At 64.0% G+C, this 112,578-nt stretch carries 107 protein-coding genes and 3 pseudogenes (2 of these 110 cut by a window edge); 47 read left to right on the plus strand and 63 right to left on the minus strand.

Annotation, left to right across the window (positions count from 1 at the left end):
* Positions 1-923: the start of a hydantoinase/oxoprolinase family protein gene (locus tag IHQ72_RS02990; protein ID WP_258121085.1), read on the minus strand. Its footprint begins 1,162 nt before the window's first position; 923 of the gene's 2,085 nt are visible here — the first part of the coding sequence; it begins with the start codon at positions 921-923; the stop codon falls past the left edge of the window.
* Positions 924-1,143: 220 nt separating this feature from the next.
* On the opposite strand from IHQ72_RS02990, the gene IHQ72_RS02995 reads away from it, so the two are divergent.
* From IHQ72_RS02995 to IHQ72_RS03015, 5 genes are all read left to right on the plus strand, one after another.
* Positions 1,144-1,971 (plus strand): ferredoxin--NADP reductase, encoded by an 828-nt coding sequence (locus tag IHQ72_RS02995; RefSeq protein WP_258121087.1) that lies wholly within the window; start codon positions 1,144-1,146, stop codon positions 1,969-1,971.
* A 160-nt stretch (positions 1,972-2,131) separates the two neighbouring features.
* Entirely contained in the window at positions 2,132-3,181 is a 1,050-nt protein-coding gene (gene deoC, locus IHQ72_RS03000; protein WP_258121088.1) for a deoxyribose-phosphate aldolase, read from the plus strand.
* A 16-nt stretch (positions 3,182-3,197) separates the two neighbouring features.
* Positions 3,198-5,570: an aldehyde dehydrogenase family protein gene (locus IHQ72_RS03005; RefSeq protein WP_258121089.1), complete on the plus strand. Its 2,373-nt coding sequence runs from the start codon at positions 3,198-3,200 to the stop codon at positions 5,568-5,570.
* Positions 5,571-5,763: 193 nt separating this feature from the next.
* Positions 5,764-6,495: an SDR family oxidoreductase gene (locus IHQ72_RS03010; protein WP_258121091.1), complete on the plus strand. Its 732-nt coding sequence runs from the start codon at positions 5,764-5,766 to the stop codon at positions 6,493-6,495.
* Positions 6,496-6,658: 163 nt separating this feature from the next.
* Positions 6,659-7,504: a fumarylacetoacetate hydrolase family protein gene (locus IHQ72_RS03015; RefSeq protein ID WP_258121093.1), complete on the plus strand. Its 846-nt coding sequence runs from the start codon at positions 6,659-6,661 to the stop codon at positions 7,502-7,504.
* Positions 7,505-7,704: 200 nt separating this feature from the next.
* Here IHQ72_RS03015 and IHQ72_RS03020 read toward each other — a convergent pair whose 3' ends face one another.
* The 6 genes from IHQ72_RS03020 to IHQ72_RS03045 form a co-directional block, all read right to left on the minus strand.
* Entirely contained in the window at positions 7,705-8,703 is a 999-nt protein-coding gene (locus tag IHQ72_RS03020; RefSeq protein ID WP_309508756.1) for an ABC transporter ATP-binding protein, read from the minus strand.
* 31 nt (positions 8,704-8,734) lie between these two features.
* Positions 8,735-9,796, minus strand: coding sequence for a Gfo/Idh/MocA family protein (locus tag IHQ72_RS03025; RefSeq protein WP_258121094.1), 1,062 nt, complete (start codon positions 9,794-9,796; stop codon positions 8,735-8,737).
* A complete protein-coding gene (locus IHQ72_RS03030) occupies positions 9,793-10,632 on the minus strand; it encodes a carbohydrate ABC transporter permease (RefSeq protein ID WP_254017701.1) in 840 nt (279 codons plus the stop codon). Before IHQ72_RS03030 ends, IHQ72_RS03025 begins: the two co-directional genes overlap by 4 nt.
* Before the next feature lie 10 nt (positions 10,633-10,642).
* Complete coding sequence (locus IHQ72_RS03035; RefSeq protein ID WP_258121097.1) at positions 10,643-11,566, minus strand: carbohydrate ABC transporter permease; 924 nt, start codon at positions 11,564-11,566, stop codon at positions 10,643-10,645.
* Between the two features lie 229 nt (positions 11,567-11,795).
* A complete protein-coding gene (locus IHQ72_RS03040; RefSeq protein WP_258121098.1) occupies positions 11,796-13,055 on the minus strand; it encodes an ABC transporter substrate-binding protein in 1,260 nt (419 codons plus the stop codon).
* A 2-nt stretch (positions 13,056-13,057) separates the two neighbouring features.
* The gene (locus IHQ72_RS03045) at positions 13,058-14,014 is read right to left on the minus strand and encodes an N-acetylmuramic acid 6-phosphate etherase (protein ID WP_258121099.1); all 957 of its coding nucleotides are present in this window, start codon (positions 14,012-14,014) and stop codon (positions 13,058-13,060) included.
* A gap of 199 nt (positions 14,015-14,213) precedes the next feature.
* Here IHQ72_RS03045 and IHQ72_RS03050 point away from each other — a divergent pair, with 199 nt between their 5' ends.
* Genes IHQ72_RS03050 through nagA form a run of 4 tightly spaced genes read left to right on the plus strand, consistent with a single transcriptional unit; the run spans position 14,214 to position 18,077 of the window.
* Complete coding sequence (locus tag IHQ72_RS03050) at positions 14,214-15,095, plus strand: glucosamine kinase nucleotide-binding domain-containing protein (protein ID WP_258121100.1); 882 nt, start codon at positions 14,214-14,216, stop codon at positions 15,093-15,095.
* On the plus strand, positions 15,092-15,874 hold the full coding sequence (locus IHQ72_RS03055; RefSeq protein WP_258121101.1) for a GntR family transcriptional regulator: 783 nt from the start codon (positions 15,092-15,094) through the stop codon (positions 15,872-15,874). The genes IHQ72_RS03050 and IHQ72_RS03055 overlap by 4 nt, the downstream gene beginning before the upstream one ends.
* Positions 15,871-16,902 carry an SIS domain-containing protein gene (locus IHQ72_RS03060; protein ID WP_258121102.1) on the plus strand — a complete coding sequence of 344 codons (1,032 nt, stop codon included), beginning with the start codon at positions 15,871-15,873 and terminating at the stop codon, positions 16,900-16,902. Before IHQ72_RS03055 ends, IHQ72_RS03060 begins: the two co-directional genes overlap by 4 nt.
* Entirely contained in the window at positions 16,899-18,077 is a 1,179-nt protein-coding gene (nagA, locus tag IHQ72_RS03065) for an N-acetylglucosamine-6-phosphate deacetylase (protein ID WP_258121103.1), read from the plus strand. The genes IHQ72_RS03060 and nagA overlap by 4 nt, the downstream gene beginning before the upstream one ends.
* A gap of 42 nt (positions 18,078-18,119) precedes the next feature.
* Here nagA and IHQ72_RS03070 read toward each other — a convergent pair whose 3' ends face one another.
* The 4 genes from IHQ72_RS03070 to IHQ72_RS03085 all read right to left on the minus strand — a co-directional run bounded on the left by IHQ72_RS03070 (position 18,120) and on the right by IHQ72_RS03085 (position 26,165).
* Positions 18,120-19,499, minus strand: a complete 1,380-nt coding sequence (locus IHQ72_RS03070) for a malonyl-CoA decarboxylase (RefSeq protein WP_258121104.1) — start codon at positions 19,497-19,499, stop codon at positions 18,120-18,122.
* A 225-nt stretch (positions 19,500-19,724) separates the two neighbouring features.
* Entirely contained in the window at positions 19,725-20,402 is a 678-nt protein-coding gene (gene rpe, locus IHQ72_RS03075; protein ID WP_258121105.1) for a ribulose-phosphate 3-epimerase, read from the minus strand.
* Positions 20,403-20,701: 299 nt separating this feature from the next.
* The gene (locus IHQ72_RS03080) at positions 20,702-24,229 is read right to left on the minus strand and encodes a DUF7929 domain-containing protein (RefSeq protein ID WP_258121106.1); all 3,528 of its coding nucleotides are present in this window, start codon (positions 24,227-24,229) and stop codon (positions 20,702-20,704) included.
* A gap of 10 nt (positions 24,230-24,239) precedes the next feature.
* Positions 24,240-26,165: a hypothetical protein gene (locus IHQ72_RS03085; protein WP_258121107.1), complete on the minus strand. Its 1,926-nt coding sequence runs from the start codon at positions 26,163-26,165 to the stop codon at positions 24,240-24,242.
* A 587-nt stretch (positions 26,166-26,752) separates the two neighbouring features.
* Here IHQ72_RS03085 and dnaK point away from each other — a divergent pair.
* The 6 genes from dnaK to IHQ72_RS03115 all read left to right on the plus strand — a co-directional run bounded on the left by dnaK (position 26,753) and on the right by IHQ72_RS03115 (position 32,436).
* A complete protein-coding gene (gene dnaK, locus IHQ72_RS03090; protein WP_127316951.1) occupies positions 26,753-28,669 on the plus strand; it encodes a molecular chaperone DnaK in 1,917 nt (638 codons plus the stop codon).
* Positions 28,670-28,880: 211 nt separating this feature from the next.
* Complete coding sequence (gene dnaJ, locus IHQ72_RS03095) at positions 28,881-30,011, plus strand: molecular chaperone DnaJ (RefSeq protein ID WP_258121111.1); 1,131 nt, start codon at positions 28,881-28,883, stop codon at positions 30,009-30,011.
* Between the two features lie 142 nt (positions 30,012-30,153).
* Positions 30,154-30,759 (plus strand): phospholipid N-methyltransferase PmtA, encoded by a 606-nt coding sequence (pmtA, locus tag IHQ72_RS03100; protein ID WP_258121112.1) that lies wholly within the window; start codon positions 30,154-30,156, stop codon positions 30,757-30,759.
* Between the two features lie 59 nt (positions 30,760-30,818).
* Entirely contained in the window at positions 30,819-31,415 is a 597-nt protein-coding gene (locus IHQ72_RS03105) for an NADPH-dependent FMN reductase (protein WP_258121113.1), read from the plus strand.
* 20 nt (positions 31,416-31,435) lie between these two features.
* Positions 31,436-32,119: an orotidine-5'-phosphate decarboxylase gene (gene pyrF / locus IHQ72_RS03110; RefSeq protein WP_258121114.1), complete on the plus strand. Its 684-nt coding sequence runs from the start codon at positions 31,436-31,438 to the stop codon at positions 32,117-32,119.
* Positions 32,120-32,148: 29 nt separating this feature from the next.
* The gene (locus IHQ72_RS03115; protein WP_258121115.1) at positions 32,149-32,436 is read left to right on the plus strand and encodes a DUF1330 domain-containing protein; all 288 of its coding nucleotides are present in this window, start codon (positions 32,149-32,151) and stop codon (positions 32,434-32,436) included.
* Between the two features lie 67 nt (positions 32,437-32,503).
* Here IHQ72_RS03115 and IHQ72_RS03120 read toward each other — a convergent pair whose 3' ends face one another.
* From IHQ72_RS03120 to IHQ72_RS03175, 12 genes are all read right to left on the minus strand, one after another.
* On the minus strand, positions 32,504-32,728 hold the full coding sequence (locus tag IHQ72_RS03120; RefSeq protein ID WP_258123716.1) for a cupin domain-containing protein: 225 nt from the start codon (positions 32,726-32,728) through the stop codon (positions 32,504-32,506).
* A 154-nt stretch (positions 32,729-32,882) separates the two neighbouring features.
* Positions 32,883-34,268, minus strand: a complete 1,386-nt coding sequence (locus IHQ72_RS03125) for an NAD(P)/FAD-dependent oxidoreductase (protein WP_258121116.1) — start codon at positions 34,266-34,268, stop codon at positions 32,883-32,885.
* A 24-nt stretch (positions 34,269-34,292) separates the two neighbouring features.
* On the minus strand, positions 34,293-35,402 hold the full coding sequence (locus IHQ72_RS03130; protein ID WP_258121117.1) for an ABC transporter ATP-binding protein: 1,110 nt from the start codon (positions 35,400-35,402) through the stop codon (positions 34,293-34,295).
* A gap of 1 nt (position 35,403) precedes the next feature.
* Positions 35,404-36,189 carry an ABC transporter permease gene (locus IHQ72_RS03135; protein ID WP_258121119.1) on the minus strand — a complete coding sequence of 262 codons (786 nt, stop codon included), beginning with the start codon at positions 36,187-36,189 and terminating at the stop codon, positions 35,404-35,406.
* On the minus strand, positions 36,189-37,079 hold the full coding sequence (locus tag IHQ72_RS03140) for an ABC transporter permease (RefSeq protein WP_258121120.1): 891 nt from the start codon (positions 37,077-37,079) through the stop codon (positions 36,189-36,191). Before IHQ72_RS03140 ends, IHQ72_RS03135 begins: the two co-directional genes overlap by 1 nt.
* Before the next feature lie 10 nt (positions 37,080-37,089).
* Positions 37,090-38,160 carry an extracellular solute-binding protein gene (locus IHQ72_RS03145; protein ID WP_258121121.1) on the minus strand — a complete coding sequence of 357 codons (1,071 nt, stop codon included), beginning with the start codon at positions 38,158-38,160 and terminating at the stop codon, positions 37,090-37,092.
* A gap of 29 nt (positions 38,161-38,189) precedes the next feature.
* The gene (locus tag IHQ72_RS03150) at positions 38,190-38,858 is read right to left on the minus strand and encodes a helix-turn-helix domain-containing protein (RefSeq protein ID WP_258121122.1); all 669 of its coding nucleotides are present in this window, start codon (positions 38,856-38,858) and stop codon (positions 38,190-38,192) included.
* A 164-nt stretch (positions 38,859-39,022) separates the two neighbouring features.
* Positions 39,023-40,093, minus strand: coding sequence for a D-alanine--D-alanine ligase family protein (locus IHQ72_RS03155; protein ID WP_258121123.1), 1,071 nt, complete (start codon positions 40,091-40,093; stop codon positions 39,023-39,025).
* A gap of 176 nt (positions 40,094-40,269) precedes the next feature.
* Complete coding sequence (locus tag IHQ72_RS03160) at positions 40,270-41,151, minus strand: SMP-30/gluconolactonase/LRE family protein (protein ID WP_258121124.1); 882 nt, start codon at positions 41,149-41,151, stop codon at positions 40,270-40,272.
* The gene (locus tag IHQ72_RS03165; protein WP_258121125.1) at positions 41,148-41,789 is read right to left on the minus strand and encodes a 2-dehydro-3-deoxy-6-phosphogalactonate aldolase; all 642 of its coding nucleotides are present in this window, start codon (positions 41,787-41,789) and stop codon (positions 41,148-41,150) included. Before IHQ72_RS03165 ends, IHQ72_RS03160 begins: the two co-directional genes overlap by 4 nt.
* Positions 41,786-42,745 carry a 2-dehydro-3-deoxygalactonokinase gene (locus IHQ72_RS03170; RefSeq protein WP_258121127.1) on the minus strand — a complete coding sequence of 320 codons (960 nt, stop codon included), beginning with the start codon at positions 42,743-42,745 and terminating at the stop codon, positions 41,786-41,788. The genes IHQ72_RS03165 and IHQ72_RS03170 overlap by 4 nt, the downstream gene beginning before the upstream one ends.
* Positions 42,742-43,509 carry an SDR family NAD(P)-dependent oxidoreductase gene (locus IHQ72_RS03175; RefSeq protein ID WP_258121128.1) on the minus strand — a complete coding sequence of 256 codons (768 nt, stop codon included), beginning with the start codon at positions 43,507-43,509 and terminating at the stop codon, positions 42,742-42,744. Before IHQ72_RS03175 ends, IHQ72_RS03170 begins: the two co-directional genes overlap by 4 nt.
* Positions 43,510-43,905: 396 nt before the next feature.
* Between IHQ72_RS03175 and gshB the strand changes: the two genes are divergently transcribed.
* The gene (gene gshB / locus IHQ72_RS03180) at positions 43,906-44,847 is read left to right on the plus strand and encodes a glutathione synthase (RefSeq protein ID WP_258121129.1); all 942 of its coding nucleotides are present in this window, start codon (positions 43,906-43,908) and stop codon (positions 44,845-44,847) included.
* Positions 44,848-45,030: 183 nt separating this feature from the next.
* Entirely contained in the window at positions 45,031-46,563 is a 1,533-nt protein-coding gene (locus IHQ72_RS03185) for a YifB family Mg chelatase-like AAA ATPase (protein WP_258121130.1), read from the plus strand.
* 188 nt (positions 46,564-46,751) lie between these two features.
* On the opposite strand, the gene IHQ72_RS03190 is transcribed toward IHQ72_RS03185, so the two are convergent.
* From IHQ72_RS03190 to lepA, 9 genes and pseudogenes are all read right to left on the minus strand, one after another.
* Positions 46,752-47,294 (minus strand): hypothetical protein, encoded by a 543-nt coding sequence (locus IHQ72_RS03190; protein ID WP_258121131.1) that lies wholly within the window; start codon positions 47,292-47,294, stop codon positions 46,752-46,754.
* A 326-nt stretch (positions 47,295-47,620) separates the two neighbouring features.
* A complete protein-coding gene (locus IHQ72_RS03195; RefSeq protein ID WP_258121132.1) occupies positions 47,621-49,795 on the minus strand; it encodes a malate synthase G in 2,175 nt (724 codons plus the stop codon).
* Between the two features lie 310 nt (positions 49,796-50,105).
* A complete protein-coding gene (locus IHQ72_RS03200; RefSeq protein ID WP_258121133.1) occupies positions 50,106-52,127 on the minus strand; it encodes a hydantoinase/oxoprolinase family protein in 2,022 nt (673 codons plus the stop codon).
* Between the two features lie 187 nt (positions 52,128-52,314).
* Positions 52,315-52,685: pseudogene (locus IHQ72_RS03205) on the minus strand (endonuclease domain-containing protein).
* Positions 52,686-52,920: 235 nt separating this feature from the next.
* Positions 52,921-53,292 (minus strand): annotated as a pseudogene (locus IHQ72_RS03210) (hypothetical protein).
* A 274-nt stretch (positions 53,293-53,566) separates the two neighbouring features.
* Positions 53,567-54,076 carry a hypothetical protein gene (locus tag IHQ72_RS03215; RefSeq protein ID WP_258121134.1) on the minus strand — a complete coding sequence of 170 codons (510 nt, stop codon included), beginning with the start codon at positions 54,074-54,076 and terminating at the stop codon, positions 53,567-53,569.
* A 7-nt stretch (positions 54,077-54,083) separates the two neighbouring features.
* Positions 54,084-54,608, minus strand: coding sequence for a hypothetical protein (locus IHQ72_RS03220; RefSeq protein ID WP_258121135.1), 525 nt, complete (start codon positions 54,606-54,608; stop codon positions 54,084-54,086).
* A 219-nt stretch (positions 54,609-54,827) separates the two neighbouring features.
* Positions 54,828-55,508, minus strand: a complete 681-nt coding sequence (locus IHQ72_RS03225; RefSeq protein WP_258121136.1) for a hypothetical protein — start codon at positions 55,506-55,508, stop codon at positions 54,828-54,830.
* 219 nt (positions 55,509-55,727) lie between these two features.
* Positions 55,728-57,533 carry a translation elongation factor 4 gene (gene lepA, locus IHQ72_RS03230; RefSeq protein ID WP_258121137.1) on the minus strand — a complete coding sequence of 602 codons (1,806 nt, stop codon included), beginning with the start codon at positions 57,531-57,533 and terminating at the stop codon, positions 55,728-55,730.
* A gap of 184 nt (positions 57,534-57,717) precedes the next feature.
* On the opposite strand from lepA, the gene IHQ72_RS03235 reads away from it, so the two are divergent.
* The 3 genes from IHQ72_RS03235 (at position 57,718) to msrA (ending at position 60,209) form a co-directional block, all read left to right on the plus strand.
* On the plus strand, positions 57,718-58,806 hold the full coding sequence (locus tag IHQ72_RS03235) for a TadE/TadG family type IV pilus assembly protein (protein WP_258121138.1): 1,089 nt from the start codon (positions 57,718-57,720) through the stop codon (positions 58,804-58,806).
* Between the two features lie 237 nt (positions 58,807-59,043).
* The gene (locus tag IHQ72_RS03240) at positions 59,044-59,316 is read left to right on the plus strand and encodes a hypothetical protein (protein ID WP_258121139.1); all 273 of its coding nucleotides are present in this window, start codon (positions 59,044-59,046) and stop codon (positions 59,314-59,316) included.
* A gap of 152 nt (positions 59,317-59,468) precedes the next feature.
* Positions 59,469-60,209, plus strand: a complete 741-nt coding sequence (msrA, locus tag IHQ72_RS03245; protein WP_258121140.1) for a peptide-methionine (S)-S-oxide reductase MsrA — start codon at positions 59,469-59,471, stop codon at positions 60,207-60,209.
* Between the two features lie 27 nt (positions 60,210-60,236).
* On the opposite strand, the gene IHQ72_RS03250 is transcribed toward msrA, so the two are convergent.
* From IHQ72_RS03250 to IHQ72_RS03275, 6 genes are all read right to left on the minus strand, one after another.
* The gene (locus IHQ72_RS03250) at positions 60,237-60,962 is read right to left on the minus strand and encodes an amino acid ABC transporter ATP-binding protein (protein ID WP_258121141.1); all 726 of its coding nucleotides are present in this window, start codon (positions 60,960-60,962) and stop codon (positions 60,237-60,239) included.
* Positions 60,940-61,599, minus strand: a complete 660-nt coding sequence (locus tag IHQ72_RS03255) for an amino acid ABC transporter permease (protein WP_258121142.1) — start codon at positions 61,597-61,599, stop codon at positions 60,940-60,942. The genes IHQ72_RS03250 and IHQ72_RS03255 overlap by 23 nt, the downstream gene beginning before the upstream one ends.
* Before the next feature lie 10 nt (positions 61,600-61,609).
* A complete protein-coding gene (locus IHQ72_RS03260; RefSeq protein WP_258121143.1) occupies positions 61,610-62,281 on the minus strand; it encodes an amino acid ABC transporter permease in 672 nt (223 codons plus the stop codon).
* Positions 62,282-62,321: 40 nt separating this feature from the next.
* A complete protein-coding gene (locus IHQ72_RS03265; protein WP_374120330.1) occupies positions 62,322-63,113 on the minus strand; it encodes a transporter substrate-binding domain-containing protein in 792 nt (263 codons plus the stop codon).
* A gap of 287 nt (positions 63,114-63,400) precedes the next feature.
* Positions 63,401-64,405, minus strand: coding sequence for a cytochrome d ubiquinol oxidase subunit II (locus IHQ72_RS03270; protein WP_258121144.1), 1,005 nt, complete (start codon positions 64,403-64,405; stop codon positions 63,401-63,403).
* 10 nt (positions 64,406-64,415) lie between these two features.
* Positions 64,416-65,774: a cytochrome ubiquinol oxidase subunit I gene (locus tag IHQ72_RS03275; RefSeq protein ID WP_258121145.1), complete on the minus strand. Its 1,359-nt coding sequence runs from the start codon at positions 65,772-65,774 to the stop codon at positions 64,416-64,418.
* 228 nt (positions 65,775-66,002) lie between these two features.
* Between IHQ72_RS03275 and IHQ72_RS03280 the strand changes: the two genes are divergently transcribed.
* Together IHQ72_RS03280 and IHQ72_RS03285 are read left to right on the plus strand one after the other, a co-directional pair.
* Positions 66,003-66,929 carry an ABC transporter ATP-binding protein gene (locus IHQ72_RS03280; protein ID WP_258121146.1) on the plus strand — a complete coding sequence of 309 codons (927 nt, stop codon included), beginning with the start codon at positions 66,003-66,005 and terminating at the stop codon, positions 66,927-66,929.
* The gene (locus IHQ72_RS03285; protein ID WP_192358083.1) at positions 66,926-67,687 is read left to right on the plus strand and encodes an ABC transporter permease; all 762 of its coding nucleotides are present in this window, start codon (positions 66,926-66,928) and stop codon (positions 67,685-67,687) included. Before IHQ72_RS03280 ends, IHQ72_RS03285 begins: the two co-directional genes overlap by 4 nt.
* A gap of 27 nt (positions 67,688-67,714) precedes the next feature.
* Here IHQ72_RS03285 and IHQ72_RS03290 read toward each other — a convergent pair whose 3' ends face one another.
* Together IHQ72_RS03290 and IHQ72_RS03295 are read right to left on the minus strand one after the other, a co-directional pair.
* Positions 67,715-67,909: a hypothetical protein gene (locus IHQ72_RS03290; RefSeq protein ID WP_258121147.1), complete on the minus strand. Its 195-nt coding sequence runs from the start codon at positions 67,907-67,909 to the stop codon at positions 67,715-67,717.
* A gap of 267 nt (positions 67,910-68,176) precedes the next feature.
* A complete protein-coding gene (locus IHQ72_RS03295; RefSeq protein WP_258121148.1) occupies positions 68,177-70,180 on the minus strand; it encodes a PhoX family protein in 2,004 nt (667 codons plus the stop codon).
* A 203-nt stretch (positions 70,181-70,383) separates the two neighbouring features.
* Between IHQ72_RS03295 and IHQ72_RS03300 the strand changes: the two genes are divergently transcribed.
* The 4 genes and pseudogenes from IHQ72_RS03300 (at position 70,384) to IHQ72_RS03315 (ending at position 73,845) form a co-directional block, all read left to right on the plus strand.
* The gene (locus tag IHQ72_RS03300) at positions 70,384-70,722 is read left to right on the plus strand and encodes a hypothetical protein (RefSeq protein ID WP_258121149.1); all 339 of its coding nucleotides are present in this window, start codon (positions 70,384-70,386) and stop codon (positions 70,720-70,722) included.
* 116 nt (positions 70,723-70,838) lie between these two features.
* The gene (locus tag IHQ72_RS03305; protein WP_258121151.1) at positions 70,839-71,540 is read left to right on the plus strand and encodes a phosphatase PAP2 family protein; all 702 of its coding nucleotides are present in this window, start codon (positions 70,839-70,841) and stop codon (positions 71,538-71,540) included.
* Positions 71,541-71,729: 189 nt separating this feature from the next.
* Positions 71,730-71,999 (plus strand): helix-turn-helix domain-containing protein, encoded by a 270-nt coding sequence (locus IHQ72_RS03310; protein ID WP_258121152.1) that lies wholly within the window; start codon positions 71,730-71,732, stop codon positions 71,997-71,999.
* A gap of 128 nt (positions 72,000-72,127) precedes the next feature.
* Positions 72,128-73,845, plus strand: a pseudogene (locus IHQ72_RS03315) (SulP family inorganic anion transporter).
* A gap of 17 nt (positions 73,846-73,862) precedes the next feature.
* Here the strand turns inward: IHQ72_RS03315 and IHQ72_RS03320 are convergent.
* A complete protein-coding gene (locus IHQ72_RS03320) occupies positions 73,863-74,720 on the minus strand; it encodes an SMP-30/gluconolactonase/LRE family protein (protein ID WP_258121153.1) in 858 nt (285 codons plus the stop codon).
* 114 nt (positions 74,721-74,834) lie between these two features.
* On the opposite strand from IHQ72_RS03320, the gene IHQ72_RS03325 reads away from it, so the two are divergent.
* The gene (locus IHQ72_RS03325) at positions 74,835-75,638 is read left to right on the plus strand and encodes a helix-turn-helix domain-containing protein (RefSeq protein ID WP_258121155.1); all 804 of its coding nucleotides are present in this window, start codon (positions 74,835-74,837) and stop codon (positions 75,636-75,638) included.
* An 8-nt stretch (positions 75,639-75,646) separates the two neighbouring features.
* On the opposite strand, the gene IHQ72_RS03330 is transcribed toward IHQ72_RS03325, so the two are convergent.
* The 3 genes from IHQ72_RS03330 to IHQ72_RS03340 all read right to left on the minus strand — a co-directional run bounded on the left by IHQ72_RS03330 (position 75,647) and on the right by IHQ72_RS03340 (position 77,938).
* Positions 75,647-76,459, minus strand: a complete 813-nt coding sequence (locus IHQ72_RS03330) for a C40 family peptidase (protein ID WP_258121156.1) — start codon at positions 76,457-76,459, stop codon at positions 75,647-75,649.
* 61 nt (positions 76,460-76,520) lie between these two features.
* Positions 76,521-77,468 (minus strand): CHAD domain-containing protein, encoded by a 948-nt coding sequence (locus tag IHQ72_RS03335; RefSeq protein ID WP_258121157.1) that lies wholly within the window; start codon positions 77,466-77,468, stop codon positions 76,521-76,523.
* Positions 77,465-77,938 (minus strand): CYTH domain-containing protein, encoded by a 474-nt coding sequence (locus tag IHQ72_RS03340; protein ID WP_258121158.1) that lies wholly within the window; start codon positions 77,936-77,938, stop codon positions 77,465-77,467. Before IHQ72_RS03340 ends, IHQ72_RS03335 begins: the two co-directional genes overlap by 4 nt.
* A gap of 91 nt (positions 77,939-78,029) precedes the next feature.
* Here IHQ72_RS03340 and IHQ72_RS03345 point away from each other — a divergent pair, with 91 nt between their 5' ends.
* From IHQ72_RS03345 to IHQ72_RS03360, 4 genes are read left to right on the plus strand one after another with little or no spacing between them, the layout of a single operon-like run.
* Entirely contained in the window at positions 78,030-78,716 is a 687-nt protein-coding gene (locus IHQ72_RS03345) for a CerR family C-terminal domain-containing protein (protein ID WP_258121160.1), read from the plus strand.
* Complete coding sequence (locus IHQ72_RS03350) at positions 78,713-79,666, plus strand: HlyD family secretion protein (RefSeq protein ID WP_258121161.1); 954 nt, start codon at positions 78,713-78,715, stop codon at positions 79,664-79,666. Before IHQ72_RS03345 ends, IHQ72_RS03350 begins: the two co-directional genes overlap by 4 nt.
* On the plus strand, positions 79,663-80,583 hold the full coding sequence (locus tag IHQ72_RS03355; protein WP_258121162.1) for an ABC transporter ATP-binding protein: 921 nt from the start codon (positions 79,663-79,665) through the stop codon (positions 80,581-80,583). The genes IHQ72_RS03350 and IHQ72_RS03355 overlap by 4 nt, the downstream gene beginning before the upstream one ends.
* Before the next feature lie 8 nt (positions 80,584-80,591).
* Complete coding sequence (locus IHQ72_RS03360) at positions 80,592-81,728, plus strand: ABC transporter permease (RefSeq protein ID WP_258123718.1); 1,137 nt, start codon at positions 80,592-80,594, stop codon at positions 81,726-81,728.
* Between the two features lie 116 nt (positions 81,729-81,844).
* Here the strand turns inward: IHQ72_RS03360 and IHQ72_RS03365 are convergent, their stop codons facing one another.
* The 4 genes from IHQ72_RS03365 to IHQ72_RS03380 all read right to left on the minus strand — a co-directional run bounded on the left by IHQ72_RS03365 (position 81,845) and on the right by IHQ72_RS03380 (position 85,853).
* Positions 81,845-83,455 carry an FAD-dependent oxidoreductase gene (locus IHQ72_RS03365; protein ID WP_309508967.1) on the minus strand — a complete coding sequence of 537 codons (1,611 nt, stop codon included), beginning with the start codon at positions 83,453-83,455 and terminating at the stop codon, positions 81,845-81,847.
* A gap of 188 nt (positions 83,456-83,643) precedes the next feature.
* A complete protein-coding gene (locus tag IHQ72_RS03370) occupies positions 83,644-84,306 on the minus strand; it encodes a glutathione S-transferase family protein (RefSeq protein ID WP_258121163.1) in 663 nt (220 codons plus the stop codon).
* A gap of 41 nt (positions 84,307-84,347) precedes the next feature.
* The gene (locus IHQ72_RS03375; RefSeq protein ID WP_095495965.1) at positions 84,348-85,325 is read right to left on the minus strand and encodes a threonine/serine dehydratase family protein; all 978 of its coding nucleotides are present in this window, start codon (positions 85,323-85,325) and stop codon (positions 84,348-84,350) included.
* Positions 85,326-85,529: 204 nt separating this feature from the next.
* Entirely contained in the window at positions 85,530-85,853 is a 324-nt protein-coding gene (locus tag IHQ72_RS03380; RefSeq protein WP_123146013.1) for a hypothetical protein, read from the minus strand.
* Positions 85,854-86,031: 178 nt separating this feature from the next.
* On the opposite strand from IHQ72_RS03380, the gene mbfA reads away from it, so the two are divergent.
* The gene (gene mbfA / locus IHQ72_RS03385; protein WP_258121164.1) at positions 86,032-87,015 is read left to right on the plus strand and encodes an iron exporter MbfA; all 984 of its coding nucleotides are present in this window, start codon (positions 86,032-86,034) and stop codon (positions 87,013-87,015) included.
* Between the two features lie 183 nt (positions 87,016-87,198).
* Here mbfA and IHQ72_RS03390 read toward each other — a convergent pair whose 3' ends face one another.
* From IHQ72_RS03390 to IHQ72_RS03405, 4 genes are all read right to left on the minus strand, one after another.
* Positions 87,199-88,503, minus strand: coding sequence for an IS4 family transposase (locus IHQ72_RS03390; protein WP_258117880.1), 1,305 nt, complete (start codon positions 88,501-88,503; stop codon positions 87,199-87,201).
* A gap of 239 nt (positions 88,504-88,742) precedes the next feature.
* Positions 88,743-89,087 (minus strand): antibiotic biosynthesis monooxygenase family protein, encoded by a 345-nt coding sequence (locus IHQ72_RS03395; protein ID WP_258121165.1) that lies wholly within the window; start codon positions 89,085-89,087, stop codon positions 88,743-88,745.
* Entirely contained in the window at positions 89,084-89,416 is a 333-nt protein-coding gene (locus IHQ72_RS03400; RefSeq protein ID WP_258121166.1) for an NIPSNAP family protein, read from the minus strand. Before IHQ72_RS03400 ends, IHQ72_RS03395 begins: the two co-directional genes overlap by 4 nt.
* A gap of 99 nt (positions 89,417-89,515) precedes the next feature.
* The gene (locus IHQ72_RS03405) at positions 89,516-89,743 is read right to left on the minus strand and encodes a DUF1127 domain-containing protein (protein WP_258121167.1); all 228 of its coding nucleotides are present in this window, start codon (positions 89,741-89,743) and stop codon (positions 89,516-89,518) included.
* A 68-nt stretch (positions 89,744-89,811) separates the two neighbouring features.
* Here IHQ72_RS03405 and IHQ72_RS03410 point away from each other — a divergent pair, with 68 nt between their 5' ends.
* On the plus strand, positions 89,812-90,486 hold the full coding sequence (locus IHQ72_RS03410; RefSeq protein ID WP_258121168.1) for an ArsR/SmtB family transcription factor: 675 nt from the start codon (positions 89,812-89,814) through the stop codon (positions 90,484-90,486).
* An 11-nt stretch (positions 90,487-90,497) separates the two neighbouring features.
* Here the strand turns inward: IHQ72_RS03410 and ligD are convergent, their stop codons facing one another.
* Both ligD and IHQ72_RS03420 read right to left on the minus strand, forming a co-directional pair.
* On the minus strand, positions 90,498-93,020 hold the full coding sequence (gene ligD, locus IHQ72_RS03415) for a DNA ligase D (protein WP_258121169.1): 2,523 nt from the start codon (positions 93,018-93,020) through the stop codon (positions 90,498-90,500).
* Between the two features lie 164 nt (positions 93,021-93,184).
* Entirely contained in the window at positions 93,185-93,691 is a 507-nt protein-coding gene (locus IHQ72_RS03420) for a YciE/YciF ferroxidase family protein (protein WP_258121171.1), read from the minus strand.
* Between the two features lie 407 nt (positions 93,692-94,098).
* Here IHQ72_RS03420 and IHQ72_RS03425 point away from each other — a divergent pair, with 407 nt between their 5' ends.
* From IHQ72_RS03425 to IHQ72_RS03440, 4 genes are all read left to right on the plus strand, one after another.
* Positions 94,099-94,245 (plus strand): hypothetical protein, encoded by a 147-nt coding sequence (locus IHQ72_RS03425; protein ID WP_023801394.1) that lies wholly within the window; start codon positions 94,099-94,101, stop codon positions 94,243-94,245.
* A 197-nt stretch (positions 94,246-94,442) separates the two neighbouring features.
* Positions 94,443-94,886: a thiol-disulfide oxidoreductase DCC family protein gene (locus tag IHQ72_RS03430; protein ID WP_258121179.1), complete on the plus strand. Its 444-nt coding sequence runs from the start codon at positions 94,443-94,445 to the stop codon at positions 94,884-94,886.
* Between the two features lie 69 nt (positions 94,887-94,955).
* Positions 94,956-95,783: a saccharopine dehydrogenase NADP-binding domain-containing protein gene (locus IHQ72_RS03435; protein ID WP_258121180.1), complete on the plus strand. Its 828-nt coding sequence runs from the start codon at positions 94,956-94,958 to the stop codon at positions 95,781-95,783.
* Complete coding sequence (locus IHQ72_RS03440; protein ID WP_258121181.1) at positions 95,764-96,435, plus strand: DUF4166 domain-containing protein; 672 nt, start codon at positions 95,764-95,766, stop codon at positions 96,433-96,435. The genes IHQ72_RS03435 and IHQ72_RS03440 overlap by 20 nt, the downstream gene beginning before the upstream one ends.
* Here IHQ72_RS03440 and IHQ72_RS03445 read toward each other — a convergent pair.
* The 3 genes from IHQ72_RS03445 to IHQ72_RS03455 all read right to left on the minus strand — a co-directional run bounded on the left by IHQ72_RS03445 (position 96,354) and on the right by IHQ72_RS03455 (position 99,936).
* Positions 96,354-96,731 (minus strand): DUF1850 domain-containing protein, encoded by a 378-nt coding sequence (locus tag IHQ72_RS03445; protein WP_258121182.1) that lies wholly within the window; start codon positions 96,729-96,731, stop codon positions 96,354-96,356. The two genes, IHQ72_RS03440 and IHQ72_RS03445, sit on opposite strands and share 82 nt — an antisense overlap.
* Positions 96,728-98,818 (minus strand): TRAP transporter permease, encoded by a 2,091-nt coding sequence (locus IHQ72_RS03450; protein ID WP_258121183.1) that lies wholly within the window; start codon positions 98,816-98,818, stop codon positions 96,728-96,730. The genes IHQ72_RS03445 and IHQ72_RS03450 overlap by 4 nt, the downstream gene beginning before the upstream one ends.
* A gap of 158 nt (positions 98,819-98,976) precedes the next feature.
* Positions 98,977-99,936, minus strand: a complete 960-nt coding sequence (locus IHQ72_RS03455; RefSeq protein WP_258121184.1) for a TAXI family TRAP transporter solute-binding subunit — start codon at positions 99,934-99,936, stop codon at positions 98,977-98,979.
* A 236-nt stretch (positions 99,937-100,172) separates the two neighbouring features.
* On the opposite strand from IHQ72_RS03455, the gene IHQ72_RS03460 reads away from it, so the two are divergent.
* Positions 100,173-100,526, plus strand: coding sequence for a YciI family protein (locus tag IHQ72_RS03460; RefSeq protein ID WP_258121185.1), 354 nt, complete (start codon positions 100,173-100,175; stop codon positions 100,524-100,526).
* A complete protein-coding gene (locus IHQ72_RS03465) occupies positions 100,526-101,782 on the plus strand; it encodes an RNA polymerase sigma factor (RefSeq protein ID WP_258121186.1) in 1,257 nt (418 codons plus the stop codon). The genes IHQ72_RS03460 and IHQ72_RS03465 overlap by 1 nt, the downstream gene beginning before the upstream one ends.
* A gap of 22 nt (positions 101,783-101,804) precedes the next feature.
* Here the strand turns inward: IHQ72_RS03465 and IHQ72_RS03470 are convergent, their stop codons facing one another.
* From IHQ72_RS03470 to hrcA, 5 genes are all read right to left on the minus strand, one after another.
* Positions 101,805-102,428, minus strand: coding sequence for a glutathione S-transferase family protein (locus IHQ72_RS03470; RefSeq protein WP_258121187.1), 624 nt, complete (start codon positions 102,426-102,428; stop codon positions 101,805-101,807).
* Between the two features lie 318 nt (positions 102,429-102,746).
* Positions 102,747-103,727: a cysteine synthase A gene (gene cysK, locus IHQ72_RS03475; protein WP_258121188.1), complete on the minus strand. Its 981-nt coding sequence runs from the start codon at positions 103,725-103,727 to the stop codon at positions 102,747-102,749.
* Between the two features lie 186 nt (positions 103,728-103,913).
* Positions 103,914-104,531, minus strand: a complete 618-nt coding sequence (locus IHQ72_RS03480; protein ID WP_258121189.1) for a LysE family translocator — start codon at positions 104,529-104,531, stop codon at positions 103,914-103,916.
* Positions 104,532-104,737: 206 nt separating this feature from the next.
* On the minus strand, positions 104,738-104,935 hold the full coding sequence (locus IHQ72_RS03485; RefSeq protein WP_029347942.1) for a hypothetical protein: 198 nt from the start codon (positions 104,933-104,935) through the stop codon (positions 104,738-104,740).
* 136 nt (positions 104,936-105,071) lie between these two features.
* Positions 105,072-106,187 carry a heat-inducible transcriptional repressor HrcA gene (gene hrcA / locus IHQ72_RS03490; RefSeq protein ID WP_095495919.1) on the minus strand — a complete coding sequence of 372 codons (1,116 nt, stop codon included), beginning with the start codon at positions 106,185-106,187 and terminating at the stop codon, positions 105,072-105,074.
* Positions 106,188-106,321: 134 nt separating this feature from the next.
* Here hrcA and rph point away from each other — a divergent pair, with 134 nt between their 5' ends.
* The 5 genes from rph (at position 106,322) to IHQ72_RS03515 (ending at position 109,831) form a co-directional block, all read left to right on the plus strand.
* A complete protein-coding gene (rph, locus tag IHQ72_RS03495) occupies positions 106,322-107,038 on the plus strand; it encodes a ribonuclease PH (RefSeq protein WP_095495920.1) in 717 nt (238 codons plus the stop codon).
* Positions 107,039-107,235: 197 nt separating this feature from the next.
* Entirely contained in the window at positions 107,236-107,646 is a 411-nt protein-coding gene (locus IHQ72_RS03500; protein WP_258121190.1) for a VOC family protein, read from the plus strand.
* Positions 107,646-108,308: an RdgB/HAM1 family non-canonical purine NTP pyrophosphatase gene (gene rdgB / locus IHQ72_RS03505; RefSeq protein WP_258121191.1), complete on the plus strand. Its 663-nt coding sequence runs from the start codon at positions 107,646-107,648 to the stop codon at positions 108,306-108,308. Before IHQ72_RS03500 ends, rdgB begins: the two co-directional genes overlap by 1 nt.
* Positions 108,305-109,468, plus strand: coding sequence for a radical SAM family heme chaperone HemW (gene hemW, locus IHQ72_RS03510; RefSeq protein ID WP_258121192.1), 1,164 nt, complete (start codon positions 108,305-108,307; stop codon positions 109,466-109,468). The genes rdgB and hemW overlap by 4 nt, the downstream gene beginning before the upstream one ends.
* A 186-nt stretch (positions 109,469-109,654) precedes the next feature.
* Positions 109,655-109,831 carry a hypothetical protein gene (locus IHQ72_RS03515; protein ID WP_258121193.1) on the plus strand — a complete coding sequence of 59 codons (177 nt, stop codon included), beginning with the start codon at positions 109,655-109,657 and terminating at the stop codon, positions 109,829-109,831.
* Positions 109,832-109,904: 73 nt separating this feature from the next.
* Here the strand turns inward: IHQ72_RS03515 and IHQ72_RS03520 are convergent, their stop codons facing one another.
* On the minus strand, positions 109,905-110,099 hold the full coding sequence (locus IHQ72_RS03520; protein WP_258121194.1) for a hypothetical protein: 195 nt from the start codon (positions 110,097-110,099) through the stop codon (positions 109,905-109,907).
* Between the two features lie 168 nt (positions 110,100-110,267).
* Here IHQ72_RS03520 and rsmI point away from each other — a divergent pair, with 168 nt between their 5' ends.
* The 3 genes from rsmI to IHQ72_RS03535 form a co-directional block, all read left to right on the plus strand.
* Complete coding sequence (rsmI, locus tag IHQ72_RS03525; protein ID WP_258121195.1) at positions 110,268-111,197, plus strand: 16S rRNA (cytidine(1402)-2'-O)-methyltransferase; 930 nt, start codon at positions 110,268-110,270, stop codon at positions 111,195-111,197.
* Entirely contained in the window at positions 111,190-111,567 is a 378-nt protein-coding gene (locus IHQ72_RS03530; protein WP_258121196.1) for a YraN family protein, read from the plus strand. The genes rsmI and IHQ72_RS03530 overlap by 8 nt, the downstream gene beginning before the upstream one ends.
* Before the next feature lie 251 nt (positions 111,568-111,818).
* Positions 111,819-112,578 carry the start of a winged helix-turn-helix domain-containing protein gene (locus IHQ72_RS03535; RefSeq protein WP_258121197.1) on the plus strand. The gene runs 1,274 nt beyond the window's last position, so 760 of the gene's 2,034 nt are visible here — the first part of the coding sequence; the start codon lies at positions 111,819-111,821; the stop codon falls past the right edge of the window.

A 112,578-nucleotide genomic window follows, 5' to 3' on the forward strand; every position in this document is an offset into this window, starting at 1 on the left:
CGGATCAGCGCCACGTCGGTCGAGGTGCCGCCCATGTCGTAGGTGACCAGGTTTTCGAAGCCGGCGCGCTTGCCGGTATAGGCCGCGGCGATGACGCCGGAGGCCGGGCCGGACATCACGGTCTTGGCCGATTCACGTGTGACAAAGCGGGCCGAGATCATGCCGCCATTGCCGTTCATGATCAGGAAGTCGCGGGCATAGCCTTTTGACCCCAATTCCTTGCGCAGCCGTTCGACATAGCGCTCGAGGATCGGCTGCACCGAGGCGTTGACCGAAGCGGTGACGCCGCGCTCGAATTCGCGCGCTTCCGACAGCAGCTCATGGCCTGTCGTGATGTAGCTATTCGGCCAAAGCTCGGCGGCGATCTCGGCGGCGCGCCGCTCGTGCGCCGGATTGGCGTAGGAATGCAGGAAATGGATGACGAGGGATTCGCAGCCGGCCTCGATCAATTCTGAAACCGCCGCGCGCATCTCGGCTTCGTCGAGACGGATGCGCACCGCGCCCGAGGCTTCGACGCGCTCCGACACTTCAAGCCGCAGATTGCGCGGAATGATCGGGACGAAGCTGCCTGTCATGCCATAGGCCTGCGGCCGCGTTCGCCGGCCCAGCTCGATGACGTCGCGAAAGCCGCGCGTGGTGATCATGCCGGTCTTGGCCAGCCGGCGTTCGAGCACCGCGTTGGTGGTGGTGGTCGTGCCGTGCACGATGAGGTCGATGCCGCGGATGGGAAAGCCGGTGGCACCGAGCGCCGAAACGACGCCGAAGGCCTGGTTGTCGATGGTGGTCGGGGTCTTGGCGATATGCACCCGGCCGCCGTCACGGCCATCGATCAGAAGCAGGTCGGTAAAGGTTCCGCCGACGTCGATGCCGGCGACGACGCTGCCCGAGGAATCCAGCGTCTGCGCCGAAAAATTCTCTTCCATTGTCGAAACCCGAAATGTCAGGACTACAGATATGTCTCAGTTTGGAAAGGTGTTTCACGCTGGCGTCTTGACGCAAATATCATTTGTATACTAATAAATTCCGGACACAAGAGCTTACCGCTTCGCAGTGTGCAAACGGCACGCCGGAACCTGATCGGTTCGGGCGCGCAGGAGAAGGTTTGGCGTCAGCGCCCTCGGGTTGGCCAGAAGGTTAGGTTTGATGAACACCACATCCGCGCTCAACACCGCCGGCGCCCTGCCGCTGCAGTTCCCAATTCCGGCCAATGTCTATGCCGAAACCGTCGTCTCGGTGAAGCACTATACCGACCGGCTGTTTTCGTTCCGCATCACCCGGCCGCAATCGCTGCGCTTCCGCTCCGGCGAATTCGTCATGATCGGCCTGCCCAACGCCGAAAAGCCGGTGTTCCGCGCCTATTCGATCGCCAGCCCTGCCTGGGACGACGAACTGGAATTCTTCTCGATCAAAGTGCCGGACGGCCCGCTGACCTCGCAGCTGCAGAAGATCGAGATCGGCGACACCGTCATCATGCGGCAGAAGTCGACCGGCACGCTGGTGGTCGACGCGCTGACCCCGGCCAAGCGCCTGTTCATGATCTCGACCGGCACCGGCATCGCGCCCTTCGCCAGCCTGCTGCGCGATCCCGATACCTATGAGAAGTTCGAGCAGGTCGTCCTGACCCACACCTGCCGCGACAATGCCGAACTCACCTACGGCCAGGAGCTGGTTGCAGAGCTGGAGAACGACCCGCTGATCGGCGAGCTGACCGGTGGCCGCGTGTCGCTCTACAATTCGACGACGCGCGAAAGCTCCGAGCGCATGGGCCGCATCACCGCGCTGATCGGCTCGGGAAAGTTCTATGCCGATCTCGGCATCGACAAGCTCGATCCTGAAACCGACCGCATCATGATCTGCGGCTCGATGCACATGCTTAGGGATGTCAAGGAACTGGCCGAAAGCCTCGGCTTCCAGGAAGGCTCGCTGCATCATCCGGCAAGCTTCGTCGTCGAGCGCGCCTTCGTCGGCTGAGATGGCGGGGCGCTGCGGCGCCCGCCTCAAGCGGGTTTGACCATACGGTCAAAAATCTGCTGCTTTCGCGGCCTTTTTCAACTATGACCGCTTGAAGGACTCGTGAAGCGCTGCTTCGCGGGCTATTCTCGGTGGACGTCGCTGAACAAAGGGGCAGGAGATGAGCAGCACAATCCGCGAGGCCGATCTTGGCGCATCCAAGATCACGCCGCTGCCGGCGCGCACCGCCGCCAACGCGCCGGCGCCGCAAGCGCACGGCATTGCCCGCAATCCGGGCATGAAGCTCGATCTCGGCTTCATGGAATCGATGCGCAGCGTCAACCGTTCGGCGCTGGAACGGCGTGTCGCCAGCCTGACCAAGCGGCGCTCGATCAAGGCCGACAACCAGGCGGCCTGGCTGCTGCGCGCCGTCGCCTGCATGGACCTGACCACGCTGAACTCGAACGACACCGACGAGCGCGTGCGCCGGCTCTGCGCCAAGGCGGTCAATCCGTTCCGCCGTGACATCGTCGAAGGCCTCGGCATTACAGGTGAAAAGATCCGCCCGGCGGCGGTCTGCGTCTATCATCCCTTCGTCGCCACCGCCGTCGATGCGCTGCGCGGCACCGGCATCCATGTCGCCGCCGTTTCCACCGCGTTCCCGCACGGCCTCACCCCGCTTTCGACGCGTCTGCAGGAGATCGAAGCTTCGGTGAAGGACGGCGCCGACGAGATCGACGTCGTCATTCCGCGTGGGCTGGTCTTCGGGGCAAAATGGCAGGAACTCTATAACGAGATCGTCTCGATGCGCGCCGCCTGCGGCGAGGCGCATCTCAAGGTCATCCTCGGCACCGGCGACCTCGCCACGCTGCGCAATGTCATGCTGGCGTCTATGGTGGCGATGATGGCGGGCGCCGACTTCATCAAGACCTCGACCGGCAAGGAAAGCGTCAACGCGACATTGCCGGTCGGCCTTGCCATGGTGCGCGCCATCCGCGCCTATTTCGAGGAAACCGGCTACCTCATCGGCTTCAAGCCTGCCGGCGGCATTTCGACCGCCAAGGCCTCGCTCGACTGGCTGGTGCTGATGAAGGAAGAGCTTGGCCGGCGATGGCTGGAGCCAGACCTGTTCCGCTTCGGTGCGTCCAGCCTGCTGACCGACATCGAGCGCCAGCTCGAACACCATCTTACCGGCCATTATTCGGCCAATCATCGCCAAGCGATGGCGTGATTTTCGGGAGCGCCTTGTGAATATTCTCGAACGCTATCACGCAATGGACTACGGCCCGGCGCCGGAAGCCCGCAACGAGGCCGACGCGTGGCTCGCCGCGCGCGATTTTTCCAAAGCGCTGTTCGTCGGCGGCGACTGGAAAGCGGCCAGCGGCGGCAAGACTTTCGACACCAGCGATCCCGCCTCCGGCAAATTGCTGGCCAAGGTCTCGGATGCCGGAGCTGCCGATATCGATGCGGCGGTTTCGGCCGCCGCCAAAGCGTTGCCGAAATGGAGCGCCAGCTCCGGCTACAGCCGTGCCAAAGTGCTCTATGCCATCGGCCGCGCCATGCAGCGCCACCAGCGGCTGTTTGCGGTGCTGGAATCGATCGACAACGGCAAGCCGATCCGCGAAAGCCGCGACATCGACGTGCCGCTGGCCATCCGCCATTTCATCCACCATGCCGGCTGGGCGCAGGCGCTGGACAGGGATTTCCCTGATCAGAAGGGCGTCGGCGTCGTCGGCCAGATCATCCCGTGGAACTTCCCGCTGCTGATGCTGGCCTGGAAGATCGCGCCGGCACTCGCCGCCGGCTGCACCGTGGTGCTGAAACCGGCCGAGTTCACGCCGCTCACCGCCATCCTGTTCGCCGAGATTTGTGAGCGCGCCGGCGTGCCGAAGGGCGTCGTCAACATCGTCCAGGGCGGGCCGGAGGCGGGCGCGGCCATCGTCAATCACCAGGGCGTCCAGAAGATCGCCTTCACCGGCTCTTCCGAGGTCGGCAAGATCATCCGCAAGGCGACTGCCGGGTCTGGCAAGAAACTGTCGCTGGAGCTCGGCGGCAAGTCGGCCTTCGTCGTCTTCGAGGACGCCGACCTCGACAGCGCCGTCGAGGGGCTGGTCGACGGCATCTGGTTCAACCAGGGCCAGGTCTGCTGCGCCGGCTCGCGCCTTTTGGTGCAGGAAGGCATCGCCGAAGCCTTCATCGCCAAGGTCAAGACACGGATGAGCCGGTTGCGCGTCGGCAGCCCGCTCGACAAGAACACCGATATCGGCCCGCTGGTCGACTTGACCCAGCTCGATCGCGTCAAGGGGCTGGTCGCCGAAGGCGCCAAGCAGGGCGCCGTCTGCTGGCAGCCTGACGTGGCGCTGCCGTCTTCCGGCTATTATCACCTGCCGACACTGGCGACGGGCGTTTCGCCGGCCAACATCCTGGCGCAGGAGGAGGTGTTCGGCCCGGTGCTGGCGACCATGACCTTCCGTAACACCGAGGAAGCGGTCGAGCTCGCCAACAACACGCGCTACGGCCTGGCCGCCTCGGTGTGGAGCGAGAACGTCAACCTTGCGCTGCACGTCGCGCCGCAATTGAAGGCCGGCGTCGTCTGGGTCAACGGCACCAACATGTTCGACGCCGCCTGCGGCTTCGGCGGCTACCGCGAAAGCGGTTTTGGCCGCGAAGGCGGGCGCGAGGGCATGTTCGAATATCTGTCGGCGAAACTGCCGCTCGGCCCGGTCGTCAAGCCGGCAGCGGCTTCCACACAACCCGTCGAGCAGGCCGAAAGCGACGCCATCGACCGCACGGCAAAGCTGTTCATCGGCGGCAAGCAGGTGCGGCCGGACGGCAATTATTCGCTTGCCGTCGCCACCGCCAAGGGCAAGCTTGCCGGCGAGGTCGGTCTCGGCAGCCGCAAGGATATCCGTGATGCCGTCGCGGCTGCACGCGCCTGCAAGGGCTGGCCGGAGGCGACCGCCTACAACCGCAGCCAGGTGCTTTACTATCTGGCCGAAAATCTTTCGGGCCGTGCCGACGAATTTGCCGCGCGTCTCACCCAGCTTACCGGCGCCACCGCCAAGGCCGCACGCGACGAGGTCGACCAATCGATCGAGCGGCTGTTTCTCTATGCCGGCCTGGCCGACAAGTTCGAGGGCCGCGTCCACCAGCCGCCGGCCCGCGCCGTCACTTTGGCGCTGCATGAGCCGGTCGGCGTCGTCGGCATCGTGGCAGCCGACAATGCGCCCCTGCTCGGCCTGATCTCGCTGGTGGCGCCGGCGCTCGCCATGGGCAACACAGTGGTCGCGGTGCCTTCGGAAAAATATCCGCTGGTTGCCACCGATCTCTATCAGGTCATCGAATATTCCGACGTTCCGGCCGGCGCCATCAACATCGTCACCGGCCGCAGCGCCGATCTCGCCGGCGTGCTGGCCAAGCATGACGATGTCGACGGGCTCTGGGTGTTCGCCGATGCCGAGACCTGCGCCAAGGCCGAAGCCGAGTCTGTCGGCAATCTCAAGCGCGTCTGGACCGGCAACGGCCGCAGCCTCGACTGGGCGTCGGCCGATGCCGCCGGCGATGCATTCCTGCGCCGTGCCGTCGAGGTCAAGAACGTCTGGGTGCCCTACGGCGATTGAACGGTCGCCTTGCGCGCTGCGTCGGACGAGAAGCGTTCGGGCTTGACGGGCCAAAAGATGTTCTTTACCGAGAAAAAACATTTGGCCTGCAGGCGAATATCGGAATAGGCGGCATGGTAGCGTCCGTCTGGCACATTGCGCCTTGGCCTTGAGCCGGTAAACCGGGCGATCGCAGACAGGCGAGGAGAAAAGCATGGCGGATCTGGCAGGCAAGATCGTTGTCGTCACGGCGGCGGCACAGGGCATCGGCCGGGCGAGCGCGCTGGCTTTCGCCAAGGCAGGCGCTATTGTCCACGCCACCGACATCAACGAGGTGCTGCTCGCCGACTTAGGCAAGACGGCAGATATCAAGACCCGCAAGCTCGACGTGCTGAACGACGAGGCCGTGACCTCGGCCTTTGCCGAGATCGGCGCCGTCGATGTGCTGTTCAACTGCGCCGGCTTCGTCCATTCGGGCTCGATCCTCGAGATGAAGGACGCCGATCTCGACTTTGCCTATGATCTCAACGTTCGCTCGATGATCCGCACCATACGCGCAGTGCTGCCCGGCATGCTGGAGCGCGGCGACGGTTCGATCATCAACATGGCGTCGCTGGCCGGCTCGACCAAGGGCGTGCCAAACCGCTTCGTCTATGGGCTGACCAAGGCTGCCGTCATCGGCCTGACCAAATCGGTCGCCGCCGATTATGTCGGCAAGGGCATACGCTGCAACGCCATCTGCCCGGGCACGGTCGAAAGCCCGTCGCTGCAGGACCGCATGAATGCGCAGGGCGACTACGAGGCGGCCCGCGCCGCCTTCATCGCCCGCCAGCCGATGGGCCGCCTCGGCACGCCCGAGGAAATCGCCGATCTCGCCGTCTATCTGGCCGGTGCCACCTATACGTCGGGGCAGGCTTATAATATCGACGGTGGCTGGTCGATCTAGGAGTCTGAAAATCCTATTCTGCCGGGCGCCTGACGCGGCGTCTGCGCTTGCCTAGGCTCACGTACTTTAAGTACGCTCCGCTCCGGTTCTCGAAACCCACGCCATTCGCCGCAGCGGAGCGAGTTTGCAAACGGCCTCTGGTCGCAACTGGGAGAAAAATTGCATGAAACTGCTGCGCTATGGCGAGGCGGGGAGCGAACGCCCCGGCCTGCTCGATGCGGATGGGACGATCCGAGACCTCTCCGCCCATGTCACCGACATTGCCGGCAAGGCGCTCGACCCGGCATCGCTCGAGACATTGTCGAAGCTCGATCCGAAATCGCTGCCGGCGGTTTCCGGCAAGCCGCGCATCGGCGCCTGCGTCGCCGGCACCGGCAAATTCATCTGCATCGGCCTCAACTATTCCGACCATGCCGCCGAGACCGGCGCCACCGTGCCGCCGGAGCCGATCATCTTCATGAAGGCAAGCTCGGCCATCGTCGGGCCGGACGACGACGTGCTGATCCCGCGCGGCTCGGTCAAGACCGACTGGGAAGTCGAGCTTGGCGTGGTCATCGGCAAAACCGCGAAATACGTCACCGAGGCCGAGGCGCTGGACTATGTCGCCGGCTACTGCGTCGCGCACGACGTTTCCGAGCGCGCCTTCCAGGCCGAGCGCCAGGGCCAGTGGACCAAGGGCAAGTCCTGCGACACGTTCGGGCCGATCGGCCCGTGGCTGGTGACCAAGGACGAGGTCAAGGACCCGCAGAACATCCCGATGTGGCTGAAGGTCAATGGCAAGACGATGCAGAACGGCTCGACCAAGACCATGGTCTATGGCGTCGCCTACCTCGTTTCCTATCTCAGCCAGTTCATGTCGCTGCATCCGGGCGACATCATCTCGACCGGCACCCCGCCCGGCGTCGGCCTCGGCATGAAGCCGCCGGTGTTCCTGAAGGCCGGCGACGTCGTCGAGCTCGGCATCGAAGGGCTGGGCATCCAGAAGCAGACGTTCAAGGCGGATTTGTAGGCGCTCTTCCTTCTCCCCTTGTGGGAGAAGGTGGCCGAGCCCACGGGTCTTGCCTCCGGCAAGCGCGAGGACAGGCTCCGCTCGGTCGGATGAGGGGTGTTCCAGCTTGGCACCGACAGCATTCCGTCCAGCACCCCTCTTCCGGCTCGGCGCTGCGCGCCGATCCACCTTCTCCCACAGGGGGAGAAGGAAGAGAGGCGCTACTTCAGCACCTTGCCATCTGCCCCAAACCGGTAGGTCTTGGCCGGATCCGGCGTCGCATAGAGCGTAGCACCAGGCTCGGCGTTGTAGACGCCAAAAATGCGCACGGTGATCAGCCCGGCCTTTTCGCAGTCGAGATAGAGGTTGGTGTCGGCGCCGAGATGCTCGGCATGGACGACCGTGCCTTTCCAGGCGCCGGATTTCGCATCGACGGTCAGGTGCTCGGGACGGACGCCGATGGTCTTGGCCGTCTCGCCAAGCCTGGCGCCATCGACGAAGTTCATCTTCGGCGAGCCGATAAAGCCGGCGACGAATTCATTCGCCGGCGAATTATAAAGCTCCATCGGCCCGCCGATCTGCTCGATCTTCCCCGCGTTAAGCACGACGATCTTGTCGGCCAGCGTCATCGCCTCGACCTGGTCGTGAGTGACATAGATCATCGTCGCCTTCAGTCGGCGGTGCAATTGCGCGATTTCCAGCCTGGTGTTGACGCGCAGTGCTGCATCGAGGTTGGACAGCGGCTCGTCGAACAGAAAAAGCTTCGGCTCGCGCACCACGGCGCGGCCGATGGCGACGCGCTGGCGCTGGCCGCCGGACAATTCGGCCGGGCGCCTGGCGAGATAGGGCTCCAGCGACAGCATCGACGAGGCGATGCCGATGCGACGATCGATCTCGGCCAACGGCGTGCCCGCCTGCTTGAGGCCGAGGCCCATATTGTTCTTCACCGTCAGATGCGGGTAGAGCGCGTAGGTCTGGAACACCATGGCGATGCCGCGTTTGGCCGGCGGGGTTGCGGAGACGTCCGCGCCGTCGATCACCACCCGCCCCGAGGTCGAATCCTCCAGTCCGGCGATGACCCTGAGCAAGGTCGACTTGCCACAGCCGGAGGGACCGACGAAGACGACGAACTCGCCATCGGTCACTTCGAGGTTGATGCCCTTCAGCACCTCGACCGGCCCAAAGGCCTTCTTCACATTCTCGATATTCAGCGAGCCCACGGCTTCGTCCCTGTTCTAGAGTTTGACTGGTCTAGAGTCTGATTGGGGCGCCGCTGCGAACGCTCTCGTCGGCGGCAAGGCAGACGGCGAGCGACTTCACTGCGTCGTCCATGTGGCGGGTCAAGTCGAGATCCTCGCGGATCGCCTTGAGCAGAAAGGCCTGTTCGAGGTCGCAGAGATCCTGATGGCCGGGTTCGCCTTCCATCGACAGCATCTCATCCGCTTTGGCGAACTTGCCGTCCGCGCCGGTCGCCGCGCTGTGCAGGCGGAGGGTCGAGGTCTTGGTGTGGGTGTCGATATCGTCGGATTTGACGCCCTCCTTCATGACGATCGACACGCAGCCATTGGGCGAGATCACGTCCTTCACGAAGAAGGCGGTTTCCGAGATCATCGGCCCCCAGCCGGCCTCGTACCAGCCGACCGAACCATCGTCGAACAGCACCTGCAGATGACCGTAATTGTACATCGTGGGCGCAATCTCGTCGGTCAGCCTCAGCCCCATGCCGCGCACCTCGACCGGCCTGGCGTCGGTGATCTGCAGCATCACGTCGAGATAATGCACGCCGCAATCGACGATCGGCGATGTCGTCTGCATCAACTGCTTGTGCGTCTCCCAGCTATGGCCGGAGGATTGCTGGTTGAGGTTCATGCGGAACACGTAAGGACCACCCAGCTTGCGCGCCTCGGCGATCAGCCTGATCCAGGACGGGTGATGGCGCAGGATGTAGCCGATCACCAGTTTTTTGCCGTTGGCCTTTGCTGCCGCGACGACGCGTTTCGCATCCGCCACCGTCGTCGCCAGCGGCTTTTCGACAAAGACATGGCAGCCGGCTTCGAACGCCTCCACCGCATAGTCGGCGTGGCTGTCGGAATAGGTGGCGATGCAGGCGACATCAGGTCTTTCGTCGCGCAACGCCTCGTCGAAGGAGCGCCTGATGCCATAACCGGAAAGCCCGGCCGGCAGCGGCACGTCCGAACGGTTGACCAGTGCGGCGATCTCGAAGCCGGGATTGGTGTGATAGGCCAGAGCATGGCTGCGGCCCATATTGCCGAGCCCGGCGACGACGACGCGACGAGGTTTTTCCTCACTCACTTGACCGCTCCCGAGGTAATGCCGCGGATCAGCTGCCGCGAGAAGATGACGTAAAGGATCAGCACCGGCATGATCGCCAGCGAAAGTGCGGCCAGGATGGCGTTCCAGTTGGTGACGAACTGGCCGAGGAACAGCTGGGCGCCGAGCGTCACCGTCTTGGTCTCCTCCGACGGCGCCAGGATCAGCGGGAACCACAGATCGTTCCAGATCGGGATCATGGTGAAGACGGCGACCGTCGCCATCGATGGCCTGACCAGCGGCAGGACCAGCCGGAAGAAGATGGTGTATTCGGAGAGACCGTCGATGCGCCCGGCATTCTTCAGATCGTCAGACACCTGCTTCATGAATTCCGACAGGATGAAGACGGCGAGCGGCAGGCCTTGCGCCGTGTAGACCAGGATCAGCGCCGTCAGCGTATTGACCAGTCCGCTCGCCACCATCAGTTGCAGGATGGCGACGGTACCGAGGCGGATCGGGATCATGATGCCGAGCGCCAGATAAAGCCCCATCAGCGAATTGCCGCGAAAGCGGTATTCCGACAGCGCGAAGGCGGCCATCGCGCCGAACAGCAGTACGAAGAACAGCGAGGCGACGGTGACGACAAGGCTGTTCTGGAAATAGTGGATGAAGTCGCCCTGGCCGATGACGGTGGTGTAGCCGATCAGGTCGAAGGTTTTCGGCGTCGGCGGCGTCAGCGGAGCGCCGAAGATGCCCGCGCGGGATTTAAACGAATTCATGATGACGATGATCACCGGAAACAGCGCGATCACCGTGTAGGTCAACAGCACCGCATGGGCGCCGATGGTGCGGGGCAGGGAACGGGTTGCCGTGCTCATGTCTGGCCCCCTAGAACTGATAGCGACGCAGGCGCGTCTGGACGAGGAACAGATAGACGCAGACGCCGCCAAGAATGATCAGGAACATCATCGTGGCGATCGCCGCGCCCATATTGGGATCGCCGATTTGCAGCTGGAAACCGAAGAAGGCGCGGTAGAGGAAGGTGCCGAGAATGTCGGTCGAATAATTCGGCCCGGCCAGCGCGCCTTGCGCGGTGTAGATCAGGTCGAAGGCGTTGAAATTGCCGACGAAGGTCAGGATCGAGATGATGCCGATCGACGGCAGGATCAGCGGCAGCTTGATCTTCCAGAACTGCGACATGCCGGTGATGCCGTCGCATTCGGCCGCTTCGATCACCTCGTCGGGGATCGACAGTAGCGCCGCATAGATCAGCATCATAGGGATGCCGACGAACTGCCACACCGAGATCAGGCTGAGCGTGGTCAGCGCATATTGCTCCTTGCCGAGCCACGGCGTGAACAGGCTTTTGAGGCCGACAAGATCCATCAGGTTCGGCGCGACGCCCCATAGCGGCGACAGGATCAGCTTCCAGGCGAAGCCGACGATGACGAAGGACAGGATCGTCGGCACGAAAATCGCCGTACGGTAGAAAGCGGAGAACCTCAGCCGCGGGCTGGACAGCAGTGCGGCCAGCAGGACGCCGATCGGGTTCTGCACGACCATGTGGATGATGAAGAACCAGACATTGTTTCGCAGTGCGTTCCAGAAACCCACGGACCAGTTAGGATCGCCGAACAGCGTGCGGAAGTTTGCCAGTCCCACGAAGACCTGGGACTGGTCTATGTTTCGGAACAGCGAGAGCTGCAGCGTGCCGGCCAGCGGCAGGATCATGATTGCCGTATAGACCAGCACCGCCGGCGCCAGGAAGACGACGATATGCCAGCGGAACGGTCGTTTCGATGTTACGGCCATGCGTTCGGTCCCCGCCGATCAGGTTTTTGCCGCCAAAGGCGCGGCGCCTCCCTCCCCCTCGAGGGGAGGGTGCCTCGCGAAGCGAGGCGGGTGGGGTCGGCCAAGGCAGTGCGCCATCGCGACTTCGACCGTGCCTTCCAGCAACGATCAAGTCGCAGCCTGCCTCAACCGACCCCCTCTGTCGCCTGCGGCGCTATCTCCCCCTCGAGGGGGGAGATAGCGCTCGTTCTTACTTCGCCGGCTTATACCAGCTGTCGAGGCCGTCCTGCAGCTTCTTGGCGGCAGCTTCCGGCGTATCGGTGCCGTTGATGACGTTGGCCGATTCAACCCAGGTCTCGTTTTCGAGGTTCGGCGTGCCGCGCCCCAAGATCTGGTAGGTCGAGCGGATCGTCGACTTGCACTTGTCGCGCCAGGAGACGAATTCCTGGGCCAGCGGGTCTTCCATCTTCACCGGCGTGTTGTTCAGGCTGAAGAAGCCCGGCAGCGCGTTGGCGTAGATAGTGGCGAAGTCCGGCGAGGCGACCCAGGACAGGAAGATCTTGGCTGCATCGGCATTCTTCGACGCCGCATTCAGACCCATGCCGATATCGGTGTGGTCGGAGATGTAGCAAGTGTCGCCGGCCTTCTGCACCGGCGGCGGGAAGGCGCCCATCTTGAACTGGGCTTGGGTGTAGAACAGCGCGATCTCCCACGAGCCGGCAGGGTAGATGGCGGCGCGGCCAAGCGTGAACAGGTTCTGGCTGTCCGGATAGGTCTGTGCCTCAAAGCCGTCGCCGAGATAGGGCTTCCATTTGGCGAGTTCGGCAAAGGGCGCGACCCACTGCGGGTCGGTCAGTTTTTGCTCGCCCTTGATCAGCGCGGTACGGCCTTCCTCGCCCTTCCAGTAGTTCGGGCCGATGTTCTGGTAGCCCATGGTCGCGGCTTCCCAGAGGTCCTTGGTCCCCATCGCCATCGGGATGTAGGTGCCGTCGGCCTTGATCTTGTCGAGCGCGGCGTAGAACTCCTCATTGGTGGTCGGCACCTTGATGCCGAGCTGGTCGAAGGCGTCCTTGTTGTAGATGAAGCCGTGGATGACCGAAGCCATCGGCACGCAGAAGGTCGCCTTGCCGTCGTCGGTCTGCCAGGCGGCCTTGGCGACGTCGGAAAAATTCTCCATGCCCGGCAGCGCCGACAGATCGGCGAGGTTGCCCTTCTTGAAAAGTTCCAGCGACTTGTCGAACGGGCGGCAGGTGATCAGGTCGCCCGCCGAGCCGGCGGCGAGCTTGGCGCCGAGTGCGGCGTCATATTCGGTCGGCGCCGACGGCGCGAACACCACCTTGATGCCGGGGTTCTTGGCTTCAAAAGCCGGGATCAGCTTGTCCTTCCAGATCGCAAGGTCGTCGCCGCGCCAGCTTTCGATGTTGAGCGTTACGTCCTGGGCATAGGCCATTCCGGCTGAGCCGAGAATGCTGGTGCCGAGAAGAAGTGCCGTCAGTAGTTTCGTTGTCATGCTCAGTCTCCCTGTTGACCTTTTTCAGGTTCGGTTTTGAGAACAGAGGCTTTCTGCCTCATGCTCCCCTCAATCGCGGAAAGGGCCGGCCGCAGCTTCTGGCCGGTCCCTTCCAGTATCTTCTCGGCCGCATCGGCGCTGGCGGCGCCGGCGGCGAGCAGAATCGCGGTCTTGACGACGCCGCCGCTCTTCTCGAGCAGCTTTGCCGCATCCTCCTTGTCGCGTCCGCTGATCGCGGCGACGATGCGGGCGGCGCGCTCGCGCAGCTTGATGTTGTCGGCCATGAGGTTGACCATATAGCCGTCATAGACATGGCCGAGATGGATGGCGGCCAGCGTCGACAGCATGTTGAGCGCGATCTTCTGGGCTGTGCCGGCGCCCATGCGCGTCGAGCCGGCGATCAGCTCCGGCGGTGTTTCGAGCAATATGGCGATGTCGGCCAGCCGAAGCAGCGGCGCATCCTTGTTGTTGGCGATGGCGATGGTCGCCGCACCCCGGCGCCTGGCGTCCTCGATCGCCGTGACGGCATAGGGTGTCGAGCCGCTGGCCGAGACCGCGATCAGGCAGTCGCCCTCGCCGATGCCGGCAGCGGCAACCGCCGCAGAGGCTTCGGCGGTGTCGTCCTCCGGCCCGCCGGCAAGCGTTCTGAAGGCTTCATCGCCGCCGGCGATCAGGATGGCGATACGGTCGCGCTGAATGCCAAAGGTGCCCGGCAGTTCCAGCGCATCGGCCAATGCCATCAGGCCCGAACTGCCGGCCGCCGCGTAAGCGAGCCTGCCGCCGCTGTTCAGCCGGCTTGCGATGATCTCAGCTGCTTTGGCGATTGCGGGAATGGCGCCGCGCACCGCCTTGGCGGCCTCGATCTGCGCATTGGCCAAAGAGGAAAGGATGGCGTCCGGAGCCTGGATGTCCAGCCCCTCGGCATTCTGGTGAAGCGCTTCGGTGCGCGTTTCGGCCATCCGCTTTCCCTCCAATCCAGAAACAATACCAAAAAAATACCACTTGTCCACACGCATTAGCGACTTCCCTGCCTCGGAATTGGCTTTCCGGCAAAATGCGCAGGTTTTTCAATCGAATACGCCTTAATCTTTTTGAAATGGAAATTAATCCTTGGCTATTGGTATTTTATTGGTATTATCCGCCCGGAGGAGAAATCGTGTGAATTTCGTGCTTGGCATCGATGGCGGCGGCACCAGCTGCAGGGCGGCCGTTGCAACAGCGGACGGGACCGTCGTCGGCCGCGCCAAGAGCGGCGCGGCGAACATCCGAACCGATCTCACCGGCGCCAGGGCCAACATCGTCGACGCGGCGCGACACGCCTTTGTCGCCGCCGGACAAGACCCCGAACTGATCCCGCAGACCCCGGCCATCCTCGGCCTCGCCGGCGCCAATGTCGGCACCTACAGGCAGCAGCTCCAAGCCATCCTGCCGTTCAGCGTCAGCCGTGTCGAGACCGACGCCGAGATCGCGCTGGAAGGCGCGGTTGGCTCCGGTGACGGCGCCATGGCCATCCTCGGCACCGGCACCGCCTATATGGCGCGCAAACAAGGCAAGTCGCGCGCCATCGGCGGCTGGGGTTTTCAGGTCGGCGACCAGGGCAGCGGCGCCCGCATCGGCCGCGACCTGCTCGAACAGACGCTGCTCGCCTATGACGGCATCCGCCAGGGATCGCCGCTGACGCAGGCCATGCTCGCCATCTTCCGCGACAATCCCGAGGATTTGGTCGAGTTCACCACCAACGCCAAGCCCGGCGACTTCGGCGGCTTCGCGCCCAAGGTCTTCGAGCATGCCGAAAAGGGCGACGCCGTCGCCAGCTGGATCCTCGACAAGGCAATCGCCGACGTCGAGGCCGCACTTGGCGCGCTCGATCTCGGCGGCGACGATCCGCTGTGCCTGCTTGGCGGACTGGCGCCGCTCTATGCACCACGCCTGTCGGGGCGCTACCGGGCGCTGCTGAAGCCGCCGCTCGACGATGCGCTGGGCGGCGCGGTGCAGATGGCGGTCCGTGTTTTCTCGAATGCGGCGGAGGCAACGCGATGAGCGAAGCCGCCGACCAGATCTTCGCCACGCTGAAACAGTCGGCGCAAAGCGGCGCACCGCTCTATCTGCAGCTCAGGAAGAGCATCGAGGACGCGGTCAATCGCGGCCTGATCGGGCCGGGCGATGCGCTGCCGTCCGAGCGCGACATCGCCAGCAAGGCCGACATTTCGCGCGTCACCGTACGCAAGGCGGTGCAGGATCTGGTCAAGGGCGGCATCCTCGTCCAGCGCCACGGCTCCGGCACCTTCGTCGCGCCGCGGATGGAACGCGTCGAGCAGTCGCTGTCGCGGCTGACGTCTTTCACCGAGGATATGGCGCGGCGCGGCATGGCTGTGCGTTCGGCCTGGCTCGACCGCGGCCTCTATGCGCCCTCGCCGGACGAGATGATGGTGCTCGGCCTGTCGTCGAACGAATTGGTGGCGCGGGTAGCGCGCCTGCGCATCGCCAACGACACGCCGCTGGCGATCGAGCGCGCCGCCCTCTCGGCCAGCGTGCTGCCGGACCCGGCAGAAATTGGTTCCTCGCTCTACGCGGCGCTGGAAACGACCGGCCATCGGCCGGTGCGGGCGGTGCAGCGCATTTCCGCCGCCAATCTCGGCGACGACGACGCAAGCCTGCTCGAAGTGCCGCCTGGCATTGCCGCCCTGCACATCGAGCGTATTTCCTATCTGGCGAGCGGCAAGGTGATCGAATTCACCCGCTCGATCTACAGGGGCGACGCCTATGATTTCGTCGCCGAACTCCGGCTGAGCGGGCCGGGCGAAGAGGGCCGGCCATGAGCGCGACAATTACCCATATGCGGCGCGAGATCGAGGAGATCCCGGAGGCGACCGCGCGCCTGCTCGACGGCTCGGCAGCGGTGCTGACCGAGGCCGGGCGCGGCATCCGCGAGCGCGATCCGCAGTTCGTCGTCACCGTGGCGCGCGGCTCCTCCGACCATGCCGCCACCTTCATGAAATATGCCGTCGAGCTGACCGCCGGCCTCGCCGTCGCATCGATCGGTCCGTCGATCGCTTCGATCTACGGCGCCAAGCTCAAGCTGGCCGGCTCGGCCTGCCTGGCGATCTCGCAATCGGGCAAGAGCCCGGACATCGTCGCCATGGCGCAAGCCGCGAGAGCCGGCGGTGCCCTGACCGTCGCCATCACCAACACCGCCGATTCGCCGCTGGCGCGCGCCTCCGATTATGCGATCGACATCCTCGCCGGCCCGGAACGCAGCGTTGCGGCGACCAAGACCTTCGTCAATTCGGCCGTCGCCGGCCTCGCCTTGATGGCGCATAGCACCGGCGACGATAAGCTTCTGGCAGCACTTGCCCGCTTGCCGGAGCATTTTCGCAAGGCGATCGCCTGCGACTGGATGGCGCTGGCCGGCGCGTTGGAGACGCCGAAATCGCTGTTCATCCTCGGTCGCGGTCCGTCCGCTGCGATCGCCAATGAAGCGGCGCTGAAGTTCAAGGAAACCTGCGCCATGCATGCCGAGGCCTATAGTGCTGCCGAAGTGATGCATGGCCCGCTGGCGCTGGTCGGGCCCGATTTTCCGGTGCTGGCGCTCGCCGCCCGCGATGCTTCCGAGCCGTCGGTCGCCGAGGCCGCCGACAGCCTGGCGGGCAAGGGTGCGGCCGTCTTCGTGACTTCGGACAAGGCGAAAAGCGCTCAGTACCTGCCGCATGTCGCCACCGGCCATCCGTTGACCGACCCGCTGGCGCTGATCGTGTCCTTCTATGGCTTCGTCGAGGCCTTTGCCCGTCATCGCGGTCTCGATCCGGACACGCCGCCCAATCTTCGCAAGGTGACGGAAACCATATGAGCGACCGTTTTGCCCTGACTGGCGCCCGGATTTTTGACGGCGACGACTGGCACGACGAAGCTGCCCTTGTCGTGCGAGACGGTCTCGTCGAGGCCATCGTTGCCACCGGAGCCGTTCCGTCCGGCGTCGAGCGTATCGAAACCGGCGGCGGCATGCTTGCACCGGGCTTCGTCGACCTGCAGGTCAATGGCGGCGGCGGCATGATGCTCAACGACCATCCCGATGTCGCTTCGATCGAAACCATCTGTCGGGCGCACGCGCCGTTCGGTACGACGGCGCTGTTGCCGACGCTGATCACCGACACGCCTGAGATCACCGCGGCGGCGGTTGCCGCCGGAGCGGAGGCCGCAAGGCAAAAGGTGCCTGGCTTTTTGGGCCTGCATCTCGAAGGCCCGCATCTGTCGATCGCCCGCAAGGGCGCGCATGACCCAGCGCTGATCCGACCGATGCTGGATTCCGACCAGGCGATGCTGATTGCGACGCGAAAAACCCTGCCGGTGCTGCTGACCACGATCGCGCCGGAATCCGTCGACACCGTGCGCGTTTCGGCGCTCGTCGAGGCCGGCATCGTCGTCAGCCTCGGCCATTCCGACACCGGCTATCCCAAGGCGCGCGCGTTCGCCGATGCCGGCGCAACAATGGTCACCCATCTGTTCAACGCCATGAGCCAGATCGGCAACCGCGAGCCGGGGTTGGCGGGTGCTGCCATCGATACAGGCACATTGTTTGCCGGCATCATCGCCGACGGCATCCATGTCGATCCAGCCACCATGGCCATCGCTTTGCGCGCCAAGCAGAGCCCGGCAAAAATTTTCCTGGTCACCGACGCCATGGCGACGATCGGCACCGACATGACCTCGTTCACGCTGAACGGCCGCACCGTCTACCGCAAGGAGGGCAGCCTGCGGCTTGCCGACGGGACGCTGGCGGGCGCCGACCTCGACATGATCTCCGCCGTGCGCTTCGTCCACCGTGTCGTTGGACTGTACCTGTCGGAGGCGCTGCGCATGGCTTCGCTTTATCCGGCGCAGGCGATCGGCCAATCACACCGGCTCGGGCGGTTCGCCAACGGCACCGCCGCCGACATTGTTGCGCTGTCGGACGAATTGGACGTCAAGGGCGTCTGGATAGAAGGCGACAGGGTTTTCGAGGCCGGTGTCGCAAAGGGCGCCTAAGGTATCAGCCGTTCGGCCCGCAGCCTGAAGCGGGTGGGTTGCTCATATGTCCCTCTTGTCCTCAATCCCCTGAGCTTGCGCCGGAAGCCGCGGCGCGGCCCGGTCTCGCCGGTTCGGCAGCAGGCGGCGCACGGCAGGCGCGGCCGCTACATCGTTCCTGGCGGCGAACAGCTCGTGGTTCTTCTCAATATCGTCGAGCTTGTAGCGATAATTGACCATCAGGCCATGCGCCTGACCCAAGGCGCGGGGCGACAGGTCGCCGAAAAGGTCGATGCGCTCCAGCCGCGCGCCATTGCCGAGATGGAACCGGGCGACCGGATCGATCACCTTGCCGGAAGCGGTGCGGGCTTCGAGGAAATACTGTGCCGCAAGAGGAAGCAGGGCCTGGCCCGCGCGGTCGCGCGCGGCAGCGTCCGCATGCCAGCCCTCGTCGGCGACGAGGTCTAACACTTCGGCGGCGGAGGGGATGGTTTCAGCCTGCTCGGCCAGCCAACGGGCAAAGCCCGGCACCGGGGACAGCGTGACGAAATCGGTCAGGCCGGGAAGGTCGCGGCGCAGATCCTCGACCACCTGCTTGATCAGAAAATTGCCGAAGGAAATGCCGCGCAAGCCCTCCTGGCAGTTGGAGATGGAATAGAACACCGCTGTCGTGGCCTGCCGTGGCTGCACCAGCGGCCGCTCGTCGGCAAGCAGCTCGGCGATCGTCGTCGGCATCGCCCGGGTGAGCGCGACCTCGACGAAGATCAGCGGCTCGTCGCCGAGCTGCGGATGAAAGAACGCATAGCAGAGCCGGTCGTCGGGTTCGATCCGGCGGCGCAGATCGTCCCAGGTGTGGATGGCGTGCACCGCCTCGTAGCGGATGATTTTTTCCAGGATGTTGGCCGGGGTCGACCAGTCGATCCGCCGCAGCACCAGGAAGCCGCGGTTGAACCATGACGACAGGAGGTGCGTGAAGTCGGCATCGACGATGGCGAGATCGGGCGATGTGGGCAGCCGGGCAAGCAGATCCTCGCGCATGCGCACCAGCGTCTCGATGCCGCCGGGCGCCAGGTTCAGGCGGCGCAGGAGCTCCTGCCTGGCCGGCTCGGCGGCGTCGTGCAGGGCAAGTGCCGAGCGATCGTCGGGCTCGGCGCGATAGGCATCCACCGCGGCGGCAAGCCTGGCATGATCAGTGCCGAAACGATCGCGCAGCACATGCAGGAAAGCCAGCCTTCCGTCAGCGCCGAGGGTGCGCCAGCGCTCCAGGATTTCCCTTGCATAGGCGACGCCCGATGCCTCGCCCTGACTGGAAAGCAGACGGGCGCACAGACGCCCCAGGCTGTCGGCTGAAACCGGCTCGTCACCGCGAACGAGGTTCAGCATCATCCGGCCGCGATCGGCGATGGTGTTCAGCAGGTCAGCGAAGAAAGGGCTGCGGTTCATCGATCCGACCGTCGAAGAGGAGCCTGCGGGAAGGTCCGGAGAGGCATGAGGGTGAGACAGAGAATATGGATGTAGTTTTTGATATACCAAAAAAATTGCCAAAAATGGACAAGGACATTTTTGGCTGGGGGACCGCATGTCACGAGCACGAGCGCACCGGCGTCGGCCAACGAATTCCTGACCGGCTGGGGAGAACAGCGCGTGCTGGTGAAGGCGCCGGCAGCGTCAGCCGGCCACTTGGTCGGCCGCTGTCCTGATCGCCTCGATGTTTGTCCGATAGGCGTCGACGCTGCCGCCCTTGAAGATAGCCGCACCGGCGACCAGCACGCTGGCGCCGGCGGCGGTGACCAAAGGTGCTGTTTGCGGCGAGACGCCGCCGTCGATCTCGATCCGGATCGGCCGATTGCCGATCAGCGCTTTCACCCGCTTCACCTTGTCGACGACCCCCGGAATGAAGGCCTGGCCGCCAAAACCCGGATTGACGGTCATGATAAGGATCAGATCGAGCCGGTCGAGCACATATTCGATCGCCGTTTCCGGCGTCGCCGGGTTGAGCGACACGCCGGCCTTCTTGCCGAGGTCCCTGATCGTTTGCAGCGAACGGTCGAGATGCGGCCCGGCCTCGGCATGCACCGTCATGCCGTCGCAGCCGGCTTCGGCGAAGGCCTCCAGATAGGGATCGGCCGGCGCGATCATCAGATGGCAGTCGAAGAAGGCCTTGGTGCGGTTGCGGATCGCCTTGATTACCGGCGGACCGAAGGTGATGTTGGGCACGAAATGCCCGTCCATGACGTCGAGATGGATCCAGTCGGCGCCGGCCGCCGCTACCGCCTCGACCTCGTCGCCGAGCTTCGAAAAATCCGACGCCAGCAAAGATGGCGCGATCAGGGTCTTTTTGCTCATGATCCGGCCTTTCCAGGCGCGCCCGTGGTTTCGAGCACGTCGTCTGGATCGACTGCTAGACCATGATCTGGAAAAGGGGAAGCCGGCTTTTGTGGCCTTGCGAGACCTCGGCGGGACAGCGCCCCCCTCTGTCCTGCCGGACATCTCCCCCACGAGGGGGGAGATTGGCTGTCATCTCCGCTTTCGCCAACCTTCAATGTTGACAAACAGGCGCCGTAGGCGACGCTGCCGATCTCCCCCCGTGTGGGGGAGATGTCCGGCAGGACAGAGGGGGGCGCGAAGGATCGCTGACGGTCCCCCTACTGGAGAGCCCGCGGCCTGCGCCTTGGCACAGGCTGCTGCAGGATGTTCGGGTTCAGCAGCAGGTTCGGATTGATCTGCAGCGTCGGCGTCCTGCGGATCGGGGTGCAGTCCGGATACTGTCCGACTGTCCCGACCGGGCAGCGCCGCTTGATGATCGGCTGGCACCGGCCGTTGATCAGCCGTGAGCCAGGCGCGCACTCCACCTGCGCCCGGCGGCATGCGCCCCTGATCACCTCGGTCCCGCGCGGGCAGACACAGGCGCCGCGCTTGTTGTGGACCTGGCCGCGGATGGTGCACTGTTCAACGGTCGGCTTCTTGACGATCGGCACGCACGCCCTGCCCCTCAGTTCCGTCCGTCTCGGGCAGACGCAGTCGCCGTTCTTGGTGCGGATCTGACCGGGCAGCAGCTTGCACAGGCGTGCCGGCGGCTGGTCGGTCGACACGCACCTGCGGTTCTCCAGCTCGGTTCCGCGCGGGCAGACACAACGCCCGTCGGAGGTCCGGATCTCGCCCTTGAGCAGCACGCAGCGCTCCCTCTTCGGTATAATGACCGTGCCGCCACCCGACGAGCACTGCCCGTTGCGGAAAGTGGTGCCTTCCGGGCAGACGCACCGGCCGGCGTCGTTCATGACGAGATCTGCCGAGCACTCCTTCTGCACCTCATTCTTGATGGTGAAGGGATGGCAGGCATAGGCCTTGCCGCGATCGCCCTGCACGTTGGTCAGGTCGCGGGAGAGCACTTCGCCCGTACCTCGCACTGGCGTGTGGGGCGACAGCACGCCGACGCAGTTCTGGCCGCTGACGGTGCCCTGCAGATTGGCCAGGCGGCCGTCGTCGGGAATGATCACGGTCACACGGTGAACGTGGCTTTCCCCGGCGCCGAGCGTCAGATTGGCGATGCAGGATGCCGGCAAGGTGGCCGGTTCCGGCGCGCAGCCGAAGGGCGGGTCGATCAAGGTGATCGCAACGCCTTCCAGCCGGCCAAGGCCTTCGACGCCGATCGCATCACCGATGCGAACCGGACCGGAGAAGGCGTTTTGGCCATCGTTCGCGATGGTGATCTCGAACGAGCAGGGCCGGCCGATCCGGCACTCGGCATCGCCGGTCTTCTCGACACGGATGGTCGAGGCGCCGCCACCCTTGGCGCAGGCCCTGCCGATCGGATGGACGATGTCGTCTCCTGGCGCCGGGCCGTAGAAGCCGCGTGCGCAGTTCTCGAACACGCCATTCGCGGCAACCGTCACATCGAAGTGGCGGCCGGTTCCGGGCGTCATGACGGCGCCGGGAATCTGGCACGACAGCGCATTGGCCGGAACCGGTCCGCACGCCCATTCCGCGCCGTCAGGGGTGACAGTCTGGATCTGCACGGGCGCTCCGCCGGCCACCAGCGTGGCGGCATCGTTGACCCGCACCGGACCGATGGAGGCAATGGTGCCGGTGCTGATGACGGTGATGCGGCAGGTGACGGCGACAGCACCGGCCAGCGAGCCGCTGCACAGCTTGGTGATGCGCAGGGCCGGCTTGCCGCCATCACGGATGCGTTGCTTGGCGCAGGCGCGGTTGTTCGTGAGGTCGTTCTCACCGGGGATGGCTTTCACCTCGGCGCAGTTCTCGACGGTGTCCGGACGGTAGCCGGCCGGCATCACCGCCTTGACGAAGATCGGCGTCGAGGCGCCCGGCGAGAGCACGATGCCGGCATTGTCGCAGCGGAACTGGCCGGGGCCGTTCGGTCCGCATGTCCAGGGCGGGGTCGGGCCGAAGCTCGACGATGCCGGCGCGCCGCCCGGATAGGTGTCGGTGACCGTCAGCGGCCCGTCATAGAGGACGCTGCCGTTGTTGATGATGTCGATCACGAAGGTGCAGACGCCATCGGCCGTGCAGACCGGGGTGCGGGCACGCTTCTTCAGGATCAGATCGAGCTTCTTTTCCACCGGCAGCCGGCAGTCGCGGTCACGGTCGCCGCGCCGGCAGATCGGGATCGAGGCGCAGCCGCGGTCGTTTTGATGGCTGCCGAACAGCGGCTTGCCGCTGGCCCCATAATTATAGGCGGCGCAGTTGCGCAAGATGCGGCCCTTCCAACCTCCGGCCGGCTTGAAGCCGAGCTTGAGGTCGACGGAGGCACCCGGGTTGAGCTTGGTCACTGGATGGGTGCACATCATCGGGGTGGCCGCCGGCGCACAGGCCCAGGGCGCATTCGGTCCTGAATCGAGAGTGGAGCCGGCCAGCAGCGTTACTTCGTCGATAACGATCTTGCCGTGATACGGCCCGTCGCCGACATTGGTGACCCTGATGGTGAAGTCGCAGTCGCCACCCATCGTGCAACGCGGAACGTCGGCGCGTTTTTCGACTTTCAGATCCGGCTCCCTGTCCTTGGGCGGACACCTCTGGTCGCGCGGAATGACGATTTCGATCCTCTGCGTGCAGCACAGGCCCCAGCCCTCTTCCGGGCCGGCATAGGTTTCGATTCCGGTGACGATGAGGTGGATGACGTCGCCAGGTGAGGCACCGACGATCTTCCAGTCGAGCACACCGCCGCCCGCCGGCACCAACTGCGTGTCGCGGATGATGGTGATGCCCGGTGTCGTCGTCGAAAGCTGCACCCATTTGCCGCGCATCTCGGCGCCGACCGGCATGTGGTAGATGAAGGCGTCGCCGCCGGGCACGCAATCGACCGTGCCGCGTTCCACCTTGAAGCATTCCTTGCCGGGAGGTGGCGGCGGCGGGTTGCATTTGGTCAAGTCGATCTTGATCGAGGTCTTTGCGCCGGTGAGGAAATTGCCGTCGTCAGGCTTGGCCGGATCCTGCGACGGGATGATGGTCGCGGTGCCGGGTCCGACCGTCAGCTTGATCATGCCCTGATTGTCGACGATCGCCGGCGAGGCAAACGCCGCATGATCGATCTTCGCGGTGATCTGGAGGGTGATGACGCGCTCGTTCGGGGCGCCGAGCCCGTCGAGATCGGAGGCGGAGATCCGGAAATCGGAAACCGTCGCCGTGTCGTTCGGGTTTGCCGACGTGCTGATCGAGGCACCGGGCAGCGGTCCGCCGGACGCGTCCGTGCCGTCGCCGGACACATGCACGCCGACAATTCGCAGGCCATGCGGAAGCTGGTCCTTGAAGTCGATCTTGGCCTTTTGCAGCGCGGCCGCGAGGCCTGGGCTGGCAAAAGCTTGCGGGTTGCCGCGCAGGCCGAAGCTCAGGGAATGTACGACATAGTCGCAGCCTCGTTGTCTGCCTTTCTTGGTGAAGAAAGGCACGACCCGGCCGGGCCGCGGATTGGCGATGCGCGGCTCATCGAGGTCGAGCTCGAAATCCGGACCGGCGGTTTCGAGCGGACCGGAATCGGCGGGTTTGTCGAGGTCGGTCTGGCTGGTCTGAGCCGGAACAAGGTCCTGGGCTAAGCCTTGTGCCGGGGCTAGCATGGCGACCGCGATCCCTGCCGCCATCAGCCAGCGCGCACCGCGCCTGGCCAGGGATAGGGGTTTCATGATCGTCGCAAGCGGGGAAAATGCTGAAATGCTCATCTCCCCCTCCTCAACGTTCGCAGCTGACGGCTGGGGTTCTGAGCGGCACGGTCATCTTGCAGCAAGGGAAGTAGCCGCCCTTGTCGCGGTCGGACTGCCTGTAGAAGCAGAGCCCGACGTCGACCGTGTCGCCAGGATAATGGCCGGTGATGCCGATCGTGTAGGGCGTGCCGGGAGCATGCGATTGGGGTGAAGTCACCCCGACGCCTGATGTCCTGGACAGAGCCTTGATCGAATCGCCGCCAAATCCGGCAGGGTCGCGGAGATAGAGTTCGGCCTCGAGGCCGGAGGGCGTGCAGAAGTATCTGACATCCTCGACGTCGAGGCAAGGAGGCACGCCACCGGGGGGCGGAAAATCAGGCGGATAGAAAGGTGGCAGGTAACCGCCGCCCGGTATCTGCTCGTAATAGCCGGCACGGCCCTCGCAGGGGTGCCAGACCTGGACGTCGCCGACATGGCCTTCAACCTCGGGATCTTCGAAATAGCCATCGAAGTCGACGAACCACGAGCCGAAGGGTGGCACGTTGGCCGGCTTCACCTGCGCCGTCGGCGTGATCTGCACACCGTGCACGGCGAGCGGCCCGCCGCCGGCAAGCTGTTCGGCAAGCGCCGGGTTATCACGCAATTTGTCGCCGGTCTTGACCAGCGTGTCGGTGCAGACGCTCGTGTCGAGATTGCCGTCGGCGTCATAGCCATATTGCAGGTCGAGGCCGCCGGCCGACTGCCGGTTGTCCTCGGGGAAGCCGACCGCATATTCCTGCGGCATTTCCACCCAGACTGATTCCGTCGCCGGATCGTCCGGGTTTTCGCGCCAGTAGCGGAAGACCTCGCCCTTGCCGGTATCGGCGAACCGGCTGTAGTCGTAGCGGTTTTCCACCGGGCCGCGCTGGGCCAGGTACATGAAGCCGCTGATGTCGAAAGCGATGTCGGTTACGGCTTGGTCCTTGTCGGCCTTGACCGTCAGTTCCCAGCGCGGGTCGCCGGCAAAGCTGCCGTCGCGGGCAACGCCCACCGACCAGATCTCGGCCTTTTCACCGACCGAATAATAGAGCCGGCCGCCATGATAGGCGACGGACCAGACACGGCGCTCATTCTGCGTGTAACCCCAGCTGTCGGGGTCTTCGCTGTCGAAGCCAGCGTCCTCGATGTCCATCGCCGAGCTATCGTCGGCAAGCGGGGCCAGCCCGTGCGCCGGGTGCCCGGCAACCCCGTGGTCGAACGTGTCGACCAGGTCTCCGGTGGCGTCTATGCGATGGATGAGACCGGTGTCGAGGTCGCTGGCGAAGAACTGGCGGCGGATATTGTCGAAGGTGATGTCGCCGATGCCAGGGCCGCTGTTGGTGTCGACGTCGGCGAATTTGCTGACCTGGCCGGTGATGCCGTCGATCTTCCAGATCGTGCCCGGTCCGCCACCGTTCTCGGTGCCGAATTGGCCGCCCATGAAGGTGGCGCCGGCAGCACCGCGACGCTGGCGCTCGGGACGACCGTCCGCATCTTCGTCTGATGGGACGATGCGGACGCCATGCAGCGAGGTGGCGCCGGCATAGAGGTTCGGAATGCCCGAGGGAGCGCCGTCGCGGACGCCGTCGTCATAGGTGATGGCGAACACCTGGCCGATCTGCCCGGCCGTCACTTCAAAGGGTGGTGGCGTGAAGACGAGCTGGCCGGAGGCCGGCCCGCCCAGCCTTGAAACGTCAAAGACGCGCAAGGTTGCGCGCGTCGTGTCGATAAAGGTCTCGTCGACCGGATCGACGCCGGGCGGCAGGCCCTCCTCGAAATTAGGGCCCTCTTCGAAATTGGGAATGACGGTACCGGAAAATCCGGTCACCGCCATCGAGCCTGGATAGATGATCTGCGTTTCCTGCGCCTGGACGGCACCGCCAAGCCACAGGGTGGTGGCGAGCGCCAGCGCCAGAAAGCCGCTGGCTAGTTGCATCGCACGGCGCAAACGGCCAGCACGAGAGCGCATGAACGCGCCGCGGTCGCAAGACATGGAGTTCCCCCCGCGGGCGACGGGAGAAACATCCGGCGTTTCCGCGCAAATCAGGGCAAGGCGCGACGTTCCGGCACGTTTTTCCCTGATCGAATTGTCTGCTTTCCTCGTAATCACGATACGTCGGCTCTTATGCGGGGTCAACGGAATCAGCGGAAAGCCTGGGGTATCGGCTCCACCCCGAAAGCGGTGGTCGCGCCGAGTTCCCGGAGACCGCGAAGGCTCTGGATATCCAGTCATAGGGCTTTCCTTTCCATGGCCGCACCATGCGGCGCACCTTGGTGTCAGTCGCGAACGGACGCGGAAAGGTTCATGGGAGCCATGGCCGGAGAACCCCGGCCGGCCCGAGCAAAGGATGTTGGGCGGCCTTGCGCAGAATGCTTGCGCGCCGCGCAGCCTGTTCTTATATACGCGCCAAGCCGTTCGACGCCGGAATGCCGGTTGCCGAAGCGGAATTTCTTGTGAACAGGGGCTTTCGTCGGAATGCCTGTACGGGTCCTGAGAGCCTGCTTAGCGGAGAGACTAGAAAAATGGCAAAAGTAATCGGTATCGATCTGGGGACCACCAACTCCTGCGTCGCCATCATGGACGGCAAGGAATCGAAGGTCATCGAGAATGCGGAAGGCGCGCGCACGACCCCTTCCATCGTCGCCATCAACAGCGATGGCGAGCGCCTCGTCGGCCAGCCGGCCAAGCGCCAGGCGGTCACCAATCCTGAAAACACCATCTTCGCGGTCAAGCGCCTGATCGGCCGCCGCTATGACGATCCGGTGACGGAAAAGGACAAGAAGCTTGTCCCCTACAAGATCGTCAAGGGCGACAATGGCGACGCCTGGGTCGAGGCCGGCGGCAAGAAGCAGTCGCCCAGCCAGATCTCGGCGATGATCCTGCAGAAGATGAAGGAAACGGCGGAAGCCTATCTCGGCGAGAAGGTCGAGAAGGCGGTCATCACCGTTCCGGCCTATTTCAACGACGCCCAGCGCCAGGCCACCAAGGATGCCGGCAAGATCGCCGGCCTCGAAGTGCTGCGCATCATCAACGAGCCCACCGCGGCCGCACTTGCCTACGGCCTCGACAAGAAGGAAGGCAAGACCATTGCCGTCTATGACCTTGGCGGCGGCACGTTCGACATTTCGGTGCTCGAAATCGGCGACGGCGTCTTCGAGGTGAAGTCGACCAATGGCGACACCTTCCTCGGCGGCGAGGATTTCGACATGCGTCTGGTCGAATATCTGGCGGCCGAGTTCAAGAAGGAACAGGGCATCGACCTGCGCAGCGACAAGCTCGCGCTTCAGCGCCTCAAGGAAGCGGCGGAAAAGGCCAAGATCGAGCTGTCGTCGACGACGCAGACCGAGATCAACCTGCCCTTCATCACCGCCGATGCCACCGGCCCCAAGCACCTGACGCTGAAGCTGACGCGGGCGAAGTTCGAGAGCCTGGTCGAGGATCTCGTCCAACGCACGATCGATCCCTGCAAGGCGGCGCTCAAGGATGCCGGCCTGAAGGCCGGCGAAATCGACGAGGTCGTCCTGGTCGGCGGCATGACCCGCATGCCCAAGATCCAGGAGATCGTGAAGCAGTTCTTCGGCAAGGAGCCGCACAAGGGCGTCAATCCGGACGAGGTCGTCGCGTTGGGCGCCGCCATCCAGGCCGGCGTGCTGCAGGGCGACGTCAAGGACGTGCTGCTGCTCGACGTGACGCCGCTGTCGCTCGGCATCGAGACGCTGGGTGGCGTGTTCACGCGGCTGATCGAGCGCAACACGACGATCCCGACCAAGAAGAGCCAGGTGTTCTCGACGGCCGAGGATTCACAGTCGGCTGTGACCATCCGCGTCTTCCAGGGCGAGCGTGAAATGGCCGCCGACAACAAGGCGCTCGGCCAGTTCGACCTGGTCGGCATTCCGCCGGCGCCGCGCGGCGTGCCGCAGATCGAGGTTACTTTCGACATCGACGCCAACGGCATCGTCAATGTCTCGGCCAAGGACAAGGGAACCGGCAAGGAGCACCAGATCCGCATCCAGGCGTCTGGCGGCCTTTCGGACGCCGACATCGAGAAGATGGTGAAGGACGCCGAAGCCAATGCCGAGGCCGATAAGAAGCGGCGTGCGCTGGTCGAGGCCCGCAACCAGGCCGAGGCGCTGGTGCATTCCTCGGAGAAGTCGCTGAAGGAATATGGCGAGAAGGTTTCCGAGGCCGACCGCACGGCGATCGCCGATGCGATCGCGGCGTTGAAGACCGCTGCCGAAGGCGACGACGCGGCCGAGATCGAAGCCAAGACCCAGGCGCTCGCCGAAACTTCGATGAAGCTCGGCCAGGCCATGTACGAGGCTTCGCAGAAGGAAGCCGCGGAGGCTGACGCCAAGGCGGATGCCGCCAAGGACAGCGACGTGGTCGATGCCGATTTCGAGGAAATCAACGAGGACGACGACAAGAAGAAGTCGGCCTGAGCGGCCTGACGGCAGGTTTAGGCAGAAAGCCCGGCGCAAAGCCGGGCTTTTTTGCAACTCTGGCCGAAAAAATGCGGGCCTGATCGAAAAAATGCGAGCAAGCCCGCGTCGACACTGGCATCCAGGCCCTATCGCACCTAAATCGGAACAGCGTGCCGGCAAACGACGCAACAAGGCTTCTAGACGTTGAATATCCGGACTGCAGGAAAAGATGAAAGCTGATTTCTACGAAACGCTGGGCGTACAAAAGGGGGCCGACGAGAAGGAGCTCAAGGGCGCTTTCCGCAAGCTCGCCATGCAGTTCCATCCCGATCGCAATCCCGGCGACCATTCCTGCGAGCACAAGTTCAAGGAAATCAACGAGGCCTACGAGACGCTGAAGGACCCGCAGAAGCGCGCGGCCTATGATCGTTTCGGCCACGCCGCCTTCGAACAGGGCGGCATGAACGGCGGCGCACACGGCTTCGGCGCCGGCGGCTTCGCCGACATCTTCGAGGATATTTTCGGCGACATGATGGGCGGGCGCCAGCGCCGCTCCTCAGGTGGGCGCGAGCGCGGCGCCGATCTGCGCTACAATATGGAAATCACGCTGGAGGAGGCGTTTACCGGCAAGACTGCGCAGATCCACGTGCCGGCGTCGATCTCCTGCACGGAATGCTCCGGCAGCGGCGCCAAGCCCGGCACCCAGCCCGTCACCTGCTCGATGTGCAACGGCCACGGCAAGGTGCGCGCCACGCAAGGGTTCTTCTCGATCGAGCGCACCTGCCCGCAATGCCAGGGGCGTGGCCAGACCATCAAGGAGCCGTGCCCGAAATGCGCAGGCCAGGGCCGCGTCACCGAGGAGCGATCGCTGTCGGTCAACATCCCGGCCGGCATCGAGGATGGCACCCGCATCCGCCTTGCCAATGAGGGCGAGGCCGGCCTGCGGGGCGGCCCGTCGGGCGACCTCTATATTTTCCTGGCGGTCAAGCCGCACGAATTCTTCCAGCGCGACGGCGCCGATCTCTACTGCAAGGTGCCGATCTCGATGACGACAGCCGCTCTCGGCGGTTCCTTCGAGGTGGCGACTCTGGACGGCACCCAGACGAAGGTGAAGGTGCCGGAAGGCACTCAGAACGGCCGCCAGTTCCGCCTCAAGGGCAAGGGCATGCCGGTGCTGCGCCAGCACAATGTCGGCGATCTCTATATCCAGACCGCGGTCGAGACGCCGCAAAACCTTTCCCGCCGCCAGCGCGAGCTGCTGGAGGAGTTCGAGCAGCTTTCCTCGAAGGATAATTCGCCCCAGTCGAGCGGCTTTTTTGCCCGCATGAAGGACTTCTTCGAAACCTTCGGCGAGCGCTGATACCGATTCCCGCCAATCGGGTGTAGAGTACAATTGAGCGGAAGCTTCCCCAGCGTCATCAACATCTTATACCGGCGTCCGCCTTGCCTTGGACCCCGTAGCTGCTAAGTAGCCTCTCGGGGGAGCGTTCAGGAGAACTTGCATGGCCCATGGTCCCGGATTGCGAAAGGCGCTGGCGGAAAAGTTCGACGACGAACTGAAGTTCTTCAAGGGCTGGATCGACAAGCCGAAGGCGGTCGGTTCGATCGTGCCGACCAGTTCCATCACGGCCCGCAAGATGGCCTCCGTCGTCAACCCGAAATCGGGCCTGCCGGTGCTCGAAGTCGGGCCCGGCACCGGCGTCATCACCCGAGCCATCCTCGCCCAGGGCGTAAAGCCTGAAAATCTCTATGCGGTCGAATACTCCACCGATTTCGTGCGCCATCTGCGCCAGCTCTATCCCGGCGTCAACGTCATCGAGGGCGACGCCTTCAATCTCGATGCGACGCTCGGCGACAAGCGCGGCCTGACCTTCGATTCGGTCGTCTCCGGCGTGCCATTGCTCAATTTCCCGGTCGCCCAGCGCATCGCCTATGTCGAAAGCCTTCTCGACCGCATCCCGACAGGCCGCCCGATCGTGCAGCTGACCTACGGCCCGCTGTCGCCGATCCCGCCCGGCCGCGGCGACTACACGGTCGAGCACTTCCATTTCGTCATCCGCAACATCCCGCCAACGCAGCTTTGGATCTACCGGCGCGGGGCGCATTGATCAGTATTTGGGATTTGAGACGTGCTTGGCCTATACCTGTCCGCTGACAAAGGTGGCCAATGGCAGTGATCCCGAAAATTCTCGTCTTCGCGGGCTCGATTCGCACTGGCGCCTACAGCGGCAGGACCGCCGATGTCGCGCAGAAGGAACTTGCCATGCAGGGCGCCGAGGTGACCCGCATCTCGCTTGCCGACTATCCGCTGCCGATCCTGGACGAGGACCTGGAAAAGGAGAAAGGCGTTCCCGAAAACGCCATCAAGCTCGCCCGGCAGATCGCCGCCCATGACGGGCTGCTGATCGCGACGCCCGAATATAACGGCTCCATCCCGCCGCTGCTCAAGAATACCATCGACTGGGTGAGCCGGGTGCGCACGGATGACGGGCGGTCGTTCAGGCCGTTCACCGGCAAGCCCGCTGGCCTTTGTTCGTCTTCCAAGGGACACTTCGCCGGAGTACGCTGCATCAACCATCTGCGCGCCGTGCTGGTGCGCTGCCAGATGGAGGTGGTGACGCCGGAGTGCTCGGTGCCGGAGGGCGGCAATGCCTTCGACGAGGACGGAAATTTCAGGGACGAGAGACTGCACAGATCGATGGAGCACCTATGCCGCACGCTGATCGAAACCTCGCGCATGCTGTCGAAGCGGATCGAGGCTTGATCCGGGAGCGCGCCAGCACCATGCAAGACAGGCTGATCGTCGGCCTTGACGTGCCGACGCTGAAAGAAGCCGAGAAAGCGGTGCGCGAGCTCGACGGGATCGTCTCCTTCTACAAGATCGGTTATCAGCTCGCTTTCGCCGGCGGCCTCGACTTCGCCCGCGAGCTCGCCAGCGGCGGCACCAGGATCTTCCTCGACATGAAGCTGCTCGACATCGACAACACGGTGGCCAGGGGTGTCGAGGCGATCGCCGGGATGGGCATGACCATGCTGACTCTGCACGCCTATCCGAAGACGATGAAGGCAGCAGTCGAGGCCGCCAGGGGCAGCGATCTCTGCCTGCTCGGCGTCACCGTGCTGACTTCGATGGACGAGCAGGACGTGATCGACGCCGGCTATGAGCATGACCCGCATACGCTGGTGCTGAGGCGCTCCGAGCAGGCGCTGCATGCCGGCATGGGCGGCATCGTCTGCTCGGCGGAGGAAGCGGAAGCGGTGCGCCGGATCGTCGGCCCCAACATGGCCGTCGTCACGCCGGGAATACGGCCCAAGGGCAGCGACCATGGCGACCAGAAACGCGTGGTCACGCCGGCGCAAGCGATCCGCAACGGCTCCAGCCATCTCGTCGTCGGACGGCCGATCGTCGGCGCGCCAGACAGGCGGGCGGTCGCGGAAGCCATTCTTGATGAAATGCGCTCGGCCTAAACGCCAAGGAACAATTTCGGAGAAGAAGGATGCCCAAGGGATACTGGATCGCCCGCGTCGATGTGCGCGATGCGGAAGGCTATAAGGACTATGTTGCCGCCGCCAAACCGGCCTTCGAACGTTTCGGCGCCGTTTTCCTGGCACGTGGCGGTGCGCATGAAAAGGCCGAAGGGCCGGGCCGCGACCGCAATGTGATCATCGAGTTTCCGTCATTGACTGCGGCGCGCGATTGCTACCACTCGCCCGAATACCAGCGCGCCGTCGCGATCCGCCAGAAAGTGGCCGACGGCGAGATCGTGCTGGTCGAAGGGGTTTAGTTGAGCGGCAACCGCCGTGGCGTGCGTGGTCTCATCGGAAACGCTAGCGAGCATGCACCTGCAGTGATCAGACCGAATGCAGGATGTAAAGCTTGCGCGTTTTCTCGTGGATGGTCCATTCGCCCTGCCAGCCAAGCGGCAGGACGAGCAATTCGCCGGGTCCGACATTCTTGGCCGCGCCGTCGGGACCATGCAGCGTCACACGGCCGGAGACGATGTGGCAAATCTCGGAATTCATATCTCGGCGCGCGGTGAACCGGCCCTGCGAACATTCCCAGACACCGACTTCGATCTTGCCATCATCCGAAGTTCAGAGGGTGTTGGCTGCTTCCTGCTGATCGCCTTCCACCGAGGTGGGTTTCGGCTGGGGCTCACCGAGGTCGATATGCGCAAGGTGAGCAAAGGTCTTGAAGTCGATCATTCCTAAATCCTCGAGGTGATGCGGTTCAGTGGCCGGTGATGCGATCGGCCAAGGCCGCCAGCCGCGATGTGCGCGGCAGCCCCTTTGCTTCCCGCTCGTCGGCAATTCGATAGAGCTGATACATCGAATGCACGCCGAGCCAGCGCAGCGGCTCCGGCTCCCATTTGCGCACGGTTCGATTGACCCAGGGAAGCCGCGTCAGCTCGGTGTCGTTGCCCAGCAGCAGATCCCTCAGAGTGCGTCCCGAGAGGTTCGAGGTGGAAACGCCGAGGCCGACATAACCGCCTGCCCAGCCTATTCCGGTCTGCCTGTCAAAGCCCACCGTCGTGCACCAGTCGCGCGGCACGCCCAGCGTTCCACACCACGCGTGGTCGAGCCTGAGCCCCTTGGTCTGCGGCAGAAGCGTCGTTAGGATCTTGTGCAGCTTGTCGATCGTCGCCTGCTGGGTAACACCTCGAACGTCGGTTTTCGAGCCGAACCGATAGGGCACCCCGCGCCCGCCCATGGCAATGCGCCCTTCCCGGGTGCGCTGCGCGTAGCAGTATGTGTGCGCGGCGTCGCCGAGCACCTCGTAGCCGTTCCAGCCGATTTCGCTCCACAGTTTTTCGGACAACGGCTCGGTGACGACGATGGCGCTGTTGAGCGCCAACCAAAGTCTCTCGTGGCCGGCAATTCCCGCTGTGAAGCCCTCGGTGGCGCGCACGATCTTTTCGGCCCGCACCACGCCCCGGTTGGTTGCGACCTTGCCCTTCTCGATCGACAGCACGGTGGTCTGTTCGTAGATCGGGACACCGAGGCGTTCCACTGCCTTGGCGAGCCCCTGCACCAGCTTTGCGGGCTGAACCCGCGCAACTTTCTTGATAACGAAGGCGCCGCGCGCGTTGTGTACCGCTATGCGCCGGCGCATCTCGGCAGCATCGATATACCCCACGCGTTCGTCGGTCAGCTCCCAGGATCTGGCATGGGCATACATCGCCTTGGCGCGCTGCTCCTGCGCCTCGTTGGTTGCGACCAGCAGTTCGTCGGTACGGCGAATGTCGGCGTCGATGCCTTGGGTTTCCGCGACCGATATGACCTCGTTCACCGTGCCCATCATTGCCGCCTGCATGGCGATGACTCCGCGGCGCGACGATTCCTTCTCATATTTTTCGCGCGACCACGAGAACCCGCCGGACAGCCAGCCGCCATTGCGTCCCGAAGCACCGAAGCCGGCGAACTCCTTCTCGACGATGACAATGTTGAGGTGCGGGGCTGCCTGCTTCAGATAGTAGGCGGTCCAAAGGCCGGTGTAGCCGGCCCCGACGATGCAAACGTCGGCGACGATATCGCCCGGCAGCGGCGGCCGATAGCCGGGCACGCCGCCGATGTCGGCATACCAGAATGACACGTCGCCGTTCTTCTTCACGTCCATTGTCGCGATTTTCCCAGATAAGATTCAGGTCAGCGTGAAATCGGCGTTTTCGTCGTCCGCCAACAGCTTCACGTCGCTGCCAGCGAATATGAGGTCGACCTCGTCGCCGATGGCGAAGGTCTCGGCGTCCAGCGTCGAACGCACGATCGCCTTGGAGGTGTCGGCCAGCACGACCTCGTATTTGGAGCCAGATCCGAGGTAGATGGCCTCGCCGATGCGCCCGGGCAGGGTGTTTCGATCCTGTCCGCCCTTTCCTCGCCTGGCGAGGCTCAGCTTCTCCGGCCGCAGCAGCATCACGGGCTTGGCGCCGGCGGCAAGGCGTTTGGCGGCAGCCACTTTCCGTCCGGCTATGTCGATGGCGGTCCCGTTGCCGGAGGTGGAGGCTGCGCCACGCAGTATCGTCGAGTCGCCGACGAACTTTCCGACGAACAAGGTCTCGGGCTCGTCGTAGAGCTGGCGGCCGGTGCCGATCTGCTCGATGCGTCCCTGGTTGAACACGGCGATGCGGTCCGAGAGCACCAGCGCCTCTTCCTGGTCGTGCGTGACGTAAACGAAGGTGGTGCCCAGTTCCCGGTGGATCCGTTTGATTTCGAGTTGCAGCCATTCACGCAGCTTCTTGTCGAGCGCGCCGAGCGGCTCGTCCATCAGGAGCAGTGGCGGGTCGAATACGATGGCACGCGCCAGCGCGACGCGCTGCTGCTGCCCGCCGGAGAGCTCGCTAGGGAAGCGGTGGCCGAAATCCGCCATCTTCACCATGTCCAGCGCCTTGCGCACCCGGGCCGCGCGATCGGGATTGGCGATGCCGCGTAAGGTCAGCGGATATGCAACGTTCCTGCTCACCGTCATATGCGGAAACAGCGCGTAGTGCTGGAAGACCACGCCGATGTTGCGTTTGTGCGCCGGTACGCCGATGACGCTCTTGCCGCCGACATCAAGCGAACCCGAGCTGACCTCGGTGAAGCCGGCGATGACGTTGAGCGTGGTCGTCTTGCCCGAACCGCTGGGTCCGAGCAGCGTCATGAACTCCCCCGGCTCGATGCGCAGCGAGACCTTATCGAGAGCGATGAAGCTGCCATAGTGTTTGCTGACGGATTTGAGATCGATGGCTGCGCCGCGGGTCGATGGTGAGGCCATGTCAACGTTTTCCCTGTCTCGAGCCGATCAGCAGCCCGACCCCGATCACCAGCGACGTCACGATGAAGAGCAGCGTGCCCACCGCCGCGACCGTGGGGTCGGCGTCCCGGGTGATGCTCGAGAAGATCTGGACCGGCAGTGTCTTCAGGTAAGGGCTGGTGATGAACAGCGCGACGATGATCTCGTCGAACGAGGTCACGAACGCAAACAGCAGGCCCGACAAAATCCCGGGCGCGATCAGCGGCAACGTCACCGTCCTGAACGCCGTCAGCCGGGTCGCGCCGAGACTGGCCGCAGCAGTCTCCAGCCGTTTGTCGAAGACTTCCAGGCTGGCGGAGACGGCGATGATGACGAACGGAACGGCGAGCATCGTGTGGGCCAGCACGAAGCCGGTCATGGTGCCGACCAAACGCGTATCGAGATAGACCGCATAGATTCCGACAGCGAGCACCACCCCCGGCACAACCATTGGCGTGATCAGCAGAGCGCGCAGCACGCCGCTGACGCGGCTTTTCATGCGATCGAGACCGAACGCCGCCAGCGTGCCGATGACGGTGGCGAACACCGCCGTGACGACGGCAACCTTGAGCGAACCGATCAGGCTCGCCGACCATTCGGGGTTGGTGAAAAAGTTCTGGTACCACTGCCAGGAAAAGCCGGATGGCGGAAATGCCAGCGACTTCTTGTCGTTGAACGACATCGGCACGACGACGATTGTCGGTGCGACCAGCCAGACCGCGACGAGCAGGCAGAACAGACCGAGCAGGATTCGACCGGGCTGTTTCATCAGCGTCTCGAGCCCTTCTTGTGCGGTTGGCGCGACAGCGGTGCTGCAAGCGCGAGCAGGACGAAGGTCGCGATCAACAACACCACACCCATCGCACCGCCGCGACCCCAGTTGAGCAGGCTGAGCACCTGGTTCTGGATCAGGGTCGAGAGCATGGTCGAACGCGGACCGCCGAGCAGCGCGGGGGTGATGTAGAACCCGAGCGCAAGAATGAACACGATGATGGCGCCGGCGTAGACGCCCGGAAGCGAGAGCGGCATATAGACCTGGGCAAAGGCGCGCGCTGGGCTCGCGCCGAGGCTTCGTGCCGCCTGCATGAGCCGCAGGTCGATCGTCTTCATCACCGAATAGAGTGGCAGGATCATGAACGGCAACAGCACCTGCGCCATGCCGATCACCACGCCAGTCTGCGTGCGGATCAGCTTGACCGGGCCGAAGCCGACTGCCCGGATGACGGAGTTGATCACGCCGGAGTCCTGCAAAAGGATGACCCATGCCAGGGTGCGCACCACGCCGCTCACCCAGAACGGCACCAGCACGCACAGGATGAGGACAAGCCGCATCTTGGGTCCGACTGCGGTCATCACATAGGCATAGGGATAGCCGGCAATGAGACATACCAATGTCACCCAAGCCGAGATCGCAAAGGTCCGCTGAAGTACGGTCAGGTTGACCGGTGTGCCGAAGAACCAGGCATAGTTCTGCCATCCCCATTGCGGTTCGGAAAAGCTGCGCAAGGTCACGATGGCGAGCGGCAGGCCCAGGCAGACAACGAGCAACAGCAGCGCCGGCGCGACGAGCCAGAAAGCCTGTCCGCGAAACCAGCGCCGCCGGTCGCCTGCCGCGACAGCCGGAACATTGTTCCGGCTGTCGGTTGCTCTCGTTGCCATGGTGGCGGACCTAGTTGCCCGCCATCAACGCGTTCCACTTTTCGTTCGCCACCTCGAAGTTCTCCACCCAGAACTTGATGTTCTGCTGATAGCCAAGCTTCAGCTTGTCCGGCGTGTTGGTCATGAACGCCGCGGTGACCTCGTCCACTTCGGGCTTCGCGTCCTTGTGGATCGGGGTATAGGAGGTGGTTTTTGCAAGCGTCTCCTGCGCGCTCTTGCGGAGATAGGCGTTGATCAGCGTATGCGCCGCGTCGGGGCCCTTGACGCCCATCGGAATGGTCATCTGGTCCATCACGACCAGCCAATCCTGCCACGCCGGCGTGTACGCCGCGCCGTTCTTGACCGCGGTCATGGCTCGTCCGGTCCACATCGCGATCATGTCGGCTTCGCCGGATTCGGCGAGCTGCTGGGAATCGGCGCCGGTCTTCCAGAAGATCGTGTCCGGACCGAGCGACTTCACCTTCTCGATAGCCTTGTCGATATCGGCCACCGTCATGTTTTCCACCGAGCCGCCGGCGGCGAGCAGCGCCTGCTCGATCATTCCGCCGGACAGATCGCCGCTGCCCTCCAGAGCGCGCGAGCCTGGAAACTTCTCGATGTCGAAGAAATCCCTCCAGCTCTTGGGCGGGTTATCCTTGTACTTTTCAGTGTTGTACATCAGCACCACGCCATAGTTCATGGCCGGCACACTGCATTCGCTGATCTGGCCTTCCGGAATGTTGGACGTATCGATCTTCGAGAAGTCCAGCTTCTGGAACAGCTTGCCGCAATAGACGTAGGGCGGGAAATCGCCGGTATCGACAACGTCCCAAGTGACATTGCCGGACTCGACCTGCGCCTGCAGTTTCGAGATTTCGGTTGGCCCGTCGCTGAGCAGCGTCACACCTGATTTGTCGACGAACTCTTTTAGCGCGGCGATCTGACCATCCTGATAAATGCCTCCATACGAGACGAAGGTAAGCGTCTTGCCCTTCAGCGAGCCCTCGGCCACCTCGCCCGCCACGGGCTTGCTCTGCGCAATTGCTGCGGTCGTGATCATCAGCAGCCCCAGCGCGGCCACCTGTCCAATCTTGGTCTTCATATTTTATCTCCCATTTGCGCGCACCCGCATTACTTCGGTCCGCCCGGCTGCGAGCCTTGTCCGGGCGTGTATTGATTGAGTTCCGCCGCGCCGCTGGTCGGGGGCGCGATGATCCAGAGCACCTGCGCCGGCGTCTTGCCGATGTTCTCCGTGCGATGCGGCGTCGAGGTTGCGTATTCGATGCTGTCGCCCTCGTTCATGACGAAGCGCTCGTCTGCCAGCGTCAGTTCGACTGTCCCCTTCAGGACGACGAACATCTCGTGCTTGCCGCCATGCGTGTAAGCGTCGTTGCCAGTCGAGCCGCCGACGTCGAAATCCCCCGAATAGACCTCGAATTCATGGATCGGCCGCCGTGACAGCAACGTCTTTCGGCAACCGTGGCTGATTGGCAGCAGGGGGCGGTCGGCCCTGGTGAGCACCTTGTGGAATCCACCTTCGGTCTGCTCGAACAAGTCGTTGATGCCGAGATCCAACGCAGCCGCGATCCGCATCAGGGTGCTGGCGCTGGCTCCGCTCAGATTGCGCTCAAGCTGGCTGATGAAGCTCGCCGTCGTGCCGACCATGTCGGCCAGCTGGCGAAGCGAAATGCGTCGGGCTGTGCGAATGGCCTTGATCCGTCCGCCGACATGCTTGGCTTTGTCTGCTTCCGTCGCTGCCAGCGCGGCTACCTCCGGGGATGTCGCAGGGTCGACTTTCACCCAGTGCCTCCTTCACTTAACACCTTATTAAGTGACATGTTGGAACGCAAGCCATTTGTCGAGACCCGATCCTGGGCCGCTGGTGCAGCTGCGACGCGGGCGCTGCTCATCTCGCTGGCGGACTTGGCTACAGGGTTCCGGGCAGCTTCACGCAGGATTTCTGCTCAGGACGCGGCCAATCGGCCAAAACGGCTCGCGGCGGTCTCGGCCATCGCATCGGCGAGGCCCATCTCCCATTGCGTGCGGCAATAGGCGCGGAAATCGAAGCAGGGCAGGCCGGGGCTGACCTCGAACTCGATGAGATGGATGCTATCGTCGGCTTCGACCCGGAAATCGACGGAAAACACATCCCGCAGGCCAAGCCCGGTCATCAGGTTTTGCGCGATCCGTCGGATCCTTGCATCGGCTCCCGGCTGGCTGGCGGCAACCGGCAGCAGCACCGGCTCGGCATATGTTCCCGCCGCCTTGGCAGCCTCGCCGGTGTCGCCGTAAAGCGCCAGGCTGTCCGCCATGGTCTGGAAATCACCGCTAGAATCGACAAAGGCGATGCCGAGCGCCTCGACGCCGGTGTCCGGCTTGAGGCCGAGAAAACTCGCGCGCGCATTGCGCCCGGCGACATAGGTCTGCACGACGACATCGTCGCGATAGGCGGCGAAAACGCGCCGGCTAAGCTCCAACGCATGGCCAAGATCGTTACAGCGTGAGTCTGGCCAGATGCCGATCTTGGCGCCGAGCCGGTTCGGCTTGACAAACCAGCCGGCTGGCGAAGCCGGTGGCTCGACCAGCCAATGACCGTCGCGGGCCAAACCGGATTGCGGCACCGGCAGGCCGAGTGCGCCGAGCACGGCGCCGGAGCGGAATTTGTCCTGGCAGAGTGCAAACAGCGCATCATCGGCGCCGAGTGCCTTCAGGCCGTTCAGTCTTGCCAGAGCCGGCGCCGTACCGCCTCGGAAATAGGCGATGCCGTCGGTCAACGTCCACACCAGCGTCGTGTCCGGGCCCTCAACGGCAAGCACGCTTGCGGCATCGTCGAGTTCCACCGGCACGAAGGACAGGCCGCGCGTCTGGCAGGCTGCCGCCAGCACGTCGAACTCAGGGGCGATGTCGGTCGACTGCGCCAGATAGGAGGCGATTTCGGCGGCGCGCGCCGGCACGTGGCCATCGGCGACCAGCCGGTCGAAGCAGGCCTTTTCAGGCTCGTAGACAAGGATCAGCTTCGGCTTGCGGCTTGACATGAGATGCACGATCCCGGGGATGAACGGGTCCTGGCAGCGCGATTGCCTACCATCGCACGGCAGACGCATTCGGCTTTCGCGAAAACCGACGTCAGCTGGACGCCTGCACGACAGTGCTGGCGCTATCTTCCTGTTTGACCGTGATCTTTTCCGAACCGAAGGTTCGGGATAATGGTCTAGGCGATCAGCACGCGCGGCTCGAAGCGGCCGTTGACCGGAATATCGAGCAGAAACGTCATGCCGGCTTGCGGATCCAGCAGGCGCTGTTTCTCATCCTTGCCCGACCAGGCAGAGGTGACCGCCAGCCAGTCGGCATCCCTGCCGACAAAGGCCGGGCAGGAGGGTTGCGTCACCGGCATCGCGACCGAACGGATGAGCTTGCCGTCAGGCGCGTAGGCTTCGATGACGCTGCCGCCCCAGCAGGCGTTCCACAGGACACCGTCGCGATCGAGCACCGAACCGTCGATATAGCCCTTGGCCTTGCGGTGATCGACGAAGATCTTCGGCTCTCCGGACGGCAGGCCGGTCGCCGGATCGCAGCCAACGCGCATCAACAGGCCGGTGCTGGTATCGGTGTAATAGGCGGCCGTTCCATCTTCGGAAAAGCAGATCGAGTTCGACACGGTGATGTCCGAATAAAGCCGGCGCAACTCTCCCTTTAAGAACCAGTAGATCGAGCCGGCGGCCTTTTCCTCACCCTTGCCCATCGTGCCGATCCAGAAGGCGCCGCAGGGGTGGACGCGCGAATCGTTCGAGCGCGTCGTCGGATTGTCGGCCTCGATCGCCGTGTGCAGCGTCATTTTACCGGTCGCCACGTCGCGGACATGCAGGCCGGTTTCGGTGGCGATCAGCTGTCTTTTGTCGTCGATGATGGCGATGGCGCTGGCCATCTGGCCAAGCTCGTGGATTTTGACCGCACCGCCGGAAAGGCGCTTTTCCAAAAGCTGGCCGTTGACTATATCGAACCAGTAGAGCGTATCGGTGGCCGGGTCATAGCTCGGACCTTCCCCGAGCTGGCAGACATGGTCGGAAAAAACCGAAACGATGGCTTCCCTCATCTTGCCGCTCCAAACGCCGCATCCCAGGCCGCTGCAGCAGCGCGGGCCCGCACGGCAACCTCGTCGACGCTCATACCAGGCTTGAACAGGCCGGAGCCGAGGCCGAAGACGCTGACGCCAGCCGCCTTGTAACCGGCAAAGTCCTTTTCCGACACACCACCGACCGCGCCGACCAGCATATCGGAAGGCAAAACCGCGCGCATCGCCGCGATGCCGGCCGCGCCGAGCACGCTGGCCGGGAAGAATTTCAGCGCCGAGGCGCCGAGCCGGATGGCCTGAAATGCCTCGGTCGGCGTGAACACGCCCGGCATCGTCACCATGCCGTAATTCATGGCGCGGCCCATGACCTCGGCATCGATGTTGGGGCTGACCAGCAGCCGCCCGCCGGCCTTGTGCAAGCGATCGACATCGGCCGCGGTCAGCACAGTCCCGGCGCCGACCAGTGCCGTCGCCGGCAGCGCGTCAACAATCCTCGCGATCGAGGTAAACGGGTCCGGCGAATTGAGCGGCACTTCGATCGCTTCGATGCCGGCCTCGAAGATCGCCCGGCCAATGGCCACCGCCTCGTCCGGCTTGAGGCCGCGCAAGATGGCGACAAGCCCGCGCCCGAGCTTCGGAAACGGTGCGGTCTCGGTCATGCGGCAACTCCGCTTCCAGCAATCATGCCATTTTCGCGCGCCGCCTCGATCAGGCCGGTACGCACCGCCTCGTCGGCATCGACGGTCCGAACCGCAAGTCCAGCAAGGCCGAGCGCCTCAGTGTAGAGCGCGCCGAGCGCGCCGGAGGCAATCAGCACGACGGACGCCGTGCCTTTCCGGTAACGGCGGCTGGCCGAGGCGATCTCGCCGCCAATCAGCAGGCCGGACAGGCAAGCAGCGGCATCGTCGGGCTTCAGGTCCTGCAGCAGGCCCGCGGCGCGGATCGAGAACAGTTTCGACGTGACATCGCCGCCGTCGGCCAGCGCTTGCTCGCACCAGCGCCGGAAAAATGGGTTGCCTGGTGCAACCGGCTTGGGCTCCTCGCCAAGCGAATGGCGCAGGATCGAATGCGCCGCCAGCACCGAAAACAGCTCGCCGGTCGGCCACGTGCCGAAACCGGCAACAACGCCGTCCTCGACCAGCACCCATTTCGAATGGGTCCCAGGCATGCAGACGAGATGACGGCCTTTTGCCGGCAAGCCAGCGCCGGCAAGCTGCGTTTCCTCGCCGCGCATGACGTCAGGCGCGTCGGCCTGGCGCTGGGCCAGGCCCGGCACGATGCGGATGTCGCGGCGTTGGCCGGGGATGCGCGCAGCACCGGCAAGGATGGCGCCGATCGGCGCCGGCACGGTGACATAGGGCGCCTCGAGCCAGCCCTGGCGCGAGCCGGCCATGCCGCAGATGATGACGGGCATCGCTTCCGGCGCGCCCATCGCCGCCAGATGGCCTTCGAGGATGGTCGAAAAGCCGGCGGCTTGCGCGGTGATCAGCCCGTCATCGCCGCGACGCTCGGCAAGGATTTTTCCGGCGTCATCGACCAGCCAGACCCTGAGACGGGTCGTGCCCCAGTCGACGGCGGCGACAGAAGGCGCCTTGCTCGGAAATCCTGGGCTCACAGGAAGCCCCCATCGACGATCAGCATCTGTGCGGTCAGCATCCGCGAAGCGTCCGACGCCAGGAACAGCACCGTCCCGACAATGTCTTCCGGCTGCATCACCCGTTTGATGCATTGCTTGGCAATATGGGCGGCGAGTGCCTGTTCGGTAACCCAGAGCTCCTTCTGCCGCTCTGTAATCACCCAGCCGGGTGCAATCGCATTGACGCGAATGCCGTCGGCGCCGAGCTTGCCGGCAAGCCCCTTGGTCAGGCCGACGATGCCGGCCTTGGCGGCGGTATAGGCCGGCATGTCGGGGTGGTTGATCAGAAACGACGTCGACGTGAAGTTGATGATCGAGCCGCCGCCGGCGCGCTTCATGCCTGGCGCTACCGCCTGTGCGGAGAAGAAATGCGGACGCAGGTTGACCGCCTGGTTGTTGTCCCAGAACTCCACGGTGACATCTTCCACCGCGTGGCGATCGTCAAGTGCTGCATTGTTGACCAGCACGGTGACGTCGCCATGCGCTTCGGCCGCTTTGGCGGCCGAAGCACGCAGCGCCTCGATGTCGCGTATGTCCGTCTTGAGATAGAGGGGCCGCCGGCCGAGATCCTTCTCGATGCGGTCGGCCAGCGCCAGACTCGGGCGGTCGGCGATGTCGATGAAGGCGACCTTTGCCCCCTGGCGGGCAAAACCCTCGGTCAGCGCCGCGCCGATGCCGGAACCGCCGCCGGTGATCAGCACCGAAGCACCTTCAAGGTCGCCAAAGCGCGCCGATGGCATCATCTTTTTCTCCCTGAGCATGACCCCGAAAATCGGTTTCGATTTTCGGAAAGGATCATACGCAAAATCAAAGTGCTACAGCGTCCTTTGCGCGTCCAAAAGGACGCGCGGCGCTGTAGGCTCAGTCGGCGCGCATCCTAGCCAGCCCGGTCGGGGGAGCAAGGGAGAAAAACCGATTCCCGAGGCTTATGTCAGACAAAAAGGCGATCACGCCCACTATGTGTCCTCGCAGCGGCGGCCGACCGATAAAGGCATCGAGCGCGCGCGTAGCCTCGCTTTGTCTGCAACTGACCGACAGACGCCCCGCTTGCAGCAGGCAATCCTCAAAATGTCGCGATTGGCAGATGACCGGCGAGGCTGTACAGGCAAGCAGCCAATCCGATCCGCCGGAGATCCGCCATGCCTCTGAAAATCGCCGTCCAGATGGACCACATCTCCACCGTCTCGATTGCCGGCGACACGTCGTTTGCGCTGTCGCTGGAAGCGCAGCGGCGCGGCCATCAGCTGTTCCATTATACGCCCGATCGACTGTCGCTGCGCGGCGGCAAGGTGTTTGCCCGCATCGAGGCAATGCAAGTCCGCGACGAGAAGGGCAATCACTATTCGCTCGGCGAAGAAGTCCGCACCGACCTGTCGGAGATGGACGTCGTCCTGCTCAGGCAGGATCCGCCGTTCGACATGAACTACATCACCACGACGCACATACTCGAGCGCATCCATCCCAAGACGCTGGTCGTCAACGACCCGGCCTGGGTGCGCAACAGCCCGGAAAAGATCTTCGTCACTGAATTTCCCGACCTGATGCCGGAAACCCTGATCACCAAGGACCCGCTGGAGGTCGCCGCCTTCCGCAAGGAGTTCGGCGACATCATCGTCAAGCCGCTCTACGGCAATGGCGGCGCCGGCATCTTCCACCTGCACGAGGCCGACCGCAACCTCGCCTCGCTGCTCGAAATGTTCGGCCAGATGTTCCGCGAACCCTACATCGTGCAGCGTTATCTGAAGGAGGTGCGCGCTGGCGACAAGCGCATCATCCTGGTCGACGGCGAAGCGGTCGGTGCCATCAACCGGGTGCCGGCCGAGCATGATTCACGCTCCAACATGCATGTCGGCGGCCGCGCCGAAAAAACCGAATTGACGGAGCGCGAACGCGAGATCTGCGCCCGCATCGGCCCGTCGCTGAAAGAGCGCGGTTTTATCCTCGTCGGCATCGACGTGATCGGCGACTACATGACCGAGATCAACGTGACGTCGCCGACCGGCGTGCGCGAGGTCCAGCGCTTCGGCGGCGCCGACATCGCCAGCCTGTTCTGGGACGCCGTCGAGGGCAAACGCAAGTAGCGCCTATGCTTGGCGGAACAGCGGTTTTCCGACCCGTAGCCGAACGCAACGCCATCAGAGCGTAGCGTTCAATTGTTCCCGTAATGTTCTTGCCTTCGCCCGAAATCTGTGGTTGTTTCCGGTGACGCCGTTCGCGGCATGATCGCATGGGCTTCGGGCGAGCCCATATCCGGGGGCAGAAAAATGGTTGCGCGGGTCCGCACGGTGGCTTTCCAGGGCATCGAGGCCGTGCCGGTCGACGTGCAGGTGATGATCGCGCCGGGCAAGGTCAACATGCACATCGTCGGCCTCGGCGACAAGGCGGTGGCCGAAAGCCGCGAGCGGGTGCAGGCGGCGCTGCATGCGTCGGGCCTGTCGATGCCGTCGAAGAAGGTCACGGTCAATCTGGCGCCGGCCGACCTGCCCAAGGAAGGCAGCCACTACGATCTGCCGATCGCGCTTGGCCTGATGGCGGCGCTTGGCGCCATTCCGGGCGACATGCTGGCCGGCTATGTCGTGCTTGGCGAGCTGTCGCTCGATGGCACCATCGCCGCTGTGGCCGGCGCGCTGCCGGCGGCGATCGGCGCCAATGCCGAAGGCAAAGGCCTGATCTGCCCTTTCGCCTGCGGGCCGGAAGCGGCCTGGGCCGGCAAGGATTTCGATATCCTGGCGCCACGCAGCCTGATCGCCATCGCCAATCATTTTCGCGGCACGCAGGTTCTGTCGCGGCCGGAAGCCGGCATCCATGCCTCGGCGCGCGACCTGCCGGATCTTGCCGACATCAAGGGCCAGGAAACCGCCAAGCGGGCGCTGGAGGTGGCGGCGGCCGGCGGCCACAATCTGCTGATGGTCGGACCGCCGGGATCGGGCAAATCGATGCTGGCGCAGCGGCTGCCGTCGATCCTGCCGCCACTGGCACCCAGGGAATTGCTCGAAGTCTCGATGATCGCCTCGGTGGCCGGCGAACTCGGCGAAGGAAAGCTGACCGACCGGCGGCCGTTCCGCGCGCCGCACCATTCGGCCTCGATGGCGGCGATGGTCGGCGGCGGCCTGCGCGTGCGGCCGGGCGAGGCCTCGCTTGCCCATCACGGCGTGCTGTTCCTCGACGAGTTTCCCGAATTCTCGCCGCAGGCGCTCGATGCGCTGCGCCAGCCGCTGGAGACCGGCGACTGCATGATCGCCCGCGCCAATCATCGCGTCACCTATCCGGCGCGCATCCAGCTGGTCGCGGCGATGAACCCGTGCCGCTGCGGCATGGCCGGCGAGCCGGGCTATCGCTGCCTGCGCGGCGACCGTTGCCGCACCGACTATCAGGCGCGCATTTCCGGCCCGCTGCTCGACCGCATCGATCTCCGGATCGAGGTGCCGGCGGTCTCGGCCAGCGATCTGATCCGGCCGGACCGGGCAGAGAAGAGTGCCGCCGTGGCGCTGCGCGTGGCCCGCGCCCGGACGATCCAGCGTGAACGCTTCGAACGGCTCGGCGCGACCTCGGCCACCACCAACGCGCATTGCTCGCCCGCCGTCATCGAGGAGATCGCCATGCCGGATGCAGCAGGCCTGTCGCTGCTCAGGGATGCCAGCGAAAAACTCGGCTTTTCCGCACGGGCCTATCATCGGGTGCTGAAGGTGGCGCGGACGCTGGCCGATCTCGAGGCCAGCGAAACGGTCGGCCGCATCCATCTGGCCGAGGCAATTTCCTACCGCATGAGCTCGGAGCGAATGGCGCAGGCGGCGTAGAGTGCACCGGCCGGGAGCCGGAAAGCTTGACCGCGGGCCTCATCGTTGCCGGCGGCGATCGGCCCCAAGGCCGAAGACAGGGCCGGATCTACCCCTTCGCCTGCGGGCCGGGAGCGGCCGGGCCGGCGAGCAATTCGACAGACTGGTGCTACGCAGCCTGATCGCTATCGCCTTCCATTTCGCGGCAGCTACTTCACCGGGATCATGAGATGTGCGTAGGGAGTGCCCGCCCACATCACATATGGCTTGGACGTGTCAGGCTTCGGGTCCGTCGGATAGCCCTGCATCATATCCGTTGCATTGACAATCATCACGTGCGGTCCGGTCTCCACCCAATTGTTGCCGGGCTCGGGCTTCGTCGCATAGGGATCGGTGTTGCTGCCGTCGGTGCCGCCGGCCAGCATATACATGAAGCCGACCTTGCCCTTGGGAGGTTCCTTTTTTTCGATCCACGCCATCGCCCATTCCATCGAGTTGGCATCGCCACACATTGGATCCGGGCCAGGTGTGGCCGGGTTGTCCGGCATGCACCAGAAGCCGTTTGTGCCCTCGCGCAGTGTGCGCATTGCACCCTTCTCATCCATAGCGTGGATCGTAGCGCCGCTAGCTACAGCGGGGGGTGCGGCGGATTCGGCGCTCTTGATCATCGCAGCGTCGTCGGCGGCTGCGCCCTGTATCGCAATCAAACTGCCCGCCGCCACAAGGGCAGCGACCGTCAGAAGCCGTTTCATGGCCGTTCTCCGGTTTTGAGTTGATCTTGTGCATGATGTGGGACGCACGTCCTCCCAAAGCCGTTTGTCAGTGTTTAAAATCTAGCAGATCGCATGCACCGGGACAACGACGTTTTAGCGATGTCTAATATCTGTCGGGTGATTCATGTGAAGTTCTGCTCCATCGATCCCACGCATTTCTTTGCGTTGAGTATCCGGCATGCCTCCCCCAGATGCTCCAGAACGGGCTGCAACGCGCGCCTGCGGCCTGAGCACGGACAGGCGCAAAATTTTTCTACCCCTGGGAACGCCCGGAGTGAGACCAGCACCTTTGCAACGGCGGCTTGTTATCCAGCCCGTTCCTTCGCCTTCAGCTCAAGCCGCCGCGCGTGCAGCACCGGTTCGGTGTAGCCGTTGGGCTGGACCCGGCCCTTGAAGACGAGATCGCAGGCGGCGAGGAAGGCGATCGACTTGTCGAAGTCGGGCGCCATCGGCCGGTAGAGCGGATCGCCTGCGTTCTGGCGGTCGACGACGCCAGCCATGCGCTTCATCGTCTCAATCACCTGGTCTGAGGTGCACACGCCATGGCGCAGCCAGTTGGCGATATGCTGCGAGGAGATGCGCAGCGTGGCGCGATCCTCCATCAGGCCGATGTCATTGATGTCAGGCACTTTCGAGCAGCCGACGCCCTGGTCGATCCAGCGCACGACATAGCCCAGAATGCCTTGCGCGTTGTTGTCGAGTTCCTTCTGGACCTCCTCCGGCGACCAGTTCGGCCGCACCGCTACCGGCACCGACAGGATGTCGTCGAGCTTTGCCTTCGGCCGGCTCTTCAGCGCCGCCTGCACGGCCTGGACATCGACCTTGTGATAGTGGGTGGCGTGCAGCGTCGCCGCCGTCGGCGACGGCACCCAGGCGGTGTTGGCGCCGGCCTTGGGGTGCGCGATCTTTTCCGCCAGCATCGCCGCCATAAGATCGGGCATCGCCCACATGCCCTTGCCGATCTGGGCGTGGCCTGCCAGCCCGCATTCCAGCCCGGTGTCGACGTTCCATGCCTCGTAGGCGGCAATCCAGGCGGCCTGCTTCATGTCGCCCTTGCGGATCATCGGGCCGGCTTCCATCGAGGTGTGGATCTCGTCGCCGGTGCGATCGAGGAAACCGGTGTTGATGAAAACGACGCGATCTTTCGCGGCGCGGATCGCCTCCTTGAGGTTGACGGTGGTGCGCCGTTCCTCGTCCATGATGCCCATCTTGATGGTGTTTTTCGCCATGCCGAGCAGCGCTTCGACGCGGTCGAATATCTCGACGGCGAAAGCGACCTCCTCCGGCCCGTGCATCTTGGGTTTTACGACGTACATCGAGCCGGCGCCGGAATTGGCGCGTCGTCCATTCGGCCCAACATCGTGCAGCGCGATCAGCGCCGTCATCGCCGCATCCATGATACCTTCCGGCACCTCGTTGCCTTCGCGGTCTGTTATCGCCGGATTGGTCATGAGGTGGCCGACGTTGCGGATCAGCATCAGCGAGCGACCGGGCAGGGTCAGCGTGCCACCATCAGGCGCCGTGTACGACCGGTCGAGGTTGAGCTTGCGAGTGAACGTCTTACCGCCCTTGGTGATCTCCTCGGCAAGGTCGCCCTTCATCAGGCCGAGCCAGTTGCGGTAGACTAGGACCTTGTCCTGCGCATCGACCGCCGCGACAGAATCCTCGCAGTCCTGGATGGTGGTCAGCGCCGATTCCAGCACGACATCGGCGATGCCGGCGGGATCGGTCTTGCCGATCTGGTTGCTATGGTCGATGACGATCTCGATATGCAGGCCATTCCTGGTGAGCAGGACGGCTTCGGGATTGTCGGCGTCGCCGCGATAGCCGGCAAACTGTTTGGGGTCGGCAAGCGTGGTGGCGCCGGCGCCCTCGCCCAGCCGCAACATGCCGTTGGCAACTGAAAGCCCGTTCACCCCAGCCCATTTGCCCGAGGTGACCGGCACCGACTCGTCGAGAAAACCCTTCGCCCAGGCAATGACCTTGGCTCCGCGCACGGGATTGAACCTCCCGCCCTTCTCGGCGCCGCCGGTCTCGGGAATGGCGTCGGTGCCGTAGAGCGCATCGTAGAGCGAGCCCCAGCGCGCATTGGCGGCATTCAGCGCGTAGCGCGCGTTCATCACCGGCACCACCAATTGCGGCCCGGCAACCACCGAGATCTCCGGGTCGACATTTTCCGTCGCGACTGAGAAGGCCGGCCCTTCCGGCACGAGATAGCCGATCTCCTTGAGGAATCCCTTATAGGCTTCCATATCGCTGGGCGCGCCATTGTCGCGATACCAACGGTCGATCTTGTCCTGCAGCGCGTCGCGCTTTTCCAGCAGCGCCCGGTTCTTCGGCGCGAGATCGTAGACGATGGCCGCAAAACCGGTCCAGAACGCGTCGGCTGCAATGCCGGTGCCCCGCAGCGCCTCGTTCACGACGAAATCATAAAGCTCGCGGGCAATCCGCAATCTGGCGATTTCGACGCGATCGGTCATCGGGGCTTCTCCAGACGAAAGGCTAGGCCGGGCCTTTGACATGTCAGGGTGGCAGGGTCAATTCAGCTTAGGGTGAAGGTAGGGCAAATCGCTTCCATTTCGAATGCCCCCTGACCCTTTGCGGGGCGTTGACGCTGGCTGGTGCGGCTCCCCCTTCTCCCCTTGTGGGAGAAGGTGGCCGAGCGAAGCTCGGTCGGATGAGGGGTGTTCCAGCTTGGCACCGACGGCGATTCTTCCAGCACCCCTCAACCGTCTCGGCGCTGCGCGCCGATCCACCTTCTCCCACAAGGGGAGAAGGGGAAAGGGCGCCCTACACCGCAATCCTTGGCCTGCCCGACGCCACCGCCACCACATGCGCCTCGATGAACAAGCGCTGGCCTTCGACGGTCGAGACGCGGAATTCACTGGCGATTTCGATCTCGGCGCTGTCGGTGCCGGCCTCCCTCGCCCGCCCGGCGGCAATGGCGCGGACATCGGTTTCCGCCGCGGCGATCGCTGCCGCTTCGTCTTTGAAATCGCGCACGGTTTCGCCAGAGGCGACGCGAAACAGCCCCTCCTTGGGCTGGCTGACCCGCGCTTCCGCCGAAACCCTGACCTGGCCGACAACGGCGCCAAGCGCATTGGCGACATCGGTATCCTCAGGCACCACGCAGCCATTGCCGACCAGCTCGGCCAGTCCGGCATAATGCAGCGGCGCCGAGGCACCGAGGCCGATGACCGGACGGTCGAGCGCGACGCTCAGCCGTGCGATGCCGGGATGCGCGTCGACGGCGCGCTGGACCAGCGCATGGGCGACGGTCGCCGCGCCATCAAGCCCGTCCTCGGCAAAGGCGGTCTCGAGGATGACTTCCGCCGACAGGCGGGTCAGCGTGGTCAGCACCCGTTCCGAGATCGCCTCCGGCGAGGCGGCGATCGACTGTCCCCGCCCGTCGCGTTTGCGGGCAAACAGTTCCGCACCCAGACGGGCCGAAGCGGCATCCCAATTGGCCTGCTTGCCCAGCACATGGGCGGCGTCCGACGGCGTGAAGCCGGCGACATGCACCAGCCCGCGCGACACCAGCCGGTTCAAGGTGGCGTTCTGGGCGTTCGAGGTCAAAAGCCGGTCGAGGGGCAGCGGCACAGCACCGATCAGCTCATAAAGCTTGGCCTCGGCGCCGGTCAGGCCGGCGGCGAGCCGCTCCGGCACGCCGGTCCTGACCGCCAGGCGGCCATCCATGCGGCCCGGGTTCGGTGCCCGCAGCTGACGTTCGAGCTCCGAGGTGACGGCTTCGCCATGCACCATGCCGGCCAGCGCCAGCGGCACCAGGCGGCGCGGCCCGAGCTGGATTTTTGGGTTGAGCGCGCCATCCTCCAACACCACTTCGGAATCGCCGCCGAGCCCAAAAGTGCGCATGGCGACGGCTTCGACCATGGTGCGGAAGCCGCCTACGGTGGCGCCTTCCGGATCGAGCCTGGGACGGCCGTTATCCAGCACGGCGACGTCGGTGGTGGTGCCGCCGATGTCGGAGACGACAGCATTGTCGAGGCCGGTCATGTGGCGGGCGCCGACAAGGCTGGCGGCCGGGCCGGAAAGAATCGTCTCGATCGGCCGCTGGCGGGCAAAGGCGGCCGAGACCAGGGCGCCGTCGCCGCGCACCACCATCAGCGGTGCGGCGATGTTGCGCTGGCCAAGAAAAGCTTCGGTCGCCGCCACCAGCCGGTCGATCATCGAGATCAGCCTGGCATTGAGCAGCGTCGTCAGCGCCCGGCGCGGGCCGCCGAGCTTGGCCGAAAGCTCGTGGCTGGCGGTGACCGGCAGGCCGGTCTTTTCGCGGATGAGGTCGCGCGCGGCGAGCTCATGCGCCGGATTGCGGGTGGCGAAATAGGCGCAGACGGCAAAGCCCGACACCGAGGCGCCGAGTTCCGGCAGCGCAGCCTCCAGCCCGGACAGGTCGAGCTTTGCCGCATTGCCGTGGACGTCGTGGCCGCCGGGGCAGAACACCACCGGATCGGTGCCGAGTGCCGCCTTCAGCCCGTCGCGGGCGAGATCGCCTTCGGAAAAGCCGATCATCACCAGCGCCACGCGCCCGCCCTGGCCCTCGACCAGCGCGTTGGTGGCAAGCGTCGTCGACATCGACACCAGTTTTATCGCTGCCGGATCGGTGCCGGCTTTCTGCAGCACGGCATCGACCGCGCCCGATATGCCGACCGCCAGATCGTGGCGGGTGGTTAGCGCCTTGGCCTTGGCCAGCACTTTGCCGTTAGGGCCGCCGGCTTCAGACCACAGAACGGCGTCGGTGTAGGTGCCGCCGGTGTCTATGCCGAGGAACAGGGGCGTGGTCTTGGCGGTCATATTTTGGCAGCGGTCCGGGGCGGCGAGGTTTTTGCTGTGAAGCCCTTACCCGATATGGCCCGGCCGATAAAGCCGCGAGCGCTGGGCCAATAGGCGATGATCGTAGTGACGGCCAATCTCCCCCCAAGTGGGGGAGATGTCCGGCAGGACAGAGGGGGGCGCGAAGGATCGCCTACTTTGCCACGATCTAAGGGACCGCGGCGAGCCCAGCCGCTATCACAATATGCTGGCAGACATTGTCGATGTCGCGGATAATGTCGTCGTTCCAGAAGCGTAGAACGGTCCAGCCATCCTTTTCCAGACGCAATGTCCTTTCCTCATCGCCGGCGACAGCATCGCCTGCGCGTGCTGGGAGCCGTCGACCTCGACGATCAGTTTCTTCTCCGGGCAAGCGAAGTCGACAATGTAACCGGCAATCGGAAATTGTCGCCGGAAGCCAAGTCCCATCAGCCGGTGTGCGCGAAGCTCGTTCCAGAGTTTCAGCTCGGCATCGGTCATGACCTTGCGCATCGATCTGGCGTTTGCGCGATGTTTTGGAGGCAGTGGCGTGTGAGGCATTGTCAATGCTCGGTCGCAGCCAGGGTTGGAGCTCTACGGCGCCCCCCTCTGTCCTGCCGGACATCTCCCCCACGAGGGGGGAGATTGGCAGCTTGGCCGGTGGCACCCTCCTTGCAGCGTTGAAAATTCGCGAAAGCGTGGGCGTCTCCGATCTCCCCCTATGTTGGGGAGATGTCCGGCAGGACAGAGGGGGCCGCTGGTCCCTCCAACCTCTCAGCGATAGGGCAAGGCCGCACTACGGCACCAGATCGATTTCCTCGGTCTCGCCGCCGCTGCAGGTGTAGCAGCAATCGTCGCATTTTTCGGTGTTGCCGGGGCCGACGCCCTAATAGGTGCCCTCGTCGCCGACGACCCAGGCGCCGTAGCAGATCCATTCGCCGTCATCGCAGGATAGCGGGATCGACTTGGTCTCGCCGTCATTGAGATAATAGTTCTGATTGTTACCCGGCCAGATATGGTTGCGGTCCTGGCTATAGAGCTCGACACGCATGGCGTTGGGATGGCTGTTCCTGATCTCGAAGGTGACGTCGCCGGCATGCGCCGCCGACGCGAACGATGCGGCAAGACAGAGCGCGACGGCGATGCGCCGCGCGAAAGCGAAAGACAACATGATGATTCCCCCCGGAATGAAACGGCCTGCCCGGCCGCGACAAGAACATGGCATAGAGGCTGGAGGGGTGGAAGGGGGTGGCGGTAAATCTGCGCGTCGCGAAAGGCGCGACCCTTCCTTCTCCCCCTTTGTTTGGACTGGGGCATCGCGCTTCTGTGCTTGAACGGCATCCCGAACCCCCCTCACGCACAACGCGCGAAACTGTTCGCGATGTCCTCGCACACCTGTTCGCGATGTCCCAGTCCAAACAAAGGAGGAGAAGGGGGAGCGCCTACCTCAACACCGCCACATGCGGCGCGAGCCGCCGGATCGCCGCGATCATGTCGGCGCCGGTGATGTCGAGCGAGGAGATCTCCATATGGACGATGTTTCTGCCAAAGGGCAGCAAGAGGCCGAGCGCATTGGCCGGTGCATATCTGATCGCATCGGGAGGCGGCTCGGTCAGTTCGAAGCTGATCATCGCCGCGCCTTTGCCGGAGGTGAGATGCACGCTGCGCACCTTGTCCCAGGGCACCAGCACGTCGCCGCCGCGCCGGTCGCGAAACCCGCTGGCGTCGAGCACTACCTGGACGCCGGTGTCGAACGCGCCGCGCGCCAGGAACAGACCAAGCCCCAGGCAGCCAAGCGCCAGCACCACCACCAGGAACAGCCCTTGGCCCGGGGCGCCTGACGCAAGCCCCTTCAGCGCGAAGAAGCCAAAGATCGCAGCGATCAGGAGCGGCCCGAGCGCGGGAAAGATTTTTCCGGTGGGGCTGTTGCGGATTTCGACGGGCGAAGACATGGGCCACTCATCGGCCGGGCTTCAGCAGGGTCCAGATCCAGCCGATGAAGGTGAGGACCAGAAACGGATATCCGGCAGCGGGCAGGGGTGCCGAGGTCGGCAGCAAAGGGGCGCCCCAGAGGATCAGGCCCGCCGACGCGACAAACAGCACAGCGGCCACCATCGCCGTCAGGCGCATCCACAAGGCGAAGGTTTTCGGCGCGCTGACCATGATAAGCGCGGCCGCCCAAAGCGAGATGCCGCCGACATAGGAGGGCACGCTGGCCTCGAGGCCCGCCGCATTGCCTGCCAGCAGCAGGCTCTCGCCGGCGACGAAGGTCAAGAATCCGGCCGCCACGCAGTCGTTGCCTTGCCGCTGATACTTCATGGTCAACAGCGCGGCTGCCACCACGAGTGCGACGCCGTCGATCGTCCAGAGTGTTTCGCGCAGCCCGGCGCTCGCCACGAAGGTGCCGGCAAGGCCCAAGGCGCCACCGATGGCGAGGCCGATCGCGGCGACGATATCGGAGATGGCAGGGTTGGCGGAACGCATGTGAGGACCTCCCTCCAAGCCCAAGGATACTTCAGGACAGGGTGTTCTCCAATCGTTGGCTTTCGTGGCCTCCAGCTCTCATCCTTCGGGGTTAAGCGGGCGCAGCCGCTCAATCCCCCATCTTCAGCGCCTGGATGAACGCCTCCTGCGGGATATCCACTTTGCCGAACTGCCGCACGCGCTCCTCTTTCTGCCTGGCAAACAGGTCGCGCTTGCGGGTCACGGCGCCGCCGGGCGCTCCCGGCAAAAGTACAGGATCGCGGCCATGACGCCCAGCAATACGAAACCATATGGCGAGAGCGCCACGGCTCGTTCTGCTGCTTCCAAGGTGATCAACCTGCCCTGGTTTTCGTTGCGCGCGATGATCGCAGCGACCATTGCGTCATGGTAGAATAGTATGTTGACCGCCATGACGAAGACGCCGCTCGCCAGCAAGGCACCGTTGAGCAGCTTTGCACCGGTTGCGAACCTGAGCAACATGATGCCTCCCAAACCATAGAGCGCTCCGTAGACCGTCAACACGACCAACTTGAGCGGTGTTTCCTCGACCATGAAAAGAAATGGCACGCCGCTGCCGGGTTCGGTCCCGCGCACCAGCTCGTTGAGGCCGGACAGGATTCCGGCCGTCCCAAGGAGGAGGTTTGGCCATTGGCGAAGCTGGACACCGGCGTCCCACTCAGCGACCGCATAGGAGAGCAGATACTCACCGAGCGAGAGGTTCAGCAGGCGACTAATCGAGAGCAAGACCAGGGAGATGACGATTTGCGCCGACCATGGCAAAGGTCCGCCAAACGCAGCTTCCGGAAGTGATGGCACTAGATAGACGGCCAGGCCTACGACGGCGTTGATCCAGATGAAATCGAGAAAAAGCGAAAGGAACGGAACAACATATTTGCGCATGAAAGGCGATTTTTCCCAAGACCCGAGGCAAAGATACAATCGGGGGTGGAAAACGCAATGGCGATTGGGTCGTTACACCCGTTCTCCACCGTGCAGCTTCAGCGCCGCGCTGGCGGGGGGCCAGCTGCCTCCGGCAGCTCCCCCGCTTTCGAAGCCTGACATCGATCCACCGGATCGATGTCTCGGCGCCGCGCTTCGCGCGGACGCCCGACCGGCTTCTCAATCCCCCATCTTCAGCGCCTGGATGAACGCCTCCTGCGGGATATCCACCTTGCCGAACTGGCGCATGCGCTTCTTGCCCTCTTTCTGCTTGTCGAGCAGCTTGCGCTTGCGCGAGACGTCGCCGCCGTAGCATTTGGCGGTGACGTCCTTGCGCAGCGCCGAGATGGTTTCGCGGGCGATGACCTTGCCGCCTATTGCCGCCTGGATCGGGATCTTGAACAGATGGTGCGGGATCAGCTCCTTCAGCTTCTCGCACATCAGCCGGCCGCGCTTTTCCGCCGCCGTGCGGTGGACCAGCATCGACAGCGCGTCGACCGGCTCCTCATTGACCAGGATCGACATCTTCACCAGGTCGCCCTCGCGATAGTCGGTCAGATGATAGTCGAAGGAGGCGTAGCCCTTGGAGATCGACTTCAGCCGGTCGTAGAAGTCGAAGACGACCTCGTTGAGCGGCAGATCGTAGGTCAGCATGGCGCGCTTGCCGACATAGGAAAGGTCGGCCTGGATGCCGCGCCGGTCCTGGCAGAGTTTTAGGATGCCGCCGAGATACTCGTCCGGGGTCAGGATGGTGGCGCGGATCCACGGCTCCTCGATGGCCTGGATCTTGACCACGTCGGGCATGTCGGCCGGGTTGTGCAATTCCTTCGTCGTGCCGTCGTTCAAAGCCAAGCGGTAGACGACGCTCGGCGCGGTGGCGATGAGGTCGAGGTTGAACTCGCGCTCCAGCCGCTCCTGGATGATTTCGAGGTGCAAAAGGCCAAGGAAGCCGCAGCGATAGCCGAAGCCGAGCGCGGCGGAGGTCTCCATTTCATAAGAGAAAGAAGCGTCGTTGAGGCGGAGCTTGCCGACCGCGGCGCGCAGATCCTCGAAATCGGCGGCGTCAACCGGGAACAGGCCGCAGAACACCACCGGCTGCGCCGGCTTGAAGCCTGGCAGGGCCTGGGCCGTCTGGCGCTTGTCCTCGGTGATGGTGTCGCCGACGCGGGTATCGGCGACTTCCTTGATCGAGCCGGTGAAGAAGCCGAATTCGCCGGGGCCGAGCCCGTCGACATTGATGCGGGCCGGCGTGAAGACGCCGGTGCGCTCGACAAGGTACTTGGCGCCGGTGCCCATCATGCGGATGGTCTGGCCCTTCTTCAGCACGCCGTCGATTATGCGGACCAGCACGATGACGCCGAGATAGGCGTCGTACCAGCTGTCGACCAGCATCGCCTTCAGCGGTGCGGCGATGTCGCCCTCGCGCGGCGGCGGCAAATCGTTGACGATCGCCTCCAGCACGTCGGGAATGCCCAGCCCGGTCTTGGCCGAGATCAGCACGGCGTTGGAGGCATCGATGCCGATCACCTCCTCGACCTGCTCGCGGATGCGCTCGGGCTCGGCGGCCGGCAGGTCGACCTTGTTCAGCACCACGACGATCTCGTGGTTGTTGTCGATGGCCTGGTAGACATTGGCCAGCGTCTGCGCCTCGACGCCTTGAGAGGCATCGACGACCAGCAGCGAGCCTTCGCAGGCGGCGAGCGACCGCGACACTTCGTAGGCGAAGTCGACATGGCCGGGCGTATCGATCAGGTTGAGGATATAGTCCTCGCCATTGTTGGCGCGGTATTTCAGCCGCACCGTCTGCGCCTTGATGGTGATGCCGCGCTCACGCTCGATATCCATCGAGTCCAGCACCTGCTCCTTCATGTCGCGCAGCTCCAGCCCGCCGGTGGACTGGATCAACCGGTCGGCAAGCGTGGATTTGCCATGGTCGATATGGGCGACGATGGAGAAATTGCGGATGTTCTTGATCGGCGTGGTCATGATGGGGCGGCTTTAGCAGGGGCAGCTTGCCCGGGCAAGCGGCCGGGCGCGGCGCCCCAGGGCAATCGCGTCAGGTTTGCGCCGCCGGGGGCGCAACGTCGTTAAACTTTGATCCATCAGATTAGAGCATAGTTCGCGCCCTGCGTGATAGGCCACGACCTGTCACCGTTTGGGGGGCCAAGCAATGCCACCTTCTGCAAGCCATTTTCTCCGTTCCGAGAGCGGCTCCTTAGCGCCGATACTCGCCATCATGCTTATCCCGATGACGGCCGCGTTGGGCTTTTCAATCGACTATAATTCGGCCGTTGCGACCAGGGCATCGATGCAGAATGCGCTCGATGCCGCGACCCTGTCGATCACGACGCTGCCAACCAGCACGTCATTGGCGGACCGTCAGGTGAAGCTGCAGGAGTCGTTTGCGGCCAATAGCGGGCAAGGCACCGCCAAGCTCGACGGCTTCGTCGTCGCCGCCGACGGCACCGCCAGCATCAATGCCTCGGCCCGCTTTGCCATGCCGACGAACTTCATGCAGATCGCCCATGTCGACACGGTGCCGGTCGCCGTGGCGTCGGCGGTGCGCAAGAGGCCGGCACTGGTGGAGACCACGTTCAAGGTCGACAAGATTTCGGGCTACTGGGACAAGTCGATGACGCTCTACGGCACGAAATTCGGCGAGACGGCGGCCAACAAGCTGATGAAGATCTCCTACGTACACAACAAGTATGGCGATCCGAAAGGCTATGGAACGTCCCGTGTGTATACGATCAACGGATCGACAGAGACGCTGGCCCAGAAACAAGTATGCACGACAAGAACGGTGACCAGCTTCTACGGCTTGCCCACCACCACGATCACCCAGACCGACTCCAGCGGCAAGAAATACGCGACCACCTGTGTCAACACCATGTATCCATCGACCGGCGCCGGCGCGGTGATCGACGTCAGTCTGATGGACAAGCTCTATCTGGAGATGAAGATTCCGAATCCCAATCCGGGTCTTGGCGGTGGCTACCTGCCCACGGGCACGAAACAAACCCTGCGATCGGACGATACGGCGACGTCGGACCGGTTGTACATCGACAGTGTCGAAGTCAAGCAAGGCCAAGTGGTGGACATCTTCATCGCCGTGCCATGCGGCCAACCCAGCACGCAGGCCTGGGAGGACGGCGGAAATGCCGTACCGGCTCCGGTGTCCAACGCCGATTTCTTTTACACCGTGACCGGCAAGTGCGACTTCAATAAGCGGCCTTCGCAAACAGTGCTTACGCAATAGGCCGGACAGGTCGCGTCCGGAGAGGACACGCGTTCGCATAGCATCTCATTTCAACGCCGTCCGGTCGCCACCGGGCGGCGTTTTGTTGTGGGCGCACCTCGCCTTCTCTCCCTTGTGGGAGAAGGAAAAACGAGGTGGACGATCACGAAGCGGTGATGGCTGTAACGAAGGCCCAGGCGGCGGCGAAGAGCTGATGTGATCGCCATTCCGGCGCGCCACCAACTCTGGGAGACCATCATGACCAACCGCCCGACCTTGCCGGCACTTGCCTTCGCGCTTTGCTCGACGGCCCTTTTTGCCGGCGGCATTGCGCGCGCCGAAGATGCCAAGAAGCCGGCCGATGCGATGGCGACTGACGCCATGAAGCCGGCGACCGACGCGATGAAGCCCGCGGATCCGATGGCGGCCGAAAAGATGAAGGACTGCATGGACAAGGCTGCCATGGAAACCGACGCGATGAAAAAGGACGAGGCGACCAAGGCCTGCGACGCGATGGGGACGGCCAAGTAGGCTTCGAGCCCGCATCCGGCCGGGAGTGGCCATGGCGGTTCCCCTGTCCGGAACGGGGTCGCGGCCGCCGATGCACGCGCCCGCACGGCAATGTGAAACCGCGACAGACCTATCTGTCGTATAGTCGTAAACTCATGCATGGGAGATCAGAGATGACCGGCATTGAAAAAACCGCCGCGAAACGATTGACGAAATTCGCCTGGGGCGCGCTTGCGGCGCTGATCTTCGCCGCGGCCGGCGCCGCCTTGTGGCAGACGCCGGCAATCTCGGCCGAGGAGGCGGTGGTGATCCCGCCGCCGGCGATGGACGAGAAACCCGCCGCCGGCACCGCCAAGGCGATCTTCGCCGGCGGCTGCTTCTGGGGCGTGCAAGGCGTGTTCCAGCACGTCAAGGGCGTGACCAGCGCCGTCTCCGGCTATGCCGGCGGCGACAAGGACACCGCCGTCTACGAGACGGTCGGCACCGGCCGGACCGGGCACGCCGAAGCCGTGGAGATCACCTACGAGCCGACAGAGGTGACCTACGGCCAGTTGCTGCAGGTGTATTTCTCGGTCGCGCACAACCCGACGCAGCTGAACTACCAGGGTCCGGACCGCGGCCCGCAATACCGTTCGACGATTTTTGCCGAAAGCGATGCGCAGAAGAAGATCGCCGAGAGCTACATCGCCCAGCTCGACAAGGCCAAGGTGTTTCCAGAGCCGATCGTGACCACGCTGGAAATCGGCAAGACGTTCTATCCGGCCGAGGACTATCACCAGGATTTCCTGACGCTGAACCCGACCTACCCCTACATCGTCTACAACGACCTGCCCAAGGTCGAGAATTTGAAGACGCTATTCCCCGACCTTTACAGCGAAAAACCGGTGCTGGTGCTGGCCGCCAACAAGAGCTGATCTTGCAATAGCGGGCAACAATGCCCGCTATTGCACGCCGAGAAACTGCCTGAGCTCCGGCGTCCTGGGGTTGGCGAAGACGTCCTCGGGGGCGCCGATCTCGTGGACGCGGCCCTGATGCATGAAGACGACGCGCGAGCAGACGTCGCGGGCGAAGCGCATCTCATGGGTGACCATCACCAGCGTCATGCCTTCCGCGGCCAATTCCCTGACGACGGCCAGCACCTCGGCGACGAGTTCGGGGTCGAGCGCCGAGGTGATCTCGTCGCATAGCAGCGCGATCGGCTGCATGGCGAGCGCCCGGGCGATCGCCACGCGCTGCTGCTGGCCGCCGGACAGTTCGTCCGGCAAGGCGTCGAACTTGTGGGCGAGACCGACGCGGTCGAGCATTTTTCGGGCGACCGCATCGGCGTCCTTTTTCGGCGTCTTCTTCACCACGACCTGCGACAGCATGACATTGCCGCCGGCCGTCAGATGCGGGAACAGATTGAATTGCTGAAAAATCATGCCGACCTTCAGGCGCAGCGCCTTGAGATGCACCTCGTCGGGCAGGAACTGGGCGCCGGCGACGACGATCGAGCCTTCGTCGATGGTCTCCAGCCCGTTGATGCAGCGCAGCAGCGTCGACTTGCCCGAACCGCTCTTGCCGATGATGGCGACGACCTCGCCCGGCGCGATGTCGATGGAAATCCCCTTCAGCACCTCGTTGTCGCCGAAGCGCTTCTTCACCTCAGTGATTGCGATGAGCGACATTGAGCTTCCTTTCCAGGAGCTGGCTCGATTTCGACAGCGGCCAGCACAAAGCAAAGTAGATGAGCGCAACCAGACCATAGACCGTGAACGGCTGGAACGTCGCGTTGGTGACGATCGAACCGGCCTTCGACAATTCGACGAAGCCGATGATGGAGGTGAGCGCGGTGCCCTTCACCACCTGCACCGAGAAGCCGACGGTCGGCGGCACCGCCACTTTCAGCGCCTGCGGCAGGATGACGTAGCGCATCTGCTGGAGGTAACCCATTCCGAGGCTGGCGGACGCCTCCCATTGACCTTTGGCGATGCTCTCGACGCAGCCGCGCCAGATTTCGGCGAGGAAGGCGGCGGTCCACAGGATGAGCGCGACACAGGCGGCAAGCCAGGCGGGAACGTCGATGCCGAACAGGCCAAGGCCGAAGAAAGCGAGAAAGAGCTGCATCAGGAGCGGCGTGCCCTGGAACAGCTGGATGTAGCCGCGTGACAGAAGCCGCAGCCCACGCCGGCCGCCGATGCGCAGGAAAAGCAGGCCAGCGCCGACGATGCCGCCACCGAGGAAGGAGACCAGCGAGAGGACAACCGTCCAGCGGGCGGCCAAAAGCAGGTTACGCAGGATGTCCCAGAAGCTGAACTCGGTCATGGCGCACGTCTCATCGCGACGCCTTCCTTGGAAACAGCATCCAGCCCAGGCCGGCCAGCAGCTGGCGCAGCAGGATCGCGAGGGCCAGGTAGATCAAGGTGGAGACGATGTAGGTTTCGAAGGCCCTGAAATTGCGCGACTGGATAAAGTTGGCGGCGAAGGTCAGGTCCTCGGCGGCAATCTGCGAAACGACGGCCGATCCCAGCATGACGATGACGATCTGCGACGACAGCGCAGGCCAGATGCGCTGCAGCGCCGGGACCAGAACCACATACCAGAAGGCCTGGAACGGGGTCATGGCGAGGCTGGCGCCGGCTTCGAACTGGCCGCGTGGCGTGGCCTGGATGCCGGCGCGGATGATTTCGCAGCTGTAGGCGCCGAGATTGACGATCATGGCGAGGTTGGCGGCAGTCAGTTCCGACATTCTGATGCCAAGCGACGGCAGGCCGAAGAAGATGAAGAACAGTTGGATGAGGAAGGGCGTGTTGCGGATCATCTCGACATAGGTCGCGACGACGGGTCTTAGCCATTTCGGCCCGAGGGCGCGCACCCAGGCGCAGGCAATGCCCAATGCGACGCCGAACACCGCGCCGATCAGGATGAGCTGCACGGTGATCCGGATGCCTTTGAGCAGCACCGGCAGAGCCTCGATCAGCCAGCCGAAATCGAACTGATAGGTCATGGCTTGTTATCTGACCTCAGCCACACGCGGCGGGCGGCGATCACAGGTCAGCCGGCAGGTCCACCTTCAGCCATTTTTGCGAAATTGCGTTCAGGGCGCCGTCGGACCTGGCGGCGGCGATGATGCCGTTGATCTTGGCCATCAATGCCGGCTCCTCCTTGTTCATGCCGATGTAGCAAGGCGAGTTCTTGATCAGGAATTTGAGCTCGGGCCGCTTGGGCGGGTTCTTTTCGAGGATGGCGGCGGCGACGACATTCCCGGTCGCGATCACCTCGACCTGGCCCGAAAGGAAAGCGGAAATTGTGCCGTTGTTGTCCTCGTAGCGCTTGATCTCGACGCTCGCGGGCACGACCTTGGTCAGTTCGAGGTCTTCGATCGCGCCGCGGGTGACGCCAACGGTCTTGCCGGCGAGATCTTCCGCCTTCGCGACCGCGACGTCCGCCGGAGCGAACACGCCATTGTAAAAGGGGGCGTAGGCTTCGGAAAAGTCGATGACCTTCTCGCGATCGGGATTCTTGCCGAGGCTTGAAATGACCAGGTCGACCTTGTTGGTCTGAAGATAAGGAATGCGGTTGGCGCTGGTGACCGGGACGATCTCGACCTTGGCGCCGAGCTTTTCACCAATCAGATTGGCGATATCGATGTCGTAGCCTTGCGGCGTCATGTCGGCGCCGACACTGCCGAAGGGCGGGAAATCCTGTGGGACGGCGATGCGGATGGTGCCCCGCGCCCCGATGTCGCTCAAGGCGTCAGCCCGCGCCTGCGGAGACGGAGCCATGGCCATTCCAGCCACGGCGGCGAAGGCCAGCATGCACACATTGCGACGGTTCATTATTTTCCCTTTTTGTCTCGGTTGGTCGTCAAGGCAAAGCAACAGACATGCCAAACTATCGACTCCATGCGAATCGACGCTTTTCCAGCCACTTTGGGAGGCTCCCACCGCGATCGAGTGCCACCCAGCCAGCAGGCGGCCTAAATATTGTGCAGACAAATTGGTGTACGGATCTGGCGCACGCGGATCAGAGCGGCGTCCCGACAACTCGGCTGATTTCAGGCCGCTACAAGCCGGGTGACGCCCCCGTTCTCATCGGGAATCCATCGCGTTGCGGCGGTTGCCTGTCAGTCGTAGGTCAGATCCGTCGCCTTGCCGCCGAACACGCGGTAGGCATAAACCGAATAGAAAATGATGATCGGCAGCACGACCACCGTGCCGGCCAGGATGATGGCGAGGCTTTCCGGCGCGGACGCCGCCTGCCAGATGGTCAGCCTGTCCGGCACGACGAAGGGATAGAACGACCAGGCGAGCCCGGCAAAGCCCAGGGTGAAGATCGCGGCCAGCGTCAAGAACGGCGTCAGCGCATGGCGGTCGTCCACCTTAGGCAGATGGAAGGTCTGCCGCCACAGCCATGCGAACAGCACCGCCGACAGGACCGGCAGCGGCGACAAATAGAGCATGGCGGGCCAGACGAACCATTTGTCGAAGATGCGCGGACTGGCGAGCGGCGTGGCCAGCGAGACGGCGACCATGCCGAGCGCGGTCAGCACCAGCGCCCGGCGCAGCCACAGCACCGCCTTCTTCTGCAATTCGCCTTCCGTCTTGTAGATGACCCAGGCCGCGCCCATCGCCGCATAGGCGGCGGCAAGGCAGAGCGCCACCAGCGCGCCGAAGGCGATGCCGCCGAGGCCGACATCCAGGCCGAGCACATAGATCCCCAGCATGTAGCCCTGCGCCAGCGAGGCGATGACCGAGCCCAGGAAGAAGATACGGTTCCAGCGATGCTTCCGGCCGGCCGGCACCTTGGCGCGGAAATCGAAGGCGACGCCGCGCAGGATCAGGCCGACCAGGAGCAGGAAGACCGGAATGTAGAGCGCGGTGAGAATGGTGCCGTGCGCCAGCGGGAAGGCGACCAGCAGCAGGCCGACGGCCAGCACCAGCCAGGTCTCGTTGGCGTCCCAGAACGGGCCTATTGCGGCGATCATCGTGTCCTGCTCGTCGTCCTCGGCCGCCGCGAACAGGATGCCGATGCCGAGATCGAAGCCGTCGAGGATGACGTAGATCAGGATGGCCAGGCCCATCAGGCCGGCGAAGATGAGGGGGAGCAACGTCGGCCAGTCGAGGGTCATCACCATCCTCCTATTTCGCCGCCGGCTGCGACAGCGGCGCGTCGAGAACGCCCGGCAGCGGCGAGGTATCGCCATCCTTCGCCGCCTTTAGCGCCAGATACACCAGCACGCCGAGATAGGCGATCAGAAGCAGCGCGTAGAGGATGAGATAGACCGCAAGCGTCAGTGCGACCTGGCTGCCGGCGACCGGGCCGACGGCATCGACGGTCCTGAGCACGCCGGCGACCAGCCAGGGCTGGCGGCCGATCTCGGTGGTGTACCAGCCGGCCAGCGTCGCCAGCCAGCCGGACAGAGCCATCGGCACCATCACCAGCGCCAGCGGTTTCGGCAGGCTGTGGCGGCGCTTGAGGAAAAAGGCGGCCGACCAGGAGACGACGAGCATCAGGACGCCGGTGCCGACCATGATGCGAAAAGCCCAGAATACCGGGAAGACCGGCGGATGGTTGCCGGCATAGTCGTTCAGCCCCGGCACGACGCCGCTGGCGCTGTGCCTGAGGATGAGGCTGGCGCCGTCGGGGATGGTGACCTCGAATTTGTTCTCCCTTGCCGCCTCGTCGGGAAGCGCGAAAAGGACCAGCGGCACGTTGGGGCCGGTATTCCAGTTGGCCTCCATGGCGGCGATCTTCTGCGGCTGATGCTCCAGCGTGTTGAGGCCATGCTGGTCGCCGGCGAAGATCTGGATGGGGATCAGGATCGCCGCGGTAAAGACACCGGTGCGCAATGCCTTCCACATCGATTCCGAGCGGTCGCCATAGAGATAGCGCAGCGCCGACAGGCCGGCGATCAGGAACGAAACCGTCAGGCCGGAGGCAAGCAGCATGTGGACGAGCCGGTAGGGCATGGACGGGTTGAAGACGATCGCCCACCAGTCGATAGCGTGGGCTACGCCGTTGCGCATCTCGAAGCCGACCGGCGTCTGCATCCAGGAATTGAGCGCGATGATCCAGAAGGCGGACAGGGTGGTGCCGCCGGCCACCAGCACGGTTGCCAGCGTGTGGATGCGATTGGAGACGCGGCGGAAGCCGAACAGCATGATGCCGAGGAACGCCGCCTCAAGGAAGAAGGCGGTGAGGATCTCATAGGCGAGCAGCGGGCCGGCGATGTTGCCGACGGTCTCCATGTAACCCGGCCAGTTGGTGCCGAACTGGAAGCTCATGGTGACGCCCGAAACCACGCCCATGGCAAAGGACAGCGCGAACACCTTCACCCAGGTGAAATAGGCGCGCATCCAGGCGGAATCGCCTGTGGCGTTGTAGCGAAGCTTGAAGAACAGCAGCACCCAGCCAAGCGCGATGGTGATAGCCGGAAACAGGATATGGAACGAGATGTTCGCGCCGAACTGGATGCGCGAAAGGATGAGCGGGTCCATGGCGGGCTCCGGCTGCTGCTATGTCAGGGAAGATAGGCCGGATGCGCCAAACGGTCAAAGCGGCGTGGCGTCACGCGAGGCGGAACGCCGCAGGACTGCGGCAGCGGTGGATGCGTTTCGCATGCCAATGTCCAGAACTGTCAGGAGTGCCATTGACTTCCGGCTGCGCGCACCGACATTCAGCGGATTGAATCAACAGTTCTCCTTTCAAGCAGCCGTTTTTCAGCCATGCCATCCATCATTTCCATTTCCGGGGTCACCAAGACCTATGCCACCGGTTTCAAGGCGCTGAAGGAGATCAACCTCGATATCGAGCGCGGCGAGATCTTTGCGCTGCTCGGGCCGAACGGCGCCGGCAAGACAACGCTGATCTCGATCGTCTGCGGTATTGTCAACCGCTCGTCGGGCACGGTCACCGTGGACGGCAACGACATCAGCCGGGATTATCGCACCGCGCGCAGCCTGATCGGGCTGGTTCCGCAGGAACTGACCATCGACGCGTTCGAGAGCGTATGGGCGACGGTCAACTACAGCCGCGGCCTGTTCGGCAAGCCGGCCGACCACGCCTTCGTCGAGAAGGTGCTGCGCGACCTGTCGTTGTGGGACAAGAAAGACGCCAAGGCGATCACCCTGTCCGGCGGCATGAAGCGGCGGCTGATGATCGCCAAGGCGCTGTCGCACGAACCAAGGGTGCTGTTCCTCGACGAGCCGACAGCCGGCGTCGACGTCGAGCTGCGCCAGGACATGTGGGCGATGGTGCGCCGGCTGCGCGAGGATGGTGTCACCATCATCCTGACGACGCACTATATCGAGGAGGCCGAGGCGATGGCCGACCGCGTCGGCGTCATCAATCGCGGCGAGATCGTGTTGGTCGAGGACAAGGCCGAACTGATGCGCACGCTCGGCCGCAAAAGGCTGTTGCTGGAATTGCGCAGTCCGCTTGTCACCATACCCGAGACGTTTTCGCGCTATGCGCTGGAGCTTTCGCCGGACGGCAGTCAACTGACTTACACCTATGACAACCAGAGCGAACGGCCGGGCGTCGCCTCGCTGCTGCGCGACCTTGAGACGGCCGGCATCCAGTTCCGCGATATCGACACGCAAAACAGCTCGCTCGAGGAGATCTTCGTCAATCTGGTGAGGAAAGACGCATGAACCTGCGAGCAGTCTGGGCGATCTACAAGATGGAGATGGCGCGCGCCTTCCGGACCGTGCTGCAGAGCATCGTCTCGCCGGTCATCTCGACATCGCTCTATTTCGTCGTCTTCGGCTCGGCCATCGGCTCGCGCATCACCGAGATTGACGGCATCAGCTACGGCGCCTTCATCGTGCCGGGGCTGATCATGCTGTCGCTGCTGACGCAGTCGATCTCCAACGCCTCTTTCGCCATCTATTTTCCGAAATTTGTCGGCTCGATCTACGAATTGCTGTCGGCGCCGGTGTCCTATCTGGAGATCATCATTGCCTATGTCGGGGGTGCGGCGACCAAGTCGATCATCCTCGGCCTGATCATACTGGCGACCGCAGCGCTGTTCGTGCCGCTGACCATCGAGCATCCGTTCTGGATGCTTGCCTTCCTGGTGCTGACGGCGGTGACCTTCAGCCTGTTCGGTTTCATCATCGGCATCTGGGCGAGAAGCTTCGAGCAGCTGCAGCTGGTGCCGCTGCTGATCATCACACCGCTGACCTTCCTTGGCGGCAGCTTCTATTCGATCGACATGCTGCCCGGCATCTGGCGCACGGTGACGCTGTTCAACCCCGTCCTCTATCTGGTCAGCGGCTTTCGCTGGAGTTTCTACGGCAAATCCGACGTCTCGATCGGCATCAGCCTCGGCATGACCGTCGTTTTCCTGTTTGTCTGCATAGCGATCGTCGCGTGGATCTTCAGGACCGGCTACCGGCTGCGGAACTGATCAGCCAAAAGCACGCTGAGCCGTGGGCTAGGTCTGTGACAGGCTAGATGGCCTTGACCAGCCGGAGCAATCCCAGCATCTCGACGACGGTCCCTGACGGAAGGCGACATAGGTCGAGTCCTTGATGCCGTGGAATCGGCGCTTGACGGCAGCCTGCCCCTGCTCGGAATAGCGCACGGAATAGGCGAGCGTGCCGGCGGACCAGCGCCAGGCGCTCGACATGCGTCAGCTCCTGCGGGTGACCTTGGGCGCGGCGCCCTCGATCAGGCGGTCGAGATGGGTGCGCAAGGCGGGCATGGTCGAAATTCCGCGTCCCACGCTTCGGAATACCCATCAGCGCGCGGCTTCGAATCATTAGTGGCAAGAGAATTGAACCGAAGCCCCTGGCAATTGGGCATAAATTGGCAATTGGGCATAAAGAGGGGCTTTGGTCGAGCCAAAACCCCTCCTTCACGATTTACCGGCGTGCGCTTTGAAGCGAGATGATCTCTAGACCGCGATCTTGCCACCACCCTGTTTGGTGATGGCGACGACCGACGGCCGCACCGGCATGTCGGGCCTGAAGTCGGGCCAGCGGGTCGACAGGTCCTCATAGTAAGAGGGACGGCCAAAAGCCTCCCAGTCTTCGCCGCCATCGGCCGGATGCTGAACCGCGACGAAGGCGGTCTGGTCGTCGGGCGTGAATAGCGGACCGCACATTTCGGCGCCGATCGGCACGCGGAAGAACAGCTTCGAGGTCGCCCGCGCCTCGCCTTCGGTGTCGACCGCCCACAGGCCGTCGGTGCGGCCGGTGGCCTTCGGACCCTGTCCGTCGGTCGAGACCCAGAGCCGGCCGGCCGTATCGATGGCGCAATTGTCCGGCATGCCGAACCAGCCATTGGCGGTGGTTGCGGTCGAGAAGGTGGCGCCGACTTCGGCCACCGAGGGATCGCCGCATTTCAGCAGCACTTCCCACTTGCCCTTGGCAGCAGTGAAATCGCCACCGTCCTCGACGATCTCGATGATGTGGCCGAAGGCGTTTTCGGCGCGCGGGTTGGCGGCATCGACCTGGTCCGCCTTGCGCTTCGAATTATTGGTCAACATCAGATAGACCTTGCCATTGGCCGCATTGGGCTGGACGTCCTCGGGGCGATCCATCTTGGTGGCGCCGAGCAGGTCGGCGGCACGGCGCGTCTCGATGAGCACGTCGGCCTGGCTGGCAAAGCCGTTCTCCGCCGTCAACGGGCCCTGACCAAAGACGATGGGCAGCCATTCGATCGACCCGTCCTCGGCGAATTTGGCGACGTAGAGCGTGCCGTCGTCGAGAAGATCCATGTTGGCGGCGCGATCCTCGGCGTTGAACTTGCCGGCGGTGACGAATTTGTAGACATAGTCGAAGCGCTCGTCGTCGCCGAGATAAAAGACGACACGGCCATCCTTGGCGACGATCGATTCGGCACCCTCATGCTTGAAGCGGCCCATCGCAGTGCGCTTCCGCGGCACCGAGGTCGGATCGTTGACGTCGACCTCGACGATCCAGCCGAAGCGGTTGGGCTCGTTCGGCTCCTTGCCAATGTCGAAGCGGTCATAATGCGCAGCCCATTCATAGGCGCCTTCGGGAATGCCCAGGCGCTTGTAGTTGGCGGCTTCCGCGTGATCGGCCGGCAGTTCGCCGGAGAAATAGCCATGGATGTTTTCCTCGGCCATGACGTAGGTGCCCCAGGGCGTGACGCCGCCGGCACAATTGTTGACGGTGCCGATGGCCTTCGTGCCAGTCGGATCGGCACTGGTCTTGACGCGGTCGTGGCCGGCGACGGGGCCGGACAGTGCCATCTCGGTGTTCGAGGTGATGCGGCGATTGAGCTTGCCGTCGCGCACCACCTGCCATTTGCCTGACACCTTGCGGATCTCGACGACGGTGCCGCCGTGTGCGGCCATCTCGACATCGACCTGATCCTTGCTGAGCGGTGCGACTTCGAGCTCTTTCTTGCCGTCCTTCTCGACGACTTTGACAATGCCCGGGAACATCAGATGCGAATTGGTGTATTCGTGGTTGACCACGAGCAGGCCGTGCTCGGCCGAGCCGTCGATCGGGATATAGCCGACATAGTCATTGTTGTAGCCGAACAGCTTTGCCTGAGCTTCGGCCGACTGCTTCGTCGGATCGAACTCCGGCGAGTCGGCAAACAGCGGATCGCCCCAGCGCAGCAGTACGTCAGCATCATAACCAGGTGCCACGTGATGCTTGTCGTCGATGCCGGCTTCGAGCTCATCGAAGGTGAAGGCCGAGCCGCCGCCGGCGCGGGCATTGTCGGCGGTGATCAGCGCCAGCGGGCTGACGGTGGCGGCGATGGCCGAGACGGCCAGCGATCCCTTAAGGAAGCCGCGGCGCGAAAACCGCGCGGCGATGATCTCGCCCATGGTGCGGTTGTCGGTGAGATTGGTGGCCGGGCCGTCGTTTTCCTCGAGCAGGCTGGTGCGGAATCGGGTGTCGGGGGAGCGATGTTCGGTCATGGGCTGCCTCTGGCTTCTTGGAGTGGCTGGAGCATTTTACCTGATTGACCCCGTATAGGCGGCAGATCACAGAATGATGACGCGCCGGCTAATTTTCGCTCTGATTTTCGTGTCCCCGGTCAGCCCGGCTTGACCGCGGCCGATGCTTCGGAAACAAGGTCTGCAACATGCGCGGGAAGGGCCGCATCGAGAGGGGCAAAGACGTGAGTTTTTCGGGACTGATACAGCTCGGCGTTTCGACGGTTATCTTCCTGCTGGCGGCGATGGCGGCCAAGCAATGGGGGCTGGCGCCCAGCCTCGGCAAGATCGTGCTGACCCTGGCGCTCTATTCGCTGGGCAATCTGGTCATGCTGAGGCTGATCCGCGAATTCGGCATGTCGGTGTCGTTCAGCCTGTCGGCGGTGATCCAGCTGGTATCGGTAAACGTGGTGGCATTGGCTTTCTTCGGCGAGCGCGTCAACGCCTTGCAGACGACCGGCATCGTGCTCGCCGTCGCGGCAGTGGCGCTGATCACGCTCGGGCCCTATCTGCAAAGGCTGTAATCGCGCATCACCCCGAAAACAGGAAATGATTTTCACTGGGGATCAAGCGCAAAATCAAAGCTCTACAGCGTCCTTTGCGCGTTCAAGGGACGCGCAGCGCGGTAGGCGATCGGTCGATGAAGAACACTGCAAGCAGGCTGCTCAACTGGATCGAATTCCCGGTGCTGCTGGCCGGACTGGTCATCGCCGGCGGACTGTGGGGGTTCGAGGAATTGATGGAGGTGGCGCGGGCCACCACGCCGCACGCCTTCGATACCGAAATCCTGCTCGCCTTCCGTGAAGCGGGCCAGCCCGACAATCCGATCGGACCGCTATGGCTAGAAGGGGCGATGCGCGATATCACCAGCCTCGGCAGCGCCAGCGTGCTCGTGCTGATCACGGCGGCGGTGATCGTCTATCTGCTGCTGATCCACAGGCCGGGACCAGCGTTTCTCGTTTTCGTAGCGGTGGTGGGTGGGCAGGCCCTGTCGAGCACGCTGAAGCTCGGAATCGACCGGCCGCGCCCCGATCTGGTCTCGCATCTCGCCGACGTGGCATCGCTTTCGTTTCCGAGCGGCCATGCGATGTTATCAGCGGTGACATATTTGACGCTGGGCAGCATGGCGTCGCGCTTCCTGCCTGGGCGAACGACGAAGATTTACGTGCTGTCGCTGGCGGTGCTGACGACGGTGCTGGTCGGCATCAGCCGCATCTATCTCGGCGTCCACTGGCCGTCCGACGTGCTGGCCGGGTGGTGCGCCGGCTTCGCCTGGGCGATGCTGTGCTGGCTGGCCGCATGGGCGTTACAGCGATGGCGCGGGCAGACCGACGGCGGCTGAACCGGCTGTTCAGAACGACGCTGCGGCTAATTCTCCTCGAAATTGCGGCGGCCGAGGGCTTGCTGTCCCAGCTGGCGCGCGGGGCTCTGCAGGACACAAGCGGTTTTGGTGCGTGCATGGCTGACATATGCATCATGATGGTTAAACCATTATACATGGAAATGCAGACTCAGACGGGTTCTTTTGTCGATGATCACTGCCGCGCAGATGCGCGCCGCAAGGGCGCTGGCCGGCATCGATCAGAAGACGCTCGCCGAGCGTGCCGGGGTTTCGCTTCCAACCATTCAGCGCATGGAAGCGAGCGACGGCGTGGTCAGGGGCGTGGTCGATACGCTGATGAAGGTCATCCAGGCCCTCGATGAGGCCGGCGTGGAACTGATCGGCGAGAACCAGGCCAGCGAGCGCGGCGGCAGGGGCGTGCGCCTCAAGCCGATCGTGCCGCAGAACCCGCCAGGCTGAGCCGATAAAAGTCGCGACGGCGACCGCCGACAGTTCTGCCGACGATCCCGCCGCCTCCTTGGTTTTTATGCGTGCCCCAAACCGCTGTGCACTTTTGGGCGGCATGCATCAGGAGCGGAAGGCAGTCCATGGATCGAACCCGGCGGGCAATTCATCAACCGGCGCAGCCGACATTTTCCGAACTGTTCACGCCGAAGCTGGTGACGGTGCTGCGCGAGGGCTACACAGTAGAGCATTTCAAGGCCGATGCCATCGCCGGACTGACCGTGGCCATCGTGGCGCTGCCGCTGTCGATGGCGATCGCGATCGCATCGGGCGTGACGCCGGAGCGCGGGCTCTACACCTCCATCATCGGTGGCTTCCTCGTCTCGGCGCTCGGCGGCAGCCGCTTCCAGATCGGCGGGCCGGCCGGCGCCTTCATCGTGCTGGTGGCGGCAACGGTGGCGCGGGTCGGTGTCGACGGGTTGCTGCTGGCGACGATGATGGCCGGCATCTTCCTGCTCGCCATCGGCTATCTCAGGCTCGGCACCTACATCAAGTTCATTCCCTATCCGGTGACCGTCGGCTTCACCGCCGGCATCGCCATCATCATCTTCTCTGGCCAGATCGTCGAGCTGTTCGGGCTGAAGCTCGCCGGCAAAGAGCCTGGACCGCTGGTGCCGAAGCTGATGGCGATCGGCGAGGCGGCCGGCACGATCAATCTCGCCGCCACCTTCGTGGCCGTACTGACCATCGTCGCCATTGCCCTGATGAAGCGGTGGCGGCCGAGATGGCCCGCCATGCTGATCGCCATCGGTCTGGCGTCGCTTGTCGTGGCGCTGTTTTCCCTGCCTGCCGAAACAATCGGCACGCGCTTCGGCGGCATCCCGCGCAGCCTGCAAATGCCGGCCTTTCCGCCGATCAGCTTCGACAGGATGATCGACGTCCTGCCGGACGCCATAGCTTTTGCGCTGCTCGGTGCGATCGAATCGCTGCTGTCGGCGGTGGTCGCCGACGGCATGACAGGAAGGCGGCACCGCTCCAATTGCGAACTCGTGGCGCAGGGCTTTGCCAACATCGCGTCTGCCCTGTTCGGCGGCATCTGCACCACCGGCACCATCGCCCGCACGGCGACCAATGTGCGGGCCGGCGCGCATGGACCGGTTTCGGGCATGATCCACTCGGTCCTCCTGCTTGCCCTGATGCTGGTGGCGGCGCCGCTGGCCAGCTACATCCCGCTTGCAGCCCTTGCCGGCGTGCTGGCGGTGGTGTGCTGGAACATGTTCGAGAAGCAGGCCTTTGCCACGTTGCTGCGTGCCTCGCGCGGCGACGCGCTGGTGCTGATGGCAACCTTCCTGATCGTCATCTTCCGCGACCTCACCGAAGGCATCGTCGTCGGCTTCGCCCTGGGCTCGATCCTGTTCATCGACCGGATGGCTAAGAGCATTGCGGTTGAGTCGGACCAGAGACTGGTGCAGGACGATGTCGCCGACAGTACCGGCGCCGGCAGCGCCTATGATTCCAGCGAAGCGAGCGATGCCGACACCGTCGTCTACCGGATTTCGGGCGCCTTCTTCTTCGGCGCCGCCTCGACCGTCGCCACGGTGCTGGACCGCATCGCCGACCAGCGCAAGAACTTCATCCTCGACTGCTCGGCGGTGCCGTTCTTCGATTCGACGGCGGCCAACGTCATCGAGGGCGCTGCCCACAAGCGAGGCGCGCCGGCGTGCGCTTCATCATATCAGGCGCTTCGCCGCAGACACGTCGCATGCTGATCAACCACGGCGTCAAGCGACCGCTGGTGACCTATGCCGCCACGATCCGCGATGCGCGGGCGCAGTTGAGCAATGCCGCGCCCGCATCGTGAAAGCCGACAAAACCGGCTCAGTCGAGCGTCAGTGCAACGACTTCGCCGTCGTTCATCAGCGGCACGAAAATCCTGCTGCCGTCGGTGCCGATATCGGCACTGCCCGGATTGAAGGTCGCAACCTTCTCCGGTGTGCCATCAACCTTGTAGCGATAGAGCGTGCCGGTCATGTAGGACGTGGCGTAGATCGTGTCGCCGACTGCAATGACGCCATCGAGATCGGCGAATTTTTGTGCGCCGGGCAGTTGCGAAATAGCCTTGGTGGCGAGATCGACGGCGAGCAGGCCGCCGGGCTCTGCGGTGCTGAAATCCGGCTTGATGCCCTTGCCCCAGGACGCGACGATCAGCCGGCCACCATCGGCGAGAATACCATTGGGCGACGCAAGTGCCGCGTCCCTGACGAACAGTTCCGGCCTGTCGCCGTCGATGCGGTAGATCGCGTCGGCCAGCATGTCGGTGACGTAGACTTTGCCGGAGGCGTCAGTGGTCATGTCGTTGAGGAAAACGGTATTCGGCACATCGATCGTCGAAACGAGCTTGCCGGTCTCGAGATCGACGACACGGACTCTTGTGATGTCGGCGACATAGAGTCGGCCGCCGGATACCGCCATGCCCTTCGGCGCGTCCATGCCGTCGGTCCAATGCTGCGTGACCATCTTGCCGTCCGGGGACAGGATTGACAGATAGCCGTTGCCGTCAGCGGCACCTGGGTTGCCGACGATATTGGAGACGATGATGCGCTTGCCGGCAGCGTCGAAGAGCGCCGATTCCGGCTGCTCGAGGCCAGTGGCGCGCCAGATCTCACCGGCCTGGGCAGCAGGCGTCGCCGTCATGCCGATGATGGCGAGAAGTGTCGAGGTGATTAGGGTTTTCATGGCTGGTCTCCCTGTGGTGATGGAGGAGAGCTATGTTTTTTGATACTTTTCTGGAGGGCCGATTACAGCTAGTATCGAATATCGATACGAAATCGTACGAAAGAGGTGTATCGCATGAATGGCCTGATCTTCGAGGCGCTGAAGCGGACACTGAAGGCGAAGGGTGTCACCTATCGCGAACTTGCCGAACGCATGGGCGTTTCCGAGCCGACGGTGAAGCGCATCTTCCATGAACGCAACTGCAAGCTCGACCGGCTGATGGAAATCTGCGCTGCCGCCGGCGTCGAGCTGGAAAACGTGCTCGGCTCGATGAACCGGGGGCCAGGGCCGGTCAACCGCATCGCGCCGGAGATCGAACGCAGGCTGGCAGGCAGGCCGGCGCTGCTGTTCATGTTCGTCATGCTGTCAGAAAAATTCACGCCCGAAGGCATCATGCGCTCGCAAGGATTGAGCGAGGCCTCGATGTTCCTCTATCTGCGCGACCTCGAGGAGCTCGGCCTCGTCGCGCTCGGCCGCGGCCTGTCGGCCAGGCTGCTGGTCGAGACGCCGATCCAGTGGAATTTCGAAGGGCCGCTTAGGCCATTGTTCGAGATGACAAACAAGAATTTCATCGGCTGGGCGATCACGCATCTGGAGCGGGAGGCGACCTTCGTCAGCTTCTCCAGGCGGATGCGGCCGGAGACGGCGGAGATGGTGAAGCGCGAGGCGGAGGAGCTGGCCGAACGCGCCAAATTGCTTGCCCATCACGATCAGCACACGACGCCCGAAGACGGGCTCACCGGCTATAAATGGACATTTGCCTTCGGCGCGACGCCGTTCCCAACGATCATGCCGATCGGGCCGCATCCGCGTGATGCCGGTGCGCGAGCGAACGATCGGTCCGCTACTGCGAAGGGTCGACGCCCACTGCTAGCATAGGCGAGCTGCTACTCGGCGGCCTTGGTTTCCGGATCGGTAGCCGTCATCTTATCCTCCCAGGTCATCTGCCGGTAGTCGAACCCGTATTCCAGCGTCGGCTTGACGATGCGGAAATAGGGCGACAGGTCGAAGTCGCGCGGCGTGTAGAGCGAGTGGTGGCGGATGTGCAGGATTTCCTTGCGCGAATAGTTCGACTGGGCCGAGGCACGGCCGGGCGCCCGGGTGATCTCGGGCAGGATGGGATAGCGGATCTGGCCATAGGCTTCGGCGATCAGCGAGGAGCAGATGGCCCGGGTCGGATCGCCAGACCCGAAAGCCAGCATGCGGCGGCGCCAGCGTACCGGCACAGGCGGCGTCGGCAGGAAATAGCGCAGCATGTCGAAGATGTTCTTGAGATCGTATCTGAGGCCGAGCTTGCCGATCATGAAGGCGACGACCTTGTCGCGATCTTCCGGCGCCAGGCCGCTCGCCCGGCAGATGCGCGTGTTGTAGGTACGGTAGCGCGACAGCGGCACGGCGATGCAGCCCTCGCCAAGCGTGACCTCGATCAGGCGCCGCCGCTCCGATCCGTCCTCCGGTTCGGGCAAGGCATCGCCGACATAGAAGGCCGCGTGCGACCAGGTCGACTGGGTCAGGTACTTGATCGCCGCCGAGATCTTCTGATTGCCCTCGATGAGCAGGATGTCGCCGGGCTCGAGCGTTCGGCGCAGCGTTTCGGCATCGGACGGCGTGTAAGGCTCGTAGCCGGACGATTCCTCCTGCAGCCGGCCGGCAAGCCAGCGGCCAAGTCGGTCCAGAAGCGTGTCACCGGTCTCGATCATGCCAGACGGCGATTACCACAGGCCGGCGGCCTAGACCATGATCCCGAACCGAAGGACCGCGTCAGCCGGCGGCGCCGGGCGCGCTGGCGTCTTCGCGCGGCGCGGCGGCCAGATCGTCGCGCGCCTTGCGCGCAAGTTTCCTTGTCGAGCCCCTGGGGCTGTCGCCGAACAGATCGGTTGCGACGGCGAGACAGGTCTTCTTCAGGCTTTTCTCCGAGCGCTTCAACAGCTTGCTCAGGAGCCGCGTTTCCTGCGGAGAGCCGAGCGGCCGGTCGGCGGCATCGAGAAGTTCGCGCATGACGAACACATCATGCAGTTCGCCCAGTCTTTCGCCCAGTTCGTCGACCGCCTTGCGCCGGACCTTGATCGGCGTCGGCCACAGCCTTCCGAGCAGCGACAGATGCATGCCGTGGGTCTTTGCCGCCTTGCGCAGATCGTGGAAATCGTCGGCCTCGCCGCGGGAGCCCGCCTTGTCCAGCGCCTTTCTGGCGCGACGCAGAGTGATGCGGGCGCCTTCAGCAAGCACATCGGCGGCCTGTTCGGGCTGGTCGGGCAAGGCCAGCATATCGATCCGGTTGATGCCCTCCTCGCAAGCGGCAATCGCGGCAGCTATCGCAGCGTCGAGGCCGACACCGCCATGCAATTCGTGCTGGCGCGCGACGAGCCTGTCGCGCACTGCATCGAGACCGCCGCCAGTGCTTTGCTTGGGAAAGCTTGCTGTCAGCCGGTCGATGGTTTCAACCAGCGCGGTCGCCTCGCGCGGACCGGCAAGCAGGGCCGCCACCTGGCGGTAGCACTGATTCTCGGTCCGGCAGAATGTTTCGTCTCCGGAACGGACCAGGCGCAGCAAGGCACGCGCGCTCTTCAGCCGCTTGCGGCATTTGTGCAGCCCCTGTTCCGGCCTGTCATGCGCCGCGTCCAGATGGACCAGCGCCTTGCCGATCTCCTCGGCGAGGATGCGCCTGACCTCGCCGGTCAACGGCAGGCGCGGATCGATGCGATAGCTCATGCGGCGATCTCCGGAATCCCCTCGAGGGCGAGCGACGCGTTGTAGAATCTCTGCTCGCCAGTGACTTCGCGGCCGAGCCAACCTGGCAGCATTTCGTCCGGCACGTCCTCGGGCGTCTCAAGCTCGGCGACCACCAGCCCCGCAAGCATCCCGCCGAAGACATCGACTTCATAGAGATAGCCGCGGTGCCTAACATGGTGGCGTGTCTTCTCGATGACACGTCCGATGGCGAAGGCCAGCATCTCTTCCGCCTCGGCCAGAGGGATCGGATATTCGAATTCGTCGCGTTCGCGAGCCTTGCTGCCGAATTTGAGCGTCAGCTTGGCTGAGGCGCCGTCGCTGATGCGCACGCGCACCGAGCGGCCGGGTGCGGCGGCGAGATAGAACTGGCGAATGCGAATGTCCGCCTCGACCAGATCCCGCCACTGCGCGCCGGAGACCAGGAACTTGCGCTCGATTTCCTTGACCATGGCTTCGCACTAAAGCGCGCGCGGCTGGAGATGGCAAGGTGGAGATAGGCTAAGGTTGACGGTAATCATTCGATTGATTAAATTGCCGATCATGAGCAAATCAACGAATGCCAAAATTCAGCGTCGCGAGGCATCTCCCGCCGACACGCGCGCGGCACTTGTCCGCGCGGCGCTGAAGCTGTTCGGACGGCAGGGTTTCGACGGCACCTCGACGCGCGAGATCGCGGCTGAGGCCAAGGCCAATATCGGCTCGATTGCCTATCATTTCGGCGGCAAGGAAGGACTTCGCACTGCCGCGGCCGACTATATCGTCGAGACCATTCAGGCCATTGCCAGCCAAGCCGTCGGCAGTGCGCAGGCATCAGCCCCGGCCGACGCCGAGGCGGCGCGGGCACAACTCTTCACCGCGCTGGAGCGGATGGTGGCCTTCATCGTGGCAAGGCCGGAGGCCGGCGAGATCGTACAGTTCGTCCTGCGTGAGCTGTCGCATCCGACGGCGGCACTCGACCGCATCTATGACGGCGTGTTCGAGCCGACGCATCGCCGGCTCTGCCTGATCTGGGAGCAGGCAACGGGCGAGGCGGCCGAAAGCGAGCGCACCAAGCTCACCGTGTTCACGCTGATCGGCCAGGTCATCTATTTCCGAATCGGCCGCGAAGCGGTGATGCGCCGCATGGGCTGGCGCGGGATCGGCGATGACGAGGCCGCCAAGGTGGTGACGGTGGTGACGGATAACCTAGGGGCCATATTGGCCGCCCGGAAGGATCGTAGATCATGAGTTTCCTTTGCTCTCTGCCGCTCGCCGCCCTGCTGTTCAGCGCCTGCGCGCCGGCGGCGCCGCTCGCCGTCGGCTATGTCGAGGGCGACTATGTGCTGCTTGCGCCGATCGAGGTGGCGCAGGTCGAAACGGTTGCGGTCAAGCGCGGCGACCGCGTCGAACCGGGCACGCCGGTGGTGACCCTGGAAAGCGCCGACGCAAGTATCGCCGTCGCGCAGGCCGAAGCCGGCCTCGCCCAGGCCCAGGCGCAGCTTGCCGATCTGCAGGTCGGCAAGCGGCCGGAAGAGATCGCGGTACTCGCGGCGCAGGTCGACATGGCCAAAGCGCAGGCCGCCGATGCCAAACGCAGATACAGCCGCGCCAGCGACCTGTTCAAGCGCGGCACCGGCACGCAGGCCGATTACGACACGGCCTCCGCCACGCTGGAGACGGCCAACGCGCAGGTCGGCCAGGCGGAGGCCAATCTCGCTGTCGGCGGCCTGCCGGCCCGGCCGGAGACCATCAAGGCCGCTGACAATCAGGTCAGGCAGGCGCAATCGGCGCTGGAGCAGGCGCGATGGCGGCTGTCGAAGCGCGTGCTAGCGGCGCCTTCGCCCGGCCGCGTCAACGATGTCATCCGCAATCCGGGCGACACGGCCGGCCCGACCGCGCCTGTCATTTCGATGCTGCCCGACGGCGCGGTGAAGCTCAGCGTCTATGTGCCGGAAAGCGCGTTCTCGTCGGTGAAGGTCGGCACGCTGCTCGGCGTCCATTGCGACGGCTGCGGACCTGACGTGAGGGCACGCGTCAGTTACGTGTCGCCGGATCCGGAATTCACACCGCCGGTGATCTACTCGCTCGAGACCCGGCAGAAGCTGGTCTATCTCGTCGAGGCGCGGCCGGAAGGCGACGCCAGCGCGCTGCAGCCGGGACAGATCGTCGATGTCGATCTGGCGGATATCGGCAAATGAACGCCATCGATGTCCATGGCCTGGTCAAGCGTTTTGGTGACAAGACCGTCGTCGACCATGTGACAATGACGGTGGCCGAGGGCGAGATCGTCGGCTTCCTCGGCCCGAACGGTTCGGGCAAGACGACGACCATCCGCATCATGTGCGGCCTGCTGACGCCGGACGAGGGCGAGGGCACGGTGCTCGGCTTCGACATCCGCACCGACAGCCTGAGGATCAAGCGCGAAGTCGGCTACATGACGCAGAAATTCTCGTTCTACGAGGATCTGACCATCGCCGAGAACCTTGAATTCGTGGCGCGGCTCTATGGGTTGAAGCCGCTCAACGAGCATGTCGGCAGGACGCTGGAGGATCTTGGCCTCACCTCGCGCAAGGACCAGTTGGCCGGTACGCTGTCCGGTGGCTGGAAGCAGCGGCTGGCACTGGCCGCCTGCATCATGCACAAGCCCAGATTGCTGTTGCTCGACGAGCCGACGGCGGGCGTCGATCCGAAAGCCAGGCGTGAATTCTGGGACGAGATCCATCGGCTGGCCAGCGGCGGGCTGACCGTGCTGGTCTCCACCCATTACATGGACGAGGCCGAGCGCTGCCACCGCATCGGCTACATCTCGTACGGCAAGATGCTGGCCACCGGCACGGTCGACGAGGTGGTCAGGAATGCCGGCCTGACGACCTTCGTGGTGGAGGGCCCGCAGCTCGATCGGGTTGCTGCCGCACTCAGCGGCCGGTCCGGCGTCGACCAGGTGGCGCCGTTCGGCGCGACGCTGCATGTCGTCGGTTCCGACAGGAAGGCGCTTCAGGCAGCACTCGCCGATGTCGAGAAAGAGTACAAGGGCGTCACGGTGACGCCGGGCGAGACCAGCCTGGAGGATGTGTTCATCCAGTTCATGTCCGGCTCGAAGGACAATATGGGATGAAAAACCGGATAAACAGCGTCTTTTCCCTCGCCAGGCTCGGCGCGCTGCTGACCAAGGAGTTCATCCAGATGCGGCGTGACCGCATCACCTTCGCCATGATGCTGGGCGTGCCGCTGATGCAGCTGGTGCTGTTCGGCTATGCCATCAACAACGATCCGAAGAGCCTGCCGGCAGCCCTGGTGGCGATGAGCAACGATCCTTACACGCGGGCCATGGTTTCGGCGCTGCAGACCACCGGCTATTACAGGTTCGACCATGTCGCGGAAAGTGCCGCCGAGGCGGAATTCCTGATGGCGCGTGGCGACGTCGCCTTCGTCGTCACCATCCCCGCGGATTTTGCCCGGCGGGTCGAGCGCGGCGACCAGCCGCAGATCCTGATCGAAGCGGACGCGACAGACCCAGCCGTCGCCAGCGGCGCCATCTCGACGCTCGGCACCGTCGCCAACCAGGCGCTGCTCCGGGCACGGGGCATGCAGGAGACGGCCGCCGAGGCTGCCCGGGGCCAACTCGAAGTCGTGGTGCACCGGCGCTACAATCCGGAAGGCATCTCGCAATACAACATCGTGCCCGGCCTGCTCGGTGTCATCCTGCAGATGACGATGGTGATGATGACCTCGATCGCGCTGACACGCGAGACCGAGCGCGGCACGATGGAAAACCTTCTGGCGATGCCGTCCAGCCCGCTCGAAATCATGCTGGGCAAGGTGCTGCCCTACCTGGCGGTCGGCGCCGTGCAAGTGGTGGTGGTGCTGGCGGCGGCGAAGCTGCTGTTTGCCATTCCGTTCACCGGGTCTATGCCGCTGCTGCTGACGGCGGTCCTGATCTTCGTGCTGGCGCTGGTGCTGCTCGGCTACACCATTTCGACGATGGCGCGCACGCAGATGCAGGCGCTGCAGCTCACCTTCTTCTTCTTCCTGCCGTCGATCATGCTGTCCGGTTTCATGTTCCCCTATCGCGGCATGCCAGGCTGGGCCCAGGCTTTCGGCGAGGTCCTGCCGTTGACGCATTTCCTGCGCATCATCCGCGCGGTGATGCTGAAGGGCGCCGAACTGCCGGCGGTCGCAACCGAGATCGGCTGGCTCGTCGTGTTCGTAGCGCTGTTTGCCGGTCTGGCACTGGTGCGGTTCCGCCGGACGCTAGACTAGGGTCAAAACTCAGTCAGGCTGGCTGCCGTCAATGGCCGAGATGCGTGGACCTTGCCGTTTGAATCGCTCGGCAGCAACGAGCACGGGGGCGCGTGAGCGGACGTTGCCGGCCCTGTCTAGCTTCGGCTGCGGTGGGCCTTCTCTTCATTCGCCAGATACTGGTGGACGAACGCAATCGCCATGCTGCCCTCTCCGACCGCCGAGGCAACCCGCTTGACCGGGCTCAGTCGTACGTCGCCGCATGCAAAAACGCCGGGCGCGCTGGTCTCGAGCAGATAGGGGTCGCGCTCCTGCGACCAGCCGCCGGCCTTCTTCACATCGTCGCCGGTCAGCACGTAGCCGCGGGCATCGCGCACGACATCGGCCGGCAGCCATTCGGTCTCCGCATTGGCGCCGATGAAAACGAACAGCCCGCCGCAATCGTGCCGGCTCACCTCATTGCCGGTCTTGTCGAGAATGTCGATCGCCGTCAGGTGAGTCTCGCCATGCACGGCCTGGACTTCGGATCGAAGCTGGACCCTGACGTTCGATTTCGCCCGCAGCTGCTCGATCAGGTAGTGAGACATGCTGTCTGCAAGCGACGGGCCGCGCACGAGCAGTGTCACGCTGCGCGCATGGCCCGAAAAATGCAGCGCTGCCTGGCCGGCCGAGTTGCCGGCGCCGATCAGGAAGACGTCCAGTCCATGGGTGGTGCTTGCCTCGCTGCGCGCGGCTCCATAATAGACGCCCTTGCCGATAAGCCGGTCGAACCCGTCGATGGCGAGACGACGCCATGTCACGCCTGTTGCAAGAATGAGGCTGCGCGCCCGCACAATATCGGTGCCGTCGAGAAACAGCTCGTGCGCCGCCGGATCGATGCCGGCGACCGAGCGGGTGACCAGGATTTCGGCGCCCAGCCGCCTCGCCTGCTGCAGCGCGCGACTGGCCAGTTCGTCGCCGGAGATTCTGCTGGGAAAGCCGAGATAGTTCTCGATCCGCGACGATGTCCCCGCCTGTCCGCCAGGCGCCTCGCGCTCGACGACGATCGTGCGCAGCCCCTCGGATGCGCCGTAGACCGCCGCGGCAAGGCCGGCCGGCCCGCCACCAATGATCGCGACATCGTACTCGGCGCCGCGCGGCCGCGTCTGCAACCCGAGGCGAATGGCAAGATCGCGCACGGCGGGGTTTTCCATGATCTCTCCGTCCGCCAGCCGGGCTACGGGACCATCGAGCGCCGGCCTGTCCAGGGCAGACCAGAAAGCCTCGGCATCGGATGTGTCGGGCAACAGCCAGGTGAATGAGATCTGGTTGCGGGCCAGGAACCTGCGGAGCGCCCCGCACGCCGTATCCCAGCGATGGCCGACCAATGTCACGCGCGGCTTCTGCGGCTCGGCGGTGATGCTCTGCAGCCCGCCCATCCGCTCACGCGCAAGCGCGCTGACCTTCTGGGCCACGTCCTTTGAGACCGCGGCGATGGAGTAATATTGCTGAACCTCGAGGCGCATGACGCGGGACGGCTCAGTGGCGCGATAGCCGCCCGGAAAACCCGAGCCCAGGGCGATCGGCACCTCGCCGAATATCGTTCCCGGCAGCCGCCAGCCGAGCGTCCGCTCGACGCCGTCGAAGGTCTTTACGACTTCGATCTTGCCGGCGAGTACCGCAAACAGCGCGGCCTCTCCGCCCTCGTGAACCGCGAACTCTCCGGCGCTGAGATGGAGGTCGGCCGCTGTCCGCGCCAGCCGCTCCAGCCCGCCGGCAAACCCGAAAACAACGGGATCGCTGCTACTTCATCAATCGTCAACATGGCCCCTCGCGGGAGCCAGTTAGCGTTGTTTTCCGGTTTTGATCAACAGAAAAAGGGTGGAGTCTCGCCTTGGCGGATAGGTCGCGAAACACCGCGCTTTGAAAGCGCATCGGGTTGTGCCGATAGGCATGATCATTCGGATCTAGGTTCATGCAGGCTTCCCGAGACCGGCGGCAATTCAGGCGCCTCCAGTCCTTGGAAAGGATCGCGCCAGGCGTCGATTTCTTCAAACTGACGATACCAGCGGCTGACAGAAGGATAATCAGCGAGCGGCAATCTGGCGACATTGTTGAAGGGCAGAAACGTCGCCATTCGAAAGTCGGCATAGGAAACCGAATTTTCAACCAGCCATTCTCGCTCGGAAAGCTCGGCCTCAAGTGTTGCAGCGGCCGTGCGGAAGTCTCTCAACCCCTCCTCAACCCGGTCCTGATCGATCGGGCCGAGCCCATACCGCTGTTTGGTCCCGCGTTCGAAATGCACGACGTCGCAAGCTCTTGCGAAGTTCTCTTTCCCCCAACTGAGCCATCGGATCATCTCGGGTTCGTCATCGCCGGTGCGCCAGAGATCCGAATGCGCGTCGCGTGACAGCCGGCAGGCTATGGCATCGGTCTCCCAGAGGCTTTTTCCCGAGCTTACGAGTATGGGCAGTGAAAGATTTGGATTTAGCGGGCGATATCGCTCAGCCTGCCCGGGAGCGAAGGGGGAGGCGAATTCAAACTCGACCTTTGCGTCGAGATAGCGTGCCACCGCGACCGCGAGGCGAGGATTGGGATTGCGGCTGAAGAGCAGTTTCATTCCGTGTCAGCCTTTTTGAATGGTGCTGGTTCGGTCGCCACCTAAGCCGCCGCCATGATCTCCGCATAGGTGGCGAAATCGACATTGCCGCCGGAGAGCACCACGGCAATGCATTTGCCTGATAGCTCGATCTCGCCCGACGACAGCGCGGCCAGCCCGACGCAGCCGCCGGGCTCGACCACCAACTTGAGATGGGCCATGGCGTCGCGCATCGCCTGCGCCGCCGCTCTGTCGGAAACGGCAATGCCGCCGGCGAGATTCCTGCGGTTGATCTCGAAGGTGATCGCGCCCGGTTCAGTGGTGAGGAGCGCATCGCAGATCGAAGTGTGTCCGGGTTCGATCGAAACCCGGGCACCTCTAGCCAGTGAACGACAAGTGTCGTCGAAATGCTCGGGCTCCACGGCCCAGACGGCCGTGGCAGGGGAAGCGTCCTTGACGGCGATGGAAATACCGCTGCTCAAGCCGCCGCCGCCGCAGGGGATGACGACCGCGTCGAGGCTCACGCCGAGCGCTTTCGCCTGCGCCATCAGTTCGAGGCCGATCGTGCCCTGGCCGGCGATGATGGCCGGATCGTCGAAAGGTGGGACCAGGACCATGCCCCGTTCGATGTACGGGCGAACCACCGTCATGCGGTCGTCGCGGAAACGGTCGAACGGCACCACTTCCGCGCCCATTTTCCTGACATTGCCGACCTTCATCGCCGGCGCATCCGTCGGCATGGCGATGACCGCCTTGACGCCGAACATCGCCGCCGAGGCGGCGACGCCTTGCGCGTGATTGCCCGACGAGAAGGCGACGACGCCACGGCTGCGCTCCTCATCGCTCAGCGACGACAGCTTGTTGTAGGCGCCGCGGAACTTGAACGAGCCGGTACGCTGCAGCGTCTCCGGCTTGAACAGGATCCTGGCGCCGAAGCGCTTGTTCAGCTCAGGCGATTCGATCAGCGGCGTTTCGACGATCAGGCCGGACAATCGCGCTGCTGCGGCGCGGATGTCGGCGATGCCGGGAGGGGTGGTCATGGCGAGGTCCTGCAGAAGTGAGATCGCCCATGGTGCACGGAAAACCAGGCCGCGCACCACTGGAAAAATGTGACCGTTACAATTCGTGGATTGCGAGAAGAGCGTGGTGCCTTCATCAGCGCCCCGACGTTTGCGATTGGCCGAAGCCTCCCCAACCTCGTCATCAACTCTGAGGAAGCAGGAGATCTTCGCCCGACCGCCCCCTCACCCCAAAAGCGTCCTTTTCCGTTTGGCGCCGCCCATCTTGCGCCAGGTGTTGAAGCGATGGGTGGCGGCGGCGAAGGATATCTTCATCTGCTGAGCAACCGAATAGCGCGACTTGCCCTCATCGAACATGCGGTAGCAGCACTCTACGCCCTCCTCGGTCAGCTTGCCGTCGGGGGCTTTGTTGTGCGGATTGGCCGGATCGAATTTTTCGACCTGCTGCTCGACCAGGCCTTTCAGGCGCTGCAAATCGGCCTCGATACCGGCGATCAGGTCGAGAACGGGTTTCGGGTCGAATGCATGCGTGGACTGTTTTGCCGGCATCTCGGATTCCTTTCTCTTGGCTTAGGTTCAGCTATATAGGTGAACATTCGCCAATAATTAAGGGGCAGAGAATGATACCCGGAGCCACTAATTTTGAGCGACCGGGCGACGAGCGAGATTGACCAACCGCGCGCTGAACTCTAGTTTAGAATTATTCTAAACTAGGGGTGGATTTCTCATGCTTTCCCGTGTTTTCGGCTTTGGCCGCCGTTCCTTCGAATCGCTGTCGGAGCAAGAGATCCTGGCGCTCGCCATCTCTTCCGAGGAAGATGACGGGCGTATCTACCGTGCTTACGCCGACGGGCTGGCGGATAGCTTTCCGCATTCGGCCAAGGTGTTCGAGGGGATGGCCGAGGAGGAGGACGGCCATCGCGACTCGCTGATCGAGCTTCACCGCGAGCGTTTCGGCGAGCGCATTCCGCTGATCCGGCGCGAGCATGTGAAGGGCTATTACGAGCGCAAGCCCGACTGGCTGGTCAGGCCGCTCGGCATCGAGCATGTGCGCCAACAGGCCGAGACGATGGAGCGTCAGGCGTACCTGTTCTACGTCGAGGCGGCGAAACGCACCCGCGATGCCTCGACGCGAAAGCTGCTCGACGATCTGGCGGTGGCCGAACAGGGCCACGAGACGCTGGCGCAGCGGCTGGAGCAAAAGCATGTGCCGGGCGCGGTGAAGGACGAGGAAGCAGCGGCCGAGCAGCGCCAGTTCATCCTGACCTATGTGCAGCCGGGGCTGGCCGGCCTGATGGACGGATCGGTGTCGACGCTGGCGCCGATCTTTGCCGCAGCGTTCGCCACGCACGACACGTTCCAGACCTTCCTGGTCGGGCTTGCCGCCTCGATCGGCGCCGGCATCTCGATGGGCTTCACCGAGGTCGCCTCCGACGACGGCAAGCTATCGGGCCGCGGCTCGCCGGTGAAACGCGGGCTGACAGTCGGCATCATGACCATGCTGGGCGGTCTCGGCCATGCGCTGCCCTACCTCATACCGTCTTTCTGGACGGCGACAATTATCGCCGCGGTCGTGGTGTTCTTCGAACTGTGGGCGATCGCCTTCGTGCAGAACCGCTACATGCAGACGCCATTCTGGCGCGCCGCCTTCCAGGTGGTGCTGGGCGGCGCGCTGGTGTTTGCGGCTGGCGTGCTGATCGGGAATGCATAGAAACCTTCTTTCCTTCTCCCCTTGTGGGAGAAGGTGGATTGGCGCGCAGCGCCAAGACGGAAGAGGGGTGTTGGACGGAGTGCCGCCGTTGCCAAGCTGGAACACCCCTCATCCGACCGAGCTTCGCTCGGCCACCTTCTCCCACAGGGGGCTAGCGTGCGCACACATCTGATTTGGCGGGGATTAGTTTGGATTTGCAAGAGCGAAGCCCTCGGCGATGGCGTGGAAGCGTTTGAGGCCGTTGCTGAAGGTGACGGGACCTGGCGGCCGCTCCTTTGCGTAGCCGTTCCACCCTCCCAGCCGGGCGATGCACCAAGCGGCCCAGGCGAGCGTGTGTTGCGGATGCGGGTTGTTCTGCTTTTGGGTCTTGCCTTCGAGCCTGGCAATCAGCGCCTCCAGCACGGTGATCTCGGCGGGGCTGAAGAGGCGTGCAGCCTTGAAGGCCTGGCCGGCGGCATCGCGCCCGTGCACGAGTTGCATGACCCTGGTGGCGACGATCAGCGCGGTCGCGGCCAGCCGTTCGAGTGCCTCACCATCGGCAAGCAGGCTTTCCTCCAGATCGATGGCCTGCGACTTCACGGTTCGGAACAGCTGTTCGACGGTCCAGCGCAACCGGTAGAGATCGACCATGCGGCAAGCGTCGGCGAGCGTTTTGACCGCGTGAGTGGTCAACAGCCGCCAGATCACCGCTTCCTTGGGCGAAGGCGGATCGATCTCGCGCACTTCGACCATGTTGAGCGTGATCTCGCGCGGATCGCGACAGTCGGCACCAAGGCGCGGCTGGCGCAAGGCGACCGCGGCGAAGCGAACGGCCAGTTGCACCTTGCGCGCCGGTCGGCCGGGACGCGCCTGCAGTTCGAAGGCGGTCCGGCCGGCTTCCGGCGTTTTGGCGATCTCGCCGAACAGACGGCCGCCCTGCTCACCCAGAGCCCGGTCGCGCACGGCGCGGATGAGCACATGCGTGCGCTCGTCAGGCAGCCTTGCCAGCACTTCGTAGATGTCGGCCTCGCGGTCGCCGATCACGGTAGCCAGCGGCGTGTCGGTCAGCGCCTGGCGGGCCGCCTTGGCGGTGGCGATCCATTTGTAGCTTTCCTTGGCTTCGATCGGCAGGGCTTGGTAGTCGTGCGCCTTCTGCCCCCGGCGCCGCCAGATCGTGGCAGCCGCAAGCCCCAGCACCGAGCCGTCGGCGGCATCCACGGCCAGCGCCGGGTGGACGAACAGCCCGACATCCTTGCCGTTGCCGACATGCCCGAGGCCGCGCTTGCGCGAGGCCTTGGCCTCATAGTTGATCTCGCTGCTGTCCTCAATGATCAGCACATGGCGGCCGGCCGCCGCCTCGCCCGTTCGCGCCGCCGCCGTGCGCACGATCTCCGGCACCGTCACTTGGGGATTGCGAAACAGCCGCGTGAACGCAATCTGTTCCGCCCGCGTATCGGCCAGCCTGCGCAGGCCCGCGCTGACGCGCGTGCACATGCGCTCCAGCACCATGCTCCCCTTTTTTGCAGGCGCAGGTCGCCGAAGTATCCAAGCAGCAAAGCCATCGTCGAAATCTCCCGAATCAACAATGGCAGCTACAGAATCACACATGATTCCAACCCCACAAGCCAAACCTGCTACCCGACCAAACTCCCTTGACACCTCTCCGAAGCAGATGTGTGCGCACGCTAGCCCACAGGGGGAGAAGGAGCAACCGCGCCTATCCGTAGAAGCGCCATCAGTAGTCCCACTCACCCATTCACCACCCGGCTGTCCTCAGGCGCCTCGGCACGTTCGGTCAGGCCATAGTCGCGCACGACATGGGCGATGCGCAAACGATAGCCGGCAAAGATGCCGCCACGGCCGGCCTTCTGCGCCTGCCGGTGTTCCTCCGTGTTGCGCCAGGCTTTCACCGCTTCCTCGTCGCGCCAGAACGACAGCGACAGGATGCGGTTCGGGTCGGTAAGGCTCTGGAAGCGCTCGATGGCGAGAAACCCATCGAGGCCGTCGAGCAGCGGGCGGAGATCCGCGGCGAGGCCGAGATAGGCGTCGCGCTTGCCCGCCGCCGGCTCGACCTCGAAGATGACGGCGATCATAGTTTCACCAAAGGGGCATGCGGCCCGGAGGCGAGCTTCAGGAACATGCGATCTTCCTTCAGGATGAATTTTTCACGCCGGGCGAATTCGTAATTCGCCTTGCCGGCCGGATCGGCGGCGAGCCTGGCACGGTAAGCTTCGTAAGCCGCCAGGCTGTCGATGTTGTAAGCGGCATAGGCGGTGGTGGCCGAGCCCTCATGCGGCGCAAAATAGCCGATCAGATCGGCGCCGCAGCGCGGGATCGCCTGGCCCCAGTTACGGGCATACTCCTCGAATGCCGCCTTGCCAAACGGGTCGATCTCGTAACGGATGAAGCAGGTGATGGTCATCTTTTGTCTCCTAGACGGGTGGATGCATTCTTGCGCCGACAGTTCGAGCGGTGTCGAAACGTTCTGTGGTTCTAGTGTGCTAGGCAATTTCCACGCTGGTCACGCTTGCCAGAAGCACTTCGCGCATTCGCGGCGAACGTCTTCTGGCGTCATGCCAAGATCGCGCAAAAGATGCTCGTCAATCTCGGCGAGGTCGAGGCGCTGTAGATGGCGGTCGTACCACAGCGCCAGGAGCCGCAGATGCGACCGGCGTAAGATGATGAACGGAAACGGCCGACGGCCGACGCGGCTGACAAGCACGGTGTGGGGAACGGTTCTTGCGGTCATCGTCGTCTCCTTGATCTCAGCGGAGGATAGTGGTTATCTGACGACAATGCTTCGATGAAGGACGAACTATGCGTGAAGGACCAGACATAGCGCGCATCGCCAGCCTGGTCGGCGATCCGGCGCGGGCAAACATGCTGACCGCGCTGATGGGTGGCACGGCATTGACAGCGAGCGAACTGGCGCTCGAGGCCGGCGTGTCGCTGCCGACCGCCAGCTCGCATCTGTCGAAACTGATGGAGGGTGGGCTGCTGACGCTGGCAAGCCAGGGGCGGCATCGCTACTACGGGCTCGCCGGGCCGCAGGTGGCTGGCATGATCGAGGCGATTACCGGCGTCGCCGCTGCGGTCGGGCCGCAGCGGGTGCGGCCGGGCCCGCGCGACGCCGCCATGCGCGTGGCGCGGGTCTGCTACGACCACCTCGCCGGCGAGCAGGCTGTGGCGATGCTCGACCGTCTTGTCGCTCGACAAGTGCTCCTGCGCCACGACAAGGAGATCCGGCTCGGGCCGTCGGCCGCCTCGCATTTCGCCGCGATCTGCATCGATGTCGAGAGCAAGGCGCGACGACCGGTGTGCCGGGCCTGCCTCGACTGGAGCGTGCGGCGCTCGCATCTGGCCGGCACGCTGGGTGCGGCCATTCTCGACAAGATTATCGCCGAGAAATGGGCGCGACGCGAGAAAGACAGCCGCGCAGTGGTCTTTTCGCCGATGGGCAAGCAGGCGTTCGAGAAGGTGTTTCTCGGCTGAAAAGTAACTGATCAGCCGCGCTTGAGCGGCTTGCCCTGCTTGAAAAAATCTGCCCAGGGATCGGGTTTCGCCAACTGCTTCAGCGTCGTCTTGTCGCCGATCGGAAAGGCGTTCGGCGCCAACCCGGCCTCGATCTCCGCCCAGGTCGCCGGCATTGAGACCGTAGCGCCTTTCTTGGCGCGCGACGAATAGGGTGCCACCGTGGTCGAGCCGCGGCCATTGCGCAGATAGTCGACGAAGATCTTGCCGGTGCGCGCCTTCTTCGACAGCGTCGCTGTATACCGATCAGGGGCGGCCTGCTCGAGGGCGCGGGCGAAATCATGGGCGAAGTCCTTCACCTCATCCCAATCCGCCGACGGTTTCAGCGGCACGACGACATGGTAGCCCTTGCCGCCCGACGTCTTGACGAAATTCGGCAATGACAGCGCATCGAGCCGGCCGTGAATTTCGAGCGCCGCCGCGCGCACCGCTTTCACGTCGACGCCTTCGTCGGGATCGAGATCGAAGATGATCTGGTCCGGCTTGTCCAGTTCGTCGATGGTGCAGCCCCAGATATGGATCTCGACCACGCCGAGCTGGACCAAGGCAGCGACACCGTCGAAATCGCGGATGAACAGGATCTCCTCGCCGTCCGTCGGATCCTTCATCCTGGCGATCTTGTCATGCATGCCGGCCGACGCATGTTTCTGGAAGAAGCGTTGGCCGCCGACGCCGTCCGGCGCGCGCACCAGGCTGAGCGGCCGGTTGACCACAAACTGCTTCATGCGTGGCCAGACCGAGGCATAGTGATCGAGCAGGCCATGCTTCGAGACCTTCTCCTGCGGCCACAGAAGCTTGTCGGGGTGAGAAAGCTTAACGACGGTTTTTGCCGCCCGGGTAGACTTGACCTTGGTCTCGCCTTTGCCGCCGGCCGGCTTTGCCTTGGTGTCGGCCTTCGGCTTTTCCTGCACGACTTCCTCCGCCGGTTTGTCCTCGCGCAATCCCTGGAACGAGGCGTGACGTATTATACGATCGGACGTCCAGGTACGGAACTCCACTTCGCCAACAAGTTCGGGCTTCACCCAAACCACTCCTTTGCCCGACCCCTTGCCTTTCGGTACGGCTGTATCGAAGGGCGAGGTCTCCGCCCTTCGCGCATCCAACTTTTTCTTCAGGTCGTTGGTACTCTGCATCGAAAAACCGGTGCCGACACGGCCGGCATAGTGCAGCTTGCCGCCCTCATGGTAGCCGACCAGCAAGGAGCGCAATCCGCGCCCGGTCTTCTCCGACGGCAGGAAGCCGCCGATGACGAACTCCTGGCGCAGCGTGCATTTCGACTTCACCCAGGACAAGCCGCGGCCGCTGCGATAGGGCGCGTCGGCGCGCTTGGAGACGATGCCTTCCAACCCCATGCGGCAGGCGTGCTCCAGCATGACCTTGCCCGGTTCGGCAAAATGGTCGCTGAAGCGGACTGCAGAATTGTCTGGCTGTTTGCCAAGCAAATCCTGCAAAGCCTGCTTGCGCTCGACCAGCGGCTCTCTGCGCAGGTCTTGGCCGTCGAGACGGATCAGGTCGAAGACGTAATAGAGAAAACGATCCGTGCGGCCGGCCGACAGGTCAGCCTGGAGCAGCGCGAAAGACGAGACGCCGCTGTCTGCCAGCACGACGATCTCGCCGTCAATGATGGCGTCGGTACATTTCAGACGCCCGAGTTCTGCAACAATCGCGCCGCCGAATTTGCCCGTCCAGTCGAGGCCGGTGCGCGTCAACAGCCGCGCCTTTGTGCCGGCAAGTTGCGCCTGCATGCGGTAGCCGTCGAATTTCACCTCATGCAGCCATTCCTTGCCGGGAGGGGCATCCCTCTGCAATGTGGCGAGGCATGGTTCGATGAACTCGAGCTGCTTTGCCGCCTTGGCCTTCGCCTTGCTGGTGGACCGTTTGTTCGAATGCCAGACCCTTGGCTTCTTGCCATCGGCGGTCTTGCCTTCGCCAACCTCCTCGATCGTCAGGCCCGACTTCACCGACTCGGGCGCCTCCTGCAAGATGTCCTCACCTGGGCGCGCGGCGGCATCGTCGGATTTGATCAGCAGCCAATTGTCGCGCGTTTTGCCCGGACGCGGCTTCAGCCGCACCAGATGCCAGAGACCGTTCAGCTTGTGGCCGTGCAATTCGAAGCTGATATGGCCCTTTTTCATCGCCTGGGCCGGATCGTTCTCCGGTTGCCATTTGCCTTCGTCCCAGACGATGACCGAGCCGCCACCATATTCGCCCTTGGGAATGGTGCCTTCGAAGGACGCGTAGTCGATCGGGTGATCCTCGACATGCACGGCGAACCGCTTTTCATGCGGATCGAGGCTCGGACCCCGGGTTATCGCCCAGCTCCACAGCACGCCACCATGCTCCAGGCGAAGGTCGTAATGCAGTCGTGTCGCGGCGTGCTTGTGGACGACAAAGATGCCGCCGGCCTCACCTTTCCTGTTGCGAACGACCTTGCCGGTCGGCTCGGCGGTCTTCTTGAAATCGCGTTTGGCGTGATACTGCTCAAGGCTGGCCATCGCACGCGATCCTATGCCGGTTTGGTGTGGCGCCGATTTGCTGTGACGGCTTCGGCTTGGCGACGCCGGCACGAGGCCTTGAACGGATAGAAACAGTTTCAGTTCCGGCCCCGCGAAAAAGCGAGGCAAAGCCGGGTTGCCCGGCATTGCCTGGATCGAGACTGCTATTCGGCGGCCTGAAGGTTGACCTTGGCTTCCGCAATCTCGGTAAGCTTGCGGTCGGTCGCCTGCTCTTCCTTGATGTTGTTGGTCAGGACATTGGCGCAGTCGGTGCGGCCAAGCTGCCTGGCCCAGGCGATCAACGTGCCATAACGGGTTATTTCATAGTGCTCGACCGCCTGCGCGGATGCGATCAGGGCGGCGTCGAGAACGTCCTTGTCGTCGATGTCGCCGCTGACTTCATCGGCTTCCTCGAGAATGCCGTCGATGGCCGGACAGTTGACCGTCTTGGCCTTCACGCCATGCAGTTCGAACACCTTCTCGACGCGCTCGATATGGCCCTTGGTCTGGCCGAGATGCTTTTCAAGGCCGGCTTTCAGCTGCGGGTCGGTCGCCTTGTCGATCATCTTCGGCAGCGACTTCTCGATCTGTTTTTCGGCGTAATAGATGTCGCGCAGCGTGTGGACGAAGAGGTCGTCCAGCGTCTTGATGTCTTTCGAAAAGAAACCCATGGCTTTTGCCTTTCCATGTTCTTGCTGGTTTGGGGTTCCGGCGGCGGTTCCGCACGGAAGCCGCTGCCTGCTGGGCCGGGTGGGTCCCGGCTCTGGGCGTCAACGTCCGGCTATCGGACGGGTTCCTGACTTTCCCTGGACAAGCACGGAAATTTCGCGGCGCTGGCCAAGGCTGAAACAGAAGCGCGTCCGAGCGACATCCAAACGAAACATATGTGATGCAAAAGTCACATCGACCGAAATGTCGACGAACTGCATCGAAAGACCCCGAATCAGCCGCATTGCGGCCACGAACCAAGGCCTTTTTGACCAGATATTAACATCGTGTTCACCGACTATTCACGCCTCGACGCTATGATCCCCGCAATTCGGAAGGGACATCCGAAATAGGGACAGGGACAGGGAAAATGAACTTCTTGACGCACCTCATCGGCTACGCTGCCGCCATCCGCGAATTCGTCGCGCCGACCTACCGGCCGGAGCGCTATTACATGCGCGGCCCTGGCCCCGCTTGCGCACGCCGCGGCCATACGCTCGGCATCAGCGCACACTGATGACGACCATGGAAAGCCGTCACGACAGCCGGATCTGCAGGCCGGCCGCCGATCACCGTGCGACGACCTATAGCGCGGAACGTCCTGCGCTCGCCGACAGGCGGCGTGCGACAACACCAAGGGTCTGAGATTCTAGGGACTTTGATCTCGCAGCCGGCAAGCTTAGTGTCGATTGACACCAAGCAGCCGGGACTCGCGTGACCACCCAGCCAGACAATCCTCCTGAAAAACCCGCCTTCGATGCAAGCCATCCGCTGATCGTGTTCGACGGCGTCTGCGTGCTGTGCTCGGGCTTCGTGCGCATGGTGGTCGGGCTCGACCGCAAAAGCCGCTTCCGCTTCGCCGCGGCGCAGTCACCGCTCGGCGAAGCGCTGTTTCGAAAATACGGGCTGCGGACGGAAAGCTACGAGACCAATCTGGCCCTCATCGACGGCGCCGCCTTCACCCGCCTGGACAGGTTCGTTGCCGTCATGGCCGACCTGGGCTGGCCATGGCGGGCGGCGAGGTCGTTGCTCCTGCTGCCGCGCCCGCTCCGCAACTGGCTCTACGATCGCATTGCCAAGAACCGCTACGCGCTGTTCGGCAAGAAAGGGAGCTGCGAGATTCCTTCCGCCAAGTTGGAGGGGCGGCTGATTGGCTAGGCGCCGTGCTCCACCAGGTTTTCGCTTTGCCCGATATCGCGGAGCCCCCAGCTTTTTGGGGGAGCCGCGATGAAGATCCTCATCGTCGGCGGCTATGGCAGCTTTGGCGGCCGGATCGTCGAATTGCTTGAAAACGAGCCGCGCCTGACGCTGATCGTCGCCGGGCGCTCGCTGGCCAGGGCCCATGCCTACTGCAAGAGCCGCGATCGTGCCGTCGCCCGGATCGTTCCGGCGCTGTTCGACCGCGACGGCGACCTCCCCGCCCTACTCGCCTGGCTGCGGCCCGATATACTGATCGATGCCAGCGGCCCGTTCCAAGCCTATGGCGAGGGCCGGTACCGCCTCATCGAGGCCTGCATCGACCAGCGGGTGAATTATCTCGATCTTGCCGACGGCTCGGATTTCGTCGCCGGCGTGTTTGCGTTCGACGGGGCGGCGCGAGCGGCTGGTCTTTTCGTGCTGTCCGGGGTCTCCAGTTTTCCGGTGCTGACGGCGGCGGCGGTGCGTCGCCTGTCTGCGGACATGGCGCGGGTCGACAGCATCCGCGGCGGCATCGCGCCGTCGCCCTTTGCCGGTGTCGGCGAAAACGTGATCCGCGCCATATCCGGCTATGCCGGCCAGCCGGTCAAGCTCGTGCGGAACGGTCGTTCAGCGCTAGGCCACCCGTTCACCGAACAGACGCGCTACACGATCGCGCCGCCGGGCCGCCTGCCACTGAGCAATACGCTGTTCTCGCTGGTCGACGTCCCCGACCTGCGCGCGCTGTCAGAGCTTTGGCCGGAAGCGAAAACCATCTGGATGGGAGCCGGGCCGGTCCCCGAAGTGCTTCACCGCGCCTTGATCGGGCTTGCCTGGCTGGTGCGCGCGCGAACAGTCCGTGCACGATTTGGAGCTTGAGGATTATGAAGCGCTGTTTGCCAGCAAGACGATCTACACAGGTTTCAGAAACGAACCCGTTGATTTGGACACGCCGCTTTATGCCGTCTTGCTCGGCGACGCCTGGCTAAGCCTGCCGGACGAGATCCGCGCCATGCATGATGGCACGACGACAGCGGAAGGACGGGCGCGGGTCGAGCGCGGAGGTAATATGCTTGGCCGGCTAACGGCTTGGCTGGTCGGGTTTCCGAAGCCGTGCGCCGATATCCCTGTCCGTGTCCGGTTTGAACCCGGCAAGGATGGCGAGACCTGGACCCGGACATTCGGCACGCACAGTTTTTCAAGCCGACAGTGCGCTGGCCGGGACCGGTCGCAGCAGCTGCTGTGCGAACGCTTCGGCCCGTTGACCTTCGCGATGGCGCTGGTCGCCGAAGATGGACGGCTGACGCTCGCCCTGCGTCACTGGAGCATTTGGGGTCTGCCGCTGCCGCTGTGGCTGTGCCCGCGCTCGACATCCTATGAAACCGTGGAAGACGGCCGGTTTCGCTTCCACGTCGAGATTTCACATCGCTTCACTGGAATCATCGTCCGTTATCGCGGCTGGCTCGAACCTTCGCAGGGCTCCAGCACGGTCGCATCGCCTGCCGCCTTGGCGAGTTCGCGGCAGCCCTGAACCGTGCACAGCGTCCAGCCTTCACCCGTCGCGCCAGAGGCCGCGAGCACAAGGCGCCGCTGCGGCGCCATCTTGGGTTTATAGATCCACCAGCCGTCCCGCAGCACCGAGCCTTCCGGCGGTTCCATGCCGGCGCCCGAGCCCTTGATCCGTGCTGCGACGATCTGCAAGCCGGAAGGCATCACCTTCCAGTCTTCCTGCCAATGCGTCTTTTCCACCGAATGCGTCCAGGCGAGCGTGAAGGCGGCGACAGTGAGCATCACCGTCTTGCCGGCGGCGAGGATACAGAGACTCATGCTGTACCCGACGCCTGCCGCGCGCGCCAGCAGTGCCAGCCGATCCAGATGAAAGAGAGCGCCCAGCCGGCTTCGTCGGTGAGCGGCAGTGCCGCAACCAGCAGCACGCCGGCGGCGAAGGCGACCAAGCGTTCCCACCAGGCCATGCGTCGGGCGAGGAACCCGACGGCGGCAGCGCCCCACATGGCAATGCCCATGCAGGCCTTGGTGACGACATAGGCGACCTCGACCGGATAGCCGAACTGGGCGGCGATCGGTCCGGGGTCCTGCAACATCAGCGCCGGGGTGTAGACCGCCATGAACGGCACGACGAAGCCGGCGACGGCAAGCTTGGTGGCCTGGATGCCGATCTTGAGGCCGCTCTCCTTGGCCATCGGCGCGGCAGCGAAGGCGGCCAGCGCCACCGGCGGGGTGAGGTCGGCCATGATGCCGAAATAGAAGACGAACATATGGCTGACCACCAGCGGCACGCCGAGCGACAGCAGTGCCGGCCCGGCCAGCGATGAGGTGATGATGTAGTTGGGGATCGTCGGGATGCCCATGCCGAGCACCAGGCAGGTCAGCATGGTCAGTACCAGCGACAGGAACAGATTGTTCTCGCCGATGGAGATGATCCAGCCGATGAAGGTCGAGGCGATGCCGGTGAGCGTCAAAGTGCCGATGACGATGCCGACGATGGCGCAGGCGATGCCGACCGGCAGCGCGTTCTTTGCGCCCTCGGCAAGAGAGTCTATGCATATCTGCAGCGTCTCGCGTCCGCCCCTGAAGGTGACGCAGGCGATGACGAGCCCAGCGATCACAAAACTGAGGATATCGACGCCGAACCTCATGAAAGAGGCGGCGGCAAGCCCCAGCGCCAGCCAGAAGACGACGCGAAAGGCAAGCGGCCCGATCAGCGCCGCCAGCGGCGTGCCGAGAATGAGCACGATGGTCAGCGCCAGGCCCATGGTGCCGGCGAAGATCGGCGTATAGCCGGCAAACAGCAGATAGATGAGCGCGGCCAGCGGCAGCACCAGCGGCCAATGTCTTCTCACTGCGTCCCTCGGATTGGGCAGGTCCGCCTTGGCCATGCCCTGCAGGCCGGCCTTGCCGGCTTCCAGGTAGACCTGCCAGAAGCAGGCGCCGAAATAGAGCAGCGCCGGGATGATCGCCGCCTTGACCACCTCGGCATAGGGAATGTTCAGCGTCTCGGCCATGATGAAGGCGACCGCGCCCATCACCGGCGGCATGATCTGGCCGCCCATCGAGGAGGTCGCCTCGACGGCGCCGGCGAAGGCCGAACGAAAGCCGAAGCGCTTCATCAGCGGGATGGTGAACTGGCCGGAGGCAACCACATTGGCGACGCCGGAGCCGGAAATGGTGCCCATCAGGGCCGAGGACAGAACGCAGACCTGGGCCGGGCCGCCGCGCCACGTGCCGACCAGGCCAAGGGCGAAATCGTTGAACAGCGCGATCATGCCGGCGCGTTCGAGAAAGGCGGCGAAAACGACGAAGATGAAGATATAGGCGGCAGAGACGTAGACCGGCGTGCCGTATATGCCTTCGGTGCCAAAGGCGAAGGTGTCGATAAGCTGAGCGAAATCATAGCCGCGATGGATGAAGGGCGGCGGCAGATGATTGCCGGCGAATGCGTAGGCGAAGAAGATCAAGGCGATCAGAGCAAGCGGCAGCCCCATCAGCCGCCGCGCTGCCTCGAAAACCAGCACGATCAGCACCGCGCCGACGATCAGGTCCGGCGCGGTGAGGAAGCCGGAGCGCCGGATGAGATCGGCATAGAACACCCAATTGTAGAGGCCGGTGGCGAAGCCGAGCAAGCCGAGCGTCCAGAACGCTGCTTTGGCCGGTGTGCTTGTGGCGCGCAGATTGGCGATCAGGCCAAAGCCGAGCAGCAACAAGAAGCCGACATGCATGGCGCGCACCACCTGGCTCGGCAAGCTGCCATAGGCGGCAATGTAGATCTGGAAGACGGAGAAGGCGATGGCGATGAGAAAGGCGGCCTTGCCGGCGATGCCTTCGCCGAAACCCGGCGGCAGGCCTTCAACGGGCGCTTCGGCGGTGGGGGAAAGAACGGTCGGGGTTTCGGTCATTGGCGGGTTCCTGGCGGGCGCCCCTCCCCCTCGAGGGGAGGGTGCCGAGCGAAGGGAGGCGGGTGGGATCGGTTCAGGCCGCGCACTGCCGCAGCGACCCCACCCGTCCATCCGCCTTCGGCGGCTGTCCACCCTCCCCTCGAGGGGGAGGGAGCACCCTACTTCACCAACCCCTTTTCCTTGTAATACCGCTCGGCGCCGGGATGCAGCGGCACCGGCATGCCGTCGAGCGCCTTGGCGATGTCGATCGCCTTGGCGGCGGCGTGGGCGGCGGCGAGCTGGTCGAGATTTTCGAACAGCAGCTTGGTCATCTGATAGGCGGTCTCGTCGGAGACGTCGGCGTGGGTGATGAGGAAATTGCCGACGGCGGCAGTCGCGACATCCTCGGTCTGGCCCTCATAGGTGCCCTTGGGAATGGCCACCGAAAGATAGGGCGAGCCGATCTTGGCGACGTCCTCCGCCGGTACTGCAACGACGTTGATCGGCACCGACGTGGCGAGATCGCGGATCGAGGCAACGCCGAGGCCGGCCGATTGCAGCGTGGCGTCGAGCTGGCGGTTCTTGATCAGCTCGACCGATTCGGCAAAGGGCAGATACTCGACCCGTCCGAGATCCTCGTATTTCAGCCCGGCAGCGGCGAAGATGGCGCGGGCATTGAGCTCGGTGCCGGAGGCCGGCGCGCCGACCGACAGGCTCTTGCCCTTGAGGTCGGCGAGCGTCTTGATGCCGGACTCCTTGCTGGCGACAATCTGGATGTAGTTGTGATAGATCGCGGCGATGCCGCGCAGCTTGTCGAGCTTGCCCGGATAGCCGGCTTCGGTGTTGCCCTCGGCGGCCAGTTTGACGGCATCGCCGAGCGCGAAGGCGATCTCGCCCTTGCCCTGCTGCAGCAGGTTGAGGTTCTCGACCGAAGCTTTCGTCGCCTGCACCTGGGTGCGGGCGCCTTCGATACCCTTGCCGTAGATTTCCGACAGCGCGACGCCGAGCGGATAATAGACGCCCGAGGTGCCGCCGGTCAGCACGTTGATGAATTCCTGCGCCGTGGCCGACACCGCGCCAAGGCCCAGCGACAGCGACAGCGCGCCGGCGGCAATAAACTTCGTCCTGAAATTGCGCATATTTCCTCCCTAAAATATTTGCCACCGCACGACCCGCGGCGAGTTTAGACAGCGGGCAGGAAATGCCAACCCGCAATTGCGCCGATTAGACCAACGGTTGATGCCGCCGGACATGCAGGCTTGCGCAAGACGGTGGCCGGGCCGAAAGATTTTTGCAGCGCCTGTCGAAATCGCGCGAGGCCGCGCGACATACGTTCGGCTCGCAACGATGCGGCCTTCGAAAATGGGAGAAGACCATGCGATACATGCTTTTGATCTACGTGAACGAAGCCGCGATGGCGGCCGCGCCGACGGACAAGACCTACGAGATCAGCGCAGCCTATGGCGCCTATACCGAGGCGTTGAAGAAGTCCGGCGCCTGGTTGGCCGGCGACCGGCTGAAGCCGACCCAGGCCGCGACCTCGGTGCGGATGGCCAACGGCAAAACGAACGTGCTCGACGGCCCCTATGCCGACACCAAGGAGCAACTTGCCGGCTTCTACATGATCGAGGCGGAGGACGCCGACGCCGCGATTGCCTGGGCGGCGCGATGCCCCGCCGCCAGCACCGGCACGGTCGAGGTGCGGCCGATCTGGGAACTGACCATGTGATGTCGGAACAGCCCGACCCCGCGCGGGCCGCGGCGGAAGCGGCCGCCCGCCAAAGCTACGGCAAGCTGGTCGCCTATCTGGCCGCACGCATGCGTGACGTGGCCGGCGCCGAGGACGCGCTGGCCGACGCCTTTGCAGCGGCGCTGGAGCGCTGGCCGCAAACCGGCGTGCCGCAGAAGCCGGAAGCCTGGCTGCTGACGGTGGCGCGCAGACGCCGCGTCGACGCCGTCAGACGGCAGCTGGCCAGCGAGGCAGGCCGCGACCATCTCAGGCTGATCGCAGAGGAGATCGAGGCCCGCATGGCCGACGAAGACCTGCCCGACGAGCGGCTGCGGCTGATGTTTGCCTGCGCCCATCCGGCGATCGAAGCCGGCGTACGCGCGCCGCTGATCCTGCAAACCATTCTGGGCTTCGACGCAGCGACGATCGCCTCGGCCTTCCTGGTGTCGCCGGCTACGATGGGGCAGCGCCTGGTTCGCGCCAAAAGCCGCATCCGCGAGACCGGCATTCCGTTCCGCGTGCCGGAGCGGGCAGAGCTCGGCGAGCGGCTGGATGCGGTGCTGGAAGCGATCTACGCCGCGTTCGCCGAAGGCTGGTCCGACCCGGCCGGCACCGAAACCCGGCGCCGCAATCTCGCGACCGAAGGCATCTGGCTCGGCCGGCTGGTCGCGTCGCTGATGCCGGACGAGCCGGAAGCGCTCGGCCTGCTGGCGCTGATGCTGTTTGCCGAGGCGCGGCGTGCGGCGCGGCGCAACGCCGGCGGAGACTATGTGCCATTGGCCGCGCAGGAGCTTGCGCTGTGGGACGGCGCCTTGATCGACGAAGCTGAGATCCTGCTGAGGCGCGCCGCGACCAAGGGCGTCGTCGGCCGCTACCAGCTCGAGGCAGCCGTGCAATCCGCCCATACCACGCGGCGGCTGACCGGCCGGACCGACTGGGTCGCGATCAAACATCTTTACGACGCGCTGTCGGTGATTGCCGGCTCGCCGGTGGTGTCGATCAACCGCGCCGTGGCCATTGCCGAGGCCGACGGCGCCGCGGCGGGATTGAATGCACTTGATGAGCTTGGTGGAGACAAGCGGCTTGCCGACTACCAGCCCTATTGGGCCGCACGTGCCGGTCTTCTGGCCAGGCTCGGCAAAATCCTGGAAGCGACTGAGGCCTATGACCGGGCGATCGGCCTCGAACGCGACCCGGCCGTGCGCCGGTTCCTGCAGGAACGGCGGGCGGGGCTCGGCCGCACAGCGAAGGACTGAGCTGTGGTTGCGCGCGATCGGTTCAGGCTGGCCACATGGCGTGGGAGGCGTTCAGCGTCCGCATCACCTGATGCCCCCGCAATTTGGCCCACAGGCGCTCGATGTTCGGCCAGGTGCTGGCGACCTTTTCAATCTCGGGATGCCAGGCCACCAGCATGACGAGATAGATGTCGGCCAGCGAGAGCCGGCCGCCGACCAGCCAGTCGCGGCTTTCGAGGGCGGCATCGAGAATGGCGAAGCCGCGATCCATTTCTGAGATCGCCGCCTGCTTGACGGCTTCCACGCCGCCGGGATCGACCGTGTAGCGATGAGCATAGAAGAACCGCAGATCAGCCTGATAGACGGCCGACGACATGAAGGTCATCCAGCGCAGGAAGTCGGCGCGGTCAGGCGAGTTCGCTGCCGGCGCCAGAGCTGCTTCCGGGTGGCGCTCGGCAAGCAGGATGCAGATCGCCGCCGATTCGGTCATCGAGCTTCCGTCCGGCAAGATCAGGACCGGCACCTGGTTCAAGGGGCTGATGTCGAGAAAGGCCTGGTCGGATCGGCCCTTCGGAACATCGATCTGGTCGAAAGGCACACCCGCCAAAGCGAGCGCCGCCTCGACGACGAAACCGCCGGTGTTTGCACGCGTATAAAGCTTGTACACCAAATCCTCCGCCAGCCAGACGACGATCTGAACCGGAAGCGCTGCCCTACTCAAGCGAGAGACGGCCGCCACAGGTGTTTTTTCAGCGGTCCAGACCGAAGGTCGATGCAGAAGCTTTTTATGCTGGAGGGACAGCGCCCCCCTCTGTCCTACCGGACATCTCCCCCACTTGGGGGGAGATCGGCCCTCATTCCGGCTTTCGCCAATCACCAACGTTGCAGGAATGAGCGGCGCGCTGAAGCTGCCGATCTCCCCCCAAGTGGGGGAGATGCCCGACAGGGCAGAGGGGGCGCGAAGAATCGCTACCGTGTCGAGAACCTAAGCCCCCAGCCCTTCGAACAGGATCGTCGACAGGTAGCGCTCGGCGAAGGACGGGATGACGACGACGAGGTTCTTTCCCTTGTTCTCCGGGCGTGAGCCGACGACGATCGCCGCCTGCAGGGCAGCGCCCGACGAGATGCCGACCGGCACGCCTTCGAGGCGGGCAACGAGCCGCGCATTGGCGACCGAATCCTCGTTGGAGACCTTGACGATCTCGTCATAGATCGTCGTGTCGAGGATCTTCGGCGCGAAGCCGGCACCGATTCCCTGGATCTTGTGCGGACCGGGCTGGCCGCCCGACAGCACTGGCGAGGCTTCCGGCTCGACGGCGACGACGTGCACAGAGGGCTTGCGCTGCTTCAGCACCTGGCCGACGCCGGTGATGGTGCCGCCGGTGCCGATGCCGGCGACGAAGATGTCGACCTCGCCTTGAGTGTCGTTCCAGATTTCCTCGGCCGTGGTGCGGCGGTGGATTTCCGGATTGGCCGGATTTTCGAACTGCTGCGGAATAACGGCGTCGGGCAGCGTCGCGGCCAGCTCGTCGGCCTTGGCGATGGCGCCCTTCATGCCTTTCGGCCCTTCGGTCAGCACCAGTTCGGCGCCGAGCAGCGCCAGCATCTTGCGGCGTTCGACCGACATGGTTTCCGGCATGGTCAGGATCAGCTTGTAGCCCTTGGCGGCGGCGGCGAAGGCGAGCGCGATGCCGGTGTTGCCCGAGGTCGGCTCGATCAGCGTGGTCCTGCCGGGTGCAATCCTGCCCGATGCCTCCAGCGCCTCGATCATCGAGACGCCGATACGATCCTTGACCGAGCCGATCGGATTGAAGAATTCGAGCTTGGCCAGCAGATTGGCAACGACGCCTTTTTCATTGGCGAACTTGTCGAGCCGCACCAGCGGCGTGTCGCCGATCGTCTCGGTGATCGAATTGTAGATGCGGCCGCGGCCCGGCGTATGCGCGGTGGTGGCGGGCTTGTTCATTGGTTTCGCTCCCAAGAGTTAGGCGGGCAAGAGTCAGACGGGCAAGAGTCAGGCAACTAAGTCTCGACCAGGCAGGATAAAGCCTTCGGCCGCGCAAGATAGTCTGCCGTTTGAAAATATCCGAGTGGGTCGCATGCTGAAAACACACTCGCCCCGGAAAAGCATTCCAGCCGAGGCCAAAGTGGCCTATTGCCGGGCGGCGATCGCAGCGGCCGCTCCGACCATGAAACCGGCGGCGGTGCGGTTCAGCGCCCTCAGCGCGCGCGGCGACTTCAGGAACCCGCGCGCTTTGGCCGCCAGCGCCAGATAGGGCACCAGCACCATCAGGAGCACGACGAGCGTGAGCGCCACGAGGATGCCGTAGTCGGCGAGCGTAACGGTCTTCAGATCGACGATGGTCGGCGTGATGGCGAGATAGAAGATCATCGTCTTCGGATTGCCGAGCGTGACGGCGAGGCCGGCAATAAAGCTGGACACCAGCCCGCCCCTGCCCTTCTTCGCCTCCACCGTTTCGGACGTGATGCCGCTCGTCCAGAAGCGCCAGCCAAGGAAGGCGAGATAGGCGACGCCCAGCCATTTGATCGCCAGGAAGGCCATGCCGAAGGTCTGCGCGACGAGAGCGAGGCCGAGCACCACGGCGGTGAGATAGGTGAGATCGCCGAGCATCAGCCCGAAAGACATGGCGAGCGCCGAGCGAAAGCCGGACCCGAGCGCTCGCGCAATAAGCGCGGTGAGCCCCGGGCCAGGGATGGCAGCGGCGATGCCGAGGGCCGCGCTATAAGCGAGGAATCCGGTGAGGGTCATGGTTTCGGCCTTAGCGCATGACCCCGAAATCGGAATCGACCTTTTAAGACTGAGCTTTGTCGCACAAAGGCTGGCAGGCGTGTACTCCCTGAGGGTCGGATTCGATTGCACCAGCGCCGCCGGCCAGGCGAACCCACCGATCAAGTTCCGCTTTGAGTGGTCCAGCACACGGAGAGTTGAAGCAATCGACCGTTTGTCTTTCGGGCTCAGTTTCCGGCCGCGTAAAAATCATCATCGAGGCGCTTTTCGAGCGCGACGAGATCGGCCGGCAGCGGCAGGCCCATGGCGCGCATTTCCCTCAGCTTTTCGCGCAGCTGCTCCTGCACTTCATGCTGATCCTCAGGCTGGTTGATCATCTGCTCGAGCAACAGGCTGATCTGAGCCTTGAATGATTCCAGCGCCATTTTTTTCTCCTTGAGGTCCACCCAAAGCGCGTCACGTTTGAAGGGTTCCTGCGACGCGCTTTGCTTTCTTGTTTTTATGCATGTCGTTATCCCAAAACCGCTGCTCACCCGAGGGCAAGCTTTTGGGCGACATACATTATCGCAGCATGCGGGAAATAAGCTGCGCGGTATAGTCGACCATCGGCACGATGCGTGCATAGTTCAGCCGGGTCGGGCCGATGACGCCGAGCGCGCCGATGACGCGGGCGTCCTTGTCGCGATAGGGCGCCACGACCAGCGACGAGCCGGACAGCGAAAACAGCTTGTTTTCCGAGCCGATGAAGATGCGCACACCGGACCCTTCCTCGGCAAGGTCGAGAAGCTGGATCAGCCCGTCCTGCGTCTCCAGATCCTCGAACAAATGCCGCAACAGCTCGATGTCGGCCTGCGCGGTGACATTTTCCAGCAGGTTGGCGCGGCCGCGCACGATGAGACGCGCCGGCAGGCCGCTCTCGGCGCCTGCCCAGACCGCAAGGCCCTTCTCGACCAGATCCTGCGACAGCGTGTCGAGGGCGGCCTTGGTCTCTTCCTTGATGCGGGCGATTTCGATCCGCGCCTCGGCCAGCGTGCGGCCACGGATATGGGCATTGAGGAAGTTCGAAGCTTCATGCAATTGCGAGACGGTGATGCCGGCGGGCAGGTCGACGACGCGATTTTCGACGTCGCCGTTCTGCGACACCAGCACGGCCAGCGCCTTGTTCGGCTCGAGCTGGATGAACTCGATGTGCTTTAGCGGCACCTCGTTCTTGGCGGCAAGCACGAGGCCGGCGCCGCGCGACATGCCGGACAGCATCTGGCTGGCTTCGGTGAGCAGATGTTCCAGCGTCGCGCCCGAGCCGGAGGCGCGTACCTGCGCCTCGATGGTGCGGCGCTCCTCGTCGGAGAGGTCGCCAAGCTCCATAAAAGCATCGACGAAGAAGCGCAGGCCGGCCTGGGTCGGCAATCGGCCGGCCGAGATATGCGGCGCATAAATCAGGCCGAGATGCTCGAGATCGCTCATCACGTTGCGGATGGTGGCGGGCGACAGCGACGACGGCAGGATACGCGACAGGCTGCGTGAGCCGACCGGCTCGCCGTCCTTCAGATAAGAATCGACAATGCGCCGAAAGATGTCGCGCGAGCGCATGTCGAGCGACTGGAGTGCGGGCGATTGAAGCGCGGGCGACTGGAGCACTGCCGCCGACTGGGAACCGGGATCGACTGCCTTGGTCATTCGAGCCAAACACCTCCGGCCCAAAGATATAGACTTCGGCCACACCCGCGCAACCGGCCATTTTCCTTTGCGCCCTGCGCCCCATGCGGCTACAAGCCGGCCACGATTCCGAAAAAGATAGGAAAAAAGCCTGAATGCGCCCTTCTAAACGCCAATTCGACGAAATGCGCGCCATCTCCTTCGAGCGCGGCGTCTCCAAGCACGCGGAAGGTTCGTGCCTGGTGAAGTTCGGCGACACCCATGTGCTGTGCACGGCCAGCCTCGAGGAAAAAGTGCCGGGCTGGATGCGCAATTCTGGAAAGGGCTGGGTGACGGCGGAATACGGCATGCTGCCGCGCTCGACCGGCGAGCGCATGCGTCGCGAAGCTTCGGCCGGCAAGCAAGGCGGCCGCACACTCGAAATCCAGCGGCTGATCGGCCGTTCGCTGCGCGCCGTGGTCGACCTGCAGGCGCTCGGGGAGCAGCAGATCACCGTCGACTGCGACGTGATCCAGGCCGATGGCGGCACGCGCACCGCGTCGATCACCGGCGGCTGGGTGGCACTCCATGACTGCCTGCGCTGGATGGAAGCCCGGCAGATGGCCAGCGTCGCCAAGGTGCTGAAGGACCATGTCGCGGCTATCTCCTGCGGCATCCATGACGGCCAGCCGGTCATCGACCTCGACTATCTCGAAGACTCCTCGGCCGGCACCGACGCCAACTTCGTCATGACCGGCAAGGGCGGCATCGTCGAGATCCAAGGCACGGCCGAGGGCGAGCCTTTCTCGGAAGAGCAGTTCACGGCGCTGATGGAATTGGCCAAGAAGGGCATCCAGCGACTGGTCAGCCTGCAGCAGATGGCTGTAGCGTAGCTTTTGGCTGAATCGATGAGGCTGGCGATCCTTCACACCCCCCTCTGGCCTACCGGCCATCTCCCCCGCAAGGGGGGAGATCGGCTGTATCAATCGCCTTCGACCAATTTCAAGGCAGCAGAAAGCGCGGTGACGCTGACGCTGCCAATCTCCCCCCTTGCGGGGGAGATGGCCGGCAGGCCAGAGGGGGGTGCCTGATGCAACCCTCCGCTATCCTTGAGTCAGCGCTATACGTCACAGACCTCGCTGCTGCGGAAACCTTCTACACCGATGTGCTCGGGCTCGATCTGCTGGGCAAGGTCGACGGTAGGCATCTTTTCTTCCGTTGCGGGGACGGCGTGCTGCTCATCTTCAACGCCGAGGCGACCAAGGTGCCGCCGGCGCCCGATGCCAGGCTGAAAGTGCCGCCGCACGGCACCGTCGGCGACGGCCATCTCTGCTTTGCGGCAAGCGCGGACGAGATCGTGCGCTGGAGCGCGCATCTGGAAGCGAAGAAGATTGCCATCGAAAGCGAGTTCGAATGGCCGCAAGGCGGCCGTTCGATCTATATTCGCGACCCTTCCGGCAATTCGATCGAATTCGCCGAGCCAAGAATCTGGGGCCTCTGATGCATTCGCTTGATGGGCACAGAATTGTCGTTGCCAGCCATAATGCCGGCAAATTGCGCGAATTCGCCGATCTGATGGCGCCATTCGGCATAGAAGCGAAGTCGGCCAAGGAATACGGCCTGCCGGAGCCGGACGAGACCGGCACCACCTTCGAGGAGAACGCCTATATCAAGGCTTTTGCCGCCGCCAAGGCGACAGGCCTGCCGGCATTGTCGGACGATTCCGGCCTGTGTGTCGATGCGCTGGGCGGAGCGCCCGGCGTCTATACCGCCAATTGGGCCGAGGCGCCGGACGGGTCCCGCGATTTCGGCATGGCGATGCAGCGAGCGGAAGTGGCGTTGCAGGAAGTCGGCGCGGTCGCGCCTGCGCAGCGCAAGGGCCGCTTCGTCGCCGTCATCTGCCTGGCCTTTCCCGACGGCGCGGCCGAATATTTCCGCGGCGAGGTCGAGGGCACGCTGATATGGCCGCCGCGCGGCGAACTCGGCTTCGGCTACGATCCGGTGTTCGTGCCGGACGGTTTCGAAAAGACCTTCGGCGAGATGACTGCAGAGGAAAAACATGGCTGGAAGCCCGGCCAGCCGACGGCGTTGTCGCACCGCGCCCGCGCCTTCCAGAAATTCGCGCAAGCCAGACTGGATTTGGCACGATCGGCCGTGAAATGACCATGCTGCTCGACCGCAGCCCCGGCTTCGGCGTTTACGTCCACTGGCCGTTCTGCGCGGCCAAGTGCCCCTATTGCGACTTCAACAGCCATGTCCGCCACCAGCCGGTCGACCAGGAGCGTTTTGCGCGCGCCTTCGAGACCGAGCTTGCGACAATGCGCAACCGCACCGGACCGCGCGAGGTGACCAGCATTTTTCTCGGCGGCGGCACGCCATCGCTGATGAAGCCGGAAACCGTGGCGACGGTGCTGGACGCGGTGGCGAAGAACTGGACGGTGCCCGCCGGCATCGAGGTGACGCTGGAAGCCAACCCCTCCTCGGTCGAGGCCGAGCGCTTTCGCGGCTACCGGGCGGCGGGCGTTAACCGCGTGTCGCTCGGCGTGCAGGCGCTGAACGACAAGGATCTGCGCTTCCTCGGCCGTTTGCACAATGTCGATGAAGCACTGCATGCGATCGGCCTGGCGCGCGAGATCTTTCCGCGGCTGTCCTTCGACCTGATCTATGCACGGCCCGGCCAGACGCCGGAAGCGTGGCAGGCGGAGCTGGAACAGGCGATCGGGCATGCCGCCGACCATCTGTCGCTCTACCAGCTGACCATCGAGGAAGGCACGCCGTTCCACGCGCTGCATGCGGCAAAGAAGTTCGTCATTCCCGACAACGACCATGCCGCCGATCTCTATGCGCTGACGCAGGAGATCACCGCCGCACACGGGCTGCCGGCGTACGAGATTTCCAACCACGCCAGATCAGGTGCAGAAAGCCGGCACAATCTCACCTATTGGCGCTATGGCGAATATGTCGGCGTCGGTCCCGGCGCGCATGGCCGCTTCGTCGAAAACGGCCGCCGCGTGGTGACGATCGCCGAAAGAATGCCGGAAACCTGGGTCAATCTGGTCGAGGCCAAGGGCCACGGCGTCACCGGCGGCGAGATCCTGACGCGCTCTGAGGAGGCCGACGAGTTCCTGCTGATGGGGCTGAGGCTGGCCGAGGGCATCGATCTCTCGCGCTACGAGGCGTTTTCCGGCCGCGGCCTGTCGACGGCGCGGCTGTCGGTACTGCAGGGCGAGGGGCTGGTGGCGCCGATCGGCAATGCCCGCCTGCGCGCCACGCCGGCCGGCATGATCGTGCTCGATGCGGTGGTGGCGGATTTGGCGCGGTAGAGCACCATGCCTTGGTCATTCAGGGCGGCAGGAGCGAACCTTCGCCGCCGGAGGGACAGCGCCCCCCTCTGTCCTGCCGGACATCTCCCCCAAAGGGGAGATTGATCTCACGCCGGCTTTCGCCAATCGCCAACGTTTGAGGAATGAGCGGAGCGCGGAAGCTGCTAATCTCCCCCCAAAGGGGAGATGTCCGGCAGGACAGAGGGGGCGCGAAGGATCGCATCCGTCTGTGTCGAGGAATTAAGCGTCATGATTGTGGCGGCGCTTGGCGTGGTCTTTCTCGGCGTCCGCCTCACCGGAGCGAGCCGGCTTGGCGTCGCCCTTGTCGCGGCGGGCGCGGTTTTGATCGCTTATGGGATGTGAGGGCGCTCCATTGCGGGAGCTTTTCGTTTCAAGGCGGGTGATGAAAATGTCGAAGCGATTGGGCATCGTCTGGTCAGTGCTCCATCGTGCTACCGGTGCCGGTCGAAGGCTTGATTTCCAGGTCGGTTGCCTTTGAAGGACGACGCTTTCGCGGCTTTTTGGCCAAGCCGGCGGTTTTGGCAGGCTGACCATTGTCCTTTCGCGCGGCAAAGCCCTTGCGCCCTGCATAGTAGGGTTCGAAAACGTCCTGTATCTTAAGACTGTCCATCCTGCTCCTCCCGAGATCAGGGGTAAATCCGCCGGGCATGGTTTCGTTCCGTACTGTGGCGAAGGCATGGCGAGCGCTTCAATTCGGCACGGGTTTTGCAACCGAGCGTGAGCCGTGCCAAACAGGGCCGAATGCATTCAAAGTGTCAGAGCCTGACGGGGGACACCGGTGACCGGCGAGTTGGCAAGACGCAGCTATGTGATCGGCCAGACCGAAATACCAGCCCGGCCGCTCGCGCCGGCGCTCTACCTGGTGGCGACGCCGATCGGCAATCTCGCCGATATCACATTACGCGCGCTTGAAACGCTCGCCGCCGCCGATATCGTTGCCTGCGAGGACACGCGTGTCAGCCGCGTGCTGCTCGACCGCTACGGCATCCGCCGCCGCACCACTGCCTATCACGAGCACAATGCCGCCGAGGCCGGCCCAAAACTGATCGCAGCCTTGCTGGCCGGGCAGAGCGTGGCGCTGATCTCGGACGCCGGCACGCCGCTGATCTCCGATCCCGGCTACCGATTGGTCGGCGAGGCGCTTGACCAGGGCATTCGCGTCGTGCCGATCCCCGGCCCGTCGGCGCCGCTTGCGGCGCTGACGGCGTCAGGCCTGCCCTCCGACGCCTTTCTGTTTGCCGGCTTCCTGCCGGTGAAGACTGGACAGCGGCTGGCGCGGCTGGAAGCGCTGAAAGCGGTGCCGGCGACGCTGATATTCTTCGAATCGCCGCGACGGCTGGCCGAGACGCTCAGTGCCATGGTCGAGGCGCTGGGGGGCGCCCGCAAGGCCGCGATCGGCCGCGAGCTGACCAAGACCTTCGAGGAAATGCGGACCGGCACCTTGCAGTCGCTCGCCGATCATTACGCGGCCGCCGACACGCCGAAGGGCGAGATCGTCATCTGCGTCGGCCCGTCGGAAGCAACGGCCGACGAACCAGCCGACATCGACCGGCTTCTGCTTTCGCTTGCCGCCGAGATGCCGGCCTCCAAGGCGGCGGCGGAAGCCGCCAAGATGACCGGCGGACAGAAGCAGGCGCTTTACCGGCGGCTGCTCGAACTCAAGGATACTGGGAAAGAGGGCGACACCGGGAAAGACGGCGATGGCTGAACGCCCGGTCGCCAGCCGCCAGCGGGCCTATCGGCGCGGCCACCGCAGCGAGTGGCTGGCGGCTGCGGCATTGATGGTGAAGGGCTACCGGATCCTGGCGCGCCGCCACCGCACGCGGTTCGGCGAGATCGACCTGATCGCGCGGCGCGGCGACCTGGTGCTGATCGTCGAGGTGAAGGCGCGCCGCACACTGATGGAAGCGATGGAGGCTATCGCTTACGAATCGGAGCGCCGCATCGAAAGCGCCGCCGATCTCTGGCTGTCGCGCCAATCCGACTATGAAAGATTGTCGGTGCGCTTCGACATGGTCGCGGTGCTGCCGTGGCGCTGGCCGGTGCATGTCGAGAATGTTTTTTACGGGCGGAACTAAGCTCAGGCCTCATTGATCGGGCCAGAATATAACGGTAGCCGCAACGCCGAGAAGAAACGTGCGGGCGCTACCGCTTGTCGGTGCGCCATTTCCGGACTTTTGCGATCGCAGCGCGAAGGTTTCGTCCCGGGAGACAATGCCGACTTTCAAACTCCAGTTGACTTTCGGCGGCAGGCGCCGATTCTCAAGTTCAAGGCGGCCTGCCAAGCAACATGCCGCCCGAACGATCAGCACGATGATCGAGTGCAGCTTTGAACCTAATCAGTCAGCCGAGCCTTGTTCTAAACGGTGTCGAGTTCGACTTCGACGCCGGTCTCCTGCACGGCGAGCATGGTGAAGATGTCCCGCTGAGGCCTCAATCGCTCGCGGTTCTGAAGCATCTGGTCGCCAACGCCAACCGTGTTGTGACCAAGGAGGAGCTCCTGGACACCGTCTGGCCCGGCATCGCGGTGACGGAAAACAGCCTTTCCCAGTGCATCAGCGAAATCAGGAAAGCCATCGGCGACGAGAAGCAGAGCCTGCTAAAGACAGTCGCGCGACGGGGATATCGCTTTGTCCCCGAAACCGAAGCGCCCGGCATACCTCACGATCGCTACCCGCAGATTTACGGCACTGGCTCTCCTGACCCGCGCGAGATTAAGGGCAGGCGCGGCCTGATGTTTGTAACCGCTGTACTGGCAACCGTTGCCGCAGTCGCGGTGTTCATCTGGAGCCCCACATTTGACACGGAAGTGCCGACCTCCCTCTCGATCGCGGTTCTGCCGTTCGCAAACCTCAGCGAAGCCGAGGAGCAGGCCTATCTTGCCAACGGTTTCGCGGACGATCTGACGACAGAACTGGCGCGCGTTCCCGGCCTGTTCGTCGTCTCGCGCAATGCCGCGCGTGCATATCGCAACAGCGGTCTGCCGCCGGCGAAGATCGCGAAAGAGCTCGGCGTCCGCTACCTGCTGGAGGGCTCCGTTCGACGTCTCGGCGATGAAGTGCGCATCAATGCGCACTTGGTCGATGCCA

It is taken from the genome of Mesorhizobium onobrychidis (assembly GCF_024707545.1).
GTDB classification, from domain to species: domain Bacteria; phylum Pseudomonadota; class Alphaproteobacteria; order Rhizobiales; family Rhizobiaceae; genus Mesorhizobium; species Mesorhizobium onobrychidis.

Bases quoted from the DNA above. Each gene is read 5' to 3' on its own strand.
- IHQ72_RS02995 (WP_258121087.1), top strand. From the start codon at position 1,144: ATGAACACCACATCCGCGCTCAACACCGCCGGCGCCCTGCCGCTGCAG.
- deoC (WP_258121088.1), top strand. From the start codon at position 2,132: ATGAGCAGCACAATCCGCGAGGCCGATCTTGGCGCATCCAAGATCACG.
- IHQ72_RS03010 (WP_258121091.1), top strand. From the start codon at position 5,764: ATGGCGGATCTGGCAGGCAAGATCGTTGTCGTCACGGCGGCGGCACAG.
- IHQ72_RS03015 (WP_258121093.1), top strand. From the start codon at position 6,659: ATGAAACTGCTGCGCTATGGCGAGGCGGGGAGCGAACGCCCCGGCCTG.
- IHQ72_RS03030 (WP_254017701.1), bottom strand. From the start codon at position 10,632: ATGAGCACGGCAACCCGTTCCCTGCCCCGCACCATCGGCGCCCATGCG.
- IHQ72_RS03035 (WP_258121097.1), bottom strand. From the start codon at position 11,566: ATGGCCGTAACATCGAAACGACCGTTCCGCTGGCATATCGTCGTCTTC.
- IHQ72_RS03040 (WP_258121098.1), bottom strand. From the start codon at position 13,055: ATGACAACGAAACTACTGACGGCACTTCTTCTCGGCACCAGCATTCTC.
- IHQ72_RS03045 (WP_258121099.1), bottom strand. From the start codon at position 14,014: ATGGCCGAAACGCGCACCGAAGCGCTTCACCAGAATGCCGAGGGGCTG.
- IHQ72_RS03055 (WP_258121101.1), top strand. From the start codon at position 15,092: ATGAGCGAAGCCGCCGACCAGATCTTCGCCACGCTGAAACAGTCGGCG.
- IHQ72_RS03060 (WP_258121102.1), top strand. From the start codon at position 15,871: ATGAGCGCGACAATTACCCATATGCGGCGCGAGATCGAGGAGATCCCG.
- nagA (WP_258121103.1), top strand. From the start codon at position 16,899: ATGAGCGACCGTTTTGCCCTGACTGGCGCCCGGATTTTTGACGGCGAC.
- IHQ72_RS03070 (WP_258121104.1), bottom strand. From the start codon at position 19,499: ATGAACCGCAGCCCTTTCTTCGCTGACCTGCTGAACACCATCGCCGAT.
- rpe (WP_258121105.1), bottom strand. From the start codon at position 20,402: ATGAGCAAAAAGACCCTGATCGCGCCATCTTTGCTGGCGTCGGATTTT.
- IHQ72_RS03080 (WP_258121106.1), bottom strand. From the start codon at position 24,229: ATGAGCATTTCAGCATTTTCCCCGCTTGCGACGATCATGAAACCCCTA.
- IHQ72_RS03085 (WP_258121107.1), bottom strand. From the start codon at position 26,165: ATGCAACTAGCCAGCGGCTTTCTGGCGCTGGCGCTCGCCACCACCCTG.
- dnaK (WP_127316951.1), top strand. From the start codon at position 26,753: ATGGCAAAAGTAATCGGTATCGATCTGGGGACCACCAACTCCTGCGTC.
- dnaJ (WP_258121111.1), top strand. From the start codon at position 28,881: ATGAAAGCTGATTTCTACGAAACGCTGGGCGTACAAAAGGGGGCCGAC.
- pmtA (WP_258121112.1), top strand. From the start codon at position 30,154: ATGGCCCATGGTCCCGGATTGCGAAAGGCGCTGGCGGAAAAGTTCGAC.
- IHQ72_RS03105 (WP_258121113.1), top strand. From the start codon at position 30,819: ATGGCAGTGATCCCGAAAATTCTCGTCTTCGCGGGCTCGATTCGCACT.
- pyrF (WP_258121114.1), top strand. From the start codon at position 31,436: ATGCAAGACAGGCTGATCGTCGGCCTTGACGTGCCGACGCTGAAAGAA.
- IHQ72_RS03115 (WP_258121115.1), top strand. From the start codon at position 32,149: ATGCCCAAGGGATACTGGATCGCCCGCGTCGATGTGCGCGATGCGGAA.
- IHQ72_RS03125 (WP_258121116.1), bottom strand. From the start codon at position 34,268: ATGGACGTGAAGAAGAACGGCGACGTGTCATTCTGGTATGCCGACATC.
- IHQ72_RS03130 (WP_258121117.1), bottom strand. From the start codon at position 35,402: ATGGCCTCACCATCGACCCGCGGCGCAGCCATCGATCTCAAATCCGTC.
- IHQ72_RS03135 (WP_258121119.1), bottom strand. From the start codon at position 36,189: ATGAAACAGCCCGGTCGAATCCTGCTCGGTCTGTTCTGCCTGCTCGTC.
- IHQ72_RS03140 (WP_258121120.1), bottom strand. From the start codon at position 37,079: ATGGCAACGAGAGCAACCGACAGCCGGAACAATGTTCCGGCTGTCGCG.
- IHQ72_RS03145 (WP_258121121.1), bottom strand. From the start codon at position 38,160: ATGAAGACCAAGATTGGACAGGTGGCCGCGCTGGGGCTGCTGATGATC.
- IHQ72_RS03155 (WP_258121123.1), bottom strand. From the start codon at position 40,093: ATGTCAAGCCGCAAGCCGAAGCTGATCCTTGTCTACGAGCCTGAAAAG.
- IHQ72_RS03160 (WP_258121124.1), bottom strand. From the start codon at position 41,151: ATGAGGGAAGCCATCGTTTCGGTTTTTTCCGACCATGTCTGCCAGCTC.
- IHQ72_RS03165 (WP_258121125.1), bottom strand. From the start codon at position 41,789: ATGACCGAGACCGCACCGTTTCCGAAGCTCGGGCGCGGGCTTGTCGCC.
- IHQ72_RS03175 (WP_258121128.1), bottom strand. From the start codon at position 43,509: ATGATGCCATCGGCGCGCTTTGGCGACCTTGAAGGTGCTTCGGTGCTG.
- gshB (WP_258121129.1), top strand. From the start codon at position 43,906: ATGCCTCTGAAAATCGCCGTCCAGATGGACCACATCTCCACCGTCTCG.
- IHQ72_RS03185 (WP_258121130.1), top strand. From the start codon at position 45,031: ATGGTTGCGCGGGTCCGCACGGTGGCTTTCCAGGGCATCGAGGCCGTG.
- IHQ72_RS03190 (WP_258121131.1), bottom strand. From the start codon at position 47,294: ATGAAACGGCTTCTGACGGTCGCTGCCCTTGTGGCGGCGGGCAGTTTG.
- IHQ72_RS03195 (WP_258121132.1), bottom strand. From the start codon at position 49,795: ATGACCGATCGCGTCGAAATCGCCAGATTGCGGATTGCCCGCGAGCTT.
- IHQ72_RS03200 (WP_258121133.1), bottom strand. From the start codon at position 52,127: ATGACCGCCAAGACCACGCCCCTGTTCCTCGGCATAGACACCGGCGGC.
- IHQ72_RS03215 (WP_258121134.1), bottom strand. From the start codon at position 54,076: ATGTCTTCGCCCGTCGAAATCCGCAACAGCCCCACCGGAAAAATCTTT.
- IHQ72_RS03220 (WP_258121135.1), bottom strand. From the start codon at position 54,608: ATGCGTTCCGCCAACCCTGCCATCTCCGATATCGTCGCCGCGATCGGC.
- IHQ72_RS03225 (WP_258121136.1), bottom strand. From the start codon at position 55,508: ATGCGCAAATATGTTGTTCCGTTCCTTTCGCTTTTTCTCGATTTCATC.
- lepA (WP_258121137.1), bottom strand. From the start codon at position 57,533: ATGACCACGCCGATCAAGAACATCCGCAATTTCTCCATCGTCGCCCAT.
- IHQ72_RS03235 (WP_258121138.1), top strand. From the start codon at position 57,718: ATGCCACCTTCTGCAAGCCATTTTCTCCGTTCCGAGAGCGGCTCCTTA.
- IHQ72_RS03240 (WP_258121139.1), top strand. From the start codon at position 59,044: ATGACCAACCGCCCGACCTTGCCGGCACTTGCCTTCGCGCTTTGCTCG.
- msrA (WP_258121140.1), top strand. From the start codon at position 59,469: ATGACCGGCATTGAAAAAACCGCCGCGAAACGATTGACGAAATTCGCC.
- IHQ72_RS03250 (WP_258121141.1), bottom strand. From the start codon at position 60,962: ATGTCGCTCATCGCAATCACTGAGGTGAAGAAGCGCTTCGGCGACAAC.
- IHQ72_RS03255 (WP_258121142.1), bottom strand. From the start codon at position 61,599: ATGACCGAGTTCAGCTTCTGGGACATCCTGCGTAACCTGCTTTTGGCC.
- IHQ72_RS03260 (WP_258121143.1), bottom strand. From the start codon at position 62,281: ATGACCTATCAGTTCGATTTCGGCTGGCTGATCGAGGCTCTGCCGGTG.
- IHQ72_RS03265 (WP_374120330.1), bottom strand. From the start codon at position 63,113: ATGAACCGTCGCAATGTGTGCATGCTGGCCTTCGCCGCCGTGGCTGGA.
- IHQ72_RS03270 (WP_258121144.1), bottom strand. From the start codon at position 64,405: ATGACCCTCGACTGGCCGACGTTGCTCCCCCTCATCTTCGCCGGCCTG.
- IHQ72_RS03275 (WP_258121145.1), bottom strand. From the start codon at position 65,774: ATGGACCCGCTCATCCTTTCGCGCATCCAGTTCGGCGCGAACATCTCG.
- IHQ72_RS03280 (WP_258121146.1), top strand. From the start codon at position 66,003: ATGCCATCCATCATTTCCATTTCCGGGGTCACCAAGACCTATGCCACC.
- IHQ72_RS03285 (WP_192358083.1), top strand. From the start codon at position 66,926: ATGAACCTGCGAGCAGTCTGGGCGATCTACAAGATGGAGATGGCGCGC.
- IHQ72_RS03290 (WP_258121147.1), bottom strand. From the start codon at position 67,909: ATGTCGAGCGCCTGGCGCTGGTCCGCCGGCACGCTCGCCTATTCCGTG.
- IHQ72_RS03295 (WP_258121148.1), bottom strand. From the start codon at position 70,180: ATGACCGAACATCGCTCCCCCGACACCCGATTCCGCACCAGCCTGCTC.
- IHQ72_RS03305 (WP_258121151.1), top strand. From the start codon at position 70,839: ATGAAGAACACTGCAAGCAGGCTGCTCAACTGGATCGAATTCCCGGTG.
- IHQ72_RS03310 (WP_258121152.1), top strand. From the start codon at position 71,730: ATGATCACTGCCGCGCAGATGCGCGCCGCAAGGGCGCTGGCCGGCATC.
- IHQ72_RS03320 (WP_258121153.1), bottom strand. From the start codon at position 74,720: ATGAAAACCCTAATCACCTCGACACTTCTCGCCATCATCGGCATGACG.
- IHQ72_RS03325 (WP_258121155.1), top strand. From the start codon at position 74,835: ATGAATGGCCTGATCTTCGAGGCGCTGAAGCGGACACTGAAGGCGAAG.
- IHQ72_RS03330 (WP_258121156.1), bottom strand. From the start codon at position 76,459: ATGATCGAGACCGGTGACACGCTTCTGGACCGACTTGGCCGCTGGCTT.
- IHQ72_RS03335 (WP_258121157.1), bottom strand. From the start codon at position 77,468: ATGAGCTATCGCATCGATCCGCGCCTGCCGTTGACCGGCGAGGTCAGG.
- IHQ72_RS03340 (WP_258121158.1), bottom strand. From the start codon at position 77,938: ATGGTCAAGGAAATCGAGCGCAAGTTCCTGGTCTCCGGCGCGCAGTGG.
- IHQ72_RS03345 (WP_258121160.1), top strand. From the start codon at position 78,030: ATGAGCAAATCAACGAATGCCAAAATTCAGCGTCGCGAGGCATCTCCC.
- IHQ72_RS03350 (WP_258121161.1), top strand. From the start codon at position 78,713: ATGAGTTTCCTTTGCTCTCTGCCGCTCGCCGCCCTGCTGTTCAGCGCC.
- IHQ72_RS03355 (WP_258121162.1), top strand. From the start codon at position 79,663: ATGAACGCCATCGATGTCCATGGCCTGGTCAAGCGTTTTGGTGACAAG.
- IHQ72_RS03370 (WP_258121163.1), bottom strand. From the start codon at position 84,306: ATGAAACTGCTCTTCAGCCGCAATCCCAATCCTCGCCTCGCGGTCGCG.
- IHQ72_RS03375 (WP_095495965.1), bottom strand. From the start codon at position 85,325: ATGACCACCCCTCCCGGCATCGCCGACATCCGCGCCGCAGCAGCGCGA.
- IHQ72_RS03380 (WP_123146013.1), bottom strand. From the start codon at position 85,853: ATGCCGGCAAAACAGTCCACGCATGCATTCGACCCGAAACCCGTTCTC.
- mbfA (WP_258121164.1), top strand. From the start codon at position 86,032: ATGCTTTCCCGTGTTTTCGGCTTTGGCCGCCGTTCCTTCGAATCGCTG.
- IHQ72_RS03390 (WP_258117880.1), bottom strand. From the start codon at position 88,503: ATGGTGCTGGAGCGCATGTGCACGCGCGTCAGCGCGGGCCTGCGCAGG.
- IHQ72_RS03395 (WP_258121165.1), bottom strand. From the start codon at position 89,087: ATGATCGCCGTCATCTTCGAGGTCGAGCCGGCGGCGGGCAAGCGCGAC.
- IHQ72_RS03400 (WP_258121166.1), bottom strand. From the start codon at position 89,416: ATGACCATCACCTGCTTCATCCGTTACGAGATCGACCCGTTTGGCAAG.
- IHQ72_RS03405 (WP_258121167.1), bottom strand. From the start codon at position 89,743: ATGACCGCAAGAACCGTTCCCCACACCGTGCTTGTCAGCCGCGTCGGC.
- IHQ72_RS03410 (WP_258121168.1), top strand. From the start codon at position 89,812: ATGCGTGAAGGACCAGACATAGCGCGCATCGCCAGCCTGGTCGGCGAT.
- ligD (WP_258121169.1), bottom strand. From the start codon at position 93,020: ATGGCCAGCCTTGAGCAGTATCACGCCAAACGCGATTTCAAGAAGACC.
- IHQ72_RS03420 (WP_258121171.1), bottom strand. From the start codon at position 93,691: ATGGGTTTCTTTTCGAAAGACATCAAGACGCTGGACGACCTCTTCGTC.
- IHQ72_RS03425 (WP_023801394.1), top strand. From the start codon at position 94,099: ATGAACTTCTTGACGCACCTCATCGGCTACGCTGCCGCCATCCGCGAA.
- IHQ72_RS03435 (WP_258121180.1), top strand. From the start codon at position 94,956: ATGAAGATCCTCATCGTCGGCGGCTATGGCAGCTTTGGCGGCCGGATC.
- IHQ72_RS03445 (WP_258121182.1), bottom strand. From the start codon at position 96,731: ATGAGTCTCTGTATCCTCGCCGCCGGCAAGACGGTGATGCTCACTGTC.
- IHQ72_RS03450 (WP_258121183.1), bottom strand. From the start codon at position 98,818: ATGACCGAAACCCCGACCGTTCTTTCCCCCACCGCCGAAGCGCCCGTT.
- IHQ72_RS03455 (WP_258121184.1), bottom strand. From the start codon at position 99,936: ATGCGCAATTTCAGGACGAAGTTTATTGCCGCCGGCGCGCTGTCGCTG.
- IHQ72_RS03460 (WP_258121185.1), top strand. From the start codon at position 100,173: ATGCGATACATGCTTTTGATCTACGTGAACGAAGCCGCGATGGCGGCC.
- IHQ72_RS03465 (WP_258121186.1), top strand. From the start codon at position 100,526: ATGTCGGAACAGCCCGACCCCGCGCGGGCCGCGGCGGAAGCGGCCGCC.
- cysK (WP_258121188.1), bottom strand. From the start codon at position 103,727: ATGAACAAGCCCGCCACCACCGCGCATACGCCGGGCCGCGGCCGCATC.
- IHQ72_RS03480 (WP_258121189.1), bottom strand. From the start codon at position 104,531: ATGACCCTCACCGGATTCCTCGCTTATAGCGCGGCCCTCGGCATCGCC.
- IHQ72_RS03485 (WP_029347942.1), bottom strand. From the start codon at position 104,935: ATGGCGCTGGAATCATTCAAGGCTCAGATCAGCCTGTTGCTCGAGCAG.
- hrcA (WP_095495919.1), bottom strand. From the start codon at position 106,187: ATGACCAAGGCAGTCGATCCCGGTTCCCAGTCGGCGGCAGTGCTCCAG.
- rph (WP_095495920.1), top strand. From the start codon at position 106,322: ATGCGCCCTTCTAAACGCCAATTCGACGAAATGCGCGCCATCTCCTTC.
- IHQ72_RS03500 (WP_258121190.1), top strand. From the start codon at position 107,236: ATGCAACCCTCCGCTATCCTTGAGTCAGCGCTATACGTCACAGACCTC.
- rdgB (WP_258121191.1), top strand. From the start codon at position 107,646: ATGCATTCGCTTGATGGGCACAGAATTGTCGTTGCCAGCCATAATGCC.
- hemW (WP_258121192.1), top strand. From the start codon at position 108,305: ATGACCATGCTGCTCGACCGCAGCCCCGGCTTCGGCGTTTACGTCCAC.
- IHQ72_RS03515 (WP_258121193.1), top strand. From the start codon at position 109,655: ATGTCCGGCAGGACAGAGGGGGCGCGAAGGATCGCATCCGTCTGTGTC.
- IHQ72_RS03520 (WP_258121194.1), bottom strand. From the start codon at position 110,099: ATGGACAGTCTTAAGATACAGGACGTTTTCGAACCCTACTATGCAGGG.
- IHQ72_RS03530 (WP_258121196.1), top strand. From the start codon at position 111,190: ATGGCTGAACGCCCGGTCGCCAGCCGCCAGCGGGCCTATCGGCGCGGC.